At 71.1% G+C, this 88,579-nt stretch carries 83 protein-coding genes, 4 tRNA genes, 1 pseudogene and 1 riboswitch; of the genes and pseudogenes, 40 read left to right on the top strand and 48 right to left on the bottom strand.

The window, feature by feature from the left end; translation table 11 throughout:
- Positions 1 to 401: 401 nt before the first annotated feature.
- The 3 genes from ACWC91_RS03740 (at position 402) to ACWC91_RS03730 (ending at position 1,612) form a co-directional block, all read left to right on the top strand.
- Complete coding sequence (locus ACWC91_RS03740; RefSeq protein WP_225078542.1) at positions 402 to 776, top strand: hypothetical protein; 375 nt, start codon at positions 402 to 404, stop codon at positions 774 to 776.
- Between the two features lie 133 nt (positions 777 to 909).
- Positions 910 to 1,548: a bifunctional DNA primase/polymerase gene (locus ACWC91_RS03735; RefSeq protein ID WP_225078543.1), complete on the top strand. Its 639-nt coding sequence runs from the start codon at positions 910 to 912 to the stop codon at positions 1,546 to 1,548.
- A tRNA-Lys gene (locus ACWC91_RS03730) sits at positions 1,539 to 1,612 on the top strand. Before ACWC91_RS03735 ends, ACWC91_RS03730 begins: the two co-directional genes overlap by 10 nt.
- Positions 1,613 to 1,683: 71 nt before the next feature.
- Here the strand turns inward: ACWC91_RS03730 and ACWC91_RS03725 are convergent.
- Positions 1,684 to 3,003: a M6 family metalloprotease domain-containing protein gene (locus ACWC91_RS03725; RefSeq protein WP_376503753.1), complete on the bottom strand. Its 1,320-nt coding sequence runs from the start codon at positions 3,001 to 3,003 to the stop codon at positions 1,684 to 1,686.
- Between the two features lie 592 nt (positions 3,004 to 3,595).
- On the opposite strand from ACWC91_RS03725, the gene ACWC91_RS03720 reads away from it, so the two are divergent.
- A complete protein-coding gene (locus ACWC91_RS03720) occupies positions 3,596 to 5,668 on the top strand; it encodes an EAL domain-containing protein (RefSeq protein ID WP_450643666.1) in 2,073 nt (690 codons plus the stop codon).
- Between the two features lie 17 nt (positions 5,669 to 5,685).
- Here ACWC91_RS03720 and ACWC91_RS03715 read toward each other — a convergent pair whose 3' ends face one another.
- The 4 genes from ACWC91_RS03715 to ACWC91_RS03700 form a co-directional block, all read right to left on the bottom strand.
- On the bottom strand, positions 5,686 to 6,795 hold the full coding sequence (locus ACWC91_RS03715; protein ID WP_450643667.1) for an LLM class flavin-dependent oxidoreductase: 1,110 nt from the start codon (positions 6,793 to 6,795) through the stop codon (positions 5,686 to 5,688).
- A gap of 198 nt (positions 6,796 to 6,993) precedes the next feature.
- Entirely contained in the window at positions 6,994 to 8,148 is a 1,155-nt protein-coding gene (locus ACWC91_RS03710; protein ID WP_141366611.1) for a glutathione-independent formaldehyde dehydrogenase, read from the bottom strand.
- A gap of 187 nt (positions 8,149 to 8,335) precedes the next feature.
- Positions 8,336 to 9,067 (bottom strand): maleate cis-trans isomerase family protein, encoded by a 732-nt coding sequence (locus tag ACWC91_RS03705; RefSeq protein ID WP_225078547.1) that lies wholly within the window; start codon positions 9,065 to 9,067, stop codon positions 8,336 to 8,338.
- Positions 9,064 to 9,882, bottom strand: coding sequence for a maleate cis-trans isomerase family protein (locus ACWC91_RS03700; protein WP_450643669.1), 819 nt, complete (start codon positions 9,880 to 9,882; stop codon positions 9,064 to 9,066). Before ACWC91_RS03700 ends, ACWC91_RS03705 begins: the two co-directional genes overlap by 4 nt.
- A gap of 209 nt (positions 9,883 to 10,091) precedes the next feature.
- On the opposite strand from ACWC91_RS03700, the gene ACWC91_RS03695 reads away from it, so the two are divergent.
- Together ACWC91_RS03695 and ACWC91_RS03690 are read left to right on the top strand one after the other, a co-directional pair.
- Positions 10,092 to 11,039, top strand: a complete 948-nt coding sequence (locus ACWC91_RS03695; protein WP_225078548.1) for a D-2-hydroxyacid dehydrogenase — start codon at positions 10,092 to 10,094, stop codon at positions 11,037 to 11,039.
- Between the two features lie 18 nt (positions 11,040 to 11,057).
- Positions 11,058 to 12,461 (top strand): amidase, encoded by a 1,404-nt coding sequence (locus ACWC91_RS03690; protein WP_450643668.1) that lies wholly within the window; start codon positions 11,058 to 11,060, stop codon positions 12,459 to 12,461.
- Here the strand turns inward: ACWC91_RS03690 and ACWC91_RS03685 are convergent.
- Entirely contained in the window at positions 12,442 to 12,936 is a 495-nt protein-coding gene (locus tag ACWC91_RS03685; RefSeq protein WP_225078550.1) for a DUF3830 family protein, read from the bottom strand. The genes ACWC91_RS03690 and ACWC91_RS03685 overlap by 20 nt on opposite strands.
- Before the next feature lie 216 nt (positions 12,937 to 13,152).
- Here ACWC91_RS03685 and ehuB point away from each other — a divergent pair, with 216 nt between their 5' ends.
- The 5 genes from ehuB (at position 13,153) to ACWC91_RS03660 (ending at position 16,481) form a co-directional block, all read left to right on the top strand.
- Positions 13,153 to 14,052: an ectoine/hydroxyectoine ABC transporter substrate-binding protein EhuB gene (ehuB, locus tag ACWC91_RS03680; RefSeq protein WP_225078551.1), complete on the top strand. Its 900-nt coding sequence runs from the start codon at positions 13,153 to 13,155 to the stop codon at positions 14,050 to 14,052.
- Between the two features lie 15 nt (positions 14,053 to 14,067).
- Positions 14,068 to 14,811, top strand: coding sequence for an ectoine/hydroxyectoine ABC transporter permease subunit EhuC (ehuC, locus tag ACWC91_RS03675; protein WP_225078552.1), 744 nt, complete (start codon positions 14,068 to 14,070; stop codon positions 14,809 to 14,811).
- Positions 14,808 to 15,452 carry an ectoine/hydroxyectoine ABC transporter permease subunit EhuD gene (gene ehuD, locus ACWC91_RS03670; RefSeq protein WP_225078553.1) on the top strand — a complete coding sequence of 215 codons (645 nt, stop codon included), beginning with the start codon at positions 14,808 to 14,810 and terminating at the stop codon, positions 15,450 to 15,452. The genes ehuC and ehuD overlap by 4 nt, the downstream gene beginning before the upstream one ends.
- A complete protein-coding gene (ehuA, locus tag ACWC91_RS03665; protein ID WP_374114031.1) occupies positions 15,442 to 16,275 on the top strand; it encodes an ectoine/hydroxyectoine ABC transporter ATP-binding protein EhuA in 834 nt (277 codons plus the stop codon). The genes ehuD and ehuA overlap by 11 nt, the downstream gene beginning before the upstream one ends.
- A gap of 132 nt (positions 16,276 to 16,407) precedes the next feature.
- A tRNA-Lys gene (locus ACWC91_RS03660) sits at positions 16,408 to 16,481 on the top strand.
- A gap of 167 nt (positions 16,482 to 16,648) precedes the next feature.
- Here the strand turns inward: ACWC91_RS03660 and ACWC91_RS03655 are convergent.
- From ACWC91_RS03655 to ACWC91_RS03645, 3 genes are all read right to left on the bottom strand, one after another.
- Entirely contained in the window at positions 16,649 to 17,254 is a 606-nt protein-coding gene (locus tag ACWC91_RS03655) for a lytic polysaccharide monooxygenase auxiliary activity family 9 protein (protein WP_225078554.1), read from the bottom strand.
- Positions 17,255 to 17,385: 131 nt separating this feature from the next.
- Positions 17,386 to 18,531: an SPFH domain-containing protein gene (locus tag ACWC91_RS03650; protein ID WP_225078555.1), complete on the bottom strand. Its 1,146-nt coding sequence runs from the start codon at positions 18,529 to 18,531 to the stop codon at positions 17,386 to 17,388.
- Between the two features lie 73 nt (positions 18,532 to 18,604).
- On the bottom strand, positions 18,605 to 19,897 hold the full coding sequence (locus ACWC91_RS03645) for a peptidoglycan-binding protein (RefSeq protein ID WP_225078556.1): 1,293 nt from the start codon (positions 19,895 to 19,897) through the stop codon (positions 18,605 to 18,607).
- Positions 19,898 to 20,083: 186 nt separating this feature from the next.
- Between ACWC91_RS03645 and ACWC91_RS03640 the strand changes: the two genes are divergently transcribed.
- The 3 genes from ACWC91_RS03640 (at position 20,084) to ACWC91_RS03630 (ending at position 24,627) form a co-directional block, all read left to right on the top strand.
- A tRNA-Lys gene (locus ACWC91_RS03640) sits at positions 20,084 to 20,160 on the top strand.
- A 511-nt stretch (positions 20,161 to 20,671) separates the two neighbouring features.
- Positions 20,672 to 22,696, top strand: coding sequence for a glycosyltransferase family 2 protein (locus ACWC91_RS03635; RefSeq protein ID WP_450644763.1), 2,025 nt, complete (start codon positions 20,672 to 20,674; stop codon positions 22,694 to 22,696).
- Complete coding sequence (locus ACWC91_RS03630; protein ID WP_225078558.1) at positions 22,693 to 24,627, top strand: radical copper oxidase GlxA; 1,935 nt, start codon at positions 22,693 to 22,695, stop codon at positions 24,625 to 24,627. The genes ACWC91_RS03635 and ACWC91_RS03630 overlap by 4 nt, the downstream gene beginning before the upstream one ends.
- Before the next feature lie 95 nt (positions 24,628 to 24,722).
- Here the strand turns inward: ACWC91_RS03630 and ACWC91_RS03625 are convergent, their stop codons facing one another.
- From ACWC91_RS03625 to ACWC91_RS03570, 12 genes are all read right to left on the bottom strand, one after another.
- Complete coding sequence (locus ACWC91_RS03625) at positions 24,723 to 25,751, bottom strand: glycoside hydrolase family 6 protein (RefSeq protein ID WP_450644766.1); 1,029 nt, start codon at positions 25,749 to 25,751, stop codon at positions 24,723 to 24,725.
- Positions 25,752 to 25,901: 150 nt separating this feature from the next.
- Positions 25,902 to 26,573 carry a sortase domain-containing protein gene (locus ACWC91_RS03620; RefSeq protein WP_225078560.1) on the bottom strand — a complete coding sequence of 224 codons (672 nt, stop codon included), beginning with the start codon at positions 26,571 to 26,573 and terminating at the stop codon, positions 25,902 to 25,904.
- A 13-nt stretch (positions 26,574 to 26,586) separates the two neighbouring features.
- Positions 26,587 to 26,793 (bottom strand): hypothetical protein, encoded by a 207-nt coding sequence (locus ACWC91_RS03615; RefSeq protein ID WP_225078561.1) that lies wholly within the window; start codon positions 26,791 to 26,793, stop codon positions 26,587 to 26,589.
- A 320-nt stretch (positions 26,794 to 27,113) separates the two neighbouring features.
- Positions 27,114 to 27,893, bottom strand: a complete 780-nt coding sequence (locus ACWC91_RS03610) for an HAD-IIA family hydrolase (protein WP_141360614.1) — start codon at positions 27,891 to 27,893, stop codon at positions 27,114 to 27,116.
- A gap of 241 nt (positions 27,894 to 28,134) precedes the next feature.
- A complete protein-coding gene (locus ACWC91_RS03605) occupies positions 28,135 to 29,187 on the bottom strand; it encodes a 2-aminoethylphosphonate ABC transporter substrate-binding protein (protein WP_450640642.1) in 1,053 nt (350 codons plus the stop codon).
- 133 nt (positions 29,188 to 29,320) lie between these two features.
- Positions 29,321 to 30,118, bottom strand: coding sequence for an ABC transporter permease (locus ACWC91_RS03600; protein WP_450640641.1), 798 nt, complete (start codon positions 30,116 to 30,118; stop codon positions 29,321 to 29,323).
- Complete coding sequence (locus tag ACWC91_RS03595; protein WP_450640639.1) at positions 30,105 to 30,923, bottom strand: 2-aminoethylphosphonate ABC transporter permease subunit; 819 nt, start codon at positions 30,921 to 30,923, stop codon at positions 30,105 to 30,107. Before ACWC91_RS03595 ends, ACWC91_RS03600 begins: the two co-directional genes overlap by 14 nt.
- Complete coding sequence (locus ACWC91_RS03590; protein ID WP_450640638.1) at positions 30,916 to 32,073, bottom strand: ABC transporter ATP-binding protein; 1,158 nt, start codon at positions 32,071 to 32,073, stop codon at positions 30,916 to 30,918. Before ACWC91_RS03590 ends, ACWC91_RS03595 begins: the two co-directional genes overlap by 8 nt.
- Positions 32,073 to 32,774 carry a phosphonatase-like hydrolase gene (locus ACWC91_RS03585; protein WP_225078566.1) on the bottom strand — a complete coding sequence of 234 codons (702 nt, stop codon included), beginning with the start codon at positions 32,772 to 32,774 and terminating at the stop codon, positions 32,073 to 32,075. The genes ACWC91_RS03590 and ACWC91_RS03585 overlap by 1 nt, the downstream gene beginning before the upstream one ends.
- Before the next feature lie 7 nt (positions 32,775 to 32,781).
- A complete protein-coding gene (locus ACWC91_RS03580; RefSeq protein WP_225078567.1) occupies positions 32,782 to 33,906 on the bottom strand; it encodes a TIGR03364 family FAD-dependent oxidoreductase in 1,125 nt (374 codons plus the stop codon).
- Positions 33,907 to 34,061: 155 nt separating this feature from the next.
- Positions 34,062 to 34,817 (bottom strand): GntR family transcriptional regulator, encoded by a 756-nt coding sequence (locus ACWC91_RS03575; protein WP_225078568.1) that lies wholly within the window; start codon positions 34,815 to 34,817, stop codon positions 34,062 to 34,064.
- A 185-nt stretch (positions 34,818 to 35,002) separates the two neighbouring features.
- Positions 35,003 to 36,169, bottom strand: coding sequence for an ROK family transcriptional regulator (locus ACWC91_RS03570; protein ID WP_450640635.1), 1,167 nt, complete (start codon positions 36,167 to 36,169; stop codon positions 35,003 to 35,005).
- 56 nt (positions 36,170 to 36,225) lie between these two features.
- Between ACWC91_RS03570 and ACWC91_RS03565 the strand changes: the two genes are divergently transcribed.
- Together ACWC91_RS03565 and ACWC91_RS03560 are read left to right on the top strand one after the other, a co-directional pair.
- Entirely contained in the window at positions 36,226 to 37,296 is a 1,071-nt protein-coding gene (locus ACWC91_RS03565; RefSeq protein WP_376503744.1) for a Gfo/Idh/MocA family oxidoreductase, read from the top strand.
- Positions 37,293 to 37,787 (top strand): heme-degrading domain-containing protein, encoded by a 495-nt coding sequence (locus ACWC91_RS03560; RefSeq protein ID WP_281156750.1) that lies wholly within the window; start codon positions 37,293 to 37,295, stop codon positions 37,785 to 37,787. Before ACWC91_RS03565 ends, ACWC91_RS03560 begins: the two co-directional genes overlap by 4 nt.
- A gap of 44 nt (positions 37,788 to 37,831) precedes the next feature.
- Here ACWC91_RS03560 and ACWC91_RS03555 read toward each other — a convergent pair whose 3' ends face one another.
- Complete coding sequence (locus tag ACWC91_RS03555) at positions 37,832 to 38,266, bottom strand: SCO4225 family membrane protein (RefSeq protein WP_450640633.1); 435 nt, start codon at positions 38,264 to 38,266, stop codon at positions 37,832 to 37,834.
- Between the two features lie 168 nt (positions 38,267 to 38,434).
- Here ACWC91_RS03555 and ACWC91_RS03550 point away from each other — a divergent pair, with 168 nt between their 5' ends.
- Entirely contained in the window at positions 38,435 to 39,337 is a 903-nt protein-coding gene (locus tag ACWC91_RS03550) for an LLM class F420-dependent oxidoreductase (RefSeq protein WP_225078572.1), read from the top strand.
- 158 nt (positions 39,338 to 39,495) lie between these two features.
- Here the strand turns inward: ACWC91_RS03550 and ACWC91_RS03545 are convergent, their stop codons facing one another.
- The 4 genes from ACWC91_RS03545 to ACWC91_RS03530 form a co-directional block, all read right to left on the bottom strand.
- Entirely contained in the window at positions 39,496 to 40,368 is an 873-nt protein-coding gene (locus ACWC91_RS03545) for a fumarylacetoacetate hydrolase family protein (protein WP_450640631.1), read from the bottom strand.
- A gap of 168 nt (positions 40,369 to 40,536) precedes the next feature.
- Positions 40,537 to 41,232, bottom strand: coding sequence for a YidC/Oxa1 family membrane protein insertase (locus ACWC91_RS03540; RefSeq protein WP_225078574.1), 696 nt, complete (start codon positions 41,230 to 41,232; stop codon positions 40,537 to 40,539).
- Between the two features lie 81 nt (positions 41,233 to 41,313).
- Positions 41,314 to 41,673, bottom strand: coding sequence for a DUF6412 domain-containing protein (locus tag ACWC91_RS03535; protein WP_225078575.1), 360 nt, complete (start codon positions 41,671 to 41,673; stop codon positions 41,314 to 41,316).
- Positions 41,674 to 41,806: 133 nt separating this feature from the next.
- Positions 41,807 to 42,334 carry a winged helix-turn-helix transcriptional regulator gene (locus ACWC91_RS03530; protein WP_225078576.1) on the bottom strand — a complete coding sequence of 176 codons (528 nt, stop codon included), beginning with the start codon at positions 42,332 to 42,334 and terminating at the stop codon, positions 41,807 to 41,809.
- 134 nt (positions 42,335 to 42,468) lie between these two features.
- Here ACWC91_RS03530 and ACWC91_RS03525 point away from each other — a divergent pair, with 134 nt between their 5' ends.
- A complete protein-coding gene (locus ACWC91_RS03525) occupies positions 42,469 to 43,896 on the top strand; it encodes an MFS transporter (RefSeq protein ID WP_450640629.1) in 1,428 nt (475 codons plus the stop codon).
- A gap of 194 nt (positions 43,897 to 44,090) precedes the next feature.
- On the top strand, positions 44,091 to 45,158 hold the full coding sequence (locus ACWC91_RS03520; RefSeq protein ID WP_450640628.1) for an SEC-C domain-containing protein: 1,068 nt from the start codon (positions 44,091 to 44,093) through the stop codon (positions 45,156 to 45,158).
- 77 nt (positions 45,159 to 45,235) lie between these two features.
- On the opposite strand, the gene ACWC91_RS03515 is transcribed toward ACWC91_RS03520, so the two are convergent.
- Positions 45,236 to 46,150 (bottom strand): LysR family transcriptional regulator, encoded by a 915-nt coding sequence (locus ACWC91_RS03515; protein WP_450640627.1) that lies wholly within the window; start codon positions 46,148 to 46,150, stop codon positions 45,236 to 45,238.
- Between the two features lie 96 nt (positions 46,151 to 46,246).
- On the opposite strand from ACWC91_RS03515, the gene ACWC91_RS03510 reads away from it, so the two are divergent.
- The 4 genes and pseudogenes from ACWC91_RS03510 to ACWC91_RS03495 all read left to right on the top strand — a co-directional run bounded on the left by ACWC91_RS03510 (position 46,247) and on the right by ACWC91_RS03495 (position 53,475).
- Positions 46,247 to 47,425 (top strand): nuclear transport factor 2 family protein, encoded by a 1,179-nt coding sequence (locus ACWC91_RS03510; RefSeq protein WP_450640625.1) that lies wholly within the window; start codon positions 46,247 to 46,249, stop codon positions 47,423 to 47,425.
- 186 nt (positions 47,426 to 47,611) lie between these two features.
- The gene (locus ACWC91_RS03505; protein WP_450640623.1) at positions 47,612 to 49,288 is read left to right on the top strand and encodes a serine/threonine-protein kinase; all 1,677 of its coding nucleotides are present in this window, start codon (positions 47,612 to 47,614) and stop codon (positions 49,286 to 49,288) included.
- Between the two features lie 273 nt (positions 49,289 to 49,561).
- The gene (locus ACWC91_RS03500) at positions 49,562 to 50,236 is read left to right on the top strand and encodes a hypothetical protein (RefSeq protein WP_225078582.1); all 675 of its coding nucleotides are present in this window, start codon (positions 49,562 to 49,564) and stop codon (positions 50,234 to 50,236) included.
- A gap of 101 nt (positions 50,237 to 50,337) precedes the next feature.
- Positions 50,338 to 53,475 (top strand): annotated as a pseudogene (locus ACWC91_RS03495) (DUF3427 domain-containing protein).
- 12 nt (positions 53,476 to 53,487) lie between these two features.
- Here ACWC91_RS03495 and ACWC91_RS03490 read toward each other — a convergent pair.
- Entirely contained in the window at positions 53,488 to 54,207 is a 720-nt protein-coding gene (locus ACWC91_RS03490) for an ATP-binding protein (protein WP_450640621.1), read from the bottom strand.
- 156 nt (positions 54,208 to 54,363) lie between these two features.
- Here ACWC91_RS03490 and ACWC91_RS03485 point away from each other — a divergent pair, with 156 nt between their 5' ends.
- Complete coding sequence (locus ACWC91_RS03485) at positions 54,364 to 55,209, top strand: helix-turn-helix domain-containing protein (protein ID WP_225078704.1); 846 nt, start codon at positions 54,364 to 54,366, stop codon at positions 55,207 to 55,209.
- Positions 55,209 to 55,430, top strand: a complete 222-nt coding sequence (locus ACWC91_RS03480; RefSeq protein WP_263638360.1) for a DUF397 domain-containing protein — start codon at positions 55,209 to 55,211, stop codon at positions 55,428 to 55,430. Before ACWC91_RS03485 ends, ACWC91_RS03480 begins: the two co-directional genes overlap by 1 nt.
- Positions 55,431 to 55,761: 331 nt before the next feature.
- Here the strand turns inward: ACWC91_RS03480 and ACWC91_RS03475 are convergent, their stop codons facing one another.
- Positions 55,762 to 55,914, bottom strand: coding sequence for an amino acid--tRNA ligase-related protein (locus ACWC91_RS03475; RefSeq protein WP_225078583.1), 153 nt, complete (start codon positions 55,912 to 55,914; stop codon positions 55,762 to 55,764).
- A gap of 351 nt (positions 55,915 to 56,265) precedes the next feature.
- Here ACWC91_RS03475 and ACWC91_RS03470 point away from each other — a divergent pair, with 351 nt between their 5' ends.
- On the top strand, positions 56,266 to 56,952 hold the full coding sequence (locus ACWC91_RS03470; RefSeq protein WP_450640619.1) for a hypothetical protein: 687 nt from the start codon (positions 56,266 to 56,268) through the stop codon (positions 56,950 to 56,952).
- A gap of 187 nt (positions 56,953 to 57,139) precedes the next feature.
- Here the strand turns inward: ACWC91_RS03470 and ACWC91_RS03465 are convergent, their stop codons facing one another.
- Positions 57,140 to 58,756 carry an MDR family MFS transporter gene (locus tag ACWC91_RS03465; protein WP_225078585.1) on the bottom strand — a complete coding sequence of 539 codons (1,617 nt, stop codon included), beginning with the start codon at positions 58,754 to 58,756 and terminating at the stop codon, positions 57,140 to 57,142.
- 233 nt (positions 58,757 to 58,989) lie between these two features.
- Here ACWC91_RS03465 and ACWC91_RS03460 point away from each other — a divergent pair, with 233 nt between their 5' ends.
- Positions 58,990 to 59,601 carry a TetR/AcrR family transcriptional regulator gene (locus ACWC91_RS03460; RefSeq protein ID WP_225078586.1) on the top strand — a complete coding sequence of 204 codons (612 nt, stop codon included), beginning with the start codon at positions 58,990 to 58,992 and terminating at the stop codon, positions 59,599 to 59,601.
- A gap of 361 nt (positions 59,602 to 59,962) precedes the next feature.
- The gene (locus ACWC91_RS03455; protein WP_450640618.1) at positions 59,963 to 61,867 is read left to right on the top strand and encodes an FHA domain-containing protein; all 1,905 of its coding nucleotides are present in this window, start codon (positions 59,963 to 59,965) and stop codon (positions 61,865 to 61,867) included.
- A gap of 12 nt (positions 61,868 to 61,879) precedes the next feature.
- Here ACWC91_RS03455 and ACWC91_RS03450 read toward each other — a convergent pair whose 3' ends face one another.
- Complete coding sequence (locus tag ACWC91_RS03450; RefSeq protein WP_225078588.1) at positions 61,880 to 63,058, bottom strand: M20 family metallopeptidase; 1,179 nt, start codon at positions 63,056 to 63,058, stop codon at positions 61,880 to 61,882.
- On the bottom strand, positions 63,055 to 64,494 hold the full coding sequence (locus tag ACWC91_RS03445; protein ID WP_225078589.1) for an MFS transporter: 1,440 nt from the start codon (positions 64,492 to 64,494) through the stop codon (positions 63,055 to 63,057). The genes ACWC91_RS03450 and ACWC91_RS03445 overlap by 4 nt, the downstream gene beginning before the upstream one ends.
- Before the next feature lie 123 nt (positions 64,495 to 64,617).
- On the opposite strand from ACWC91_RS03445, the gene ACWC91_RS03440 reads away from it, so the two are divergent.
- Positions 64,618 to 65,604 (top strand): Lrp/AsnC family transcriptional regulator, encoded by a 987-nt coding sequence (locus tag ACWC91_RS03440; protein WP_450640616.1) that lies wholly within the window; start codon positions 64,618 to 64,620, stop codon positions 65,602 to 65,604.
- A gap of 63 nt (positions 65,605 to 65,667) precedes the next feature.
- Here ACWC91_RS03440 and ACWC91_RS03435 read toward each other — a convergent pair whose 3' ends face one another.
- Both ACWC91_RS03435 and ACWC91_RS03430 read right to left on the bottom strand, forming a co-directional pair.
- Positions 65,668 to 65,865: a DUF1737 domain-containing protein gene (locus ACWC91_RS03435; RefSeq protein ID WP_141360578.1), complete on the bottom strand. Its 198-nt coding sequence runs from the start codon at positions 65,863 to 65,865 to the stop codon at positions 65,668 to 65,670.
- Positions 65,866 to 65,981: 116 nt separating this feature from the next.
- Entirely contained in the window at positions 65,982 to 66,455 is a 474-nt protein-coding gene (locus ACWC91_RS03430) for a carboxymuconolactone decarboxylase family protein (RefSeq protein ID WP_225078591.1), read from the bottom strand.
- 226 nt (positions 66,456 to 66,681) lie between these two features.
- Between ACWC91_RS03430 and ACWC91_RS03425 the strand changes: the two genes are divergently transcribed.
- The 3 genes from ACWC91_RS03425 (at position 66,682) to ACWC91_RS03415 (ending at position 68,238) form a co-directional block, all read left to right on the top strand.
- Complete coding sequence (locus ACWC91_RS03425) at positions 66,682 to 66,990, top strand: hypothetical protein (protein ID WP_450640614.1); 309 nt, start codon at positions 66,682 to 66,684, stop codon at positions 66,988 to 66,990.
- A gap of 140 nt (positions 66,991 to 67,130) precedes the next feature.
- The gene (locus ACWC91_RS03420; protein ID WP_225078593.1) at positions 67,131 to 67,685 is read left to right on the top strand and encodes a DUF2269 family protein; all 555 of its coding nucleotides are present in this window, start codon (positions 67,131 to 67,133) and stop codon (positions 67,683 to 67,685) included.
- Positions 67,686 to 67,719: 34 nt separating this feature from the next.
- The gene (locus ACWC91_RS03415) at positions 67,720 to 68,238 is read left to right on the top strand and encodes a levansucrase (RefSeq protein WP_450640612.1); all 519 of its coding nucleotides are present in this window, start codon (positions 67,720 to 67,722) and stop codon (positions 68,236 to 68,238) included.
- Between the two features lie 114 nt (positions 68,239 to 68,352).
- On the opposite strand, the gene ACWC91_RS03410 is transcribed toward ACWC91_RS03415, so the two are convergent.
- From ACWC91_RS03410 to ACWC91_RS03400, 3 genes are all read right to left on the bottom strand, one after another.
- Entirely contained in the window at positions 68,353 to 69,570 is a 1,218-nt protein-coding gene (locus ACWC91_RS03410; protein ID WP_450640610.1) for a hypothetical protein, read from the bottom strand.
- A 115-nt stretch (positions 69,571 to 69,685) separates the two neighbouring features.
- Positions 69,686 to 71,164: an MFS transporter gene (locus ACWC91_RS03405; protein ID WP_450640609.1), complete on the bottom strand. Its 1,479-nt coding sequence runs from the start codon at positions 71,162 to 71,164 to the stop codon at positions 69,686 to 69,688.
- Between the two features lie 156 nt (positions 71,165 to 71,320).
- Positions 71,321 to 72,670 (bottom strand): DUF445 domain-containing protein, encoded by a 1,350-nt coding sequence (locus ACWC91_RS03400; RefSeq protein ID WP_374114033.1) that lies wholly within the window; start codon positions 72,668 to 72,670, stop codon positions 71,321 to 71,323.
- A 172-nt stretch (positions 72,671 to 72,842) separates the two neighbouring features.
- Between ACWC91_RS03400 and ACWC91_RS03395 the strand changes: the two genes are divergently transcribed.
- The gene (locus ACWC91_RS03395; protein ID WP_281156111.1) at positions 72,843 to 74,174 is read left to right on the top strand and encodes an SGNH/GDSL hydrolase family protein; all 1,332 of its coding nucleotides are present in this window, start codon (positions 72,843 to 72,845) and stop codon (positions 74,172 to 74,174) included.
- A gap of 25 nt (positions 74,175 to 74,199) precedes the next feature.
- On the opposite strand, the gene ACWC91_RS03390 is transcribed toward ACWC91_RS03395, so the two are convergent.
- From ACWC91_RS03390 to ACWC91_RS03375, 4 genes are read right to left on the bottom strand one after another with little or no spacing between them, the layout of a single operon-like run.
- Positions 74,200 to 74,889 (bottom strand): DUF1707 SHOCT-like domain-containing protein, encoded by a 690-nt coding sequence (locus ACWC91_RS03390; RefSeq protein WP_225078599.1) that lies wholly within the window; start codon positions 74,887 to 74,889, stop codon positions 74,200 to 74,202.
- A gap of 9 nt (positions 74,890 to 74,898) precedes the next feature.
- Positions 74,899 to 75,924, bottom strand: coding sequence for an ABC transporter ATP-binding protein (locus tag ACWC91_RS03385; RefSeq protein WP_450640644.1), 1,026 nt, complete (start codon positions 75,922 to 75,924; stop codon positions 74,899 to 74,901).
- 59 nt (positions 75,925 to 75,983) lie between these two features.
- Positions 75,984 to 76,823, bottom strand: a complete 840-nt coding sequence (locus tag ACWC91_RS03380; RefSeq protein WP_225078600.1) for an ABC transporter permease — start codon at positions 76,821 to 76,823, stop codon at positions 75,984 to 75,986.
- Positions 76,816 to 77,616: an ABC transporter permease gene (locus tag ACWC91_RS03375; protein WP_225078601.1), complete on the bottom strand. Its 801-nt coding sequence runs from the start codon at positions 77,614 to 77,616 to the stop codon at positions 76,816 to 76,818. The genes ACWC91_RS03380 and ACWC91_RS03375 overlap by 8 nt, the downstream gene beginning before the upstream one ends.
- 225 nt (positions 77,617 to 77,841) lie before the next feature.
- Here ACWC91_RS03375 and ACWC91_RS03370 point away from each other — a divergent pair, with 225 nt between their 5' ends.
- Positions 77,842 to 80,316 (top strand): transglycosylase domain-containing protein, encoded by a 2,475-nt coding sequence (locus tag ACWC91_RS03370; RefSeq protein ID WP_450640608.1) that lies wholly within the window; start codon positions 77,842 to 77,844, stop codon positions 80,314 to 80,316.
- Here ACWC91_RS03370 and ACWC91_RS03365 read toward each other — a convergent pair.
- The 3 genes from ACWC91_RS03365 to ACWC91_RS03355 all read right to left on the bottom strand — a co-directional run bounded on the left by ACWC91_RS03365 (position 80,300) and on the right by ACWC91_RS03355 (position 81,571).
- Complete coding sequence (locus ACWC91_RS03365; protein ID WP_141360565.1) at positions 80,300 to 80,620, bottom strand: DMT family transporter; 321 nt, start codon at positions 80,618 to 80,620, stop codon at positions 80,300 to 80,302. The genes ACWC91_RS03370 and ACWC91_RS03365 overlap by 17 nt on opposite strands.
- Before the next feature lie 38 nt (positions 80,621 to 80,658).
- A riboswitch (guanidine-III (ykkC-III) riboswitch) is annotated at positions 80,659 to 80,722 on the bottom strand.
- 108 nt (positions 80,723 to 80,830) lie between these two features.
- Positions 80,831 to 81,187 (bottom strand): GroES family chaperonin, encoded by a 357-nt coding sequence (locus tag ACWC91_RS03360; protein WP_141360564.1) that lies wholly within the window; start codon positions 81,185 to 81,187, stop codon positions 80,831 to 80,833.
- Between the two features lie 54 nt (positions 81,188 to 81,241).
- Complete coding sequence (locus ACWC91_RS03355; RefSeq protein ID WP_225078603.1) at positions 81,242 to 81,571, bottom strand: DUF3618 domain-containing protein; 330 nt, start codon at positions 81,569 to 81,571, stop codon at positions 81,242 to 81,244.
- 143 nt (positions 81,572 to 81,714) lie between these two features.
- Here ACWC91_RS03355 and bcp point away from each other — a divergent pair, with 143 nt between their 5' ends.
- The 4 genes from bcp to ACWC91_RS03335 all read left to right on the top strand — a co-directional run bounded on the left by bcp (position 81,715) and on the right by ACWC91_RS03335 (position 83,724).
- Entirely contained in the window at positions 81,715 to 82,182 is a 468-nt protein-coding gene (gene bcp / locus ACWC91_RS03350) for a thioredoxin-dependent thiol peroxidase (RefSeq protein ID WP_225078604.1), read from the top strand.
- Between the two features lie 136 nt (positions 82,183 to 82,318).
- A complete protein-coding gene (locus ACWC91_RS03345) occupies positions 82,319 to 82,969 on the top strand; it encodes an HNH endonuclease signature motif containing protein (protein WP_450640606.1) in 651 nt (216 codons plus the stop codon).
- A 120-nt stretch (positions 82,970 to 83,089) separates the two neighbouring features.
- Positions 83,090 to 83,641 carry an HNH endonuclease signature motif containing protein gene (locus ACWC91_RS03340; protein WP_450640605.1) on the top strand — a complete coding sequence of 184 codons (552 nt, stop codon included), beginning with the start codon at positions 83,090 to 83,092 and terminating at the stop codon, positions 83,639 to 83,641.
- A tRNA-Leu gene (locus tag ACWC91_RS03335) sits at positions 83,641 to 83,724 on the top strand. The genes ACWC91_RS03340 and ACWC91_RS03335 overlap by 1 nt, the downstream gene beginning before the upstream one ends.
- A 51-nt stretch (positions 83,725 to 83,775) precedes the next feature.
- On the opposite strand, the gene rdgB is transcribed toward ACWC91_RS03335, so the two are convergent.
- From rdgB to ACWC91_RS03320, 3 genes are all read right to left on the bottom strand, one after another.
- Positions 83,776 to 84,378: an RdgB/HAM1 family non-canonical purine NTP pyrophosphatase gene (gene rdgB / locus ACWC91_RS03330; protein ID WP_225078606.1), complete on the bottom strand. Its 603-nt coding sequence runs from the start codon at positions 84,376 to 84,378 to the stop codon at positions 83,776 to 83,778.
- Between the two features lie 14 nt (positions 84,379 to 84,392).
- Positions 84,393 to 85,130 carry a ribonuclease PH gene (gene rph / locus ACWC91_RS03325; protein ID WP_225078607.1) on the bottom strand — a complete coding sequence of 246 codons (738 nt, stop codon included), beginning with the start codon at positions 85,128 to 85,130 and terminating at the stop codon, positions 84,393 to 84,395.
- Between the two features lie 87 nt (positions 85,131 to 85,217).
- Positions 85,218 to 85,451 (bottom strand): glucose PTS transporter subunit EIIB, encoded by a 234-nt coding sequence (locus tag ACWC91_RS03320; RefSeq protein WP_225078608.1) that lies wholly within the window; start codon positions 85,449 to 85,451, stop codon positions 85,218 to 85,220.
- A 320-nt stretch (positions 85,452 to 85,771) separates the two neighbouring features.
- On the opposite strand from ACWC91_RS03320, the gene ACWC91_RS03315 reads away from it, so the two are divergent.
- On the top strand, positions 85,772 to 87,025 hold the full coding sequence (locus ACWC91_RS03315; RefSeq protein WP_225078609.1) for a PTS transporter subunit EIIC: 1,254 nt from the start codon (positions 85,772 to 85,774) through the stop codon (positions 87,023 to 87,025).
- Between the two features lie 65 nt (positions 87,026 to 87,090).
- On the opposite strand, the gene ACWC91_RS03310 is transcribed toward ACWC91_RS03315, so the two are convergent.
- A complete protein-coding gene (locus tag ACWC91_RS03310) occupies positions 87,091 to 87,843 on the bottom strand; it encodes an MBL fold metallo-hydrolase (RefSeq protein ID WP_225078610.1) in 753 nt (250 codons plus the stop codon).
- 217 nt (positions 87,844 to 88,060) lie between these two features.
- On the opposite strand from ACWC91_RS03310, the gene ACWC91_RS03305 reads away from it, so the two are divergent.
- Positions 88,061 to 88,510: a type II toxin-antitoxin system PemK/MazF family toxin gene (locus ACWC91_RS03305; RefSeq protein WP_225078611.1), complete on the top strand. Its 450-nt coding sequence runs from the start codon at positions 88,061 to 88,063 to the stop codon at positions 88,508 to 88,510.
- The last annotated feature ends 69 nt before the right edge of the window (positions 88,511 to 88,579 follow it).

Genomic DNA, 88,579 nt, shown 5'->3' with positions numbered 1-88,579 from the left:
GAGTCCGGCACACCGCCGAAGGCGGCAGACGAACACAGCCCGGACGGCTGGGAGGCCAACCACGCGGTACTCGCCCACCCGCGGGAACACCGAGTCGCCTGGCGACCGTGACCGCCACACGGCCCCCCGCCGGACGGAGTCCGGCACACCGCCGAAGGCGGCAGACGAACACAGCCCGGACGGCTGGGAGGCCAACCACGCGGTACTCGCCCACCCGCGGGAACACCGAGTGGCCCGGCGTGCCTGGAGCGCCGGTCACGGTCGCCGGTGGCCCGGCGGGGCAGAGGAGTTGACGGGTGGGTTGGGGCGGGCTGCGCCCGCCCCCTTGCGTTCGCGGGAGACAATGGAGGGTGGCCCTTTCACAGGGCAATGTCATCCGAACCGTACGAGGAGGTCGAGACATGGCGGAGCCAACGCCGCGTCGTGACGATCCGCGGCTACGCCCCGCGCCCCTGCTCTTCGAGCCGGCCGAGGCGGCCGCCGACCCCGAGCACTTCTTCGACCTGGAGTCGATGGACGATCCGCGGGCGCTGCTCGCGCGGGCGACGGAGCTGACGCTCGCGTTCCGCGCGGCGGCCGACCGGGCGGTGGAGTTCCAGGCGATCGCGGCGGCGCAGCTCGCCGATCCGCGGCGCTTCGACCGGCTGACCCCGGCGGCCATCGCCGAGCGGGCGGACTGGACCGAGGACTACGCCAAGAAGATGGTGGAGTTCGGGCGGGACCTGCTGAGCGGAGCCGAGGGCGGCGTGCACGCCAACCCGGCCGACCCCGTCTGACCCCCCGCGCCTCGCGCTTCCCCCCGGCTCTGGCATATGCCGAGCGCGTAAGATACCCCGACCCGCCCTTCCGCGTCCCGGTTTCCCGCAACCCTGTGGAATCACCCGTTCACAGCGGGTAGATATATCCGCCATGAGCCGCACAGGCAACGAACCCTTCGTCGACCACCTCGACCAGTGGGCAGGCCGCCGCTCCGACGCCTCGGGCGTCACCGCGGACGGCGCCGCCTGGCTGGCCTCGGCGGGCGCGTATCCCCGCAGCACGCTCGCCCTCTGGCGGGAGCGGCCGGACGCACCGCTCGTACTGCCCTGCGGCACCGTCTTCGACATGGTGAACGTGCCCGCGATCTTCGGCCGCCGAATGCTGGACCGGCTGTGGGACGAGGGCCCGGGGTCGGGCCCGGTGGCCGTCCACCGGGGACGGATGCTGCTCTTCGCCGCGCCGGGCACCGCGCACCGGCTGCCCTCACTGCTGGAGTGGGAGGAGTGGGGGTCCCGGGGCCGGGAGGCCGGCCGCAAGGAGGGCATCCCGCCCCTGCTGTGCCACGGCAAGGGCGACGCGGTGACCCTTCCGGCCCTGTCCGACGACACCCTGCCCGCACGGCCGGCCTCCCGCTGGCTCGTCGCTCCGGACACCCGCCACCCCTGGCTGCCGGGCCCGGAGATCATGCTCTGGGCGGCCGTGCGGGCGGCCCGCGCGGCGGTGCGGATATCGATTTTTCCTCCCGGCGACCAGGATGCTAAGGTCTACGACGTCAGCAGGCGCCGCTAGCTCAGTTGGTTAGAGCAGCTGACTCTTAATCAGCGGGTCCGGGGTTCGAGTCCCTGGCGGCGCACGATGACGATGGCGAGACAGGGTCGCGGAGAGCGAACCGGTCTCGCCATCGCTGTTTGTGCGCGACCGGCATCACACCGTGGTGATCTTGACGGTGTACGCGCCGGACGCCGTACGGTTCTCCACCTCCACCCTGACCCCGTCGCCCGGCACGGTGAAGCTCTCCCCCACGTCGATCGGGGCGTCGGCCAGCGCGGGCTGGACCGAGGTCTCCTCGCAGGCATCCGTGTGCGGATGGGCGTCGATCACCTCGACCGGGCCGCCACCGGACTCCGCCCCGCTGCGCACCCGGTACACCAGCACCCCCTGCCGGCACCCGGTCACGTCGTTGCCGACCGACGCCCGCGCCTCGATGGCCAGCACGCTGTCGCTTCCGGTCCGCACCACCACCAGCTTCGTTCCGCTGCCGAGCCCGAACAGCGGCGACCCGGCGGTGGCCGTCACCGACGAACCCGCACCCGCCGGGCCCACCTCCACCGGTTCCAGGGTCAGCCGGGTCGGCCCCCCTCGCACACAGGTCACCTGACGGGGGTCCAGCCACCCGAGCTTCCACTTGTGCCAGGCGAACAGGTCGGGCGAGAGGCCGAACTGGCTGCCCATCAGGTCCCAGTCCCCGACGTAGGTGTCCCAGTCGCCCTTGCCGTCCGCGGGCCGGTGGTACAGGTCGGGCAGGTCGAAGACGTGCCCGGACTCGTGGGCGAGCACCAGCCGGTCCGGCGGGTGCCGTTCGAAGACCGTCACCACCCGCCGGATCTCCTTGCCGTCGGCTCGCAGCGGGGTGTCCAGATTGACGACCTTCGTCGCGTCCGAGTCGACGCCGGGCGCGTCCGGGTCGGCGACGAAGTAGACGACGTCGTAGCGCGAGAAGTCGACCTCGGGGTCGGCCGCGGCGAGCGCGTCGTGCAGATACGCGGCGCGGTCCCGGGCGTTCCAGTCCCGGTGCATGGCGTACGCGGTGGACGGGCGCGGCATCCGGGTCCAGCGCCGCAGCGGGTGGGGGCGCAGGGTGAACCTGCCGTACGACGCCTGTTCGAAGTACCGGCTGGTGGCCGGGAAGTGGTCGGCGGTGAGCTCGGCCGGGGTGGTGCGCGGGGTGGAGTCCGGGAAGGACAGGAACACCAAGACGGCGTTCAGCGTCCCGGTCGGCCGTACGTAGGAGGGGTTCCAGGTGTCCAGTCCCTCCGAGTGGTGGGCGTCCGTGCGTTGCAGGGCGCAGGGTGCGGTGGAGAACGGCTCGGCGATCGAGGGCCCGCCCAGGATCGAGGTGGCGGCGACCGCCGACATGCTGGTGAACACGGCCGCGGTGCTGCGGAGCCTGGGGCGCACCCCGGCCTGGTTCAGCGCTCTGAGGACGTCATGGCCGAGCGCCTTCAGGGGCAGCTGACACGGCACAGGGACCTCCGGGGCGGTTCGCGGGACACCGCACCCAGCCTGTGGGAGTTTGTAGGGGTACGCCCTGTTTGTCTGCACCGGAAGGGTGAGGGAAGCGAGTTCATGACAGGACGGTCCGACGCGGTTCCGGGGGTACGAGATCCCAGGACCGCTCACGGAACGTCACAAGTGGTCGGCCATATAAAGAACCCGTCCAGGCGCGTTCGGAAACGATCCGGACGAACGGCCGGTCGTCGCGCGGGACCGGCGAGCGGCTGGAAGGGGTTCGCCGACGGCCTCTATGATCGACACACTTTCCCTGCACCTTCCTGCGCGGACACGGGCCGGGCCGCCGTCCACCACCCGGTCGGCCACCCGACGAGACCGATATGAAGAACCGAGTGCACTGCGGGAGCGAGCGGTGAGCGGAACGTCCGAAGGGCCGACGCCCGCGGCAGATCCCATCCCACCCATTGTCACAGAGAGTGACGTCGCGAGGCCTCCGGGTACCGACCCGGCCACGGCCGCCGCCGAGCGGACCGTCGCCCCCACCGCGCCCGCGCCCTCCGGCGCCGGTCCCGCCGGGTTCCTCCCCGTCCACGGCCTCACTCCAATGGCGGAACCGGCCCCCGCCGCCCCCCGATTCACCGCCCTGGCCGAATCCGTGCCCGCCGTCATGGACCTGCTCGGGTCGGACCTGCTCGGGTCCGCACCACCACCGGCCTGCACCACCCCGGTACCCGCCCGGGAATCAGCCCCGGAACCCGTCCCGGAACCGGCATCCGAATCCGCCCTGGAACCGGCCCCTCGACCCGTCCTGGAACCGGCCCCGGACTCCACCCCGGACGCCCTCCTGAACGCCGCCCCGAACACCGCCCCGATCCCCGCCCTGAACGCCGCCCCGAACACCGCCCTGAACGCCGCTCCGAACACCGCACCCGCCCCCGGCCCGGACACCGGCGCCGAGCGCCCCTTCCGGTCCGCGTTCTCCGCGGCGCCGCTGGCGATGGCCGTCGTCGACCACGAGGGCCTGGTCGTCAGCGCCAACGAGACCTTCGGCGCGCTCCTCGGCGCAGGCCCCGACGAGCTGGCCGGTCAGCCCGCCGCCGATCTGGTGGACCTGGTCTCCGACGCCCGCACCCGGCACGCCTACGGCGAGGTGCTGCGCGGCCGGCAGGCCCGGCTGCGCTGCGCCCGCCGGCTCAAGCACCCCGACGGCCACCGGCTGTGGGTCCAGGTCACGGTCGCGCCCCTGACCCCCGGCTCCCCCGGCGTGCTGCTGTCCGTGGCCGACATCAGCGCCCGGCGCGAACTCCAGGCCCGGCTGCGGCACTTGAAGAACCACGACCCGGTTACCCGGCTGCCCAACCGCACCCTGTTCTTCGAGCGCCTGTCGGCCGCGCTGGAGACGGAGTCGTACGAGCGCGGCGGAAGCGGCCGGGTCGGCCTGTGCTACCTGGACCTCGACGGCTTCAAGGCGGTCAACGACACCCTCGGCCACCGCGTCGGCGACCGGCTGCTCGCCGCGGTGGCCGAACGGCTGACCCGGTGCGCCGACGAGGCCGGCCACGGCCGGACGAGCACACCGCTGGTGGCCAGGCTGGGCGGCGACGAGTTCGCGCTGCTCGTCGAGGACTCGACCGGCACCGAGCAGCTCGCGGAGCTGGCCGAGTCGGTGCTCTCGGCCCTCCAGGAACCCTTCGAGGTCTCCGGCCGGCTGCTGTCGGTGTCGGCGTCCATCGGCGTGGTCGAGCGGCACGCGGCCGGATCGTCGGCCACCGCGCTGATGCAGGCCGCCGACACGACGCTGTACTGGGCGAAGGCGGACGGCAAGGCCCGCTGGACGCTGTTCGACCCCGAGCGCAACGCGCACCGCATGACCCGTCAGGCCCTGGTCTCCACGCTGCGCGCGGCCGTCGAACGCGGCGAGTTCGCCCTGGAGTACCAGCCGCTGGTCGGCATGGAGGACGGGCGGCTGCGCGGGGTCGAGGCCCTCGTCCGCTGGCGGCACCCCGAGTTCGGCACGCTGACGCCGAATCGGTTCATCGCGCTGGCGGAGGAGGACGGCTCGATCGTGCCGCTGGGCCGCTGGATCCTGGCCACCGCCTGCCACCAGGCCCGCCGCTGGCAGCTGGACCACCCGGACGAGCCGCCGATCTTCGTCAGCGTCAATGTGGCCGTCCGGCAGGTGTGGGACTCCGACCTGGTCGCGGACGTGGCCGAGGTGCTCGCCCGGACCGGGCTGGCGCCGCACCTGCTCCAGCTGGAGCTGACCGAGTCGGCCGTGATGGGCTCGGCCGGGCGGCCGCTCGAGGCCCTGCGGTCCCTGAACGACATGGGCGTGCACATCGCCATCGACGACTTCGGCACCGGATACTCCAACCTCGCCTACCTGAGCCGTCTGCCGGTGTCGGCGCTGAAGCTGGACGGCTCCTTCGTACGGGGGTTCCAGCACGAGGAGCCGGAGGGCGCGGCGAGCCGGCCGAGCCCCGCGGACGAGGTCATCGTGGAGGCGATGATCCAGCTCGCCCACCGGCTGGGGCTGACCGTCACCGCCGAGTGCGTGGAGACGTCCGACCAGGCGAGCAGGCTGCGCCGGATCGGCTGCGACACCGGACAGGGGTGGCTGTACTCCCGGCCGGTGTCGCCCGACCGCATCTCCGAGCTGCTGGACGGCCGCGTCTGAAGCCGGAGCCGGGCCGTTCAGTCGCCGGACAGCGACCGGACGTCCGTCGGCAAGTCGTAGGCGTCCGCGATGAGTTCGTAGCTGCGCAGGCGTACGGCACCGCTGTGCGCGTTGCTCGTGATCATCAACTCGTCGGCGCCGGTGCGCTTTTGCAGATCGTCGAGGCCGGAGCGGACCTCGTCGGGGGTGCCATGGACGACGTTGGCGTTCCAGGAGTCGACGAACTCCTGTTCCATCGCGCTGAATTCGTACGCCTCCGCCTCCTCCGGGGTGGGCACGAGGCCGGGGCGGCCGGTGCGCAGCCGGACCATGTTCAGGGCGGCGGCCAGCACCTGGCGGCGCGCCTCGCGCTCCTCCTCGGTGGCGAGGGCCGCGACGCCGATGAGGGCGTACGGGGCGTCCAGCACCACGCTCGGGCGGAAGGAATCGCGGTAGAGGTCGAGGGCCGGGACGGTGTTCTGCGCGGAGAAGTGGTGGGCGAAGGCGAACGGCAGGCCGAGCGTGCCGGCCAGGCGGGCGCTGAAGCCGGAGGAGCCGAGCAGCCAGACCGGCGGGCGGTGCCGGGACTGCACGCCACCCGGGGAGGTCGCCTGGACCGGGCCGGGCACGGCGTGGATGCGGCGGTAGGGGTGGCCGTCGGGGAAGTCGTCGTCGAGGAAGCGGATCAGCTCGGCGAGCTGCTGGGGGAAGTCGTCGGCGCCCCGGTCGAGGTGGTCGGTGCGGCGCAGGGCGGCGGCGGTGGCGCCGTCCGTGCCGGGGGCGCGGCCGAGACCCAGGTCGACACGGCCGGGTGCCAGGGCCTCCAGGGTGCCGAACTGCTCCGCGATGACCAGCGGGGCGTGGTTGGGCAGCATGACGCCGCCGGAGCCGAGGCGGATCCGGTCGGTGTGGGCGGCGAGGTGGGCGAGGATCACGGCCGGTGAGGAGGACGCGACGCCCGGCATCGAGTGGTGCTCGGCGACCCAGTAGCGGTGGTAGCCGCGGGACTCCGCGGTCCTCGACAGGGCGGCGCTGGTGCGCAGCGCCTCGGTGGCGGTGTGCCCCGCGCCCACGGTCACCAGGTCCAGTACGGACAGGGGTACCGGGGCGGTCCCGAGTGCCGTGCCCCTGATCTCGTCTCCCGCCACGGGTGCCTCCAGCTGGTTGACCGTTCACTTTCCTGACCGGCGTCAACAGGGCACCGCTGCCGTTTGTTCCTTTCCCGCCCCCGCCCGTCCCGCTTGCAGGAGAGGAGCCGCCGCGGGGGCTCCGCCCCGGCCCCCGGGGGAGGGGGACGGGGTCCGGGGCGGAAGGCCCCGGCCGCGACGGCTCGTCTCAGCCCGCGTTCACGCCGCGAGCGCGTGGCCCGGGTGCAGGACCACCTTCGTGTAGCCCTCGATCCGCTTGTCGAACTTCTCGTACGCCTGGGGCGCCTGGTCCAGCGGCAGCTCGTGGGAGACCACGAAGCTGGGCTTGGCGCGCCCGGCGATGATCAGATCGCGCAGCTGCCGGTTGTACTGCTTCACGTTGCACTGGCCGGTGCCCATCTGCTGGCCCTTCTCGAACATCTTGCCGATGGAGACCAGCAGCTGGCCGTGCTTGGCGTGCTCGTCGGGTCCGCCCGGGTCGGAGGGCACGTACAGTCCCGGTATGCCGAGCAGGCCGGTGGGCCGTACCGTCTCGACGAGCGTGTTGAGGACGACGGCGGGCTCCTCGTGGCTGACGTCCTTGTGCGACTGGGCCTGGTAGCCGACGGCGTCCACACCCTTGTCGGTGCCCTCGCCGTTGGTCATCTCCATGATCTGTTCGGCCGGGTCGCCCTTGGTGAAGTCGATGGGGATGGCCCCGATCTCCTCCGCCTTGGCGAGCCGCTCGGGCACCCGGTCGACCGTGAACACCTTCGACGCGCCGCGCAGCAGCGCCGAGTAGGCGGCCATCAGGCCCACCGGTCCGGCGCCGAAGACGGCGACGGACTCACCGGGCGACACCTTGGCGAGTTCGCAGCCGTGGTAGCCGGTCGGGAAGATGTCGGCGAGCAGCACGAAGTCGGTCTCGAACTCGTCGCCCGGTGGCAGCTTCAGACAGTTGAAGTCGGCGAACGGCACCCTCAGCCGCTCGGCCTGACCACCGGTGTAGGGGCCCATCGCCACGTATCCGTAGGCGCCTCCCGCGAAGCCGGGGTTCACCGTCAGACAGAACCCGGTCTTCCCGGCGAGACAGTTCTTGCAGAACCCGCAGGCCACGTTGAACGGCATCACGACCCGGTCGCCCTGGGACAGCGACGTCACGCCGTCGCCGATCTCCTCGACGACGCCGAGGTTCTCGTGGCCGAAGACGATTCCCGCCTTGGCGGCCGTGCGGCCCTCGTACATGTGCAGGTCGGACCCGCAGATCGCGGTGGACGTGACCCGTACGATCACATCGTTCGGGTGCTGGATCCGGGGATCGTCGACGTCCCTCACCGTGACGTTGAAGGGCTTTTCGTAGACGACGGCTTTCACCTGGGTCACCTCCGCGTCGAACTCTGGACGACGGCGGCGACCACGGGCCGTTGCCGGGGGACACCAACCAGGGGATGACACAGGAAGGCGGGGGCGTCGGTCGTCCCGGGCCCCGGGCGTTCTCGCTGCACCGCCGGACACTTCCAGCGTCCGCCCGCGCGATGGGGACCGCAACCGCGCCGGTGTGTCACACCTGGACGATCGGCTCCCGCGTGAACAGCGCGCCCAGAGAGGGCGCGTTGACCCGGCGGTCGGTGAGCCGCAGCGCCTCCCAGACGGTCACCTGGTTCGCCGTGAGGACGGGCTTGCCGAGGTGCTTCTCCAGGGCGGGCAGGTGGGACGCCGTGTGCAGGGCGGTGTCGGGCAGCAGGACCGCGTCCGCCTCGGGAACGTCCGCCTCCCGCGCCAGGGCCAGGATCTCCGCCTCGCCCCAGGTGCCCACCTCGGCCGCGGTGATGATCCCGGCGCTGCGGGCGGCGGCCACCTCCACCTTCCCGGCGCGCAGGAAGTCCGTGAACAGGCCGGTGACGTCCTTCGGGTAGGTCGCGGCGACCGCGACCCGGTGGGCGCCGATCTCGGCCGCCGCGTGCACGAAGGCGAAGGAGGTGGAGGAGGCCGGCATGCCCGCCGTCCGGGCCAGCGCGCGGACCTGCTCGTGCGCGCCCTGCCAGCCGCGTACGAAGCTGCCGCTGGTGCACGCCCACACCACCGCCTCCACGCCGGACAGCCGCAGCCCCTCCACGCCCTGTGCGAGCCGCTCGGGCGAGCCCATCTCGTACAGCGCGTCCGCCCGGTGCGCGTCCTCGCCGATGTCGGTGTGGACCAGGTCCACCCGGATGTCGCTGCCCAGGAGCTGCTCGATGCGCGGATAGTCGTCCTCTGCGGAGTGGCCCGGGTAGAGGAATCCGAGTGCGGTCATGGCCTGCCTTCCTGCTGTTCGTCGGACAGTACGGGCCAGGCGCCGCCGTCACCGTGCCGCGGCCTGGGCGGCGCGGGAGGCACACCGGCCGGCAGCGCCTGGTAGGACCCCACCGCTCGGGTACCCAGCCGGCGCAGCGCAGCCCACATCGTGACCTGGTTGGCTGATATCACCGGTATGCGCAGTTCGGCCTCCAGCTGCGGGATCACGTCGTAGGTCGGCAGGTTCGTGCAGGACAGGAACAGTGCCTGCGGGTGGTTGCGGCGCGCGGCCCGGCGGGCCATGTCGACCACTCCGCGGTACGGCACCTTCCAGATGTGCCGGGTCAGCCCCATGTACGCGCACCCGGTGACGGTGACGCCGGCCTCGGCCAGGTAGTCCTGGAGCGAGCGCGTCAAGGACACCGTGTACGGGGTCACCAGTGCCACCCGCCGGGTGCCGAGCTCCGCGAGCGCCTCCAGCAGTGCCCCGGACGTGGTCACCGCCGCCACCGCGCCCGCCCGGGTCATCGCCGCGCACATCGCGCGCTCGCCGGCGATCCCGCCGACGAAGCTGCCCGAGGCGCAGGCGTAGGCGACGACCTCGGGCGCGACGGCGGTCAGGGTGCGCACCGCGGCGTCGAGCGTCTGGTGCTCGCTGACCAGCCGCGCCAGGTCCAGGCTCACCTCCACCGGCACGAACGGCGTCCGGGTCAGGTGCAGCGAGACCTCGTCCGGCACCCACCGCCACAGCTCGCGGTCCAGAGCGAAGTCGAAGGGGGCGACGACCCCGACTCCGCGCTGCGGGCACGGGCCGCCGAGGAAGGAGATCCCCATGCCGTTCATGTCGTTCGTGGCGTCCATGGCAGACACCTGCCTCACGTGAGGGAGACGGAAGGGCGGCGCTGACGGCAGGTGAACGACACGGTGGGGCAGCAGAGAGCAACCGTCCGTACGGGCGCCCGTGTTGACGAAGGTAGGTTCGGGTGCGAGCGTGGTCAATCCGTGCACGTCAGACGGCCGCCCCTTACGAGAAACGGCTCGCCATGAGTGTCCCCGTCCTGCTCGTCCTGGACGCCGATCCGCCGCCGCGTCTGGGCCGGCTCACCGGCCGCGCCCGGATCGTGCGCACGGACGCGGCCGGGCTGGCCGCGCGGCTTCCCGAGGCGGACGTGCTGCTCGTGTGGGACTTCACCTCCACCGCGGTGCGGGAGGCCTGGCCGGGCGAGGGGCCGCGGCCCCGCTGGGTGCACACGGCGAGCGCGGGCGTGGACCATCTGATGTGCCCCGAGATCGCGGCGTCCGGCACGGTGGTGACCAATGCGCGGGGCGTGTTCGACGAACCGATCGCCGAGTACGTCGCCGCGCTCGTCCTCGCCCTGGCCAAGGACCTGCCGCGGACCCTGGACTTCCAGCGCGAGGGACGGTGGCGGCACCGCGAGTCGCAGCGGGTGGCCGGTACGCGCGCGTGTGTCGTGGGCTCCGGGCCGATCGGCCGGGCGGTCGCCCGCACGCTCGGCGCGCTGGGCGTGCGGGCGGCGGTCGTCGGCCGCGCCGCGCGCGCCGGAGTGCACGGCCCGGAGGACCTGGACCGGCTCGTCGCCCGCGCCGACTGGGTGATCGCGGCGGCCCCGCTGACCGAGGAGACCCGCGGCATGTTCGACGCCCGCCGGTTCGGCCTCATGCAGCCCTCGGCGCGCTTCGTCAACGTCGGCCGGGGGCAGCTCGTCGACGAGGAGGCGCTCGTCCGGGCACTCAGGGACCGCTGGATCGCGGGCGCCGCCCTGGACGTCTTCCAGGACGAACCCCTCACCCCCGACAGCCCGTTGTGGCGGGTGCCGGGCCTGGTCGTGTCCCCGCACATGAGCGGTGACACGGTCGGCTGGCGGGACGAACTGGCGGCCCAGTTCGTCGATCTGTACGGCCGCTGGGAGGCGGGCGAGCCGCTGCCGAACGTCGTCGACAAACGGCGCGGATACGTACCGGGACACTGACCCCTGTCTGGAGGCGCGATGACCGAGCTCACCGAGCTGACCGCGGGAGAACTGCTCGACGGCTACCGCAAGGGCGAGTTCAGCCCCGTGGAGGCCACCCGGGCGGCCCTGGAACGGGCCGAGCGGATCCAGCCGGAGGTGAACGCGTTCGTCCGGATCACCGCCGAGGACGCCCTGGCGCGGGCCCGGGAGTCGGAGGACCGGTGGCGGCGCGGTAGGCCGTCGGGGCTGCTGGACGGGGTGCCGGTCACCGTCAAGGACATCCTGCTGCTGCGCGGGCATCCGACTCTGCGCGGTTCCAGGACCGTGGCGGAGGAGGGCCGTTGGGACGAGGACGCCCCCTCGGTGGCCCGGCTGCGCGAGCACGGCGCGGTCTTCCTCGGCAAGACCACGACCCCCGAGTTCGGCTGGAAGGGCGTCACGGACTCCCCGCTGACCGGCGTCACCCGCAACCCCCGCGACCCGGCCCGCACGGCCGGCGGGTCCAGCGGCGGCAGCGCGGCGGCCGTGGCGCTCGGCGCGGGCCCGCTGTCGCTGGGCACGGACGGCGGCGGCAGTGTGCGCATCCCGGCCGCGATGTGCGGGATCTTCGGCCTGAAGCCGACGTACGGCCGGGTCCCGCTGTACCCGCCCAGCGCCTTCGGCACGCTGTCGCACGTGGGTCCGATGGCCCGGGACGCGGCGGACGCGGCGCTGCTGCTCGACGTGATCGGTGTGCCCGACGCGCGGGACTGGTCGGCGCTCGGCCCGCCCCCGGGATCGTTCACGGAGGCACTGGCCGGCGGGGTACGGGGGCTGCGGGTCGCCTACTCGCCGTCCCTGGGCGGCCAGGTGCCGGTGCGCCCGGCGGTCGCCAGGGCGGTGCGCCGGGCGGTGGCGGGGCTGGCGGACCTCGGCGCGTACGTCACCGAGAGCGACCCCGGCTTCGCCGACCCGGTGGGGGCCTTCCACACCCTGTGGTTCAGCGGCGCCGCCCGTGTCGTCCAGCGTCTGGGGCCCCACCGGCGGGAGTTGCTCGACCCGGGGCTGCGGGAGATCTGCGCGGCCGGCGCCCGGCTGTCGGCGCTGGACTACCTGGCCGCCGTGGACGTCCGCATGGAACTCGGCCGTGTCATGGGCCACTTCCACCAGAGCTACGACCTGCTGGTCACGCCGACCCTGCCGATCACGGCGTTCGAGGCGGACGCTGAGGTGCCGAAGGGTTCGGGGCACCGGCGCTGGACCGGGTGGACGCCGTTCACGTACCCGTTCAACATGACCCAGCAGCCGGCGGCGTCCGTGCCCGTGGGCAGGGACGAGGACGGTCTGCCGGTCGGCCTCCAGATCGTGGCCGCGCGGCACCGCGACGACCTGGTGCTGCGGGCGGCCCACGCCCTGTACGACGCGGGGGTGGCGACCCGGCTCACGCCCGCCGGAAGCTGAGGGTCTCGCCCGCCGCGCCGGAGCGCCAGAGGTCGTTGCAGGCCTGGGCCATGGCGTCCAGGCCCTCGGTGACCCGGCCCCAGACGATGCCGGGCACCCAGCCGACGTCCCCGTTGAGCAGGAGGTTGTTGCGCTCGTAGAACAGGGCGAGGTCCACGACCGTCGGCCCGGCGGCGGGCACGCGGTCGTAGCCGTAGGCCTGCGTGCCCAGTTCGGTGCCGGCGAACGAGAAGTAGCACAGATCGCCCGGGATCGGAGTGACCGTCGGATTCTCCAGCGGTGGCTCCGCCCGGGCGAACGGCGCGAAGAGCGCGTAGATCTCGTTGCGCGCGTACTTCGCGTGGTAGACGTCCCCGCTCAGCGGGAGCGCGTCCCAGACCGCGGCGCAGGTGCGCGGTGCCCGGTCGTCCAGCAGCCGTGCCGTGCAGCGGATTCCGCGCTTCTCCAGCGCGACTTCGACGTGGCGTTCCGCCATGGCGCCTCCTCGCAGCTTCTGAGGGGCCGTCTGCCCGAAGGCGCGGGAGTTCACACCCGCCCCGCACCCGCGCGGCCGGACACGGAACGGTATCCCCCCGGACACCGTTGGATCACATCCCCGAGTCCACTCGCATAGACCACGGAGAGCGGGCAGGTGCCACCACTGTCTGCGAAGGGCCCGAGCCGACGAGGCCCTCCTGGAGGGTGAGTGTCCATGTCCGAGTTCCCGAACCTGTCCCGCCGGGGCTTTCTGACCAGGACGGCGGCCGTGGGCGGCATGCTCACCGTCCCCGGGCTGCTGGCCGCGTGCAGCAAGACGGACGGCGGCGACGGCAAGGGCTCGAAGCTGGAACAGCTGAGGAAGCAGGGCTATGTGAAGGTGGCCTACGCCAACGAGGCCCCGTACGGCTTCGAGGAGGGCGGGCAGCTCAAGGGCGAGGCGCCGACGCTGCACAGAGAGATCTTCAAGGCCCTGGGAGTGGACGAGCTGAAGCCGACTTTCTCCGAGTGGGACGGTCTGATCCCCGGGCTCCAGGCCGGCAAGTACGACGTGATCAGCGCGGGCATGGCCATCATCCCGGAGCGCTGCCGAAAGGCCCTGTTCTCCGAGCCCGAGTTCGTCTCGCCCACCGCGATGATGGTGAAGAAGGGCAACCCGAAGAACCTGACCGACCTCGCCTCCGCCAAGTCGGCCGGGGCGACCATCGGCGTGATGTCGGGCGCGGTGGAGAAGGGCTACGTCACCGCCGCCGGGATCTCCGAGAGCGGCATACGGACGCTGCAGAAGCCGCAGGACGGCGCGGACGCGGTCGTGCAGGGCAGGATCGACGCCTTCGTGCTGACGGGCATCTCGCTGCGCTGGCTGGCCAGGACCAACCCGAAGGTGGAGGTCACCGACTCGTTCGTACCGGTGGTCGACGGTGTGAAGCAGTACAGCCCGGGCGGCGCCGTCTTCCGCAAGGGCAGCGAGGAGCTCCGGGACGCCTTCGACGAGCAGCTGAAGAAGATCACCTCGGATCCTGACCGGTATGTGCGGCTCGTCGGGGAGTACGGGTTCGGCAAGGACACGATCCCGCCGGCGGGCCTGAAGACCGCCGACCTGTGCAAGGGCTGACGGGGACGCCTGTCCATGGGTGACTTCTACACGTACTTCTTCGACCACATCTCCGGCGTGTGGTCCGGGCTGCTCGTGACGGTCGAGGCCACGGTCCTCGGCTCGGCCGTCGCGCTCGCCCTGTCCTTCGTGTTCGGCTTCGCGGCCAACAGCGGGCTCCTGCTCGCGCGCGGCGTCTCCCGGGTGGTCGTGGAGTTCCTCCGCGGCACCTCGCTGTACGTCCAGCTGTTCTGGCTGTACTACGCGTTCCCGCTGCTGTCCGGGTACGAACTGTCGCCGCTGTTCTGCGGTGTGGTGGCGTTCGGCATGAACTACGGCGCCTACGGCTCCGAGGTGGTGCGCGGCGCGCTGAACGCCGTGCCCAAGGCGCAGTGGGAGGCCGCCGTCGCGCTGAACATGACGCCGTCGCAACGCATGCGCCGGGTGATCCTGCCGCAGGCGTGGGTGCAGATGATCCCCTCGTTCACGAACCTGCTGATCCAGCTGCTGAAGTGCACCCCGCTGCTGTGGCTGATCTCCGCGGCCGACCTGACGACGGTGGTCCAGCAGATGCGTGACCGCACCGGCGCGACCACGTGGGCCTATCTGACCCTGCTAGTGATCTACTTCGTCCTCGCCTACGCGCTCACCCTGCTGATGAACGCCCTGGAACGGCACGCCAAGTCCCGGCTCGGCCTGCACACGGACCGCCGCTCCCTGCTGCGCCGCCGCGGCGCCGAGTCGGCGCGCGAGCCCGGGATGGCGGGAGGTGCGTCGTGAGCTACGAATGGGACTGGGGCGCGGTCCGCGACTCGCTGCCGCTGCTGTGGCACGGCTTTCTGACCACGCTGCTGGCCACGGTCCTCGGCACCGCGGTGGCCGCCGTCCTCGGCCTGCTCGTGGCCGTGGCCGGACGGGTGCCGAGCCGGCTGGTCACCGTGCCGGTGCGGACGGTCACCGAGTTCGTCCGGTCCACCCCGCTGCTGGTGCAGCTGGTCGGCGCCTACGCGGTCTTCAACACGGTGGACCCGCTGACCATCGGCGTCGCGGTGCTCGGCATCCACTACGCCTCGTACCTGTCGGAGGTGTACCGGGCGGGCATCGACGCCGTGCCGAAGGGCCAGTGGGAGGCGTGCCGGGCGCTGTCCATGTCGCCGCGCCGCACCTGGCAGGCGGTGATCCTGCCGCAGGCGGTGCGCAAGGTGCTGCCGGCGCTGGGCAACTACGGCATCTCGATGTTCAAGGAGACCCCGTTCCTGGCCGTCATCACGGTCCAGGAGATGGTCGCCAAGGCCCGTGAATACGGCGCGGACCACTTCACCTACGCCGAGACGTTCACCCTCGCGGGCCTGTTCTTCCTGGCGGCAAGCTACCCGACCTCGCTTCTGATGAGAAAGCTGGAGAAGCGCCTTGGCCACTGACCCTTTGCAGAAGACGCCGCCGCAGCCGCCCGAGAACGTGACTCCGGACGCGCCGCCCGCGGATCTGGTCCGCTTCGACCAGGTGGTCAAGCGCTTCGGCGATCATGTCGTGCTCGACCGGCTGGATTTCGCCGTCCGGCGCGGTGAGCACGTGACGCTGATCGGGCCGAGCGGCTCGGGGAAGACGACCATCCTGCGACTGCTGATGACGCTCGAGCGCGTCAGCGACGGCGTGATCCACGTGGACGGCGAACCGCTGTCCCACATGCCCGGTCCGGACGGGACCCTGCGCCCGGCGGACGAGAAGCACCTGCGCCGGATCCGCAGGAAGATCGGGATGGTCTTCCAGCAGTTCAACCTGTTCCCGAACATGAGGGTGCTCCAGAACATCACGGAGGCGCCCGTCAACGTGCTCGGGCTCGGCCGCGAGGAGGCGGAGGAGCGGGCCCGTGAACTCCTCGACCTCGTCGGGCTGGCGGACAAGACCGACGCCCACCCGTCGCAGCTGTCCGGCGGGCAGCAGCAGCGGGTGGCGATCGCCCGGGCGCTCGCCATGCGGCCGGAGATCCTGCTCCTCGACGAGGTGACCTCGGCCCTGGACCCGGAGCTGGTGGCCGGTGTGCTGGACCTGCTCAGGGAGATCGCGCACACCACCGACATCACGCTGCTGTGCGTGACCCACGAGATGAACTTCGCCCGGGACATCTCCGACCAGGTGCTGATGTTCGACTCGGGCCGGGTGATCGAGTCCGGGCCGCCGGAGAAGCTCTTCGGCGACCCCGACCACGAGCGCACCCGGGAGTTCCTGAGCGCCGTGCTGTAGGGGCCGCTCCGGGGCGCCGGCGGCCTTCGGGCACTCCCGGCGCCTCCGGCCTCCGGAGTGGTCGTAGCACCCCCGAGGACCAGGTAGTATTTTCTTCGTCGCCGACCGCGGGAAGCGGACGGCGGGAGTCATGCGCCGCTAGCTCAGTTGGTTAGAGCAGCTGACTCTTAATCAGCGGGTCCGGGGTTCGAGTCCCTGGCGGCGCACAGATGAAGGGCCTCTCGTGATCACGAGGGGCCCTTCGGCGTGTTCCGCGCGGTCCCATGCCGGAACTCCGGGGCCGCCCTGATCGGCCGGCGTGGGGGGATCGACCCACGCCGGCCGGTCCGGTGGCCCGGGGAACGCGCGGATCGGGGGGTGCCCGGATCGACGCTCAGAACGTGACGTCGGAGCAGGCGTAGAACGCGTTGCCCGTGTCGGCGATCGTCCAGACCGCGAGGATGACGTGGTGGCCGCTCAGTCCGGAGGGCAGGGTGCCGCTGTGGCTGAGGGTGGCCGGCGGGCGCTGTCCGCCGTAGGGCACGGTCAGGAACGGGGTCGTGTTGAGGTCGGCGCGGGTCAGGGCGTGGTTCTGGTTCCAGCCCTGCTTGGTCACGTAGTACTTGAAGTCCGTCGTGGCGTGCATGGCCGTGAACTGCCAGCGGAAGGTGTAGCTCTGGCCGCCGTTGACCTTGGTGGTCGGCCAGGCGCCGCCCGAAGGGGTCTTGGGGCTGTCGAGCTGGCTGAACCGGGTGTTGTTCCCGGAACAGAGCTGTCCGTCGGCCGCCCCGGAGGCCGGGAAGCCCTTCGGGCCCTCGACGCTCTGCGGCTCCCACTGGATGTCGCCGCAGTTGGCGACGGTTCCGTTGTTGCAGAGCTTCTGCCGGCTGATGGGCAGGTCGGTGTAGCCGTGGCTGCTGGCACCGCCCGTGGAGAGCACGAAGGCTCCGGCGGTCGCGAGGCCGAGCACGGCTGCGGAGATCTTGGCCTTGGTGCGCATACTGCCGCTCCTGGAGACGTGGGGGAGGTTCAGTGAGCTGTGCAGGTCTAGACCAAGTTCAGGCTATTGCCGTTACTTGAACATGTCCATACCAAAGACACGACCTCCCCCGCCCCGTCACGCCGTCCCCGTCACGACCCCGGTTCCCGGCCTCCCGCGCAGAACGCCACCGTCAAGTCCCGTACCAGCAGCTTGCGTTCGTAGTCGTCGAGGTCGACAAGACCCCTGGTGGTCAGCCGGGTCACCGTGTCCTCCACCGAGTCCACCACCGAGGTGAGCACGCTCGCCCGGTGCCGCGCGTCCAGTGTGGCGACGCTGCGCCGGTGCATGGCGGCGGCGACCTCCGGCGCGTACTCGACCCGGACCGGCTGGACCGAGAACACCTCCAGACCGACCGGCGCCACCTCCCGCTTCACCAGCCGGGTCAGCGTGTCCGCGGTGGCCGCCGTCCCCCGCGCCCCGCCCGGCGCGTCCATCGGAACCCGGGCCAGCGCCGCCTCGACGCACTCGCGCAGGTACGTCTCGTGGTCGTCGATCCCGAGCGTGGCCCGCGCGGTGTCCCGCACCCGCCACACCACCAGCGCCACCACCCGCAGCGCGACCCCGCCCGCGTCGGCGGCCGGCATCGGCTCGCTGCGCCAGTGCCGCAGCCGGACGTCGATCCGGCGGCGTGGCATCAGCGGATTGAGCCACAGCAGCCCGGTGTGCCGGACGGTCCCCCGGTAGCGGCCGAACAGGCCGAGTACCCAGGCCCGCCCGGTCCGGCCCCGGGCCAGCCCGCCGAAGCCGAACAGGCCGAGCGCGCCCGCCCCGGCGTACGCGGCCCACTGCGGTCCGCCGAGTCCGGCCCCCGCGGACGCCGGCAGCCCCAGCAGGTGCGCCGCGATGCCCGGCAGCACCCCGGCCCACCACGAGGTGAGCACACAGCCCGCCGCCCCGCAGGCCCCGGCCAGCACCCCGGCCGCCCCGGGCAGCACCGCCGCCGGGCGCTCCACCAGGTCGGGTTCGATCTCCGGCACCGGGCGGGCCGGCGCGGGCGCCCGGCGCCCGTGCCCCAGCCGCGGCTGCTCACCGCTGGCCTTCCTGCTGCCCACCACCGCGGGCGTGACCGGCAGCGGGACCGTGTCGGCGTCGTCGCGGAACAGCAGATGGACGGGGATCTCCGTGGTCCCCTCGTTGTGGATGATCCGGGGGACGCAGCGGCCCGCCCAGCCGTCCGGGGCCATCATCGCCTCGCGCCCGTCGTATTCGGGTGTGGGGGACGTGGTCGTACTCATACCTGCCTCCAGCCTCCGCGCCAGATGGTTCAGACGTTCGTACGGTGGATCGGCGGTCCCTCCGGGACCGCGGTCATGCGAAGAGCCGGCGCCAGGTCTCGGGCCCCGGCCGGCCGTCGGCCGCGCCGCCCCGCCACCCCTGGGCGCGCTGGAAGGCCTCGACGGCCCGCCGGTCCGCCTCCGACCAGCGCGGCCCCGGCCCGTTGGTGTAGAACCGGCCGTACCCCTTCCTCACCAGCTGCCGGCCCAGCTCGGTGACGTACCGGTTGTCGGCGCCGGGCCGGAACATCCCCTGCCCCGGATAGCCGGGCACCCCGTGCGAGGCGGGGCCCGCGGCCTGGATGTCCTTGCCCTTCCCGGTCACCAGCAGATGCCATGTCCCCGGCCCCGGCAGCCCGTCCGCGGCCGCCCCGGTCCAGCCCTGGGCGCGCTGGAAGGCCTGGGTGGCCCGCCGGTCCGCCTCCGACCAGCGCGGGCCGGGCCCCTTGGTGTAGTAGGAGGCGCCGCCGCGGGCGGCGAGCATCCGGCCGAGCCGGGTGACATGGGGGTTGTCGGCGCCGGGGCCGAAGTACGCCGCTCCCGGGTACGGCGCGGGCGGCGCCGCGGCGGGACCGGCCACGCCCCGGGTGACGCCCTTGTAGCGGTAGGGGACGTAGCGCTTGGAGTTGGTCCAGTACGCGTACGGGGTGGTCCTGCTGCGGGTGTGCGGCGGCGCCTGCTCGTAGGCGATGTAGGAGGTGTGCCGCTGGTTGGTCCAGCCGCCGAAGAGCACCACGTGTGAGCCCTTCTGAGGGTTGTCGGGATTGTGGAAGAGCAGGATGTCGCCGGGTTGGAGCTGCCCCTTGGTGATCCGCAGCGCGTACCGGCCGAGGCTGCCGGTCCACTCGTTGCGCGGCAGGTTCCAGGCCATCGAGACGAAGCCGGAGCAGTCCTGGCGGTATCCGTCGCGCCAGAAGCGGTTCATGCTGTACGGCACCCGGGCGTCCAGCCACTTCTTGGCCCGGCTGACGATCTGCGACCGGGTGGTGGCGCTGATCGCGGTCAGCCCCCCCGCCTTGGCCGGCCCCTCCGGCCCGAACAGCGCGCCCGCGGCGCCCTGCGGGGTCTCGGGCTCCTCGGCCCTGGGCTGCTGGGCCGGCGGCCCGGGCAGCCGGCCGGCGGTGTGGGTGGCTGCCGCCGCCGGTGGCGCCTGGCCCGCGCCGAGGGCGGCCGCGGTGACGGCCGCCACGACCAGCGCGCGATGCGCGGCGGCCGGACGGACCGGGGTGCGGGCGGCCGGGGAGCGGGAGAGGCCACGCCCGCGCACGCACCCGGGGCAGTCGCAGTCGCTCGCGGGGTCGATGTCCTCGAACACCGGAGACTTCATGCGATCTTCCTCACACTTCATCAGTACATATCCGGATCTGTGCACGTTGATCATTGCCACAACTGTCCACCGGACGCGAACATTGACGGTCCGAATGATGTACAGGAGGGCTCCAGCGGCCCCGCCCACCAGGCGCGGATGGTCGGGGGACCTCCGGGGGTCATGTAAAGTGAACGACGTCAGCAGGCGCCGCTAGCTCAGTTGGTTAGAGCAGCTGACTCTTAATCAGCGGGTCCGGGGTTCGAGTCCCTGGCGGCGCACCACGACGAAGGCGAGCCCGGTCCACAGGACCGGGCTCGCCTTCACTTTTTGCCGGTTCCTTCCGTCCCGGCTGAACACCTCTCCCGTCTCAGCCGTACGGAAGAGCGGGCGGCGCAGGGTGTCGCACCCCTCGCCGCACCCCCTCTCCGCAATGCGCGCGTATGGCCGGTAAACTCCGAGTTTCGCGTCTTGCGATCATGCTGAACACCGTAGAACCCTGGATGTCAAGCTGCCGCCCTTTGGCGGCACTTGGGGGGCGTTGGGGATGTTGGGGGGTGTTGGGGGGTTGTAGGAGCCGGTTGCCCGGCCGCGCGGTGAGCCGTGACTCCCGCGCGTCGACGGCCGCCGCGGGGGGCGGCCATGCAACCGGCGAGCCGCGGCGCCTGTCTCCGAGGTGGGACCGACCTGGTGACCCGCGGCCGGCACGCAAACGTCCGTGACGGGCCAAGGGGGGCCTCGAACAGACGAAGGAACCGACGAACACGCGCTCGCATGCGTGTGGGGGGATGAGTCATGACGTCGACGCCGACGGGCGCCCGGCACGAATCCGATCCTTCTGAGACGACCCGGCTACGAGTGCCGGGACACCGCACCGGCACCACGGGGGCATTCCGCAGAATCAAGAAGTCTCTGCCGAAATACGACTACGAGCACTACAGCCGGCTGGCCGGCCCTCTCACCGAGCCCGACCCGGACAAGCCGTACACGGTGCAGTACCGCTCGCTGATCTCGCAGGAGCCGCACCGCATCCGGGTCGCGCTGATGCTCGCCGCCGCGCCGCTGCTGTCGCTGGTCCTGCTGGCCTGGCTGCTCCAGCCCAAGCACTGGACCGAACGCGACTACCCGGCCTACGACTTCCTGCCGGCCCTCGACGCGGTGATGCTTGTCTCGATCGGCCTGATCGAGTTCTTCCGCTGCATGAACGTGCTGTCCAACGCGCACGCCACCCTGGTCGCCCGCGACCCGGTCCCGGTGGTGCCCGAGACCGGCACGCGGGTCGCGTTCCTGACCTCCTTCGTGCCCGGCAAGGAACCGCTGGAGATGGTGACCAGGACCCTGGAGGCCGCCGTACGGCTGCGCCACCGGGGCCTGCTGCACGTCTGGCTGCTCGACGAGGGCGACGACCCCGAGGTGAAGGAAGTCTGCGCGCGCCTGGGCGTGCACCACTTCAGCCGCAAGGGCGTCGAGCGCTGGAACCAGGCCAAGGGTCCGCACCGCGCCAAGACCAAGCACGGCAACTACAACGCCTGGCTCCAGGCGCACGGCGACGACTACGACTTCTTCGCCTCCGTCGACACCGACCACGTGCCGCTGCCCAACTACCTGGAGCGGATGCTGGGGTACTTCCGCGACCCCGACGTCGGCTTCGTGATCGGCCCGCAGGTCTACGGCAACTACGACACGTTCGTCACCAAGGCGGCCGAGTCGCAGCAGTTCCTCTTCCACGCGCTGATCCAGCGGGCCGGCAACCGCTACGGCTCGCCGATGTTCGTCGGCACCTCGAACGCCGTGCGGATCAAGGCGCTCAAGCAGATCGGCGGCCTGTACGACTCGATCACCGAGGACATGGCCACCGGCTTCGAGATGCACCGCGCCAAGAACCCGGCGACCGGCCGCAAGTGGAGGTCGGTCTACACCCCGGACGTGCTCGCGGTCGGCGAGGGCCCGAACGCCTGGACGGACTTCTTCACCCAGCAACTGCGCTGGTCGCGGGGCACCTACGAGACGATCCTCAAGCAGTACTGGAAGGGCTTCGGCACCCTGCCGCCGGCCAAGCTCTTCAACTACACGATGATGATCATCTTCTACCCGATGTCCGCCCTCAACTGGATCCTCGCGGCGCTGAGCTGCGCGTTGTTCCTGGGCCTCGGCGCCTCGGGCGTGAACATCGACCCGACCGTGTGGCTGATGCTGTACGGCAACGCCTCGGCGCTCCAGATCGGCCTGTACGTCTGGAACCGCCGGCACAACGTCTCGCCGCACGAGCCGGAGGGCTCCGGCGGGGTGGCCGGCATGGTGATGTCGGCGCTGTCCGCGCCGGTCTACGCGCGCTCGCTGATGGACGCCGTGCTGCGGCGCAAGAGCAAGTTCGTGGTGACCCCGAAGGGCGAGTCGGCGAGCCCCGACACGCTGTTCGGGACGTTCCGCATCCACTGGTTCTTCATCCTGGTCTTCGGCGGCTCGCTCGTCGCGGGTTTCGCCCTCGGGCACTCCCACCCGGCCATGATCACCTGGGCCACGTTCGCCATGCTCGTCACCGCCGCGCCGATCTTCGCCTGGCGGTGGACGCTGCGGCAGGAGCGGCGCCGGCAGGCGTCCGCGGCCGCCGCTCCGGAGCCGCGGGACGCGGCTCCGGCACACCCGCACCGGGCGCACACACCGGCCCGGGGGATGCCGGTCCCGGTGGCGGAGGTACCGCCGGGACACGCGCCGGGCAGCGCGGAGCGGCAGGGGCCGAGTTGGGCCGGAACGGATGGAACGACGGGCGAGCACACCATGCAGATCGCCCTCGGTGGACTGGGGGGACATAAGGAATGAAGGACCAGGCCGGCCTCCGGCGCGCCCGACGGCTCGGGATCGGCGCGGTGGTGGTAGTCGCTCTGGCCGGAATGAACGGGCCGTGGCTCTACCGCTTCGGCACGGAGCGCTACCACCAGTACAAGATCAACAAGCCCGAGTACAAGGCCGGGAACGGTCACTGGGAGATCGTCGAGTTCCCCGAGGAGTACCGGCAGAACACCATCCACGCCGTGCTGCTGCACACGGGCAAGGTGCTGATGGTCGCGGGCTCCGGCAACAACAAGAAGAACTTCGACGCACGGCAGTTCGACACCCGTATCTGGGACCCGGTCAAGGGCACCATCAAGAAGGTGCCCACGCCGGAGGACCTGTTCTGCACGGGCCACACCCAGCTCGCCAACGGCAACATCCTGATCGCCGGCGGCACCAAGCGGTACGAGAAGCTCCAGGGCGACGTCACCAAGGCCGGCGGCCTGATGATCGTCCACAACGAGAACCCGGACAAGCCGATCACGCTGCCCGCGGGCACGAGGTTCACCGGCGGGAAGAACGGCAAGACGTTCGTCTCCAAGGACCCGGTGCTGGTGCCGCGCGCCAAGAAGAACTTCGACCAGGCCGGCAGGTTCCTGGGCAACAGCCCGGGCCTGGGCCGCATCTACGTCGAGGCGCAGAAGAGCGGCGCCCGGTACGAGACGGGCACCCAGGACAACTACCGGATCCAGGGCCTGTCCGGCGACGACACCCGCAACACGTACGGCATCGCGGAGAAGCTCGCCCTGGACAAGAAGGACTTCCAGGGGATCCGGGACGCCTACGAGTTCGACCCGGTCGCCGAGAAGTACATCAAGGTCGACCCGATGAACGAGGCCCGCTGGTACCCGACGCTCGCCACCCTGAGCGACGGGAAGATCCTCAGCGTCTCCGGCCTCGACGACATCGGCCAGCTGGTCCCGGGCAAGAACGAGGTCTTCGACCCCAAGACCAAGAAGTGGACGTACACGCCGAAGGACCGTCAGTTCCCGACCTACCCGGCGCTGTTCCTGCTGCGGAACGGCAAGCTGTTCTACTCCGGCTCCAACGCGGGCTACGGACCGGCCGACGTGGGCCGCGACCCGGGCGTCTGGGACGTGGACAGCAACGAGTTCACCGAGCTGCCCGGCCTGAGCGACCCGCAGATGATGGAGACCTCCGGCACGGTCCTGCTGCCGCCCGCGCAGGACGAGCGGTTCATGGTGATCGGCGGCGGCGGGGTCGGCGAGTCCCAGCTGGCCAGCCGGAAGACCCGCATCATCGACCTGAAGGCGAAGAACCCGCGCTTCACGGACGGGCCGACGCTGGAGAAGGGCACCCGCTACCCGCAGTCCTCGGTCCTGCCCGACGACTCCATCCTGGTCTCGGGCGGCTCCGAGGACTACCGGGGCCGCGGCGACTCCAACATCCTGCAGGCCCGGCTCTACGACCCGGGGACCAACACCTTCAAGCGGGTCGCCGACCCGCTGGTGGGCCGCAACTACCACGCCGGCTCGATCCTGCTGCCGGACGGCCGGGTGATGTTCTTCGGCTCCGACTCGCTCTACGGCGACAAGGCCAACACCAAGCCCGGCACGTTCGAGCAGCGCGTCGAGATCTACACGCCGCCGTATCTGTACCGGGACGCGCGGCCCTCCCTGTCGGGCGGCCCGCGGACCATCGCCCGGGGCGCCTCCGGCACGTTCACCTCGCAGCACGCCGGCACGATCAAGAAGGTCCGGCTGATCCGCCCGAGTGCCTCCACGCATGTCACGGACGTCGACCAGCGCTCCATCGCGCTGGACTTCACCACGTCCGGCGACAAGATCACGGTGACGGTGCCGGGAAGCCGGAACCTGGTGCAGTCGGGGTGGTACATGCTGTTCGTCGACGACGACCAGGGGACGCCGAGCGAGGCGCAGTGGGTGAAGGTCCCTTAGCGGGCCGGGGCCCGGGAGCAGCCGGGGTCCCGTGACCGCATGCGCTCAGGGGCGCCCTCCCTCCGGGGGGCGCCCCAAGTCATGTCCCGGTCCCTCTACTTGCTGGCCCTCGCCAGCTTCAGCGCGTAGTCGGCCCACCAGTCCCCCGCCTTCGGGCCGCCCTTGCAGGTGCCGTCGGACTCGCCGGGCCGCTTGACCCACAGGTAGGCGTCGGCCAGCGGGTCGGCCGTCGTCGTCGTGGGTGTCTCGCCCAGTGCCCGGCCTGGTGGGTTGCACCAGCGCTCGCCCGGATCCCCGCCGTCGTAGGGGCCGTTGCCGTTGCGGCTGGTGTCGACGACGAAGTGCTTGCCGCCCAGCTTGGCGGACAACTGCTTGCCGTAGGCGAGGGATTCCCGGGTGGAGTAGAAGTTGGAGACGTTGACCGCGAATCCGTCGGCCCGGTCCACGCCCGCGCGGCGCAGCGGCTCGAAGATCTGGTCGGGATGGCCCCAGCCCGCGTTGCCCGCGTCCACGTACACCTTGGTGCTCTTCAGGGACTTGAGCCGTTCGACCGCGCCCTTGAGCAGGTCGTAGCGCTCGTCCTGGAACTCCTCCGGGGTGCAGCCGTCCACCAGGTGCAGCAGGGCGTCCGGTTCCAGGACCACCGTGGCCGGGCGGTCGCCGATGCCCCGGGCCACGCCGTCCACCCAGGAGCGGTAGGCGTCCCCGTCGGCGGCGCCGCCCTGCGAGTACTGGCCGCAGTCGCGGTGCGGGATGTTGTAGAGGACGAGCAGCGCGGTGCGGCCCGCCTGGTCGGCGGCCTCGGTGAAACCGCGGGCCTCCTGTTCGGGGTTCTCCGGGCCGATCCACTCGCCGGTCGGCTGCCCGGCGATCTTCCGGATCTGCTCGGCGTCGGCCTTCTTCCCGGCCTTGAGGTAGGCGGCGACCTGACGGGCCGCCCTGCTGTCCGGGTTGACCCAGAACGGGTCGGCTTCCTTGGGCTGCTGGGTGATTCCGGCGCCGTCGTCCTTGTCGTCGCCCCCGGAGGTGCACCCGGCGGCCAGCAGCGCCGCCCCCAGCACCACCGCGGACGCCCGGACCCCCGCCGCACGGGCACGCGAGAGGGCCCCCCTCATGCCGTACATGCCTTCCCCCTTGGTGCGTTCGGCCGGGTTCCATGCTGTCACAGGTCACGGGCCGGCCGAGGCCTCAAAGTCCCATAAGGGACGGTTCGTCGGCGGGGCCGGGTGGCGGTGGCGGGGCGGTGGTGGCCGTGGCCTCACGGGCCGGTGGCCTCAACGGCCCGTACCCGTGAGGTACGCCGACACGACCACGCGCGCGGCGCAGGCGCGGCTCGCTCCGTCGACGGTGCCGCCGCAGCCGATCAGCCGCAGTTCGGCGCGGCCCGGCTTCGGCTCTCCGGACGCCTGCCGGACGTCGAGCCGGTCGCCGGTCAGGACCTTGACGTCGTCGACGGTGAAGTCGGCGACGCTGCCGTCGTCCCGGACCACCCGGACCGCCGCGCCGGGCCGCAGCGAGCGGATCCGGTCGAACGCCCCCGGCCGGCTCCCGGCGCCGAGGTCGCCCACCAGCAGCGCGGTCCCGGACGCCCCCGGTTTCACCCCGGCGCCGTACCAGCCGACCGTGCCGGTCCGGTCCGCCGGCGGCGGTTCGACCGCGCCCCGCGCGTCCAGGCCGCGGGCCACCACCGGCGCCCGCACCCCCAGGCCGGGGATGTCCAGGCGCCGCGGCGGGGCGTCGGTCAGCGGGCCGGCCGACGCGGCCGGCCGGTCCGCGGTGGGCCGGCCGGCCGCGGCCATGTCCCCGGTGGCCGACGGCGCCAGGGACTCCCGTACGTCGGTCAGATCGCGTCCCCACAGCCACAGCCCGAGCAGCAGCACCACCCAGGCGAGGCCGGCCAGGAGGCGGCCGGTGCAGCGGGAGCGGGTGCCCTCGTGGTCGGTCATGCCGATCCCGCCCTCAGTGCGATCCGCGGCCACGGCGGCCGCGCCGGCCGTCCCCGGCACGGGTCGTACCGCGTGCCCGGGGAAGGAGCAGGACGGCCGCCCCGGCGGCTCCCGCGAGCACCAGCCCGGTCACCGCGTGCGCCGTGCCGGGCGCGGGCGGAGCGGCCGGCGCCGGGGCGGTGGTGGCTCCGGGAGTCCGGGTGGCCGGAACGAATGCCATGGGTGGAGTGGGTGGCGTGCGTGGCGGGCTCGGGGAAACCGGGGCGGCGGGCGGCTTCGACGGCGGTACGACGGCGAGGGTGCCCGGGGCCGCCGGGGCGCCGGGCAGAACCGGACCGCCCGTGCCGGCCGTGCCGTCCACCCCGTCGGCCGCTGGGACGAGGGCGGCGGCCGCCAGGAGTCCCGTGCAGAGTGTGAGGCGCAATGGACCCATCGTGAAACCTCCGCTATCAGGAGACTCCCGACGGGCCACGGTCGCATCCGCTGCGAAACCGCGCTGCTCCGAATGGGTGAGAAGGGTGGGCGGGCGGGACGGGGTTCTCAGATCCGCTCGACGAGGTCCGCGATCGAGTCGACGACGTGGGACGGCCGGAACGGGTAGCGGTCGATGTCCTTCGCCTGCGTGACACCGGTGAGGACCAGGAACGTCCGCATCCCGGCCTCCAGGCCCGCGAGCACGTCGGTGTCCATGCGGTCGCCGATCATGGCGGAGGTCTCCGAGTGTGCCCCGATCGCGTTCAGCCCGGCGCGCATCATCAGCGGGTTGGGCTTGCCGATGAAGTACGGCTTCCGGCCGGTCGCCGCGGTGATCAGGGCGGCGACCGAGCCGGTCGCGGGCAGGGCGCCCTCGGCGGACGGGCCCACGTTGTCCGGGTTGGTGGCGATGAACCGGGCGCCGTCGTTGATCAGCCGCACGGCCTTCGTCATGGCCTCGAACGAGTACGTCCGGGTCTCCCCCAGGATCACGAAGTCGGGGTCGTGGTCGGTCAGGACGTAGCCGATGTCGTGCAGCGCGGTGGTCAGGCCGGCCTCGCCGATGACGTAGGCGCTGCCGCCGGGCCGCTGGTCGTCGAGGAACTGGGCGGTGGCCAGGGCGGACGTCCAGATGTTCTCCATCGGCACGTCCAGGCCCATGCGCTGCAGGCGGGCGTGCAGGTCGCGCTGGGTGTAGATGGAGTTGTTGGTCAGTACCAGGAACGGCAGGCCGGACTCGCGCAGCTTCTTCAGGAAGGCGTCGGCACCGGGGATCGGAACACCCTCGTGGATCAGGACACCATCCATGTCGGTGAGCCACGACTCGATGGGCTTGCGGTCTGCCATGTGCTTCGGCCTCCTGCCGTACGCGCGCTTGCGTGAGTCCAGCCTAGTGCCGCGGCAGGCAACGTTTGCCCGTAAGGGAGCGGCGTCCGGTGCGTGCTCTCGGCGTGCCGCCCGGAAGTCCTCGTACTGGATGTACTTGGGCTTTCGGGCGGTGCGGCGAGAGTGCGTGCCGGGCGTCGCGACGGGGCGAACGTCGCCTGTTGCGGCACTAGCCAGTGGCCGGATCTTGCCGGAGGCCGGTTCAGCTTCCGGTGGCCTGCTTCCACGCCTCGACGTACGTCGTGAGGTTCTTGTCGATGTCGTTCCAGTCCGGCGTGAACACCTCCACGCCCTCCATCAGCTTCTTCAGGTCCATCGCGTTGGCGTCGTCGGCCTTGACGTCCTGGCGGACGCCGAAGCCGCCGCCGATCTCGCTGACCTGCTGCTGTGCCTGCCGGCCGAGCATGAAGTCCAGGAGCTTCCTGCCATTGGCGTCGTGCGGGGCGTGGCTGACCAGTCCGGCGGCGTACGGCAGGGCGAAGGTGGTCGGCTTCCCGCCCTGCCGGGCCGGGAACCAGATGCCGAGGTTGGGCATGGTCTTGGACTGGGCGAAGTTCATCTGGACGTCGCCGTTGGCGGCGAGCAGTTCGCCCTTGTCGACCTTGGGCGCGAGCTTGCCGGTGGAGGCGGACGGTCCGACGTTGTTGGCCTGGAGCTTCTTCAGGTACGCGAGCGCGGCGTCCTTGCCGCCGAAGTCGTGCATGGCCTTGACGAGCACGGCGGTGCCGTCGCCGGCGACACCCGGCGTGGAGTACTGGAGCTTGTTCTTGTACTGGCCGTCGAGGAGCTGCTCCCAGGTGGTGGGGGCCTGCTTCAGCTCCTTCTTGTCGTAGACGAAGCCGAAGTAGTTGTTGACCACGGAGGTCCAGGTGCCGTCGGTGGCCTTGTCCTCGGTGCCGACCTGGTCGGCGCCCTGCGGCGCGTACTTCTGGAGCAGGCCCTTGCTGTCCGCCTGCTGGATGAACGGCGGCAGGGTGACCAGCACGTCGGCCTGCGGGTTGCCCTTCTCGCGGACGGCCCGCTGGACCATCTCGCCGGAGCCGCCCTCGACGTACTTGACCTTGATGCCGGTCTCCTTCTCGAAGTCCTTGAAGACGCGGTCGTACCAGCCGTCTCCGTTCTCGCCCTTGAGACCGTCGGCGCTGTAGACGGTGACGACCTTGGCGTCGGCGGCGGAGGAGTTGCCGCCGCAGGCGGTGAGCGGGGCGGCGAGAAGACAGACGGCGGTGGCGATCTTGAGCGTGTTCTTGCGCATGGCGAGGTGAACTCCTTGCTGGGTGGGACGAGCCCGGGAGGGCGGGAGGGAGAGTTCGGGGGGCGGGAGGGGAGGTTCGGGGGGTGAGCGGGAGGACGGCCGGAGAGCGGTCGGGCCCCCGGCACGAGAGGCCCTAGCGGTGGGCGGCTCTGGTGCGGATCCGGGAGACGGCGAGCAGGACCAGCAGGGTCGCCGCCATGAGGACGACGGCGAGGGCGGAGCCGGCGAACAGGGAGCCTCGGTCGGTGGCCGCGTAGATCAGGACGGGCAGCGGGGTCCAGTCCGGCGGGTAGAGCATCATCGTGGCGCTCAACTCCCCCATGGACAGGGCGAAGCAGAGGCCGGCCGCGGCGGTGAGCGAAGGCAGCAGCAACGGCAGCCGCACCCGCCACAGCACGCGGGCGGGCCCGGCGCCGAGGGAGGCGGCGGCCTGTTCGTAGGCCGGGTCGAGGCGGCGCAGGGCGGCGGAGACCGACTGGTACGCGAAGGCCGTGACCAGCACGGTGTGCGCGATGACGACGATCCACCGGGTGCCGTTGAGCAGCACCGGCGGCTGGGAGAACGCGACCAGGACCGCCAGGCCCACCACCACGGAGGGGACGGCGACGGGCAGGACGAACAGGGCGTCCAGCACGGCGCGGTGGCGCCGCCCGAGTCCGGCGGCCGCGAGCGCTGCCCAGGTGCCGACGGTGAGCGCGAGCAGGCTCGCGGCCAGGGCGGTGAGCAGGCTGGTGGTGAGCGCCTGCGACGCCTCGCCGTGAGCGGCCGCCGCGTAGTGGGCCGTGGTGAGGCCGGAGGGCAGCACGCTCGACCAGTTCGTGGCGAAGGAGGCCGCCAGGATCACCAGCAGCGGCAGCGTGAACAGGGGCACGAAGAGGACGAAGAACAGGGCGGCGGCGGCCCACCTGCCCTTGCGGCTATGCACCAGCACGGCGGCTCACCACCCGGTAGAGGCCGTAGAGGCCCACGGAGATCAGGACGTTGACGACGGCGACCACGCACGCGCCCGGGTAGTCGGACTCCAGGATGGCCTTGCTGTAGACGAGCATGGGCAGGGTCGTGACTCCTTTCGCCCCGGTGAACAGCACGATCCCGAACTCGTTGAGGCACAGCACCAGGACGAGGCTGCCGCCGGCGGCCAGCGCGGGCAGCGCCTCGGGCATGATCACGCTGCGGACGATCCGGGGCGCGCGGGCCCCGAGCGAACTGGCCGCCTCCAGCTGCGCGGTGTCCAGCTGGGAGAAGGCGGCGAGCAGCGGCCGCATCACGAACGGGGTGAAGTACGTGATCTCGGCCAGCAGCACGCCCCACGGCGTGGTCAGGAACTGGAAGGGTCCGTTCGCCGCCCCGGTGACGTCCTGCCAGAGCCCGTTGGCCATGCCGACCGTGCCGTAGACGAAGAGCAGGGCGAGGGTGATCAGGAAGGAGGGGAAGGACAGGAAGACGTCGACGAACCGGGCGACCGCCTTCGCGCCGGGGAACGGCACGAAGGCGATGACGAGGGCGAGCAGGAAGCCGAGCACGAGGCACCCGGCGGTGGCGGCGAGCGCCAGCCACACGGTGGTCCACAGGGCCTCGCCGAACGCGGCGGAGGCGAAGACGTCGGCGTACGGCTGGAAGGAGGTGCCGCCGGTTTCCGGCCGGACGGACTGCCGCAGGACGAGGGCGAGGGGGTAGAGGAAGACGAGGGCGAGCACGGCGACGGGCGGCGCCGCCCACAGCAGGCGCTTAGTCATGCCGGGCACCGTTCACGGCGGGCGCCGGGTGCTGAGCCTGGTCCTGGCCCGGTGCGTTCGCGGCGGGCGCCTGGTTCCCGCGGGCACCGCCCATGGCGCGCGCCTGGCCGTGCGGGGGTCCGGCCGGCAGCAGCACCGCGTCCTCGGGGGCGAAGTGCACGGTCACCCGGTCGCCGAGGACCGGCGGTTCCCTCAGTTCGGCGAGGTCCGCCATGACGCGGTGGCCGGCGACGTCGACGTGGAGCCGGTGCGTGGCTCCGCGCCACTGGACCTCGCAGACGGTTCCGGTCAGCGCGTTGGGCCCGTCGCCGAGCCCCACCAGGTGCGGCCGTACGCAGAGGGTGGCCTGGGAGCCGCGCGTCGCACCCGCCGCCGCCACCGCCACCTCGCGCCCGGCGAAGAGCACTCCGCGCTCCCCCACCGTCACCGGCAGCAGGTTGGCGCTGCCGACGAAGGACGCCGTGAACTCGTTCGCCGGCGCCCGGTACAGCTCCCGCGGTGTGCCGCAGGCCTGCAGCCGCGCCCGGTCCATGACCGCGATCCGGTCGGCCAGGGTCAGGGCCTCGTTCTGGTCGTGGGTGACGTAGAGGATCGACACCTCCGGCAACTCCCGGTGCAGCCGGGCAAGTTCGGCCAGCATTCCGGAGCGCAGCCGGGCGTCCAGCGCGGACAGCGGCTCGTCGAGCAGCAGGACGCCCGGCCGGATGGCCAGCGCCCGCGCGATGGCGACGCGTTGCTGCTGGCCCCCGGACAGCTCCCGGGGGTGGCGGCGCGCGTAGTCGGCCATGCCGACCATCTCCAGCGCCTCGCGGACCCGGTCACGGACCTCGCCACGGGCGAGCCTGCGCGCCCGGAGGCCGAAGGCCACGTTGTCCTCGACCCGCAGGTGCGGGAACAGGGCGTAGCTCTGGACGACCATCCCGATGCCCCGCCGGTGCGGCGGCAGGTCCGTCACATCGCGTCCGCCGAGGTACACCCGCCCGGAGGCGGGCCGCACGAACCCGGCGACCGCCCGCAGCGCGGTGGTCTTGCCGGATCCGGACGGCCCGAGCAGCGCCATGACCTCGCCGGGCTCGACGGTGAGGTCGAGGGCGTCCAGGACGACCGTGCCGTCGTAGGCGACGGTGACGGAGTCGAATCGGATGCCCATCAGCCGGCTTCCCCGAGTACGGCGGGCAGGTCGGCCACGGAGCCGAGGACATGGGTGGCGCCGGCGTCGTGGAGGTCCTGCGCGCCGTGCGCCCCGGTCAGCACTCCGGCGACGACGCCCGCCCCGGCGCGTACGCCGCTGAGCACGTCGTAGGTGGTGTCGCCGGCGACGGCCACCTGGCGCACGCCGTCGGCCGCCTTGGTGCGGATGAACGCCTCCAGCACCATGTCGGGGTAGGGCCGCCCGCGCCCGCCGGCGTCGGCCGGGCACAGGGTAAGCGGCACGAGGTCGCGCCAGCCGAGGGCGTCGAGGATCGCGTCCTGGGTGACGCGTGCGAAGCCGGTGGTCAGCACGACCGTGCGGCCGTCGGCCCGCAGTTCCTCGATGGCCTCGCGGGCGCCGGGGACCGGGGCGACGAGGCCGCCGTCGACGAGGCCGCCGTACGCCTTCTCGAAGGCGGCGTTGGCCCGCTGGGCCAGGTCCTCGGCGCCGAACAGATGCCGGAAGACGGAGATCTTGGACTCGCCCATGGTGGCGCGGACGTAGGCGAGCTTGTCGTCGTGGTCGGCCGAGCCGGGCTCGACGCCCAGCTCGGCGGCGGCCGTGGCGAAGGCGCGCTCGACCAGGCCGCCGTCGGCGACGGTCGTGCCGGCCATGTCCAGTACGACGAGTCGGATGTCGGTGGTCGTCGTCTCGTTCATCGGTTCCTCACCAGCCCAGTTCGTTCGCGGTGTGCTCGGCGATCGCGGGTGCGCAGGTCATGCCGCGCCCGCCGGGCCCGGTGACCAGCCACACCCCGTCGCGGACCTGCTGCCGGTGCACGACCCGGCCGGGTTCGGTGCACTGCGCGTACACGCCGGCCCAGCGGCGCCGGACCTTCGGCAGCGGGCGGCCGAGGAGGGACTCGACGACACGGGTGAGGTGGTCGTACGGGTCCTCGACGGTGTCGAAGGCGAAGGGGTGCTCGTACTCGTGGGTGTCGCCGATGGTGAGTCCGCCGTCGGCGCGCTGCACCATGAGCAGCTGCATCCGGTGGGCGGCGGCGGTCTCGGCCTGCGGCCGGCTCGCGTTGAGCTCGTCCAGGGCCTCGGACGCGTAGGCCGGGTAGTACCGGAAGCTGTCGGCGTCCGCGACCGAGGTCGGCAGCGGCTCACCGAGCGGGTCGGTCTGCATCATCTGCAGCCGGACGCGGCGGACCGGCAGGCCGGGGCCGGCGAGTTCCCGTACGAGTCCGCCGAGCCAGGCTCCCGTGCAGAGCACCACCACGTCACCGGTGTGGACGTCGCCGTGGTCGTCGCGGACGGCGCCCTCGCCGACGACCTCCCGGACCTCGCGCCCGGGCAGGAAGGTGTAGTTCGGGTGCTTGAGCAGTTCGGCGCGCAGGGCCAGCTGGGCGGTGCGCGGCTCGACGGCCGCGTCGCGCTCGCAGTACAGGGCCGCGTCGAACTCCCCGCGCAGGGCGGGGTTGAGAGCGCGGGCCTCGGCCGGGGTCAGGAGCTTGCGACCGCGGACGGCGGCGTCCGGGCGGGCCACGGCGGCCTCGGCGACGGCGCGTTCGAGGTCGCCGCGCACGGGGGTCAGGGAGCCGTTGGCGCGAAAGCCCAGCGCGGGCACGCGGCCGCCGATCTCCTCCCACAGCTCCCGGGCACGCAGGGCGGTGTCGAGTTCCTCGCCGACCGCGCGGCCGCTGACCCATATCTGCCCGAAGTTGCGCAGCGAGGCGCCGCGGGCCTCGGCCTCCCGCTCGATCTGTACGACCTCATGGCCGCGTTCCACTGCTTGCCAGGCGTGCATGGTGCCCACCACGCCGGCTCCTACGACTGTCACTCTCACGACGGCCACGTTCCTCCCGCACAGGTAACCGGAGGGGTCCTGCTGACAACGGGAGCCTGAACGAGCCGTCAAGATTGGGCTAGACCCGTTACCTTCTCGTGACGAAAGGACGTCCGATTGACACCCTTCTCGTCATCCGCGGGTGGGTGGTGTCCTCAGCCGCGCAGATGGGTGGTGAAGGAGAACCGGTCCCCTCGGTACAGGCTCCGCACCCGCTCCAGCGGGCGGCCTTCCGTGTCCCGTGAGACGCGGTGGATCAGCAGCATGGGCACCGCGGGCGGGGTGCCGATGAGCAGGGCCTCACGCGGGGTGGCGAGCACCGTCTCGATGCGCTCGTCGGCGTCGCCGAAGGCGATGCCCAGCCCTTGGAGGTAGGCGTAGAAGGAGGAGTCGGGGTCGAATCCGGTGTCCAGGTGCGGCACCCGGGCCACCGCCACGTAGGTGCTCTCCAGGCCGACCCGCTCGTCGTCCGCGAGGAGCACGCGCTCCAGGTGCCAGACGGGTTCGCCTCGGGTGAGTCCCGTCTCGGCGGCGAGGGGGTCCGGGCAGGGGAAGCGGTCCAGGGTGACGAGGGAGCGTCCGGGGGTGCGGCCCTGCCGCCGTACGCCTTCGGTGTAGCTGACCAGGGACAGCGGCTGCTCCAGCTTGGGGCCCGCGACGACCGTGCCGCGGCCCCGGCGCCGCAGCTTGCCCTCCAGGATGAGCTCGCGCAGCGCCTGCCGCACGGTCTCGCGGGCGACCCCGTACTCCTCGGACAGATCGCGCTCGGTCGGGATCGGCCGGCCCTCCCCCAGTTCGCCGACGAGGTCGTCGATCCTCGCCTTCACCGCGTAGTACTTGGGGATCCGGCCGTGCTCCGGGACACCGGAGCGCACCGGGGCGCCGGGAGCCTGGTCGTTGGGGTAGTCCACGCGGAGATCGTCGCAGATCCACCCGCCGGCCTCGGCGGCACCTCCGCCTCAGCCCCGGCCCGCCACCGAGGACGGGCAGCGCGGCGGGGTGACCGTCCCGGCACCGGACTCGAACGGTTTCACACGTCCCCTCGATCGGCCCCGGCGGCACGCGCGGACCCGGGCAGGCCGACGCCGGGCACCCGTCAGGCGTCCCCCCGCCCGAACATCGGCGCGAGCAGCAGCTGTGCCGCGCCCTCCGCGACCCCCCGCTCCCCTCCCGGCGCGAGCCGGACCGGCACCATGTCGTCCGGCGCCCCCTCCCGCCGGGCCCGCGCCGCGAGCACCTCGGCCACGCCCGCCACGAACATCTCGGGCGCCGCCGCGACCGTACGACCGCCGAGCAGCACCAGCTCGATGTCCAGCAGGCCCACGAGGTTCGCGGCCCCGGCCCCCAGCACCCGTGCCGCCTCCGCGATCTCCCCCCGCTCCACGGCCGCCAGGCACAGCGCCTCGACACACCCCCGGTCCCCGCACCCGCACAGCGGACCGTCCAGCTGGATCACCTGGTGCCCGAACTCCCCCGCCCCGGTCCGCGCCCCCCGGTGCACGCTCCCCCCGATCACCAGCCCGGCCCCGAGCCCGGTACCGAGGTGCAGGTACGCGAACGAACGCCCCTCACCCGCGACCGCGAGCCCCAGCGCCGCCGCGTTCGTGTCCTTGTCGACCACCACAGGCACTCCGAGCCGCCGCGCGAGCGCGTCCCGCAACGGAAACCCGTCCCACTCCGGAAACCCGGTCACCCGGTGCAGCACCCCACACCGGTGATCAAGCGGCCCGGGAAAGGCCACCCCGACCCCGACGAGGGACCCGGCCTCGGCAAGGCCGGGACGGACCCCGAGCACGTCCCACACCAGCGCCTCCACCTCGTGGGCCACCGTCGCCACGACGGATTCCGCGCCCGCGCCGAGGTCCAGTGGGCGGCGGCGTTCGCCGGTCACCGTGCCGTTCAGGTCGACGACGACCACCCGGAGTTCGTCCCGGTCGACGTGGACTCCCACCGCGTGCCCCGCCTCCGGCACCAGTCGCAGCACCGTGCGGGGTTTGCCCCCCGTGGACGCCCGCCGTCCCGCCTCCGCCGCGAGGCCCTGCTGCCGCAGGCGCGCCGTGATCTTGCTGACCGCCTGCGGGGTCAGCCCGGTCCGCTCGGCGAGTTCCAGCCGGCTGATCCCCTCCGCGCCCGCCCCGCGCAGCAGGTCGAGCACCAGCGCGGTGTTGTGGCTGCGCAGGGCCAGCAGGTTCGCCCCCGCCGTCCCCCTGCCCGTCACTCCCGAGACCGTCACCGCGTCCGCTCCGCCCTTCCCACTGTTCACCCCGCCATTCTCCCCCGCGCTTGCACTTCGGCAACAGCGTTGCGAAAGTAGGGGGCATGACTGGCACCCCCCTCCGCGTCGGCCTCGTCGGCTACGGCCTCGCCGGCTCCGTCTTCCACGCCCCGCTGATCGCCACGACAGAGGGCCTGACCCTGGACACGGTCGTCACCTCGAACCCGCGGCGGCAGGAACAGGCCCGCGCGGAGTTCCCGGACGTCCGTCTCGCCGCCGGCCCCGACGAGCTGTTCGCGCGCGCCGGCGAGCTGGACCTGGTCGTCCTCGCCTCCCCGAACAAGACGCACGTCCCGCTCGCCACGGCCGCCCTGAAGGCGGGCCTGCCGGTGGTCGTGGACAAGCCGATCGCCGGGACGGCGGCCGAGGCCCGTGACCTCGCCGCCCTGGCCGACGAGCGCGGACTGCTCCTGTCCGTCTTCCAGAACCGCCGCTGGGACAACGACTTCCTCACCCTGCGCCGGATGATCGCCGAGGGCGAGCTGGGCGACGTATGGCGCTTCGAGTCCCGTTTCGAGCGCTGGCGTCCGCAGCCGAAGGGCGGCTGGCGCGAGTCCGGCGACCCCGCGGAGATCGGAGGTCTGCTCTACGACCTCGGCAGCCACGTGGTCGACCAGGCCCTGGTGCTGTTCGGCCCGGCCACCCAGGTGTACGCCGAGGCGGTGGTGCGCCGTGCGGGCGCCGAGGCGGACGACGACACCTTCATCGCGCTCACCCACGCCAACGGGGTCCGCTCCCACCTCTACGTCTCCGCGACGGCCGCCCAACTCGGCCCCCGCTTCCGGGTGCTGGGCTCCCGGACGGGCTACGTGAAGTACGGCCTGGACCCGCAGGAGGCCGCCCTGCGGGAAGGCACCCGCCCGGGCACCGAGGGCTGGGGCGCCGAGGACGAGTCACTGTGGGGCCGCATCGGTTCCGGAGAGTCCCCGCTGACCGGCGGCGGCCGACCCGTACCGACCCTGCCCGGCGACTACCCGGCGTACTACGCGGCCGTGGCCGCCGCCCTCCGCGACGGCGCCCCCAACCCGGTGACCGCCCGGGAGGCCGCCGACGCCCTCGACGTCCTGGAGGCGGCCCGCCGCTCGGCCCGCGACGGCGTGGCGGTGCGGCTGTGACGAACGACGTGCGCCCGACCTCCGAGACCACCCCGAGCATCGAGGACCTGGAGGCGCAGGAACGCCGTCTGGTCCTCCCCCGCTTCACGCACGACGACGCCTGGGCGCTGGGCTCGCTGCTGGTGGAACTGGCGCGGGAGCGCCGGGCCCCGGTCGCCGTCGACATCCACCGCGCGGGCCAGCAGCTCTTCCACGCGGCCCTGCCCGGCTCGACCCCCGACAACGACGCCTGGATCGCCCGCAAACGCCGCGTGGTGGAGCGCTACGGCTGCGCCTCCTACCTGGTCGGCGCCCGTTTCCGGGCCAAGGGCACGACCTTCGAGGCCTCCTCCCGCCTGGACCCGGACCTGTACGCGGCCCACGGCGGCTCGTTCCCGCTCCACGTCGAGGGCGCGGGCGTGATCGGCACGGTGACGGTCTCCGGCCTGCCGCAGCTCGATGACCACCGGATGGTGGTGGAGGCACTGGAGCGGTTCCTGGGCGAGGGGTGAGGGACCGCGAGGATCACCGACGGCCCACCCGCCCGGTCACGGGTTCAGAGGCGCCAGAGCAGCGCGATCAGGCTGACGATCGCCAGCAGGCTCATCGGGACCAGGAAGGGTGAGACGCCGGGCCGCCGGGAGACCGAACGGGACAGTGCGGCGATGGTCCTGGCGTTCGCCAGGGCCGCCACCGTCCAGAACACCGTCCAGAGCGGTTCGAAGAGCCAGGCCGGGGAGTCGGCGAAGAAGTTGTGGCCCAGCAACCAGTAGAAGCCGTCGTTCAGCCACACCACGGCGGCCACCAGGAGCGTCCAGGGCATGCAGAGGATGACGGCCAGGAACCGGGCCGTCGAGTCGGTGTCCACCAGGCCCAGGCCCTCGGCCGATGCCAGGATCCCCAGAACGGCGACGAGGCCGAGGTATGCGCCGGTCGTCCAGTCGCCGGTCGCGTCCTCTGCGACACGACGGATCCTCAGGGTCGCGGTCACGCACGGTCCTCCGCTCCGGGCGATCCCCCTGCCGGAGTCCGTCACGCAAGATCAAGGTTAGTGCGCTCGGGGGAAGCCGGGAATGGGCCCGGGACGCCCTCCGGCCGGGGCCTGCCGGACGCGTGACGATCAAGGCACAGCAACCCCCGTCCGGAGGGATCGGAACCGATGAGCGACACCACAGGCCCCGCGCGCCCCTTGCCGGAGACCATCGGCCGGTACGGCATCTGGAGCATCGGACTCCGCTCGGAGAACGCGGCCCGGCGCGCCGAACTCGACGAGGCCGCCGCCGAGTTGGAGGAGCTCGGCTACGGAGCCGTCTGGCTGGGCGGCAACAGCACCGCCCGCAACGCCGCCCCGCTGATCGAGGCGACCGGGCGGATCGTCGTCGCCACCAGCATCCAGAGCGTCTGGCAGCAGGACGCCGCCGGGACCGCGGCGGAGTTCACCGCGCTGGAGGCCGCCCACCCCGGCCGGTTCGTGCTCGGCCTCGGCGTGAGCCACGGCCCGCGCGTGCAGCAGTACCGGAAGCCGTACTCGACGATGGTCGGCTACCTGGACCGGCTCGACGAGCTCGACCGGTCCGGCGAGGGCGGCGTGCCCGCCGGGCGCCGGGTCCTGGCCGCCCTCGGCCCCAGGATGCTCCGGCTCGCCCGGGACCGGGCGGCCGGCGCGATCCCGTACCTGGTCACTCCGGACCACACCGCGCAGGCCCGCGAGATCCTGGGCGGGACGACGCTGCTGGCACCGGAGTTCAAGGTCGTCCTGGAGACCGACCCGGCCCGCGCCCGCGCCGTGGCCCGCGGGTACCTCGCCCCCTATCTGGAGCTGCCGAACTACACCGACAACTTCCTGCGCCTCGGCTTCGCCGAATCCGACGTCACCGGTGGCGGCAGCGACCGTCTGATCGACGCGGTGTTCGCCTGGGGCGAGGAGTCCCGGATCCGCGAGCGGATCGAGGCGTTCCACGCGGCGGGCGCCGACCACGTGGCACTCCAGGTGGTCGCCGACGGCCCGCGCGACGCCCTGCCGAGGGAGGAGTGGCGCAGGCTTGCCTCCCTGCTGGCGTGAGCGGACCGGGCCACGGGCACGGGGCCGTGCCGATGGTGCCGGTATGCGGCTCCGCCGCGCGGGCACGGCGAGCCACGACGGCGCCGCGGGCCCGAGACCGCGCGCGGTCTCCCGGCCCCGCCGACGGGCGCGGTTTCCCGGCCCCGCCGCCGGAGCGCCTACGCGTCCTTGAGCTCCTGCCGCTGCCGTCCCAGCCCCTCGATCTCCAGCTCGACCACGTCCCCGGCCCGCAGGTACGGCTTCGGCTCGGGCTGCCCCAGGGCCACCCCGGCCGGCGTACCGGTGTTGATGACGTCACCGGGGTACAGGGTCATGAACTGGCTGACATAGCGCACGACTTCGGCGACGGGGAAGATCTGGTCGGCGGTCGTCCCGTTCTGCCTCAGCTCGCCGTTGACCCACAGGCGCAGCGGCAGCGCCTGCGGGTCGGGGACCTCGTCGGCGGTGACCAGCCAGGGCCCGAACGGGTTGAACGTCTCGCAGTTCTTGCCCTTGTCCCAGGTCCCGCCGCGCTCGATCTGGAACTCCCGCTCGGAGACGTCGTGCGCCACCGCGTAGCCGGCGACGTGCGCGAGCGCCTCCTCGGGGGACTCCAGGTAGCGGGCCGTACGGCCGATGACGACCGCCAGCTCCACCTCCCAGTCGGTCTTGGCGGCGCCGCGCGGCACGAGCACGGTGTCGTTCGGCCCGACGACGGTGTCCGGCGCCTTGAAGAAGATCACCGGCTCGGCGGGCGGCTCGGCGCCGGTCTCACGGGCGTGGTCGTGGTAGTTCAGCCCGATGCACACGATCTTGCCGATCCGCGCGAGCGGCGGCCCGATCCGCGACGCGGCCGCGTCCGGCCCGGCCCCTTCCAGCGCGGGCAGTTCCCCCGCCGCGGCGGCGTCCCGGATCCGGCCGAGTGCCGCGTCGTCGGCGAGCAGAGCGCCGTCGATGTCCGGGACGACGCCCGACAGGTCCCGCAGGACCCCGGTCGCGTCCAGCAGCGCGGGCCGCTCCGCACCCGCCGTACCGACTCGCAGCAGCTTCATGTGTCAACTCCCTCGATCGCGGGCGCCCGGCCGATGAGGGCGACCTGGGTGCGGCAGACGCAACCATCGGAGGACTGGTCGATCGTCCAAGGTCAACCTCCACTCCGCAAGAGCGCGTTCACGTACTGGACCGTAGGCCCGCCGGGCAGGACGGCCGCTCCGGCGCGCTCACCGGTACAGCAGGACCCGCTCGGCCGCGCTCCACGCCGTGCTGGTCACCACGTACAGCGCGGCGGCCAGCGGCACCACCGCCACGGTGACCAGGGTGAAGAAGGACATGTACGGCACGGCCTTGCCGACCGCGCCCGCGGCGCCGCCGCTCAGGCCTGCCACATCGGTCGTGTCCAGGGACTTCTTCGCCCGGATGAAGTTGAACGCGGCGATGACGGCCACCACCGCGAACAGCCCCAGGTACACCGCTCCGGCCGCCCCGAACACGCCGTCCCCGGCCAGGGCGTCGGCCCACCGCCCGCCGAGCGGCGCGGCCAGCAGCCGGTGGCCGAGCAGCCCGTCGCCGTCCGCGGCCGGTGTCGAGAACAGGTGGTACAGCAGGAAGAAGGCGGGCATCTGCAGCAGGCTGGGCAGGCAGCCCGACAGCGGCGACACCTTCTCCTCGGCGTGCAGCTCCAGCACGGCTTTCTGCAGCTTCTCGGGGTCCTTCCGGTATTTCCTCCGCAGCTCGCCGATCCGCGGCTGCAACGCGGACCGCGCCTTCTGCCCGCGTGCGGCGGCCCGGGAAAGGGGGTGGAGGAGGAGTCGTACGAGCGCGGTGAACAGGACGATCGCGGCGGCGGCCGCGGAGGCGTGGAACAGCGGCTGGAGCAGCTCGGCGAGCCGCTCGACCAGGCCGGCGAAAACGGACATGGGTGAGCCCTCCGGGGGTCTCGTCGTGCCAGGCGTACGGGAATGGCGTACGGGGATGACGGCATGACGACCCGCGCAGGGTCAGGTGAGGTGTGCGGTGCCCTGCACGGTGGTCGCCGGAAGGGCGCGCCCGGGTGCCCGGGGCCGCGGCCGGCCCGCGGCGTCGGGATCGCGCTGCGGCAGGAAGGCCGTACGGCGGTCCCGGTCCCGGATGGCCGTACGCACCCGGGTGGGCGGCACGGCGGGCGCGCAGCGGGAGGCGAGCACCGCGCAGACGACGAGCGCGGAACCGGCCGCGGCGGTCGCGGCGAGCGCGACGGCCACGGCCCCGGGCAGACCGCCGGTGTCGAACAGGACGACCGGAAGCAGCAGCAGGGGCAGGAGGAGGGACAGGCGCAGCGGCACGACGGCGGGGCGCGTGGCGACGCGACTGCGGATCACGTCGACTCCCTCCCCGTGAGCGTGCGTTGCGGTGCGCTGGTGCCGGTTGCCGGTTGCCGGTTGCCGGTTGCCGGTTGCCGGTCATCGGCGGGCGGCGGGCGGCATCCGGCTCACCATAGCGGCGTGCAGCCCGTTATACCGGATCGATCTCGAGCGGTTGCAGCAGCCGCCTCGGCTTGAGCAGCGCCCGGCTGACCGGATCCGCCGGGTCCGTATCGAGTCCGGGTCCCGGTTCCATGAGGACGTCCTCGACCGGTACGACGGTTGCGCAGGAGGGGCATTCGCCGTACGGCCCGAGTTCGGTGCCGCACTCCGCGTGCCGGAAGTAGCGCAGCCGGACCTCGGTGAAGTGCTCGCGCCCCCACAGGCCGAGCGCCCGCAGGGTCGGCCACAGCGCGATCCCGCGCTCGGTGACGACGTACTCGTACCGGGGCGGCGAGTCCTGGTACCGCCGCTTCTCCAGGATCCCCTCCGCCGTCAGCGTCTGGAGGCGGGCGGCGAGGACCGCGCGGGGGATGCCGAGGTGGACCAGGAAGTCGTTGTAGCGCCGGACGCCGTAGAGCGCGTCGCGGACGACCAGCAGCGTCCAGCGCTCCCCGATGATCTCCAGCGCGCGGGCGATCGAGCACTCCTGCGTCGCGTAGTCCTTGCCCAGTGCCATGCGTCCACTGTAGCCACTTTCCGAGGACTTGGTTCAATGAACGAACTGAGGGTGTTACGGTTCAGGAGCAGGTCGGTTCAATGACCGAACTTGCCTGAACCCCTTCTCCGCCCAGCCCCCGGAAGGACGGGCCCATGACCGGGCTGAACTCCCCCACGGCCTCCACCGCGACCTCCGCGGCAGCGGGTACCACCACCCGCACCGCCGCCCCACGCCCCAGGCGCCGGGACGGGCCCCCGAACCCCCGGGCCACCCTGGCCGTGACCAGCGCGGCCACCACCGTGGCCCTGATGACGTACACGGCGCCGATCATCACCCTCCCCGGCACCGCGGCCGCCCTGCACACCCCGCTCTCCGCCCAGGCATGGCTGCTCAACGGCACCCCGCTGGGCCTGGCCGCCCTCCTCCTGATCGCCGGCAGCCTGGCCGACGACTACGGGCGCCGCCGCGTCTTCCTCGCCGGCACCCTGACCCTGGGACTGACCACCGTGCTGGGCGCCCTGGCCACGACGACCTGGCAGTTCACGCTGGCCCGCATCGCCCAGGGTGCGGCGAGCGCGGCCCTGCTGGCCAGCAGCCTGGGCCTGCTCGTGCACGCCTTCCCCACCCCGCGCGGGCGGCTCCACGCGACCGGCGTCTGGGGCGCCTTCGTGAGCGGCGGCATAGCGGTCGGCCCGCTGGTCACGGGCGCCCTGCCGAACTGGCGGGCGGCCTACGCCGTCCTCGGCGCCGCCGCCCTGGTCGCGGCCGCGCTCGGCACCCGAACCTTGTCGGAGTCCCGCGCGCCGAGGGGCGGCAGGCCGGACATCCTCGGCGCGCTCACCTTCGGGTTGGCCCTGGTGGCCCTCGTGGCCGCCCTGACCCTGGGCCGGGACGGCTGGCTGCGGGCGCCCGTGGGACTGCTGCTCGCGGCGGCCGTGGCCCTGCTCGGGGTCTTCGCGCTGCTGGAGCGCCGTACCGGCACACCGATGATCGATCTGTCCCTGCTGCGCCGCCCCCGCTTCCTGGCCTCCTCGGCGGGCGGCCTGTTCACCGGCCTGGCGGTGATCGGCCTCTTCAGCTTCCTGCCCGCACTGCTCCAGCAGACGCTGGAAATGTCGCCGATGACCACCGCCTGGCTGTTGCTGCTGTGGTCCGGCACGGGCTTCACGGTGGCCCTCCAGGCCAAGCGCCTGGCGGGACGGGTGACGCCGCGCCGGCAACTGGTCCTGGGCTTCGTCCTCCACGCGGCCGGCGTCCTCACGATGCTCGGCGCGATCGGCTCCGGCTCCTGGCTCCGGATGCTGCCGGGCCTGCTGGTGAGCGGCGCGGGCAGCGGCCTGCTGAACGCCGCGCTGCCCCTGCTGTCGGTGGAGTCGGTCCCGCCGGACCGCGCCGCGTTGGGCTCCGGCGCCCAGCAGACCCTCCGTTACATCGGCTCCTGCGCCGGAGTCGCCCTGACCATCGCCCTCGCGACCGCGACGGGCAGCCTGGCACGGGGCGCCGACGCGGCGATGGCGGTGTCGGCGGGGCTGGCACTGGTGGGCGCGGTGAGCGTGGGGGTGTCGCGGGAGCGGGAGTGAGGGCACGGGGGTGAGGGCACGGGGGTGAGGGCACGCGAAGGGGATGCGGGCACAGGGCACGCGAAGGGGGTGCGGGCACAGGGCGGGGCGTACGGACGCGGGTTGGCCCCGGGGGTGGGATTCCCCGGCTCCCCTGGGTCCCCTGGCCTGCAGATACCTCACGTTTGTCACTGTCCGGCAGTACGGTGTCCCCCATGCGCCCCGCCACGCCCGCCGAAGACGCCGACCACGCCACCGAAGCGGCCCGCCTCGAGCGGACCGCAGATCTGTACCCCGAGGACGCCGAGGCCCTCCTCCTCCAGGCCGCGGCCCACCGGGAACTGTCCGGCGACCGCCCTGCCGCGACGACCCTGTACGACCGCCTGCTGTCCTCCCCCGCCGACCTGGAGAACCCCCACCTGGTCCGGGCCCTCAAAGCCGCCAACCTCTGGGAGTACGGCCACGAGGCGGAGGCGAGAGCGATCATCGACGGCGTCCGTTCCGCGGCGCCCCGCGACCCGGCCCCCTGGGTGATCGTCGCGGAGTCCCTGGAGACCCACGACGAACTCGAAGCAGCGCACGAGACGTTCACCCAGGGCGTGGAACTGCTTCTCGCGGAGGCCCAGGAGCCCCCGCACGCCACCCACCCCCTCCTCTTCGGCCGCCACCGCGTCCGCCGCATGCTGGGCGCGGTCCACGACGACTGGGACATGCTGGCCGACACCCTTCACACCTCCCCGGTCCCCCTGGACGAGCTCCACGACCCGAAACGCGTCTGGTCCCTCGGCTCGGAGAACCCGGCCGAACTGCAAGCGGAGATCACCCGCCTCCGCGCCGAACTCGGCGCCTACCGCGCGGCCCTCTCCCGCCCCTTCCCGGTGGCGGTCCTGCACTGGCCGGCGGAGGAACTGTCGGAACTCCTCACGGCCTACGCCGGCCTCACGCCCGAATACCCGTCCCACGAGACCCACTTGGCGACGATAGAGGCGTCCCTGCGCGAACTGTCCTCCTCCGGCACCCCCAACCTGGGCATCGTCACGGGCACGGTCCCCTCCTACGAGGCCTTCGCCGCCTCGGAGGCCGCCTCCCCGTCCGACCCGGCCCTGCTGCCCCAGTACGCGACGACCCTGGCGGCCCGGGGCCGCGCGGTCACCTGGCCGCCGCAGCGGGGGGCGCTGTGCTGGTGCGGGTCGGGGCAGGCGTACGGGCAGTGCCATGGGGTGACCAAACCCGCCGAGCCCGCCGAACCTGCCGAGCCCGCCGAACCTGCCGGAACCGTCTGAGCGGGCGGGAAGCGAGCGGATCCAGTCCCGTTCGTCGGCGTCCGTCTCAGCCGTCCGGTACTCCGTGGGCGTCCGTCTCAGCCGCCCCGTGCCCGGCTTGGGCGGGGGCCGGCCGCGAAGGCCGTCACGAGCCGGTCGAGCAGGGGCGCTGAGCAAGGGTGCGGGTCGCGGCGCGGAGTGATCGTGTAGATGCCGCGGGCCGGGGGATCCACGAGGGCCACCGCGGTGACGTCGGTCCGCAGCGCGCCGGCCAGCACCCCGGGTATCAGCGCGATGGCGTGGCCGGTCGCGACCAGGGCCAGCTTGCCGGGCAGGTCGGCCGCGGCGAGGTCGATGCGGGCGGTCACCCCGGCGCGGGCGGCGTGCTGGCGCAGCAGCGCCGCCGAGCCCTCGTTGTCCTCCACCCAGGTCTGGTCGGCCAGCGCCTGAACAGGTACCGGACCGCACCCGGCCAGCGGGTGGCCGACGGGCAGCACGACGGCCATCTCGTCCATGCCCAGGAACCGCCGTTCGAGACGCGGGTCGTTGGGCAGCCCCGGTGGCGCGTCGGTGACCACGGCGACGTCCAGGTCGCCCGCGACCACACGGTCGTACAGCTCCAGGCTCAGTCCGGGCGACAGGCTCCACCGGACGGGTCCGGACGTGTCCAGCAGGCGGCGTATCGCCACGGGCACGATTCCGGCGGCCAGGGACGGCGTCGCACCGACGGCCAGTGGCCGGCCCGGCGCACCGTCACGCAGGTCCCGCACGGCACGAACCGCCCGGTCGGCCTCGGTGAGCGCGGCCGTCGCGTGATGGCGGAACACCTCTCCGGCGGGCGTCGGACGCACGCCACGCGCATGCCGTTCCACCAGCGGCAGCCCGAACTCGCGCTCCAGCCCGGCGATCTGCCGGGAGACGGCCGACTGCGTGTAGCCGAGCTCGTCGGCCGCCGCGGACAACGACCCGAGCCGGCACACCGTCACGAAGGTCCGCCATGAAGTGAGCGCCATGACCCGCAAGTATGCCCGCCGGCATGCGGATCCGGCAGGGCACCCCTGCCAGATCTGCGCTTGCCGCATCCCTTCCGGTGCCCCACGCTCGGACGCATGACCACACCGCACACCGTCGCCGTGCTCGGCCTGGGCCGCATGGGCGCCGCGATCGCCACCCGACTCACCGGCCTTGACTGGGACGTCGTCGGCTGGACACGGTCCGGCCGCCATGTCGCGGCGACCGTCGAGACGGCCCACGACCCGAACGACGCCGTGGCGAAGGCGGACATCGCACTCCTGGCGCTGTTCGACGCCCGGGCGTGCCGGCAGGTCGTCGACCGCATCCGCCCCTCACTGCGACCGGACACGGTCGTGCTGAACACCAGCACCATCGCCCCCGCCGAGGCCTCGGCACTGGCCCGCCGGCTCGGCCCGTCCTACGTCCACGCGCCCGTACTCGGCTCCGTGCCCGCCGTCGCCGCGGGCACCCTGCGGATCCTCGCCGCGGGCGACCGGGAGGCGCTCGATCGGGTCCAGGCGGTACTGCGAGCGCTCGGCACCGTGCTCCCCGTCGACAACGCCGCCACCGCCGCCGCGCTCAAGCTGGTCGCCAACAGCAGCCTCGCCGGCGCCGTCCTCGCCCTGCGCGACTCACTGCGGCAGGCCGACGCCCTGAACCTGCCCCGAGCCCAGGCGCTGGACGTCCTCGAACTCGGCCAACTCGGCGGGCTCGTCGGTCGCAAGCGGACCTTCCTCCTCGCCGACGAGCCGACCCCGGCCCCGGCCCCGGCCCCGGCCCCGGCCGAGTTCACGATCGGCGCACTGGCCAAGGACATGGCGCTGCTGGCCACGGCGTCGAACAGCCCCCTGCGCAGCGCGGCCGACCTGGCCGGCACCCCTGCCGGCCCGGAGGCCGACATCGCCGTGGCCGCCACGGTCCCCGCCGTGGACGACACCGTGCTCGAACCACTGCGCCTCTACATCCGCGGCCACGCCACCGGCGACCCCACCCACTTCCGCGACGCGTTCCTGCCCACCGCCCACATCGAGGGCATCCGGGACGGCGCGTTCGTGTCCTGGCGCCTGGACGAGTACTGCGCGCTCTTCGACGGCCGCCCGGCCGCCGACGAACCGACCCGCACCCGCCGCGTCGACACCGTCGACGTCCACGGCACCATCGCCACCGCGTCCATGACCCTCCGGCACGGCCCGGACACCTTCACCGACATCTTCCTGCTGGTCCAGGCCGAGGGCGGGTGGCGCATCGCCAACAAGGCGTACCACCGAAGGTGACCGTCGGCGTGGCGCATTCTCGCCGAGTACGCCCACGGACCCGCCGGTCCGGGTCCCGCCTCGATCCGCTCCCCCAACGGCCCTGACGACCGCCCCTGATCACGGTCTCCGCAACACGCCTTAAAGTGCTGCCTGTTGGTCGACTCATCGGATCGAGGGATCCGGGGATCGGGGGGACGACGGCCGATGAACAATGCGGGCGCGACTGAGGTGTTCCAGCCGCTGCAACCGGACGACCCTCCCATGGTGGCCGGTTACCGCCTCGCCGCCCGGCTCGGCGCCGGTGGCATGGGCCGGGTCTACCTGTCGCACACGCAGGGCGGCCGACCGGTGGCGATCAAGGTGGTCCGCCCGGAACTGGCCGACGACCCGGCCTTCCGACGACGGTTCCGCCGGGAGATAGCCGCCGCCCGACGGGTCCGGGGCGCGTACACCGCCGAGCTGATCGACGCCGCCGCGGACGGCGTACCCCCCTGGCTGGCCACGCTGTACGTACCGGGCCCGTCCCTCACCGAGGCCGTCGCCCGGCGCGGACCGCTGCCGGTTCCGGCGGTGCTGTGGCTGATGGCGGGGGTGGCCGAGGCACTGCAGGCCATCCACGGCGCGGGCATCGTGCACCGGGACCTGAAGCCGTCGAACGTGCTGCTGGCCGCCGACGGTCCGCGCGTGATCGACTTCGGCATCTCGCTGGCCTCGGACGTCACCTCGCACACCACCACGGGGGCCGCCATCGGCACACCGTCGTTCATGGCTCCCGAACAGGCGTCCGCGGGCGAGCTCACGGCGGCGACCGACATCTTCGCGCTCGGCCAGACGGCGGCGTTCGCGGCCCTGGGCGAGCCGTTGTACGGGACCGGGCCGGCGGTCATCGTGCTGTACCGGATCGTCAACGAGGAACCCGACCTCTCCCTCCTGCCCGAGAAGCTCCGTCCGCTGCTCGCCCGGTGCCTGGCCACCGATCCGGAGGAACGCCCCACCCCGGCGGAGGTCGTCGAATGGTGCCGCCAACGGCTGGGCAAGGACGCCGACGCGGGCGGCGGACCGGCCGTCTGGCGGGAGATCGCGGGACCGGAGGTGACGGTCCCGCCCCCGGTCCCCAACCCCACCCAGGGATACACGCTGCCGTCGGCCGGCTGGCCGCAGCCGGCCGTCCCGGCCCCACAGCCCACATGGCCGCGTCCGCCGATGCCTCTCAACCCGGAAGAACAACGCACCCGCAGACGTCGCACCGCCCTGATCGCGATCGCATCCGTGACGACGGGCGCGCTACTGCTGGCCGGCCTGACCTGGACGGCCATGAACACGGTGAACCGGCTCCGCGACTGGGAGACGGCCGCGTCCTCGACGCCCCCTCCGAAAACGTCCGCACGGTCCTCGGCGTCCTCATCATCCTCACCGGCAGCCACGCCGGCCTCGGAGGCCGACAACCGGGCACCAGGACTGTCGGACCCCTCCTCCGCCGCACCCGAGCCGCCGAAGGCCCTCCCGTACCCCGGCATATTCCTGAATCGGAAGAACTCACTGAACATCAAGGAGGGGGTCGAGCGCAGCGGCCGCAAGGGGGACATCCGCTTCGACTGCAAGGAAGTCGGCTGCGAACTGGAAAGCGACACCAGCGCGCTGGCCCTGCTGCCCGGCGATCCCGGGGCCTCCTTGGACGACTGCCGTCTTGCACTCTCGGCCTACGACACCGACCACGCCGACGATCGCCGCGTCCTGCTGGCCGCGGCGGCGGGCGGCAGCGAGATCTGCGTCAAGCACCCTTCCGGTGACATCGCACTGCTCGTACTCCAGGTGAAGTCGACCGCGATGCCGGAGATCGGCTTCATAACCATGGACATGACGGTGTGGCGAGCGGCCTAGCCGGGTCGTTCCGTCCACATCACCCATCGCTGATCTGCTGTGCCATTGGCTGGTGCCAGGCGCCTGAGCTTCGGGCAGCGCAAGCATCAGCGGACGTTCACTCACCCGACCTATGGCACCCGGTTCGAGCACTCAGGCCGCCAGTTGCCTCCCGATCCGCCCACCGAACAGTGGATCCCCGCTCTCGCCATGGACACGATTCCATCACATGATCTCCACAAGTCTCCGCAGCCACGAGAAGATTCGTCACTCAATCAATTCCCTGGGGGGACCATGAGCGACAGGATCACGCCGCCACCTATGCCGAGCTACGGGCCGCCCATGCCGCCCGTCCCGCAGCCGCAGGCAAAGAAGCACCGGACAGCCATCATCGCCGCGGCCGCAGCCGTCGTTGCCGCGGCCGTCTCCGCCGCCATCACGGCTGGCGCCACTGGAAGTAGCGGCACCAGAGCTGCACCCACCGTCACCGTCACAGAAACAGCGAGCGGCACTGACACGACGGCCGACAACACGATGGATTCCACGGACGAGTTCGCGGATGAGGACGAGAGCGATGACGTCTTCGCCCTTACCGACACTGTCACCTACGAGAACGATGTGGCCGTCAGCCTTTCCAGGTTCCAGCGGTCCGTGTCCGGCGAGTACGCGTCCCCCGAGAACACCAACTACGTGCAGTTCACCGTCAAGGTCAAGAACGGGGGCAGGAAGACCCTCGACACCACCGGACTCACCGTCAACTGCTCCTACGGCGAGGATGGGCACGGCAGCGAATCGATCTTCGACAGCGATCACAGCCTCGGCGGAGGCCCCGACACCAAGCTCCTCGCCGGAAGGTCTATTAACGTGCCGTGGGGCTGCGAGCTCCCCAAGGGAGAGAAGGTCATCCAGGTCGAAGTGTCTCCCGACATGGAATCAGAGAGCGCGATCTTCACCGGCAAGGTGAAGTAAGCGGAACGGGCACCATCCTGCGTGGGAGCTCGGGCGGTGCCGAAGACTTGCTGTCAGTAAGTCCTGTTAGAACGGAGCCATAAACGTTGATCGGGGGCAAGGTGGCAAAGGCACAGGACCTGGAACAGCCCATCGCCGGCGTGTACGAGAAGCTGATCACTGAGGACGTGCACGACGAGCTGGGGCAGCTCGAGGCCATGGGGTGGAAGGCCATCGACGCCGAGGTCAGCAAGGAGTCCTCGCCTCACGTTTTGGCCCGGCATGTCGGTGAGGTGGTCGCCCGCACTCTCAACCAGCTCCCCTCCGATCAGCGAGTCCCCTTCGTCAACAAGGTCCTGGAATCTCTGGCCACCGGTCAGACCGACGTCGAGCCCATCAGCACGGTCGTCGACGGTCCCCGCCAATTGCTCGCCCTCGCCAAGCGGGAGGCGCCGGGGGCCTACGCGATCCGCCCCCTCACCCCGCTGTCCGAGACCTCGTTGCTCACGAACTCGCCGGAGGACCTCAGCCTCGGTGCCGAGCTGCGCGCCGAGCTCGCGACCGCGGACCGCATCGACCTGCTCTGCGCGTTCGTGAAGTGGTACGGCATCCGGGTCCTGGAGGACGCTCTTCGCGCCGCCAAGGAGCGCGGCGTACAGATTCGGGTCATCACGACCACGTACATGGGGGCCACCGACCGTCACGCGCTCGACCGGCTGGTGCGGGACTTCGGCGCGACCGTCAAGGTCAACTACGAGATACGCTCCACCCGCCTACACGCCAAAGCCTGGCTGTTCCGGCGCAAGACGGGCTTCGACACCGCCTACGTCGGCAGCTCGAACCTGTCCAGGGCCGCACTGCTCGACGGCTTGGAGTGGAACGTACGGCTATCGTCCGTCGCCACACCCGCGGTACTGAACAAGTTCGAGGCGACGTTCGACGCGTACTGGAACGACAGCGCCTTCGAGACGTACGACCCCGATCTCCACGGCGAACGCCTCGATGGAGCGCTGGCCCAGGCGAGTGGCACCAGATCCAGCACCGACCTGAAGATCAACCTCTCCGGTCTCCAGGTACGTCCCTTCCCGCACCAGCGGGACATGCTGGAGCGGCTCACCGTCGAGCGGGAGCTCCGTGGGCGGCACCGGAACCTGCTGGTCGCGGCGACCGGTACCGGGAAGACAGTGATGGCCGCCCTGGACTACCGCAGCCTGTGCAAGGAGTCGGACGGCAACCGGCCGAGGCTGCTGTTCGTGGCCCACCGCAAGGAGATCCTCAAGCAGTCTCTGCGTACCTACCGAGAGGTGCTGGACGACGCGTCCTTCGGAGAGCTGCTGCACGCGGGGCAAGACCCGCGCGACTGGAACCACGTCTTCGCCAGCGTCCAATCTCTCAACGTGCAGCGCTTGGAGCAGCTGGCCCCCGATCATTTCGACATCATCGTCATCGACGAGTTCCATCACGCCACCGCGACGACGTACAGGCGGGTCATCGACCACTTCACGCCGAAGGAACTCCTCGGTCTGACGGCGACCCCCGAGCGGATGGACGGGCTCAACGTCCAGGACGAGTTCTTCGAGGGCCGGATCACCGCCGAGATGCGGCTGTGGGAAGCCCTGGAAAACGACCTACTGTGCCCCTTCCACTACTTCGGTATCCCTGACGGCACCGATCTGACGAACCTGGGTTGGCAGAGGGGTACGTATGCCGACCAGGAGCTCGGCAACCTCTACACGGGCAATCACGCCCGTGCCCGGATCGTGGTCAAGCAGATCCGGGACAAGGTCTCCAACCCGGGAGCCATGCGCGCGCTCGGCTTCTGTGTGACCAAGGCACACGCGCGCTTCATGGCGGACTTCTTCCGCGAGGCCGGTTTCAAAGCCGTGGCGCTCGACAGCGACTCACCCACTGACATTCGCGCCCAGGCATTGTCTGAACTGCGCGGCGGAAACCTCCAAGTGATCTTCTCCGTCGACCTGTTCAACGAGGGCCTCGACATCCCCGACGTCGACACGCTGCTCCTCCTCCGCCCCACCAACAGCGCCACCGTCTTCCTCCAGCAACTGGGCCGGGGGCTGAGGCGCACCGAGACGAAGCCGGTGCTCACGGTTCTCGACTTCATCGGACAACACAGGGCGGATTTCCGCTTCGAGGAGCAGTTCCGGGCACTGACCAACCTCTCGCGGAACCGGCTCATCGATCACATCGAGCACGACTTCCCACAACTGCCGTCCGGCTGCCAGATCATCCTGGAGGGCAAGTCCAAGGATCTCGTCCTCGACAACATCCGCACCCAAGTGAACTCCACCGTCAGGACGTTGGTGAAGGAGGTCCAGGCCTACGGCACGCCACGCCTCGCCGACTATCTTCGGGAGAGCCGCCGGGAGATCAAGGAGCTCTACAAGAGCGAGAACTCCTGGACGACCGTGCTGCGCCGTGCCAATCTGATCGAGGAGCCCGCGCCGGCTGAGGAAGCCGCACTGCTCAAGCGGGTCCACGCCTTCCTCCACGTGGACGACCCTGAGCGCGCGGACGCCTACCTCCGCCTCCTCCAGGACGGTGCTCCACCGTACGAGGAACTGGACCGGAACGATCAGTCGTACGCCCGCATGCTGTTCTTCAACTTGTAGGACAACGCAGGAGGCTTCACCAGCTTCCAAGAGGGTCTTGCATCCCTTCGGTCTCAGCAGACGTTCCGAGATGAGCTGAGACAAGTCCTGTCACACGTCATCGAGCAGGCCGACCACATCCCCATCCCGCTCTCCGGCCGCCTCAGCCAGGTCCCGCTGAAGGTTCACAGTGCCTACAACCGCTCGGAAATCCTCGCCGCTCTCGGTGTGGCCCGCTTCGGTGGGCAGATGCCCCGCTCCTTCGCACAGGGTGTCCAGTGGACCGAGGCGCTCCAGACGGACGCCCTGCTGATCACGTTGGAGAAGAACGAGAGGGACTTCTCACCCACCGTCCGGTACAAGGACTACGCGTTGAGCCCGACGCTCTTCCACTGGGAGTCGCAGAACTCAACGGCCGAGAGCTCCCGAACCGGGCTGCGTTACCGGCAGCACGAGCAGCGCGGCAGCCACGTCCTGCTGTTCATGCGGCGCTACAAGAACACCGACATAGGCAAATCCGAGCCCTGGATGCTCCTCGGCCCGGCGACGTACCAGTCCCACACGGGAAGCAAGCCGATGGCGATCACCTGGCGCTTGCAGCACGATCTCCCGGCGGACGCGTGGACGTACTCGGCCATCACGGCGAGTTGATCCACAGCTCCGCTAAAAGTCGGCCGGTTCGGCCTCGGCTTGGAAGTGCGCCTGAGCTCGCTCCAGTACCTCGTCCGGGTCCCGGCCATGAGCGCCGAGCCAGTGGAGGAGATCGGCGATCACATTGATCGCCGTCTCCTCCGCCACTACCGTCCCCAGCCGACTGAGCCGGGAGCCTTGCGGCAGCTTCGGCACCTCGGTGTAGTGCCCGAGCACGTGCGCAGCTCGTGCCATACGAGGCCCTGTGGTGTGCCCGTCGTCCGCAGCGAGACTCGTGCGCAGCTCACACCACGTGGCCTTGCGTCCGGCTGTGAGGTCGACGCCCCAACGGTCGGTGATGGCGTCAATGAGAGCAACACCTCGTCCCGTCTCAGCGTTTGAGTCCGCGTCCGCCAGGACTGGGAGGGCTCGGGGGTCGGGATCATGGACTTCGATGCGCAAGTGGGAGCCGTTCATGAAGACGGCGAGCGTGGTCGGGGTGGCGGGCCCTACGTGCTTAATGACGTTGGCGACGAGCTCGCTCACGCACAGCTGGGCAGCTTCGCTGACTTCCTGCAGGCCCCAAAGCTCCAAGTGGAGCCGCAACATGCGCCGCAGGACCGCAACTTCTTCCGCCTCGGCTAGAAACGGCAGCTCCCACGCCTTTTTCGGCATACATCCGGTGCACTCCATGACGTACTCCGCCTCTTCACTCACACTGTCGATGGCGCCCGGCGCGCTCAGTGACAACATGACAACCAAGAGTCGCAGTGAGAGTTACGAAATGGAACTCTCATCTCTGGCCAAGAGGAGCGCGAGGGCGCGCAACGCGCCCCGGCGCACACCACCTTGCCGCCTCTCCTGAGGGCCGACAACGATCTACCGCAGCAACAGGAAAGGGCCGTGAGCATGGCAGTTGGACCAACTACCCGTAGGCGCCAACTGGGAGCCGACCTACGTCGACTCCGAGAGCTGAAGGGACTGACACTGGAGGAGGCAGGCGCTCGCGTCGGCATCTCGAAGGCGACACTCAGCCGCTACGAAACGAAGGAAGGGACGGTGAAATGGCCGGCCGTTGACGCCCTTTGCCGTGAGTACGGTGCCACGGACGAGGAACGTGCGGCTCTGGTGGAGCTGGCCAAAGGCGCCAAGATCCAGGGGTGGTGGCGGTCTCTAGCCGACCCCATCCCCGAGTCAATGAACCTCATGCTCACCCTGGAAGACGAGGTCGTACGCGAAGACCACTACGCCTGTATGTACGTGCCTGGCCTGTTGCAAACACGCGCATATGCCGAAGCCGTACACCGCGCTTCTGAAGTGCAATGCGAAGAGCGCGAGGTGCAGCACATGGTGGACATCCGCATGAAGCGTCAGGAGTTGCTGGACCGAGACGCGCCTCCTCACATCTGGTGTGTGATCGACGAAGCGGCGATCCGACGGCTGGTGGGCGGCCGAGACGTGATGCGGCAGCAGTTGGAACACCTGATCGCCGTGTCCCAACGACCGCACGTCACCGTCCAGGTGCTGCCGTTCGAACGCGGTGCGCACGCAGCAGCGGTCGGCAGCTTCGCTGTCCTGCGCGGGCAGGCTCCCGAACTGGACGTGGTGTACGTGGACCTGATCGGCGGCGGCCTCTTCATGGAGAAGCCGCAGGAACTGGAGCGTTATAGGTTGGCGTTCGAATACCTCAGCGCCCAGGCACTCGACTTCGAGTCCTCTGCTGAGCTCATCGACCGGATTAACAGGGAGCCTTGATGGTGACGTCGGCGGAAGTGCACTGGTTCAAGTCCTCCTACAGCGGCGGCAGCGGGACCGAGTGCGTAGAGGCCGCTTTCGTCCCGTCCGGCGTGCTCGTGCGGGACTCCAAGCAGCCCGGGCATCCCCATCTCACCGTATCGGTCAGGGCATGGACGAGGTTTGTGGCTGGTGCACGCCGTCCCCGAGTAACCGATGGGTCAGACTTTTCGGCATGCTGAGAGACACTCCCGCCCGCCTGATCACGCAGCAGGGCCTGATGCACGTCCAGCGGCGACAGAGGGCCACCACACCCCGAGGCGACCAAGTATCGGGAGGCCCAGACCTCCACTTCCGCACCTCGCCAGTCGGGATGGGGCCCTCACAAAGCGATCCGCCGATACGCCCGGGCCTGATCGACCACCTCGCCGGCTGGGAGTTCTCGCTCTGGCAGCTAGAAGATCAAGTCACCAACGTGCCCGGTTGGACAGACCAAGGCCCTGTCGAGCGTGTCCGTACATGCCCCACGGCACGAGACATGGGCCCGTGCCGTGGGACGCCTCCAGCGGCCGTCTAGGGGGTGAGCCGGTTGGACCCACGGAAGAGGAAGGTGACCGCTCGGATTCGCTCCAGGACGAGCACCACCAGCGGCACGCGTACGAGGCTCATGTCCAGCCCGCGGTGGGGCGGGCACCTGTGCCGGAGCGCGTTCAGGTAGTCCTGCATCGGCTCCGCTACATGCCTCGGCCGATCTCGCGTGAACCGAGAAAACAACCCGCAACCGCGCCCCTGCTCCCGGTCTGCAACCACGCCCGGCAACCCCCACTGCCCGACTATGAGGCAGAGGGCTTCCTCTAGGTCGGACTTCCGGTGCGCGCACGGCGAGCAGATGCCCACCCACCGGCAAGTATGGTCACGATCAGGTGACTTTCACCGTTTCAGGGCAACTGCACATGTTCTTCACCAGTCCCACAGGGGCAACACGCAAAACATGTCCCAGGGGAACCAATGAGCCAGCAGTACTCGCAACAGCCCCAGCAGCCCGGTTGGGGTGGCCCGCAGCAGCCAGGGGCACCCATGCCCCCGCCGCCGAAGAAGCGCAGTGCGGGCAAGATCGTCGGAGTCGGCTGCCTCGGTGTCTTCGCTCTGTTCGTCGTGATCGGCATCATCGGCGCGGTCGTCGGCGACGGAGACGATAAGAGCGACGACACCACCAGCTCCGCCAAAAGCATCGCGCCGACTGGCACCGCGTCGCCGAAGCCGACTGCCGAGGAGAAAGACGTCAAGGCCGGCGATCTCGCCGGGACCACGACCTCCACCCTCGGCGGCAACATTGCCCCCTGGGTCGACAAGATGACCAGTTACGGCGTCATCTGGGAGAAGCAGGGCGCCAAGGAGAGCATCGCCGGCCTGCCGCCCACCCGCGACTGGTTCGGCGAAGCCAAGGGCGCCACCAGCGCCCCCTCCTTCGTCGCCCACGCCATCACCGACACCCACCGAGGGATCCTCAGCCTGTCCTGCAACGCCGTCGGCATTCCCAAGGGCAGCTCCGCCGACCAGGTCGCCGTCTTCACCGACTGCATCACATCCGCCGGCCTCGACGGCATCGACAACGCCAAGGTCCGCACCTGGATCCAGGCCAAGCTGCCCGCCATGCTCGGCAAGGACGGCATGCAGGTCGAAGACCTCGACCTCGGCGAGGCAACGCTGAGCATGGACACCGCCGGGGACACCGCCGCGATCAGCATCGAGCAGCAGTACTGACTCCGGATCGGCTGAACCACCGTAGCTACACCGCCTGTCCCGCCTCCTGGAGTACACGACGGATCCGCCCGGGCCGGTCCGTAATGGACCGGCCCGGGCGCCGCCCCCATCCCCGGCCGTCCCCTGACGGGGAGGGGCAGTCCCCTCTCCTGCTCGTCCCCGAGCGGAGAGGGGAGGCGGTGGGTCGTCAGCTGCCGGCTGGGGCTTTCTCGGTGGCCCCCTGGTCGTCCTGGGCTGCTCCGGACTTGCCGGAGGCGTCGGCGGGGGCCGGTGCCTCGAAGCCCCGCAGCGGCACCTGGCGGATGAGCACGGCGATCAGCAGGCCCACGCCGGCCACCACCGCGCCCCAGGTGAATACGGAGCTGACGCCGTCGGTGACGGCCTGCTGGAACACCTGCCGGGCTGCCTCGGGCAGGTTCCTGAGAGCCTCCGGCGTCATCTGCGACACCGCGGCCGAGCCGCCGGAACCGGTCGCCATACCGCCGTGGGAGACGACGGAGTCGGTGAGGGTGGAGGCGTAGACCGAGCCCAGCAGGGAGACGCCCAGGGAGCCGCCCATGTTGCGGAGGAAGGTCGCGGCACCGGTGGCGGCGCCCATGTCCTTCAGCGGGGCGTTGTTCTGGGCGATCAGCATGGTGGTCTGCATCAGGCAGCCCATGCCGGCGCCGAGGACGACCATGTACAGCGAGGTGACGGTGCGGGAGGTGCCGGTGTCCATGGTGGCGAACAGGGCCAGTCCGGCGGCCATCAGGACAGTGCCGGCGATCGGCCAGGCGCGGTAGCGGCCGGTGCGGCTGATCATGGCGCCGCCGGCCAGCGAGAGCGCCATCGAGGCGAGCATCATCGGCATCAGCAGCAGGCCGCTGTTGGTGGCGGAGGAGCCCTGCACGAACTGCTGGAACTGCGGCAGGAAGGTCACCCCGCCGAAGAGGGCGAAGCCGACGATGAAGCTGAGCGCCCCGGCCAGGGAGAAGTCACGGTTGCCGAAGACCGCCAGCGGCATGATCGGCTCGGCGGCGCGGCGTTCGACGAACACGAAGGCGACGAAGGCCGCCACGGTCACCACCGCCAGGCCGATGATCGTCGCCGAGGTCCAGTCGTACTCGTTGCCGCCCCAGCTGGTGATCAGGACCAGCGCGGTGATCCAGACGGTGAGCAGGGCCGCCCCGGTCCAGTCGATGCGCACCCGGCCGGTGCCACGCGGCAGCTTGGCCAGGGTGAACCAGCACACCACCAGGGCGACGACGCCCAGCGGCAGGTTGACGTAGAAGGCCCAGCGCCAGCTGAGGTGGTCGGTGATGAAGCCGCCGGCCAGCGGTCCGCCGATCATGGCGACCGGCATCACGGCCATCATCACGCCCTGGTACTTGCCGCGTTCACGCGGCGGCACGATCTCGGCCACCACCGCCATGACGCCCACCATCAGGCCGCCGGCACCGAGGCCCTGCAGAGCGCGGAAGCCGACCAGCTCACCCATGTTCTGCGACATGCCGCACAGCGCCGAGCCGAGCAGGAAGATCACGATGGAGGACAGGAAGGTGATCCTTCGGCCGAGCAGGTCGCCGAGCTTGCCCCAGATCGGGGTGGCGACGGTGGAGGCCAGGACGTAGCCGGTGGTCACCCATGCCAGGTGGTTGAGCCCGCCCAGGTCGCCCACGATCGTGGGCAGGGCGGGAGCCACGATCATGTTGTCGAGCATGGCCAGCAGCAGCGCGATGACCAGGCCGCTCATCGTCACCATGATCTCGCGGTGGGTGAACCGGGGCGGTGACTCCTGGTCGGGGTTGGCTGCGGTCGACGCCATGGCAGTGCCTTTCTTGGGAACGGGAGTGCTGGCGGGTAGCGGACCGCACGCGGCACGCCCGCCCCGCAGCGCCTGCGCGGGACGGACGGTGCACGGGGAGAAGCCTGCTTCGACGTCACGGCGTCACCTACCGGCCGTTAAGTAACTTACTTGCCGGGCGGTAAGCTTGCAAGCGAGACCCCCGGCGACGAAGATCGGTCGGACGCGGCACCACCGGAAGAAGGCGGATGAAAATGGCGGGCGCAGGACACCGGCGAGGCAGCGACACCAAGGCCGAGATCCGCAAGGTGGCCCTGGAACTGTTCGCCGCACAAGGCTACGAAGCCACCTCCCTGCGAGAGATCGCCGAGCGCCTGGGCATCACCAAGGCGGCCCTGTACTACCACTTCAACGGCAAGGAGGACATCGTCCGCTCGCTGTTCACCGAGCATCTGGCGGCCCTGGACGAACTCGTCGACTGGGCCCGTACGCAGCCTCCCGGCCCGCGACTGCGCGCGCAGACCATCGACCGGATGATCGACCTGGTCTCTCGGCAGGGCCTGCAGGCTGTGCGGTTCGCCTTCGCCAACCAGCACGTCGTCAAGGAACTGCATCCCGGCCGGGAGAACGTCTTCGAGCGGCTGACCGCCCTTTTCGACGCCCTCACCGGCCCGGACGCCTCCGTGGAGGAGGCACTGCGCATCCGCATGGCCCTGTTCAGCGTCAACCTCGCCTTCTTCGCGGCCCAGGGCCTGGAGGCGAGCAATGAGCAGGTCGTCGCCGCCGCCCGCGACATCGCCCAACTGCTGAACCCGCCGGCCGAGTGCGACGCAGAGCCCGCTCCGGACGCCTTGAGGCAGACGTGACGTCGCAACGGACCGGGCACCCCGCCTGCCCTCGGTCGGCTGCCGGGCCGCTCGGGGCCGGGCAGCCGCCGAACCGAGCCGAGACCGTCAGGGCCTCGCCCTCGCGGCGCGGCCTCTTCCAATCCGCCCCCTGAGTCCCCCGCGCCCCTCCCGCCACACCACGCCTGATCTGCAACTTCCCGTCCTACGGCCTTGCGCGGGGGCGACCGTGGCGCGAACCTGGAACCCACCTGTTGGGGGCTGGGGCAACGGGCGTGGGGGGAACACGGCTGTCTGTGCCGAGCTGTTGATTCGAGTCGGTCGGTGTCCTGGCCACGACCGCCTTACGGCCAGTACGGACAGATCCAAGGGGGGAGTGGCCATGCCGGCTTCGATCACCGGGCGTGTGGGGCCTCTGGCCGGGCGGCGGTTCTCCGTCGGCGTCACTCCGGTCACCTTCGGCCGCAGCGGTGACAGCAGTGTCGTGATCGCCAGTGGGCGGGCCTCGCGTCTGCACGCGGAAGTACTGCGGGAGGCCGACCGGTACGTCCTGTACGACCGGGGAAGCCGCAACGGGACGCTGGTCAACGGGAAGCAGGTGACGTCCCACGTCCTCGCGTCCGGCGACGAGATCACCATCGGCGACGAGGTCTTCTGCTTCGAGATCCCCGAGGCGATGGAGACGATCACGGATGTGCCGAACCCGCTCACGGCCGCCGCGCCGGGCCCGGTCCTGAACGTCACCCTCTCGGGCGGCGGTCCCGTGGGGCTGAGCTTCGCCCTGCTGCTGGAGCATCTGATGGGGCGGCGCGTGGCCATCACCGTCTACGACGGCCGCTGGACCCAGGACGGCTCGCGGGTCGTCTGGAAGAACGAGACACAGGGCAACGTCCGGCGGCAGCAGGTCGTGACCGTCCAGAGCCGCCAGTACCTGAACCTCCCCGAGAAGGTCCAGGAGCGCTTGTTCGGCGCCGGCGCGTACACCGAGATGTGGCCGGCCGGTCCGGACTCCGTACAGGGCTATGGCCCGCGGAACATCCGGATCGCCTACGTCGAGGACGTACTCCTGGAGATGGCGAACGAGAAGTCCGACCGGATCCGGCTCGTTCCCACCCGCTTCGACGCGACCGAGCAGCGCGAGACGGTGGTCAAGGACCACGTGCTCGCCATCTGCGAGGGCGGCCGCTCGCGGACCCGGGATCACTTCAGCGACAAGTTCGGCGCTCCCGACGCGTCGATCTACTCCCTGAAGGGGCAGCACGTCCAGGACGTCGTGCTGGGGCTGCGGGTGAAGTCCGACCTGCCGGACCCCATGGCCGTCCTGCTGACGGTGGCGCAGAACCGCTTCCTTCTGAACTCCCTGCGCGGCGAGGGCTTCCTGAACATGCGCCTCACCGACGCCGAGGCCCAGGAGGTGATCGGGGTCGACCCCGTCCGGCACGTGTTCGAGCAGTGTGTCGCCTCGCGGCCCTGTCTCATGGGCCGCAACGAGGAAGGGGACTTCCGCTGCTCGACGCACGGCACGCTGTTCCTGCCCGCCCTGGTCAAGGGTTCGGCCCTGTGGAAGCGCGTGCTGGAGGGCCTCGTCCTCTTCGGCGTCACCGAGGGGAACCTGAGCGCCGTCACCGGGTTCCGGCTGGACATGGTGCAGCGGCCGCGCTTCACCGCCCGGCTCCACTCCCCGACGCCCGCCACTCCGGGGACGTACGGCTTCCTGCTCGGGGACGCCGCCAACGCGATCCACTTCTGGCCGGGACGCGGGCTCAACAGCGGGCTCGCGTCGGCCATTTCGCTCGCGCGCTCCCTCAGCAACGCCTGGCGGGGGAAGGCCTTCCGCGACGCCGACTTCGTCCGTCACGAGGCGGCGATGTCGATGCTCCAGTACCGGCACAAGAGCCGTGCGTGGAACGCGATGGTGACCACCGACGAACACGGCGACACCTGCGCGATCAAGGACACGATCGCGCAGAGCATCGAGGCGGCCGTACCTGAGGTTCCGGACGGCGGGGCGGACAAGGCGAACGAGGCGGACATCGACGCCTTCATGGAACGGCTGCGGGAGATCCGCGACCGTCTCTCACCGCGGGTCCCGGGCATGCCGGACGACGCGGCCCTCCGCGACCACCTGCGGAAACTGAAGCCCGAAACCGTCCGCGCCCTGCTCGCGAGCGGGGCCTGGGACACCCTGACCGTCGGCGGCGAAGAGGTGGACATCGACATCTTCTACCGGCAGGTCCCCTCACTGACACCCGTCACGAAGCAGCCCGATCCCCGTCTCAAGGCCTGAAGACCACCGGAGCTAGCGACGGCCGCGCTCCGCCAGCCGCTTCAGCAACCGGCTCCGCTGCCCCTCGTCGGTCGCGAGGCCCAGCGCCGTCCATGCCATGGCGAGCCCGCCGTCCAGGACGGCGAGGTCCGCGCTCGCGGTCGTGCCGTATCGCGTGAAATCGGGGTTGTGCATGATCGCGTCACCGCAGTCGTAGCCGATCATGGGGTGGATGGACGGCACGGTCTGCGAGATGTTGCCCATGTCCGTCGACCCGCCGCGCAGCCGGGGGTCGCGCGGCGGCACGGTGCGGCCGAGGTCGACCGCCGCCTCGCGGTACAGCGCGCACATGTCCAGGTCCTGCCGCAGATCGGCGTAGTCGTTGCCGACCGTTTCGAGCGCCAGCTCGGCGCCCGTCGCCAGTGCCCCCGCCTCGAAACAGGCGCGCACCCGGACCTGGAGCTCCCGCAGTTCCTCGATCGTCTCGGCGCGGCAGTCGTAGTCCGCCGTCGTACGGCCGGGGATGACGTTGGGTGCCTCGCCGCCGGAGGTGACGATGCCGGAGACGACCGCGCCGGGCGTCATCTGCTGCCGGTAGGCGCTGATCGCGACCTGCGCGATCATCATCGCGTCGGCGGCGTTCACCCCGCGGTGCGGCATCGCCGCCGCGTGCGCCGTACGACCGGTGTACGCGACCTTCCAGCTGCTGATGGCGAGCGAGGTCATGCCGATGGCGTCGGTGGGCGCGGCGTGTGCCATCATCGCCGCCGCCACGTCGTCGAAGGCCCCTTCGCGCAGCATGTCGGCCTTGCCGCCGCCGTACTCCTCGGCGGGTGTGCCGAGGAGTTTGACGGTGACGCCGATGTCGTCGGCGACGGAGGCGAGCGCGAGGGCGGCGGTGACGGCGGCGGCGCCGTTGACGTTGTGGCCGCAGGCGTGGCCGATGCCGGGCAGCGCGTCGTACTCGGCACAGATCCCGATGACCAGGTCCCCCGAGCCGGCGGTCGCGGTGAACGCGGTCGGCAGGCCGCACACGCCCCGTTCGACCGCGAAGCCCGCGCCCTCGGCCAGGTCGGCGATCTTCCTGGCGGACCGGTGCTCCTCGTAGGCGAGTTCCGGCTCGGCGTGCAGGCTGTGGCTGAGCGCGAGGACCTGGTCCTGCGCGCGGGTGACGGTGTCCCGGCACCGTTCCTTCAGCTGGGCGCTGATCACTGGGCCTCCTTCGCGGGGCGGCGGTAGAGCAGGGAGACGAGCGCGCCCGCCAGGGACACGGCGGCGCAGATCGCCCAGGCGTGGGTGTAGGCGGTGACGGCGGGCAGCGACCTGCCCGCGGCGGTCTCGGCGGCGAAGACGGAGAGCACCACGGCGGCGCCGAGCGAGCCGCCGACGTTGATGAGGAGTTCGTTGATGCCGGAGCCCACCGAGGTCTGGTCGTGCGGTACGGCCTCGACGGCGAGGGTCCGGGTGGAGTGCTGGAGCAGCCCGCTGCCGAGACCGACGACGGCGGTGCAGGTCAGGTAGGGCACGAGGCTGCTGTGGGAGACGTACACGGCGAGGTTTCCGGCAGCCATCAGCAGCGAGCCCGCGAGCAGGGTCCGCCGGTCGGAGAGCCGTGCGGCGACGGCGGGCGCGACCAGGGCGCCGAGCACGAGCGCCAGCATGTTCGGCAGCAGCGCGAACGCGGTGGCCAGCGGCGTGAGCCCGAGCCCGTAGCCCGCCTCGGCGCGCGAGGTGCTCAGGAACACAGGGTTGGCGACCAGCAGACCGAGCATGCAGGAGCTGAAGGTCAGGGTGACGATCGCGACCACGACGACGTTGCGGCGCCGGAACAGGCGTACGTCCATGACGGGCGCCGCGGTCCGCAGTTCGGCCAGCACCCACACGGCCGTCACCAGCACACCGCCGGCCAGACAGCTCAGCGTCCTCGCCGAGGTCCACTCCCAGCCGGGCGCTCCGCCCTGCCCGAGCCCCAGCGTGATGGCGACGAGCCCCACGCACAGCAGCCCGGCGCCGAGCCAGTCCGCGGAGCCGCCCGGCCGTTCCTCGGTCTCCGGCAGCAACGGCCAGGTCACCGCGAGGGCGAGGCCCACCGCTGCGGCGGGCACCCACAGCGCGGCGGTCGGCGCCGCCACGTACTCCGCGATCAGGCCGCTGCTCACCGTGCCCAGCGCGAGCCCGCCGACCAGCGCGGCCACCATGAGGCTGATGCCGCGCCGGCTCTCGGCGGCGGTGCGCCGGTTGCGCAGGATGCCGACGAGCAGCGGGAAGAACCCGGCGAACGCGCCTTGGAGCACCTGTCCCGCGAGCAGCAGCCCGAACGACCGGCTCAGCCCCACCAGGACCGAGCCCATCAGCACGATGCCCAGGTTCCAGCGCAGCACGCGACGGTGGCCGTGCAGATCGCCCAGACGGGACAGGATGGGCGTGAAGGCGACGCTGGAGAGCAGGTTCGCGATGCTGATCCAGTTCAGCTCGGCGACGCTCACGTGCAGGGTGGTGGTGAGCCCCTTCAGCAGCGGGCCCAGAAAGCCCTGGGTGATGCCGCTGGACAGCTCCACCAGGACCAGGGAGACGATCACCGCGGCGACCGGGGTCGGGCGGAGGGCGGGTCTCGCGGGTGAAGGGGCGAGGATCGGGGTGTCGTTCATGGAAGCCGCACCTGTTCACGGAAAGTGGCTGGCGGAAAGTGCCACTCAAGGTCGCCCGAACGACTTAGTCTCGGCAATGACTCCCTGGATATTCAGTGGAAACAAGCATGTGAGAGGTGATCATTGGCGGATTCAGGCAAGTCCGGTGAAGCGGCGCCGTCGGCCCTGGACGCGCTGGACCACGCCATCCTCCGGCTGCTGGCCCGCGACCCCAGGGCCGCTTGGGCGGATGTGGCGGGCCGCCTCGAGGTGCACGAGCGCACCGTGGCACGCCGGCTGGACCGGCTGATCGGTTCCGGCCTGGTGCGGTTCACGGCGTTCCTGGTGCCCGAGTACCTGGGCGAGGGACTGGTCGTGGAGCTGGCGGTGCGCTGCGCGCCCGGGAAGTTGCACGCGGTGGCCCTCGCGCTCGCGCGCCGTCCGGACACACGCTCCGTGGACGTGGCCACCGGCTCGCCCGAGGTGCTGGCCGAGGTCCTCGTGCCGGGTCCCGAGCAGCTCCTGACCACGGTGGACGGATCGATCGCCGGCATTCCCGGTGTCACCGACGTGCACACGGCGGTGGTCCTGCGGCTCCTGCTGACCGCCAACGACTGGGACCCGTACCGCCAGGAGCCGACACCGTCGCGCCGTCGCGTCGCCGAGGGCGGCGCCCTGCCCGAGCCGCTGGTCGTCGACGAGCTCGACCGCCATCTGGTGGATCTGCTCGAACGGGACGCGCGCATCCCTATGGCCCGGCTCGCCCGCGAGCTGTGCGTGAGCGAGACCACGGCCCGGCGCAGGCTCGCCCGGCTCATGGACTCGCACGTGCTGCACCTGCGCCTGCATGCCGAGCCCGGTGTGCTCGGCTTCCCCGTCGAGGCCCGTTTCCGGCTCTCCGTCGAACACCGCGCGCTGGACATGGCCGTACGCCGCCTGGCTCGTGAATCCGACGTACGGCACCTGGTCATCACCACCGGCCGGGCGAACGTTCTCGGCTACTCCAGCCACCGCTCGGCCCAGGACGTGCACGACTTCACCACGCGGGTGTTCGCGGAACTGGACGGAGTGACGGGGGCGGAGGCGGCGCTGTTGCTGCGTTCGTACAAGAGAGCCGGGGTGGTCGTCTGACCGGCCCCGGCACCGGCCGCACGGCCCGGGCGTGACTCTCGGGCCGCCCGGGCGCGGACGTCCCTATCCCCGCTCCTCCGGCCCCGTCGGCCAGACCACCGCCTGGGCGACGATGACGTTCTCGCCGTTGAAGGTGAGGGCCGGGCCTTCGTGGAGTCGGTAGCCGAGGTCGAGCGCCTCGCTCACACGGCGGCAGAACGAGGCGTCGTCCGGGCCGGTCAGGACCCGGTAGCGGGGCAGTCCGTCTGGTGGTGTGGTCATGGGGAAAGGGTCTCAGGCCGGCTCGACGGGTCCTCGGGCGGGCCGTTGAGGCCGACGAGCGGGCCGACGAGGTCGGCGGGCGAGCCGTCGCGGTCGGCGGAGCCCCGGGTTCCGGGTCAGCCGAACATGCCCGGTTCGTAGTCGCCCGCGGGCTGCTGGACGATGACGTTCAGGCGGTTGTAGGCGTTGATCATGGCGATGAGGGTGACCAGGGCCGCCAGTTGGTCCTCGTCGTAGTGCTTGGCGGCGTTGGCCCAGGCCTCGTCGGTGACACCGCCCGCGGCGTCGGCGAGGCGGGTGCCCTGCTCCGCCAGTTCCAGGGCGGCGCGCTCGGCCTCGGTGAAGACCTTGGCCTCGCGCCAGGCGGCGACCATGTTGAGGCGTACGGCCGTCTCGCCGGCGTGGGCGGCGTCCTTGGTGTGCATGTCTAGGCAGAAAGCGCAGCCGTTGATCTGGCTGGCGCGGATCTTCACCAGTTCCTGGGTCGAGGCCGGGAGGGGCGAGTCCGACACGGTCTTGCCCGCGGCGTTGATCTGGCGGAGGAACTTGGCCGCGAGGGCGTTGCCGAAGAGGTTGAGACGAGCTTCCATCCTGGGCTCCTTGTAAGAGTTCGTTCTGCTTCGTGCTGCTTCATGCTGCTTCGCTTGATTTCGCTTACACACCTACGACGGGCCCGGTCCGCGATGTGTGACGGACCCCGCCGGGGCGATTGACGTGACCTGCGTCTCATCACTCGGCATGGACGGCAGGCCCCCGTCGGTCCACCGCCTGACGTGCGGGTTAGCCTGGTTTGTCCTACGAGTGCGGGAGGCAGTGATGGCCAGGGTTCCTGCGGCGGTGGTCGCCGCGAGTGGGCTCGTCGGTGGGTACGGCGTGGCCCGGTGGACCGGGAAGCGGGAGTTGGGCGGGGCCGTGCTGGCGGTCGCCGGGGCCGCGTCAGCGTGGCAGTGGCGGCAGCGGGCCGGCGGGAAGGCGGCAGGGGCGCTCACCGCCGCCTACGTCGCCGCCTTCGCGGGATCGCATCCGCTGGCCAAGAAGGTGGGTGCCTGGCCGTCCGTGTTCACGGTCGCGGGCGCGGTCGCCCTCGCCTCCTGGGCCGTGGCCGACCGGCGGGACGCCCGCTAGGCCCGGCCACCCGGAGGGGTGGGCAGGGCCGCCGATCGTCCGCGCCGGAGGTGGTGGCGGCGGTGGTGGCGGCGGGAATCCGTTGATCCCTGTCACTCTCGCCACTTCTTCAAGATCGGCCCGGTGTCTAGCGTCGGGGCGTGACCAAGTTCCTTCTCGCCGTGCACGTCCTGGCCGCGATCATCGCCATCGGGCCCGTCACCGTCGCCGCCAGCATGTTCCCGCCCGCCGCGCGCCGGGCCCTGGCTTCGCCCGAGGACCCGCGGGCAGTGGAGACCGTGCTGTTGCTGCTGCGCATCTGCCGGGTCTACGCCGTCGTCGGGGTCGCCGTCCCGGTGTTCGGGTTCGCCACGGCCAAGAACATGGGCGTGCTCGGCGACACCTGGCTGATCGTGTCGATCGTCCTCACCGCGCTCGCCGCCGTCGTCCTCGTCGCGCTGGTGCTGCCCCGGCAGACCGCCATGGCCGAGGCCTTGGAGGAACGGCGGGTGGCAGAGGGCACCGACGGCACTGACGGCGGGGACGGCGGCGCCGCGACGACCACCACCACCGTCACCGCCCCCACGGCCGCCGCCCCCACCCTCAGCCCCAGGGCCACCGTTCGACTCGCCATGTTCACCGGCCAGTTCAACCTGTTGTGGGCCGCCGTGACGGTCCTGATGATCGTCAGGCCGGGCTCGACGACAGGAGCCTGACGGGCCACGTCACGGCAGGCATAGGATCCCGCCCATGTATGAACAGGGGTTCGGGCAGCAGCAGTCGGAGGCGGGGGCCTACCTCGCCGCCCTGGAGGGCCGGCTGCGGGCCGACGGTTGCGGCACCCGGTGGGAGGACTGGCACGGGATGCCCGTGCTCGTGGGACGCCGTTCCGACTTCCGGATGCGCTGGATGGCCACGAATCTGCACCTGTTCACGGTGGCCGCGGCGGTCCCCGAGATCACGGTGGGCGCCATCAGGGACTTCACCTACGGAGTCCTGAAGTACGCCAAGGACACCAAGGGCGGGCTGCCCGTGGGCCTCCAGACCGGGGTCGCCGCCTTCCCCGTCCTGGTCAGCGAGAACGTCGACCCGGCCGCCGTGCGGTGGGCGGAGGAGCAGCAGCGCAACGAGTTCGCCTGCATGGCCCGGCCGGTGGTGGTCGACAGCGGGCGGCGCTATGTGGGCATGTACCGCGGGAAGCCCGTCCTCGGCCGGGTCTACGCGTCCCACTTCATCGAGAAGGGCAAGCGGTACTTCTACGGCGGCTGACCCTCCGGCGCCGAGACGGCCGGCCGGTTCCTCCGATGAGGCCGGTGCGGCCGCCGGGGCGGCCGGCGGTAAGACCCCGCCCGTGTGTCCGTACCGCGTTCCCCTCGTCGTGCGTCAGGCCGTGGTGCCGGCGCCGCCCATGGCCTTGCGTCGGCGGACTGCGTACACCGCGCCTACACCGGTGCAGACCGCGAGGCCGCCGGCCAGGGCGATCGCGGGGAGGGCGGAACCGGCGCCGGTCTGGGCCAGGTGGCCGTTCGGGGTCGTCCCGTTGGTGGCAGTGGCAGTGGCAGTGGGCGTCGGCGTGTTCTCGTTCCTGCCGCCCTGGGGCTTGTTCCCGGATTTGGTCCCGGGCTCGGTCCCGGGCGTCGTCCCGGGTTCGGTCCCGGGCGGGTTGCCCGGGCCGGTGCCGGCCGCCCAGATGTTGAACTCGCTGTCGATGTCGGTGACGTCCGTGTAGGAGTAGCAGTAGCCGCCGTTTTCCTTGGGGTACCTGCTGAAGAAGTTCATGAAGCCAAGTCCGGTCGGGGCGTCACCGGCCACGCTCAGGCGCAGGTCGAAGTTCAAGGTCTGGTGGGCCGCGATATCAACGGTGGTGAAACTGCCGCCGCCCCGCTGGTCCAGTTCGATGTCCGACCACTTCCCAGTGGCCGGGTCCCTGTACTGGAAGGTGACGTACTTGTACTCGGTCTCAGGGGCCCCAAAGCGGACTTTTGTCCAGGCGCTGATGTGGAGTTCAAGGTTCTTGATGTCCTGATCGTCCCCGTTTATCACGTAGTAGTTGAAGGCGTGGAACCCGCTGCCGGCGACAACCTCCTGCGGCTTGTCGCTGATGTGGGTGAACAGCTCGTCGTTGTCGCCGTAGGGACTGCACCAGTTACCGGTTGGCTCGTCCTCGCCCTTCGGGCCGTCCGAGCCGGGCTTGGAGGGGTCCTCGGCAGCGTTCTCCCCGCCCTTGCCCGCGTTGTCCTCACCGGCCGAGCCGCCCTGGCCTTCGCCGGCCGAACCGTCCGCGCCGGTACCGGCACCGGCCTTCTCGTCGCTGTCTTCGGCGGAGCCGGGCCCACCCGGGCCGGTGCCGTCGTTCGTATCACCAGTCGGGTTCGTGTCACCAGTCGGGTTCGTGTCCCCTGCGGGCGGGTTCGTGTCCCCCGGAGGCTGGGTCGAGTCCCCCTCGGTCGATGAGGAATCGTCCCCGGCGGCGGTGGTGACCGTCGTCGTGCTCGCGGGCGAGGCGCCGTCCGTCGCATACGCGCCCGGGGCTGCGAGAAGTACGGCCGGGGCCATGGCGGCCGTCGCCGCCGCGAGAGTCAGAGAACGACGGAACTTCATGTTCACCTCGGTGACATCAGTTATCAACGTGATGCATGCATGACCACCCACCTCGTCGAAGGGTTGTGCGAGTCCGCGAGTTTCCGCCCCGCGTGGCCGTAAGAGGCCGTACCGGCTAGGGCAACGCCTCCGCCTCCGGTGCCTGCACCGCCGTCAGCGGTGTGGCGATGTCCTCCAGGGAACGGCGTTCGGCCTTGACCGCGAGGAAGGCGGCGACCAGACCCGCCGCGCACATCAGGGCGGCGCCGATCTGGAAGGCGAGGACCGTGTCGCCGACCCTGCCGGTGCTGGTGAGGTCGGCGAAGAGGAGCGGGCCGCTGATACCGCCGGCCGCGGTGCCGAGGGCGTAGAAGAAAGCGATGGACATCGCCCGGGTCTCCATCGGGAAGATCTCGGAGACCGTCAGGTAGGCGCTGGAGGCGCCGGCCGAGGCGAAGAACAGGACCACGCACCAGCAGGCCGTCAGCGTGCCGGCGCTCAGCGTGCCGCGGCCGAACAGCCAGGCCGTGCCGAACAGGAGCAGGCCGGACAGCAGGTAGGTGGAGGAGATCATCACCCGGCGGCCGACCGTGTCGAAGAGGCGGCCCAGCAGCAGCGGGCCCAGGAAGTTGCCCGCCGCGATGACGGCGAAGTAGTAGCCGGTGTGGTCCGAGGGGACGTGGAAGAACTTGGTCAGGATCGCGCCGAAGCCGAAGGTGATGGCGTTGTAGAGGAAGGCCTGGCCGATGAAGAGGGAGAAACCGAGGACGGCGCGCCTGCGGTAGTCGGCGAAGACCGTGCGGCCGATCTCGACGAAGCTCACGCTGCGGCGCTGGTGGATGGTGATCTCGCCCTGCGGTTCGGGCAGCGGCTCGCCCCGCTCGCATTCGATCCGGCCTTCGATGTCGGTCACCACCTCCTCCGCCTCCCGGTCCCTGCCGTGGATCAGCAGCCAGCGCGGGCTCTCCGGGACGTGCCTGCGGACGAGGAGGATCACCAGGGCGAGGACGGCGCCGAGCGCGAACGTCAGCCGCCAGCCCACGTCGGCGGCCAGGATGCCGGTGTTCAGGGCGAGGATCGACAGCAGGGAACCGCCGACGGCGCCCACCCAGAAGCTGCCGTTGATGATCAGGTCGACGCGCCCGCGGTACGCGGCGGGGATCAGTTCGTCGATCGCGGAGTTGATGGCCGCGTACTCGCCGCCGATGCCGAAGCCGGTCAGAAAGCGGAAGAGGAAGAACCACCAGGCCTCGAAGGAGGCCGCGGTCAGGGCGGTGGCCGCCAGATACACCGCGAGGGTGATCATGAAGAGCCTCTTGCGGCCGTAGCGGTCGGTCAGGCGGCCCCAGAAGAGGGCGCCGACGCAGGCGCCCGCCACATAGAGGGCGGCCGCGGTTCCCGTGACCTGTGCGGAGCTGATCGACAGGCCGCTGCCGGGCTCGGACAGGCGGCTGGCGATGTTGCCGACGACCGTGACCTCCAGACCGTCGAGGATCCACACGGTGCCGAGACCGACGACGATCGTCCAGTGCCAGCGCGACCACGGAAGGCGGTCCAGGCGGGCGGGAATGGCGGTGGTCACGGTACGGCCGGTCTCGGCCTCGGCGGTGGCCATGGGCTCCCTCCACGACGAGCGGAACGCCATGCGAGTTCCCCCGAACCGCGTGGATCACGCCCGGGTGACGTCCGACCGGGCCAAGCCCGGACCCCACGCGCCAGGCGGGACGCGACGACGGGGCCCGAAGGCCCCGTCCCGTCCGTCGCCCGGACCCTATGCCCCCATGGCCCGCGTCACCGCATAGATCACCACTCCCGCGAGCGACCCCACCACCGTGCCGTTGATGCGGATGAACTGGAGGTCGCGGCCGATGTGGGCCTCGATCTTGCGAGTGGTGTGCTCGGCGTCCCAGCCGGCGACGGTGTCGGTGATCAGGGAGGTGATCTCCTTGCGGTAGGTCGTCACCACGTAGACCGCCGAGCCCTCGACCCAGGAGTCGACCTTGCCCTGCGTCTTGGAGTCCTCGGCCATCCGGGCGCCCAGGGACAGCAGCGAGGCGCGGACCCGCAGGCGCAGCTCGCTGCGCTCGTCCTCGGCCGCCGCGACGATCATGGATCGTACGGCCGTCCAGGCGGAGGCGATCAGGTCCTGGACCTCGCCGCGGCGCAGCACCTCGCCCTTGAGCCGCTCGATACGCGCGCGCGTGTCGGTGTCGGACTGGAGGTCGGAGGCGAAGTCGGTGAGGAAGCGGTCGAGCGCGCCGCGCGCCGGGTGCGAGGGCATGTCCCGCATCTCGGTGATGAAGCGCAGCAGCTCCTTGTAGACCCGCTCGCCGACCTTCCTGTCGACGAACCTCGGCGTCCAGCCGGGCGCGCCGCCCTGCACGGCGTCCATCACGGAATCGCTGTGCAGCACCAGCCAGTCGTGCGCGCGGGAGACGACCAGGTCGACGACCCGTTTGTGGCCGCCGTCGGCGACGACCTTCTCCAGCAGCTTGCCGATGCCGGGCGCGATCTCCTGCGTGTTGGCTCTGCGGGTGATCGCCTCGCCGACGACGGCCTGGATGTCGGAGTCGCGCAGCACGGTCAGGGCGCCGCGCAGCGCGGTGGCCAGTTCCGCGGTCACCCGGTCCGCGTGCTCCGGCTGGGCGAGCCAGGCGCCGAGGCGGCTGCCGATGCCGACGGCGCGCAGCCGCTGCCGTACGACGTCCTCGGAGAGGAAGTTCTCGCCGACGAACTCGCCCAGTGAGATGCCGAGCTGGTCCTTCTTGGTCGGGATGATCGCGGTGTGCGGGATGGGCAGGCCGAGGGGGTGGCGGAAGAGGGCGGTGACCGCGAACCAGTCGGCGAGCGCGCCGACCATGCCGGCCTCGGCGGCCGCGGCGACGTACGCCGCCCAGGTGCCGGCGCCCGCGTTCTCGCCCCACTTGGCGAGCACGTACACCACGGCGACGAACAGCAGCAGCCCGGTGGCGGTCAGCTTCATGCGGCGCACCCCGCGGCGCCGCTCCTCGTCGGCGGGGCTGAACACGGTCATCGCGCGCTGGGAGACGGCGTCTCCCGTTCCCCGGCCGGCCTGTGTCGTCTGTTCCATCCACTCCACCCGTTCGGTGATCCCGCACACAATTGTCCCTTCCTGACCGACTCCCGGAACGGAACAAGAGTTCCCGGCGTCTGTCCGGAGGGGGGTTCGGCAGGATCCTGCCGGTTCTCCCCGGGCTCATGGCCCACCATGTGCCCATCAGACCGGAGTCCCGGGGCTCCGGCCGGCGTCGCCCGAGGAGAGCATCGCCCGCATGACCAGACGCCACGGTTACGCCCTGCTGACCGCGATCGTCGCGCTGATCGTCGTCGTCTCCGCCGCCATCTACGCCGGGATCGCCTCCGGCACCGGCCGCCTGGCCGACGCCCCGGCCGCCGGCCGCGCGCCGGGCCATTCCGCCGCTCCGGCCTCCTCCGGCACCTGGGTCGCCACCTGGGCCACCTCACCGGCCGCCGCCGAACCAGGCACGGCGATCAACGGCATGGCGGGCCGCTCGGTGCGCAACGTCGTGCACACGAGCGTCGCCGGGACGAGTGCCCGGATCACGCTGTCCAATCTCTACGGCCAGGCGCCGCTGAACGTCACCCACGCCTCGATCGCCGTCGCCGCCGGTGACGCCACCGCGGCCGCCGCCACGCGCACCATGCGGCGGCTCACCTTCGCCGGCGCCCGCTCGGTCGTCGTACCGGCCGGCGGGCAGGTGACGAGCGACTCCGTGCGCATCGCCGTACCGCGGGGCGGCGACGTCCTGGTCACCACGTACTCCCCCACCTCGTCGGGCCCGGTCACCCACCACCCGTACGCCCGCCAGATCTCCTACGTCGCCCAGGGCGACCGCACCGAGAACGTGACCGGAACGCCGTACACGGAGCGGACGAGCGTCTGGCGCTATCTGACCTCGCTGGACGTGCTGAGCGACGAGGCCGAGGGGACGGTCGTCGTCCTCGGCGACTCGATCACCGACGGCGTCACCGCCACCGTCGGCGCCGACCGCCGCTGGACCGACGTCCTGTCCGGCCGGCTGTGGGCGGCGGTCGAGGACGGCCGGGACGTGCCGCGCTACAGCGTCGTCAACGAGGGCATCAGCGGCAACCAGGTGCTGGCCGACGGGCTCGGGCGGCCCTCGGACAACCCCAGCGGGCTGAGCCGGTTCGAGCGGGACGTGCTGGAGCGGACCGGTGCCAAGGTCGTCGTCATCGACCTCGGCATCAACGACATCCTGCGCAATCCGCGACTCGCCGACCCGCAGCGGATCACCGGCGGGCTGCGCACGCTGGTGACGCGGGCGCACGCGCGCGGGCTGAAGGTCGTCGGGGCGACGCTGATGCCGTTCGAGGGGCACCGCGGGTACACGCCCGCCCGGGACGCGGTACGGCAGCAGGTCAACGCGGAGATCCGCAGCGGGCAGGTGTTCGACGCGGTGGTCGACTTCGACAGGGCGCTGCGGGACCCCTACGCTCCGCGGCGGCTGCGCGGCGACTACGACTCCGGGGACCATCTGCACCCCAGTGACCTCGGATACCGCGAGATGGCCGAGGTGTTCGAGCTGAAGCTGCTGAGGAAGACGGGGCAGGCACAGCTGTAGGGCGCGCCGCGGTGGGGTGCCGCGGCTACTCGAGCCTGCGGCGTTCCTCCCTGCGCTCCAGCTTCTCCCGGCGGCGCTGCTCCTTCAGGCGGCGCCGTTCCTCCTCGGTGTTCTTCCGCCTGACGCCCACGCCGCCCCAGAAGGCCACACCGGTCACGATCACGCGCGGGGCGCCCGGCTCGCCGTGCACGCCGTCCTCGCGGTGGTCGAAGCCGCCCATGATGCCGATGCCGCGCACCACCACCTCGACGCCGGGCGGCACGATCACATCCACACCGCCCATGATCGCCACGCAGTTGATCACGACCTCGTGGTCGGCGAAGTTGGCGTCGCGCAGGTCGATGCCGCCGCCGCCCCAGAAGGTGAAGCAGTTGAACCGCTTGGGCACGGTCCAGCGCCCCTTGCGCTCGAACCCGCCCATGATGGCGACGGCCCACGACGAGGACCCCTCGCCGCCGACCACCCGCGACGCCCAACTGCCGTCCCGCTCGGGCTGCTTGACCATGTTCACCGCCGGGGCGACCACCCCGGGGACGGGCAGGTCCCGGGTGAGCGGCGCGAGTTCGCCGTACGTGCGCGCCCGGTACGCCGCCTCCAGCCGCTCCTCGAACTCGGTCATGTCGAGCCGCCCCTCGGCGAGGGCGTCCCGCAGATGTTCGACGACTCGTTCACGATCGGCGTCGGAAGCGCGAAGCTCCGGCAGGTCCTCCGTCATGGCAGCAGCCTACGAGACCGCTTTCTCGGCGTACATCCTCGCGATGACCGCCTCGATGTCGGGCTCCCGCACCGACAGGTCCACCAGCGGGTAATCCGCCGCGATCCGCGCCACCAGGGGCGCCGCCGACTCGGCCGCCGGGAAGGCCAGCCACTGCCGGGGCCCCTCGACCCGCACCACGCGCGCGGACGGCAACTCGATCGGCGGCAGCTCGCGCTCCAGGTCGACCACCAGGGTGCGTTCGCTCTCGCCCGCCTCGTGCAGGCCGGTGAGGGGGCCGTCGTACATCAGGCGCCCGTGGTCGATGACCATCACCCGCGAGCACAGCTGCTCGATGTCCTGGAGGTCGTGCGTGGTCAGCAGCACCGTCGTACCGCGTTCGGCGTTCAGGTCGCGCAGGAACTCACGGACCTTGGCCTTGCTGATGACGTCCAGGCCGATGGTCGGCTCGTCCAGGTAGAGGACCTCCGGGTCGTGCAGCAGGGCCGCCGCGATGTCGCCGCGCATCCGCTGGCCCAGCGAGAGCTGCCGTACGGGAACGTCCAACAGCTCGCCGAGCTCCAGGAGTTCGACACAGCGGTCGAGGTTGTCGCGGTAACGGCCGTCGGGGATCCGGTACATGCGGTGCATCAGCCGGTAGGAGTCGATCAACGGCAGGTCCCACCACAGGGTCGTACGCTGCCCGAACACCACCCCGATGCGCCGGGCGAGCCGGGTCCGCTCGCGGGAGGGGTCGATGCCGGCGACCCGCAGCCGGCCGCCGCTGGGCGTCAGGATGCCGGTGAGCATCTTGATCGTCGTCGACTTGCCCGCGCCGTTCGGGCCGATGTAGCCGACCATCTCCCCGCGCGCCACGCTGAAGGAGATCGAGTCGACCGCCCGCACCTGCCGCCGCTCGCGCCTCAGGAACCCGGTCTTCTTCCGCACGTCGAAGACCTTCTCGACCCGGTCGAGTTCGATGAGACCACCGCCCGCGCCGCCCTCGCTGTCCGCGCCGTCCACACCGTCCCTGCCCTCCACACCGTCCACCGTCATCGCCATGCGCCCTGTACGTCCCTTCTCCCCTTCGCCCCTTTGAATCCCGTCAGTTCCCGTCAGTTCCCGGTGCTCCGATACGACCGCAGCCCCACCCGCCAGGCCGCCCCCGCCAGCGCGCAGCACGCCACCGCGACCAGCGGCGGCGCGAACGCGGTCCACCGGGGCAGGTCGAGCGGATACGGCCGCCCCAGCACGTACAGCGCCGGCAGCCAGTTGACGAAGGCCAGCGGCAGGACGAACGTCACCCCGCGCACCAGCTCCTTGGCGAACACCGTCGGCGGGTACTGGAGCAGCGTGGTGCCCCCGTAGGTGAACGCGTTCTGCACCTCCGAGGCGTCCTGCGCCACGAACTGGAAGGCCGCCCCGGCCACGAACACCGCGCAGAAGATCGCGCAGCCGCTCACCACCATCACCGGCATCAACAGCAGCTTCAGCGGCGTCCAGTCGACGTCCAGTCGTGACATCGCCCAGCCCAGCACCAGCGCCCCCTGCGTCAGCCGGCCCAGCCGCCGCAGCGCGAACCGGTCGGCGGCCACCTGCGCGAGCACCGGCGCCGGCCGGACCAGCAGCGTGTCGAGGGTGCCGTCGCGCACCCGCCGCCCCAGCCGGTCCATGGAGCCGATCGCCAGATCGGCGAGCCCGAAGGCGGTGGCGGACAGCCCGTACAGGAAGGCGATCTCCGGCAGCGCGTAGCCGCCGAGCGCGTCGACGCGGGAGAACATCAGCAGGATCGCCACGAAGTCCAGCCCGGTCGCGACGAAGCTCCCGGCGGTGGTCATGACGAAGGAGGCGCGGTAGGCCATCGTGGAGCGGATCCACATCGCGGCGATCAGGCGGTAGGCGCGCAGCCCCTCCACCAGCCGGTTGCCGGCCGGGCCCGCGGTGGACTCAGCCACCCTGCACCACCACCCGCCGCGTCGCCGCCGACTGCACCAGCCGCCCCGCCGCCAGCAGCGCCACCGCCCACGCGCCCTGGAAGACGTACGTGCCCAGCGGGTCCGCGTGCCCCAGCAGGATGTCGGCGGGGGCCTGGAGCAGCGACGACCACGGCAGCGCCCGGACCACCTCGCCCAGCGCGCCCGGGAAGACGTTCAGCGGCAGCAGCATCCCCGAGCAGAAGTACCCGGCCAGCCAGGCCATCTGCACCACGCCCGCGCCGTCCAGCAGCCAGAACGCGCTCAGCGCCACCAGGAAGCGGATCCCGAAGCCCACCAGCAGCGCCAGCGGCACCGCCCCGAGGAACGCGGCCCAGACCAGCGGGTCCGACGGCAGGGCCACCGGGAAGAACAGCGCCCCGAACACGAAGGGCAGCACCCCGCGGCCCAGCAGCTGGAACATCGCCCGGCCCGCGTCGGCCGACAGCCACCACAGCTGGAGGTCGGCCGGCCGGTACAGGTCGACGGCGATGTCACCCGTTCGGATGCGTTCCATCAGCTCGTCCTCGACGCCGCCCCCGCCGATCGCGAGGGCCGCCAGGAACGCCTGCCCCAGCCACACGTACGTCACGGCCTGCGCCTGGTCGTAACCGCCCAGGTGCGGTCGGACATCCCACAGCGCCAGGTACGTGTACACCAGGATCAGCCCGAATGCCGTATTGGTGAACACCCCGGCCGCCGTCGCCGCCCGATACGTCGCGTACCGTCTGAATCCCCCCGCCGCGACGGCCGCGTACAACCGTCCTGCGCCCACGTACACCGCCTCCCAGGCCACGACACCGAAAGCGCGGGAGCCTAATGCGTGCCGGGCGTGACATGCCACGCATTTTCCGGCCCGGACAAATGCTCGGGACCGGGAACGGAACGGTTGCTGCGAGAGTCTTCACCTGGGGGCGCCGAAGGCGCATGACGGCGTACGGGGACGTACGCCGTGACACGTACGGGGACGTACGACGGGAAACAGGAGTCCGAGCACGACATGAGTGACGAGCCGCAGCAGCCGAACCAGGGCGTGGCCGACCACCAGCCACCGGCGGCACCCGAGACCGGGAGCGAGGCGGAGAGCGGGACGGGGCGCGAGGCGGAGAGCGGGACGGGGCGCGAGGCGGAGAGCGGGACGGGCGGCGGAAAGGCCGGACGGCCTCGGCGCACCGGCTGGCGCCGCGCCGTGCCGACCTGGCGGATGGTGCTCGGCGGCTTCCTCACCGCCATGCTGCTGGTCATCGGCGCGTTCCTCATCGGCTACTCGCTGGTGCAGATCCCGCCCGCCAACGCCATGGCCGTCAAGCAGGCCAATGTCTACCTGTACGCCGACGGCTCCGAGATCGCCCGGGACGGCGAGATCAACCGGGAGAACGTCACGCTCGCCCAGGTCTCCAAGGACGCCCAGCACGCCGTGCTCGCCGCCGAGGACCGCGACTTCTACACCGAGTCCGCCGTCGACCCCAAGGCGATGCTGCGGGCCGGCTGGAACACCGCCCTCGGCAAGGGCAAGCAGTCCGGTTCGACGATCACCCAGCAGTACGTGAAGAACTACTACCTGGGCCAGGAGCAGACCCTCACCCGCAAGGTGAAGGAGTTCTTCATCGCGATCAAGCTCGACCGCACCGAGTCCAAGAACGACATCCTCGAGGGCTACCTCAACACCAGCTACTTCGGCCGCAACGCCTACGGCATCCAGGCCGCCGCCCAGGCGTACTACGGCGTCAAGGCCCAGGACCTCGACCCGGCCCGCGCCGCCTACCTGGCCGCACTGGTCAACGCGCCCAGCGAGTTCGACGTCGTCACCCACCCGGAGAACAAGTCCGCCGCCCTGGCCCGCTGGAACTACGTCCTGAACGGCATGGTCAAGAAGGGCTGGCTGAGCGCCTCGCAGCGGGCCGGTATGAAGTTCCCGATGCCCAAGGAGGCCACCGTCCCCACGGGCATGTCCGGGCAGCGCGGCTACATCGTCCGCGCGGTCAAGGACTACCTGGCCCAGAACAAGATCCTGAACGAGGACCAGCTCGCCGCGGGCGGCTACCAGATCACCACCACCCTGGAGAAGAACAAGCAGGACGCCCTGGTCAAGGCCGTGGACGACCAGGTGATGAGCAAGCTCGACCGGAAGAACCGCAAGGTCGACGCCTACGTCCGGGCCGGCGCCGCCTCCATCGACCCCAAGACCGGCGAGCTCGTCGCCATGTACGGCGGCATCGACTACGTCAAGCAGTACACGAACAACGCCACCCGCCGGGACTTCCAGGTGGGCTCCACCTTCAAGCCGTTCGTGTTCACCTCCGCCGTCCAGAACGGCTCCGCGACCCAGGACGGCCGCACGATCACCCCGAACACCTACTACGACGGCACCAACAAGCGCCCCGTCCAGGGCTGGAGCGGCTCCTACGCCCCCGAGAACGAGGACCAGCAGTCCTACGGCAACATCACCGTCCGCGAGGCCACGGACAAGTCCGTCAACGCGGTGTACGCGCAGATGGCCGCCGACGTCGGCTCCGACAAGGTCAGGGACACCGCCATCGCCCTCGGCCTGTCGGCCGACACCCCGTCCCTGCCCCCCAGCCCGTCCATCGCGCTCGGAGTGGCCACAGCCAGCGTCGTCGACATGGCCGACGCCTACGCGACACTCGCCAACCACGGCAAGCACGCCCCGTACACGATGATCAAGAAGATCACCAAGGACGGCACCGACACCGTCGAGCTGCCCCGGCGCACCGAGATCCAGGCGATCAGCCGTGAGGCCGCCGACACCACCACCTCGATACTGCGCAGCGTCGTGCAGAACGGCACCGCCACCGCAGCCCAGGCCGCCGGCCGGCCCGCCGCCGGCAAGACCGGCACCGCCGAGGAGGACACCGCGGCCTTGTTCGCCGGCTACACGCCCGAACTCGCCACCGTCGTCTCGGTCATGGGCCAGGACCCGGACACCGCCCATCACAAGCCGCTCTACGGCGCCATGGGGCTGGCCCGTGTCAACGGCGGCGGGCCGCCCGCCCAGATCTGGGCGCAGTACACCGGAAACGCTCTGAAGAACACCCTGGTCACCGACTTCGACCTCCAGCTACAGCCGGGCGCCGACCAGATCCAGCCGCCGCCCTCGGAGCCCGGCGAGAACCCGGGCGACGGCGGTCAGGACGACACCGGCACGGCCGACACCGGCGGCCAGGACCCGGGACAGGACCAGGGCCAGGACCAGGGGCAGGGCGACGGCGGCACGGGTGACACCGGCGGCGGCGACCCCACCACCGGCGGGACCGACACCGGCACCCCGCCGGGCGGTCCCACCGACCCGGGCACCGGGGACGTCGGAGGCACCCCGCCGGGCGGCCCGGGAGCCTCGCCCGGCGGAGGCAACACCGGCACCCCGGGCACCTCGGGCGGGAACGCGGGGGCCGGCGCCCCCGGCGACGGAGGCACGAACACCGGCCTGCAAGGCGTGTTCAGTGACCGGACGTGACCTTGAGTCCCACCACGGCCACCAGCAGCAGACACACGAAGAAGATCCGGGCGGCGGTCGCCGGCTCCCCCAGCACCACCATGCCGATCACCGCCGCACCGGCCGCCCCGATGCCCACCCACACGCCGTAGGCGGTGCCGATGGGCAGGGAGCGGGCGGCGTACGACAGCAGAACCATGCTGGTCACGATCCCGGCGCCGGTGAGCACGCTGGGCAGGGGGCGGGTGAAGCCGTCGGTGAACTTCATCCCGATCGACCAGCCCACCTCCAGCAGACCGGCGAGAATGAGCAGGACCCAGGCCATGACAGGCACCTCCGGGACGACGTAAGGACATGAACGGGCGTGCGTCGTCTTTGCGTTCATCCCGGTACGGCGCGTCTCGTCGGGTTGGACCCGAGGCTAGCAAAGGAACGACAAAGGGGCTGGTGACCGTGGTCACCAGCCCCTCGGCGGCCGGCCTTCCCAAGCCGTCGTACGACGTCGCGCAGGACGCCCCCAGGACGTCCCGAACCACTACAGGTACAGGCCGGTGGAGTCCTCCGAACCCTCGAACCGGTCCGCGGCCACCGCGTGCAGGTCACGCTCGCGCATGAGCACGTACGCGACCCCGCGCACCTCGACCTCGGCTCGGTCCTCCGGATCGAACAACACCCGGTCCCCCGGCTCGACGGTCCGCACGTTCTGCCCCACCGCGACGACCTCGGCCCAGGCCAGCCGGCGTCCCACCGCCGCGGTCGCGGGAATCAGGATGCCGCCGCCCGAACGCCGCTCGCCCTCGCTCGTGTCCTGCCGGACGAGCACCCGGTCGTGCAGCATCCGGATGGGCAGCTTGTCGTGCTGGCTGCTGTGCTCATTTCTCTTGGCGCTCACGCCTCGAACCTACCTGCCTTCGGCACGTCGTCACGCGGTGGGGCGTCGTGCCGCTCAGCGGCGACGCCGGCGGGCGCCCATGGCGAGCAGTCCGACCAGGCCGACGGCGACGAGCGCGACCGGTACGACCCGCTCCAGGCGCGGGGCGCCCTCCTCGTCCACGAACTGCGCCCGCACATCGCTCACCACCCGGTTGACCTGCACGTAGGCCCGTCCGAGCGTGTGGTCGATGTTGGCGGCGACCTTGGCCTTGGCGTCCCCGACGATGGTCTTCGGGTGCACGCGCACCCCGATCTCGTCGAGCGTCTCGGCCAGCACCTCGCGGCGGCGCCTGATGTCCGCCTCGATCTCAGCCGGGGTTCTGGTGTCCGCGGTGTCCGCCACCGTGCCGCCTCCGAAGTCAACTGATGCCTGTTCGGGACAGTCTGTCAGTTCCCGCTCCGACCGCACTGCCGGCACCCCCGGTTACCCTCGGAGCGACACGGTATCCGCACGCACGCTGCGCACGCACGAGGAGACGAGCTTCCATGACCGAGCGACTCCAGCCCGGGGACGTGGCCCCCGCCTTCGCCCTCCCCGACGCCGACGGCAACGAGGTGTCGCTGGCCGACCACAAGGGCCGGAAGGTCGTCGTCTACTTCTACCCGGCCGCCCTCACCCCCGGCTGTACCAAGCAGGCCTGCGACTTCACCGACAACCTGGACCTGCTGGCGGGCGCGGGGTACGACGTGATCGGCATCTCCCCCGACAAGCCGGAGAAGCTCGCGAAGTTCCGCGACAAGGAGTCCCTGAAGGTCACGCTGCTCGCCGACCCGGAAAAGAAGGTCCTGGAGTCCTACGGCGCCTTCGGCGAGAAGAAGCTCTACGGCAAGACCGTCGTCGGCGTCATCCGCTCCACGATCGTCGTCGACGAGGAGGGCAAGGTCGAACGAGCCCTCTACAACGTGAAGGCCACGGGCCACGTGGCCAAGATCATCAAGGACTTGGGGATCTGAGGGCCGCTCCCGCCACTTTGTACGGCCCGCACCGGGGTGCCCGGTGCGGGCCGTTCCGCATCCCGTACGTGACTGTCCGATAACCGGTTCGTTACTCCGTACGAGACCACGAACGCGCGGCCGGGGAGGGGAATCGATGGGGCCCAGTGCGTACACCGAAGAACGGCTGGAGGAGGCGGCGCGGACGTCGCGGACGTTGTCGGAAGCGTTGGAGCGGTTGGGGGTGGATCCAGGGAGTTCGACGCGGCACTACATCCGGGAACGGATGAGGAAGCTGGGCGTGGATACGTCGCACTTCGAGCGGGAGGGTGTGCGGTGGACGAGGGAAGTACTCCAAGCAGCAGTCTCGGCGTCGACGAACATGTGCGAGGTACTGCGCTGCCTCGGGTTGGAGATCGTCGGAGGGCAGCACGCGCACATCAGCCGACGTGTCAAGGCGTACGGTCTCGACACCTCGCACTTCCAGGTGCCGACGCGAGGTGGCGACGTCAGGCCCCGTCGGACGCCAGGAGCCGTGCTCGTCGAACCGCGGGACGCTCAAGCCTGGCGAGTCCCGAGCGATCGCCTCAAGCGAGCGCTGCTCGCTCACGGCCTGGAAGAGCGCTGCGTCCCGTGCGGCATCGAGGCGGTGTGGCAGGGGCGATCACTGCCGCTGGAGGTCGACCACATCAACGGCAACTGCCGCGACAACCGCATCGGCAACCTGCGCCTCCTGTGCCCCAACTGTCATTCCACAACGGACACCTACCGGCGACGCGGCACGGTCCGTGACAGGCGTGACCGATGAGCAGCGGTTTGCGATACACCCGTCAGCGGCTGGAGGAAGCCGCCGCAGAGTGCTCCGGCATCGACGAGGTCATCGGCTTCCTCGGCACGCGGCCAATACGCCGGCCTCCGGCGGTATCTCATGAAGCGGTTCACCGACTTCGGCATTGACGTATCGCACTTCAGCCCCTGCGGCAGGCGTCCCCAGCCCACGTACGACGAACTGCGTGGGGTGATCGCCGAGTCGGCCTCCCTCACAGAGGCGCTGCAACGCTTGGATCGTCCCGACAACCACTGGCAGCGTGCGCTGCTGCGCCAGTGGATCGCCGAAGAGGGCATCCCAACCGCCCACTTCCTCGGGCAGGGGCACCGGCGTGGCAAGCGGAGCCACAACGCCAGAGACCCCGAGGACATCCTGGTCCGCCATGAAGGGAAGCGTCGGACAGACACCGCGCTGTTACGTCTTGCCCTCCGGGACATCGGAGTACCGGAACGCTGCGCAGGTTGCGGGGTCGGCCCCGAGTGGCTCGGGAAGCCCATGACGCTGGAGGTCGCCCACATCGATGGAGACCGGAGTGACGACCGGAGGGAGAACCTGCGCCTGCTGTGCCCCAACTGTCATGCGATCACCAACACCTGGTGCAGGGGAGGCAGAAGGCGACGGGCGGCTCCCGGTACGATGGCAGACGGCTAGCGGCGGTGGCGCAATGGCGACGCAGCAGACTTAGGATCTGTGGCCCTTGATCGGGCTTGAGGGTTCGAATCCCTTCCGCCGCACATGAACGGCCTGCGCATCGAAGGATCGATGCGCAGGCCGTTTCTGTGTGCTCAGCCCAGCAGTTCCCGCACCACCGGTACCAGGGCGCGAAATGCCTTGCCGCGGTGGCTGATCGCGTTCTTCTCCTCGGGGGTCAGTTCCGCGCAGGTGCGGGTCTCCCCGTCGGGCTGGAGGATCGGGTCGTAGCCGAAGCCGTTCGTGCCCGCGGGCTCGTGGCGCAGGGTGCCGCGCAGTTGCCCCTCCACGACCCGCTCCGTGCCGTCCGGCAGGGCGAGGGCCGCCGCGCAGGCGAAGTGGGCGGCGCGGTGGTCGTCGGCGATGTCCGAGAGCTGGGCCAGGAGCAGGTCGAGGTTGGCCTTGTCGTCGCCGTGGCGGCCGGCCCAGCGGGCCGAGAAGATGCCGGGGGCGCCGCCGAGGACGTCGACGCAGAGGCCGGAGTCGTCCGCGACCGCGGGGAGGCCGGTGGCCTGGGCCAGGGCGTGGGCCTTCAGCAGGGCGTTCTCGGCGAAGGTGACGCCGGTCTCCTTGACGTCGGGGACGTCCGGGTAGGCGTCGGTGCCGACGAGTTCGTGGGGCAGGCCCGAGTCGGCCAGGATCGCCCTGAGTTCGACGATCTTGCCGGAGTTGCGGGTGGCGAGGATCAAGCGGGTCATGCGGGGCTGCTCCTCTACTTCGCCAGGGTCGTCTCGAGTGCCGTGCGCTGGATCACCGTGAGTTCGGTGCAGCCGGCCACGGCGAGGTCGAGGAGGCTGTTGAGTTCCTCGCGGGCGAAGGGTTCGGCCTCCGCGGTGCCCTGGACCTCGACGAAGCGGCCGTCGCCGGTGCAGACGACGTTCATGTCGGTCTCGGCGCGGACGTCCTCCTCGTAGCAGAGGTCGAGCAGCGGCACACCGCCGACGATGCCGACCGAGACGGCGCTGACGGTGCCGGTGAGCGGCTGACGGCCGGCCTTGATCAGCTTCTTGCCGCGGGCCCAGGCGACGGCGTCGGCGAGGGCGACGTAGGCGCCCGTGATGGCCGCGGTCCGGGTGCCGCCGTCGGCCTGGAGGACGTCGCAGTCCAGGACGATGGTGTTCTCGCCGAGTGCCTTGTAGTCGACGACCGAGCGCAGGGAGCGGCCGATGAGACGGGAGATCTCATGGGTGCGGCCGCCGATCCTGCCCTTGACCGATTCGCGGTCGCCGCGGGTGTTGGTGGCACGGGGCAGCATGGAGTACTCGGCGGTGACCCAGCCCTCTCCGCTGCCCTTGCGCCAGCGCGGGACGCCTTCGGTGACGGAGGCGGTGCAGAAGACCTTGGTGTCGCCGAAGGAGACGAGGACGGAGCCCTCGGCGTGCTTGCTCCACCCGCGTTCGATGGTGACCGGGCGGAGTTGTTCGGGCGTGCGGCCGTCGATACGAGACATGGCGTCGAGCGTAGTCCCCCATGGACAAGGGGCTCCTCCCGCACCGGGAAGAGCCCCTTGAAGGTGAACAGCGGCGGACCGCGGGGTTCACATCATGTCTTCGATCTCCGCGGCGATCGGGTCGGCGTCGGTGCCGATGACGACCTGGATGGCGGTGCCCATCTTGACGACGCCGTGCGCGCCGGCGGCCTTGAGGGCGGCCTCGTCGACCAGGGAGGCGTCGTGCACTTCGGTGCGGAGCCGGGTGATGCAGCCCTCGATCTCGTCGATGTTCTGGATGCCGCCCAGCCCGGCGACGATCTTCTCAGCCTTGGTGGCCATGTTCCTTCTCCCTGATCCGATCCGCTTTGTCGCAGTAACCCACAGTTGGCCCATCTTTGCGAGCGGCCGTGCCATGGGTGCAGAATGGTGCGCTCACGGCAGCGGAACCGTCCGCCGACTGGTCTACACCAGCGTAGGCACGGGCACCAAAACGAGGCTCGACGCCCACCGCTCGCCCTTCATTTCCGACTCTGGCCCCAAATCCACACGGTGCGTAGCGGTCCGGTCGCGGGAATCGCGGGTTCCGAGGGCCCCCTTCATCGTGCTACAACAGGTCTACACCAGTGAGTGGTGTAGACCACCACCCGATGGAGGACGTCATGACCACCGCCAGCGCGACATCGACGGCGGCACCCGCGAAAAAGCGGGGTTCCGGCCTGTTCCAGGGCCTTCAGAAGGTCGGCCGCAGCCTTCAGCTGCCGATCGCCGTGCTGCCGGCCGCGGGCATCCTGCTGCGTCTGGGCCAGCAGGACGTGCAGGACAAGCTGCACCTGCCCGACAAGGTCACGGCGGTGTTCGCCACGGCCGGCGGCGCGATCTTCGACAACCTGCCGATGCTGTTCTGTCTCGGCGTCGCGATCGGTTTCGCCAAGAAGTCGGACGGCTCCACCGCGCTGGCCGCGCTGGTCGGTTTCCTGGTCTACAGCAACGTCCTGAAGGCCTTCCCGCTGACCGAGCAGCACATCGAGGGCGGGAAGATAGTCGAGGCCACCTACAACAACCCCGGGGTGCTCGGCGGCATCCTGATGGGTCTGCTGTCGGCGGTGCTGTGGCAGCGCTACCACCGCAAGAAGCTCGTGGACTGGCTCGGCTTCTTCAACGGCCGCCGGCTGGTGCCGATCATCATGGCGTTCGTCGGCACCGCGATGGGTGTCTTCTTCGGCCTGGTCTGGGAGCCGATCGGTGAGGGGATCTCCAGCCTCGGCGAGTGGATCACCGGCCTCGGCGCTCTCGGTGCCGGCCTGTTCGGTCTGATCAACCGCGCGCTGATCCCGGTCGGCATGCACCAGTTCGTCAACACGGTCTCCTGGTTCCAGATCGGCGACTTCAAGAACGCGGCCGGCGACATGGTCCACGGCGACCTCAACCGCTTCTTCGCCGGTGACCCGACCGCCGGTCAGTTCATGTCGGGCTTCTTCCCGATCATGATGTTCGGTCTGCCGGCCGCCGCCCTCGCGATCGCCCACTGCGCCCGTCCCGAGCGGCGCAAGGTCGTGACGGGCATGATGGTCTCGCTCGCCCTCACCTCCTTCGTGACCGGTGTGACCGAGCCGATCGAGTTCGCGTTCATGTTCATCGCGCCGTTGCTCTACGCGATCCACGCGGTGCTGACCGCCGCCTCCATGGCGATCACCTGGGCGCTCGGCGTGCACGCCGGCTTCACCTTCTCCGCCGGCTTCATCGACTACGCCCTCAACTGGAACCTGGCGACCAAGCCATGGCTGATCATCCCGATCGGCCTGGTGTTCGCGGTGATCTACTACACGGTGTTCCGCTTCGCCATCATCAAGTTCAACCTCCCCACCCCCGGCCGTGAGCCCGAGGAGGAGACCGAGGCGCTCATCAAGGCGTGAGCCCGGCCACGACGTGAGAAGACCCCCGGAGTTCCATGACTCCGGGGGTCTTTCGTGTCCTGGGCCTAGATGTCGTACGACGCTCCGGGCGCCGCGAGCTCCACCGGGCCGGCGTAGGCCGCGCGGGCGTCGGCGAGGTTGATCTGCGGGTCGGTCCACGGGGGGATGTGGGTGAGGACCAGGCGGCGGACTCTGGCGCGCGCGGCGGTCTCACCTGCCTCGCGGCCGTTGAGGTGCAGATCGGGGATGTTCTCCTTGCCGTCCGTGAAGGCGGCCTCGCACAGGAAGAGGTCGCTGTCCCGGGCGAGTTCCTCCAGCGCCTTGCTCACCCCGGTGTCCCCGGAGTACGTCAGCGCCCGCCCGCCGTGCTCGACGCGGATGGCGTAGGCCTCCACGGGGTGGGCCACCCGCTCGGTGTGCACGGTGAAGGGGCCGATCTCGAAGGTGCCGGGCTTGACCGTGTGGAAGTCGAAGACCTCGCTCATCGAGGAGGCCGTGGGGGTGTCGGCGTAGGCGGTGGTCAGCCGGTGCTCGGTGCCCTCGGGCCCGTACACCGGGATGGGGTCGCAGCGGCCTCCGTCGTACCGGTAGTAGCGCGCGACGAAGTAGCCGAGCATGTCGATGCAGTGGTCGGCGTGCAGATGACTCAGAAAGATGGCGTCGAGGTCGTAGAGACCGCAGTGGCGCTGCAGCTCGCCCAGGGCGCCGTTGCCCAGGTCGAGAAGCAGCCGGAAGCCGTCGGCCTCGACGAGGTAGCTCGAGCAGGCCGATTCCGCGGACGGGAACGACCCCGAGCAGCCGACGACGGTGAGCTTCATGAAGCAGAAACCTCCGCTGGCGGGAAAACTTCAGAGAGGAAGGTGACGGGGGTCGTGCGGTCCGTCGAGCGTAAGGCGGGATACGTCCGGTCGCTCCTCCGGTAAGGGCTGTTGTGGGCGAACTCACCTGTGGTGTCACCGGTTCGGCTGGTCCTGGGGCGCATGGGGAGCGTTGAAGGGCGCGCACCGAGGGTCGCACGCCGGTAACGTCATGGTTGTGGACACGTCCTGGTGGCTGGCGCTCGCGGCGGTGGTGCTGCTCGCGCTCGTCGCCACGCTCGTCGACGGCTGGGGACGGGGTCGCAGGCCTCCGAGAAGGTCGCGTCCCGGCCGCCTGACCGGCGGTCGTGCCGCGGCGCGTCCGCAGCCCGCGGAGATCTGGTGGGCCAGCGTGCCCCATGGCGACGGGCCTGGGGCGAAGGACCGGCCCTGTCTGGTTCTGGCGGTGCACGGCAAGCGCGCCAGGGTCGCGGAGATCACCAGCAGGTACCACGACGAGCGGTCCGGAGTGATCCCGCTGCCGCCGGGCTCGGTCGGGGACACGCAGGGCCGGACCAGCTTCCTGGAGACCGACGAGGTCCGGGAGGTACCGGTCTGGGACTTCCGCCGCCGGGTGGGGGTCGTGGACCCGGCCCTCTGGGACCAGGTGCGGTACCTGGCGGGCTGAACGGAACGGGCGCGGACCGGCTGAACCGGACAGGCCCGCCCCCGCCGAACGGTACGAGCGCGGCCCAGC

The sequence above is a fragment of the Streptomyces sp. NPDC001204 genome (assembly GCF_053598035.1).
Note: the sequence above shows the minus strand (reverse complement) of the source record. Positions and strands in the feature narration are given on the sequence as shown.

Coding starts and splice junctions, on each gene's coding strand:
- ACWC91_RS03700 (WP_450643669.1), bottom strand. CDS start 9,882: ATGGGGATCTCCTTCCTCGGCGGCCCGTGCCCGCAGCGCGGAGTCGGG.
- ACWC91_RS03515 (WP_450640627.1), bottom strand. CDS start 46,150: ATGGCGCTCACTTCATGGCGGACCTTCGTGACGGTGTGCCGGCTCGGG.
- ACWC91_RS03605 (WP_450640642.1), bottom strand. CDS start 29,187: ATGCGCAAGAACACGCTCAAGATCGCCACCGCCGTCTGTCTTCTCGCC.
- ACWC91_RS03370 (WP_450640608.1), top strand. CDS start 77,842: ATGAGTGACGAGCCGCAGCAGCCGAACCAGGGCGTGGCCGACCACCAG.
- ACWC91_RS03410 (WP_450640610.1), bottom strand. CDS start 69,570: ATGAAGTTCCGTCGTTCTCTGACTCTCGCGGCGGCGACGGCCGCCATG.
- rdgB (WP_225078606.1), bottom strand. CDS start 84,378: ATGACCCGCTTGATCCTCGCCACCCGCAACTCCGGCAAGATCGTCGAA.
- ACWC91_RS03620 (WP_225078560.1), bottom strand. CDS start 26,573: ATGACCGACCACGAGGGCACCCGCTCCCGCTGCACCGGCCGCCTCCTG.
- ACWC91_RS03345 (WP_450640606.1), top strand. CDS start 82,319: ATGGGGCCCAGTGCGTACACCGAAGAACGGCTGGAGGAGGCGGCGCGG.
- ACWC91_RS03705 (WP_225078547.1), bottom strand. CDS start 9,067: ATGACCGCACTCGGATTCCTCTACCCGGGCCACTCCGCAGAGGACGAC.
- ACWC91_RS03610 (WP_141360614.1), bottom strand. CDS start 27,893: ATGGCAGACCGCAAGCCCATCGAGTCGTGGCTCACCGACATGGATGGT.
- ACWC91_RS03550 (WP_225078572.1), top strand. CDS start 38,435: ATGAGCGACACCACAGGCCCCGCGCGCCCCTTGCCGGAGACCATCGGC.
- ACWC91_RS03395 (WP_281156111.1), top strand. CDS start 72,843: ATGACCAGACGCCACGGTTACGCCCTGCTGACCGCGATCGTCGCGCTG.
- ACWC91_RS03425 (WP_450640614.1), top strand. CDS start 66,682: ATGGCCAGGGTTCCTGCGGCGGTGGTCGCCGCGAGTGGGCTCGTCGGT.
- ACWC91_RS03735 (WP_225078543.1), top strand. CDS start 910: ATGAGCCGCACAGGCAACGAACCCTTCGTCGACCACCTCGACCAGTGG.
- ACWC91_RS03320 (WP_225078608.1), bottom strand. CDS start 85,451: ATGGCCACCAAGGCTGAGAAGATCGTCGCCGGGCTGGGCGGCATCCAG.
- ACWC91_RS03315 (WP_225078609.1), top strand. CDS start 85,772: ATGACCACCGCCAGCGCGACATCGACGGCGGCACCCGCGAAAAAGCGG.
- ACWC91_RS03455 (WP_450640618.1), top strand. CDS start 59,963: ATGCCGGCTTCGATCACCGGGCGTGTGGGGCCTCTGGCCGGGCGGCGG.
- ACWC91_RS03630 (WP_225078558.1), top strand. CDS start 22,693: ATGAAGGACCAGGCCGGCCTCCGGCGCGCCCGACGGCTCGGGATCGGC.
- ACWC91_RS03585 (WP_225078566.1), bottom strand. CDS start 32,774: ATGAACGAGACGACGACCACCGACATCCGACTCGTCGTACTGGACATG.
- ACWC91_RS03430 (WP_225078591.1), bottom strand. CDS start 66,455: ATGGAAGCTCGTCTCAACCTCTTCGGCAACGCCCTCGCGGCCAAGTTC.
- rph (WP_225078607.1), bottom strand. CDS start 85,130: ATGTCTCGTATCGACGGCCGCACGCCCGAACAACTCCGCCCGGTCACC.
- ACWC91_RS03520 (WP_450640628.1), top strand. CDS start 44,091: ATGCGCCCCGCCACGCCCGCCGAAGACGCCGACCACGCCACCGAAGCG.
- ACWC91_RS03645 (WP_225078556.1), bottom strand. CDS start 19,897: ATGAAGTCTCCGGTGTTCGAGGACATCGACCCCGCGAGCGACTGCGAC.
- ACWC91_RS03740 (WP_225078542.1), top strand. CDS start 402: ATGGCGGAGCCAACGCCGCGTCGTGACGATCCGCGGCTACGCCCCGCG.
- ACWC91_RS03505 (WP_450640623.1), top strand. CDS start 47,612: ATGAACAATGCGGGCGCGACTGAGGTGTTCCAGCCGCTGCAACCGGAC.
- ACWC91_RS03445 (WP_225078589.1), bottom strand. CDS start 64,494: ATGAACGACACCCCGATCCTCGCCCCTTCACCCGCGAGACCCGCCCTC.
- ACWC91_RS03500 (WP_225078582.1), top strand. CDS start 49,562: ATGAGCGACAGGATCACGCCGCCACCTATGCCGAGCTACGGGCCGCCC.
- ACWC91_RS03340 (WP_450640605.1), top strand. CDS start 83,090: ATGAAGCGGTTCACCGACTTCGGCATTGACGTATCGCACTTCAGCCCC.
- ACWC91_RS03655 (WP_225078554.1), bottom strand. CDS start 17,254: ATGCGCACCAAGGCCAAGATCTCCGCAGCCGTGCTCGGCCTCGCGACC.
- ACWC91_RS03685 (WP_225078550.1), bottom strand. CDS start 12,936: ATGGCGGAACGCCACGTCGAAGTCGCGCTGGAGAAGCGCGGAATCCGC.
- ACWC91_RS03485 (WP_225078704.1), top strand. CDS start 54,364: ATGGCAGTTGGACCAACTACCCGTAGGCGCCAACTGGGAGCCGACCTA.
- ACWC91_RS03650 (WP_225078555.1), bottom strand. CDS start 18,531: ATGAGTACGACCACGTCCCCCACACCCGAATACGACGGGCGCGAGGCG.
- ACWC91_RS03510 (WP_450640625.1), top strand. CDS start 46,247: ATGACCACACCGCACACCGTCGCCGTGCTCGGCCTGGGCCGCATGGGC.
- ACWC91_RS03405 (WP_450640609.1), bottom strand. CDS start 71,164: ATGGCCACCGCCGAGGCCGAGACCGGCCGTACCGTGACCACCGCCATT.
- ACWC91_RS03545 (WP_450640631.1), bottom strand. CDS start 40,368: ATGAAGCTGCTGCGAGTCGGTACGGCGGGTGCGGAGCGGCCCGCGCTG.
- ACWC91_RS03385 (WP_450640644.1), bottom strand. CDS start 75,924: ATGACGGTGGACGGTGTGGAGGGCAGGGACGGTGTGGACGGCGCGGAC.
- ACWC91_RS03435 (WP_141360578.1), bottom strand. CDS start 65,865: ATGACCACACCACCAGACGGACTGCCCCGCTACCGGGTCCTGACCGGC.
- ACWC91_RS03720 (WP_450643666.1), top strand. CDS start 3,596: ATGGCGGAACCGGCCCCCGCCGCCCCCCGATTCACCGCCCTGGCCGAA.
- ACWC91_RS03525 (WP_450640629.1), top strand. CDS start 42,469: ATGACCGGGCTGAACTCCCCCACGGCCTCCACCGCGACCTCCGCGGCA.
- ACWC91_RS03690 (WP_450643668.1), top strand. CDS start 11,058: ATGACCGAGCTCACCGAGCTGACCGCGGGAGAACTGCTCGACGGCTAC.
- ACWC91_RS03635 (WP_450644763.1), top strand. CDS start 20,672: ATGACGTCGACGCCGACGGGCGCCCGGCACGAATCCGATCCTTCTGAG.
- ACWC91_RS03540 (WP_225078574.1), bottom strand. CDS start 41,232: ATGTCCGTTTTCGCCGGCCTGGTCGAGCGGCTCGCCGAGCTGCTCCAG.
- ACWC91_RS03310 (WP_225078610.1), bottom strand. CDS start 87,843: ATGAAGCTCACCGTCGTCGGCTGCTCGGGGTCGTTCCCGTCCGCGGAA.
- ACWC91_RS03615 (WP_225078561.1), bottom strand. CDS start 26,793: ATGGCATTCGTTCCGGCCACCCGGACTCCCGGAGCCACCACCGCCCCG.
- ACWC91_RS03475 (WP_225078583.1), bottom strand. CDS start 55,914: ATGCAGGACTACCTGAACGCGCTCCGGCACAGGTGCCCGCCCCACCGC.
- ACWC91_RS03530 (WP_225078576.1), bottom strand. CDS start 42,334: ATGGCACTGGGCAAGGACTACGCGACGCAGGAGTGCTCGATCGCCCGC.
- ACWC91_RS03565 (WP_376503744.1), top strand. CDS start 36,226: ATGACTGGCACCCCCCTCCGCGTCGGCCTCGTCGGCTACGGCCTCGCC.
- ACWC91_RS03465 (WP_225078585.1), bottom strand. CDS start 58,756: ATGGCGTCGACCGCAGCCAACCCCGACCAGGAGTCACCGCCCCGGTTC.
- ehuC (WP_225078552.1), top strand. CDS start 14,068: ATGGGTGACTTCTACACGTACTTCTTCGACCACATCTCCGGCGTGTGG.
- ACWC91_RS03695 (WP_225078548.1), top strand. CDS start 10,092: ATGAGTGTCCCCGTCCTGCTCGTCCTGGACGCCGATCCGCCGCCGCGT.
- ACWC91_RS03460 (WP_225078586.1), top strand. CDS start 58,990: ATGGCGGGCGCAGGACACCGGCGAGGCAGCGACACCAAGGCCGAGATC.
- ACWC91_RS03590 (WP_450640638.1), bottom strand. CDS start 32,073: ATGGGCATCCGATTCGACTCCGTCACCGTCGCCTACGACGGCACGGTC.
- ACWC91_RS03480 (WP_263638360.1), top strand. CDS start 55,209: ATGGTGACGTCGGCGGAAGTGCACTGGTTCAAGTCCTCCTACAGCGGC.
- ehuB (WP_225078551.1), top strand. CDS start 13,153: ATGTCCGAGTTCCCGAACCTGTCCCGCCGGGGCTTTCTGACCAGGACG.
- ACWC91_RS03490 (WP_450640621.1), bottom strand. CDS start 54,207: ATGTTGTCACTGAGCGCGCCGGGCGCCATCGACAGTGTGAGTGAAGAG.
- ACWC91_RS03595 (WP_450640639.1), bottom strand. CDS start 30,923: ATGACTAAGCGCCTGCTGTGGGCGGCGCCGCCCGTCGCCGTGCTCGCC.
- ACWC91_RS03625 (WP_450644766.1), bottom strand. CDS start 25,751: ATGTACGGCATGAGGGGGGCCCTCTCGCGTGCCCGTGCGGCGGGGGTC.
- ACWC91_RS03415 (WP_450640612.1), top strand. CDS start 67,720: ATGTATGAACAGGGGTTCGGGCAGCAGCAGTCGGAGGCGGGGGCCTAC.
- ACWC91_RS03365 (WP_141360565.1), bottom strand. CDS start 80,620: ATGGCCTGGGTCCTGCTCATTCTCGCCGGTCTGCTGGAGGTGGGCTGG.
- ACWC91_RS03470 (WP_450640619.1), top strand. CDS start 56,266: ATGCCCCCGCCGCCGAAGAAGCGCAGTGCGGGCAAGATCGTCGGAGTC.
- bcp (WP_225078604.1), top strand. CDS start 81,715: ATGACCGAGCGACTCCAGCCCGGGGACGTGGCCCCCGCCTTCGCCCTC.
- ACWC91_RS03390 (WP_225078599.1), bottom strand. CDS start 74,889: ATGACGGAGGACCTGCCGGAGCTTCGCGCTTCCGACGCCGATCGTGAA.